This window comes from Candidatus Paceibacterota bacterium (assembly GCA_035583355.1).
Taxonomy (GTDB): Bacteria; Patescibacteriota; Minisyncoccia; order Phycocordibacterales; family UBA6899; genus JAJZQJ01.
Genome location: DATEZQ010000008.1, coordinates 1 through 105794, shown reverse-complemented (window position 1 = coordinate 105794; position 105794 = coordinate 1). Strand labels below are relative to the sequence as shown.

Sequence of the window (105794 nt, the reverse complement as noted above, 5' to 3'; positions counted from 1 at the left end):
ACAACGTATCGTTGGTCGGGAGTTGAGGCGTGGACGACGCTCGTTGAGCGCGCATCAGCCTCGGGCGATATTCTTGCTATGGTACTCTCTCGTTCTCCGACACTGAGCTATGTATTTTCTGTTTGGAACGGATCAACATGGAGTGCTGCACAAAATATTGGAACGCCATCTGTATCGACAAAGCCTTATGGCAATCCATTTGACCTTGTTCCTCAAGAAGGACTTTCTTCGGGTCGCATTTTCTCATCGCCAATCAAGTTTGCCGATGGTCAGGCGCCTGCATGGCGACAGGCACGATTTACAACGTCCGCCCCTGGAGGTTCCTCAGCACTAATTTCACTTGAGTATCTTGTCTCGCCAGGCAACTGGGAGCGCATTCCAGATGCTGACCTTCCGGGTAATAGTTCGGGCACAACAACAAGCCCTATTGATCTCTCGGGACTCAACGTGGGTACCTACAGTACGATTCGTCTTCGTGCTGATCTCTCATGTAATACACTCGCGAACTGTCCTACAGTGAATGACTGGACAGTTGATTGGGCACAAGGGCTTGCAGTCGGCGGTATTGCACGAAATTTTGATCGCACAACACCACTTACCGGAGGAACGGTGAATGTTGCAGTGAATGGGGTACTGAGTCCTCAGACAGGAACAATCGATGGTGCGGGTAATTGGACTATCCCAAGTGTCTCATATCGTAATGGTGATGTGGTGACGGCATGGATTGCAAGCCCAGGTGCTGCGAATCGTGCAGTTGCCGTTGCAAAATTCATGGGTTCAGGAAGCTTGAGTGATATGGAACTCTCAAGGCGTTGGCTTGTGCTTGGTGACACCTCACAGGTGGGGCAGACACTTTCAAATGCAGATCTCGCACTCAGTGATTATCTCAATGAAAGTACAAGTGCGACGAGTACAAGCATCTTCCATAATGTCGATGCATCGGGAAATTTGACGCTTTGTGCAAGTCCACTGCTCGCATGTCCTGATGCGTCCCTTGCGGTTGTCAGTGGTACGACATGGCGTCCTCAAAGTTCAGGAAGTGTGACGAATACGATGTATTCGCATACAATCAGCGGAACAACAAATGCTGACGGAAACATCATTAAGGTTGCAGGTGATTGGCGTAATAGTGGAGTGTTTACTCCAGGAACAGGGCGCACCGTATTCAATGCAACTTCAAGCGTGCATACGATTAACAACACTGGTGCAACACAATACAAGTTCAATGATGTAACATTTGGTGAGGTTGCAACTGGTGCAACTTGGCAGACCGTTACGCCGCTCTATACCACAGGAAGTGTGAACATAAATTACGGAACACTTTCTCCTGGGGCGCAGCCTATCTCGATCGAAGATAGTCTCTCTATTGGAGTGAATGGTGTATTCACAAAGGGTTCTGCAACTACAACATTCCTTGGTGTAACTGCGGGGACATGGTCGGATCTTACGCTTATTGGTCAAGATTTGGGAAATGTCTTTATTGATGGTTCACCAAAGTCGCTGAGTCTTAGCACGGGAGTAAAAGCGACGAATGTCACCATTGCCGCAGGAGATTCATTCTTCTTTGGTGTAAATACACTGACATTGCTTGGGAGCTTTAGGAATGATGGAACTACAAGCGGTGGTACTGGAAAATTACTCATGAATCCTGCTGGTGCTGCGACGATCAGGCAAGGAACTGCGCAGCTCAGTAATATCACATTGCAGAGTGGGTCCGTGAGTTGGATCGATGTGAATGCGACAACTACAGGGGATATTCTCGTTTCAGGTGGTACACATATATTCCCAACAAATTCGCTTACCGTTGGTGGTGGCTTCACTCAGACGGGTGGAACATTTACCGCTCCAAATCAACTTGTCATGAATGGTACGGTCGCGGGTAAGTCGATGAGTGCTCTGTCGAACTTCAATAACCTTCTCTTTAATGGTACGGGTTCTTGGGTGTTTACTACAAGCGCGACGACAACTGGGAACTTGAGCATTTCAGGTGGTGCGCTCACGATGCCAAGTGGTGTGCTCACTGTTGGCGGAAACTTCACGAATACTGCAAACATCGTTCACAATAGCGGTACATTGTTCATGAATGGTGGCGTGCAGAGTATCGCACTTGCAGGAAAGACGTTGAGCGGAGTAACCGCTGGTGGCACAACTCTTAACTTCAGTGATACGAATGTTACTACTGCAGGTTCAGTCATTGTAAATGCTGGTGCCACACTTAATTTCCCAGTAAGTGGATCGCTTACTGTTGGTGGTTCGTTCATCAATAACGGTATTGCGAATGCCAATGCATCGCTCCTTACATTGAATAGGGCTTTAGGTGCAGCGACATTGTCGGCAGGGTCAATGGTGCTTTCAAGCCTCAATATTGCTGGAGGAGGTAACTTCACAATAAACGGAAATACACGTGTTAGCGCGACGACAACGCTTGGTGCAGTTGGTGGCTTTACGATGCAAAGCGGGTTTGAGCTTCGTGTTGATGGTTTCTTCACGAATAATGCAACAAACGCAAATACGACATGGACGGGTTCTACGCTACGTCTCACCTCGGGTGCGTCAATGTCTATAAATACAAAGACACTTGGCGCAGACGACTATGGTGCAATCATACTTGATAATGCAACTCAGGTTCGTACATGGAATTCGTCTGCGACGAGCGTGACAACAAATGCGACAAGTGCGCTCTATGTACAGAATTATGCAGGCTCAAATGGAGCATTGCGTATCTACGGTACATATGCGCAGAACTCGGGTACGGCATATTGGGACTATAATACCGATTTTGACGGAACAGCGCTTGGAACCCCTCGCGCGGTAAGTGTCAGTTTCGCTACAAATGCAGTGGCGAACTTCGCCTCTGGGACAGTGCTCTCAGTGATGGGAGGATTAGGTGCGACAACGACCGTGAGTGCGCTTTCGGGTACGTATGCGATCAATCTTGCGACGACAACATTGTCCGCACAGTATGCAGCATTTACGAACCTGGGAGCAACAGGAATCTCTATTTCCGGTTCTTCTACGATAGCAGTGTTTGATGACGTGGATATGTCTGTAGGAGTGAATGGGGGATACGTGCTCACGCTGAGCAAGCAGGCCATTGATGCAAATGCTTCACAGCAATTTGCGCGTAATTACTTCCGAAGTGGTGGGTTTGTGGGAGCAAAAAATGTGAACGTTACTGCTGCAACAACGAATTACATTCGCTTCAGACAACATGGTGGAGATATTGACGGTGAACTATATGACAATGATCCATCAGGTGATCCAGGTGAAGTGCGTTGGGATGACTCAAGCTATATCATCAGTATCTCTGGGACAGTCTATGATGCAAATCTTGCGCCAATGGGTGCAACGGTCTGTGATGGTGTTACCGCAGTAGTGCGCGTACAGGTAACAGGAGGTGCAGCCTTCGGTGGTACCTGTGGAGCAGGAGGTAACTTTACCGTAAATGGTGTCACGTTCACTGGCGAAACAACGATGTCGGTGTACCTCAAGGGTTCTCCTGTTGCAAAGGCGGTCACCGTAACTCGCAGTGCATCGGTGAATCTTTCGGGCGTGAAGCTCTATCAGAACCGAGTCATATTGCGACATGAGGATTCGCTTGCAATGAGTAATGCAGCGCTCTCAGGTTTCGATGCAGACAACGATGGGGATATGCTCTTTACCGCAAATGGAGGTAATCTCTCGGTCCCCGCAAGTTATGAGCTCTGGGTGTGGGCAGGCAAAACGTTCACTCCTGGTGGAAATATCACAACAGGGACAGGAAGTGCGGTGGCCTATGGAGGTGCACTTCATATTGATAATAGTGCAGTACTTAATGCGCTAGGAAATGAGCAGTTCAGTGTTGGTGGTCGTTTGCAGGGTGATGCAGGTGCAATATTCAATGCTGCTTCGTCAACGGTATTCATGACCGCGACGGATGCCCGCACAATTACAACTGTAGATCCGCTTGCCTTATGGAATCTTAGTTTCACTGGTTCTGGTTCTTGGGCCCTGAGTTCCGATATAAGTGTGGCGAATACGCTCAATCTTTCATCGGGAACACTTTCGGGAACAGGTAATATTACAGCGCAAGGTGGTGCAACGGGTAACGGAACACTTGCGATGACCGGTGGAACATTTACTCTTCCCGCAGATGGAAGTTTCGGTGGAGTGAATACGTGGACCGCATTCAACTTAGTGCTTGGCGATGGTTCTACCTTCGGTACAACAACAAAAGCAGGTACAGGAACAACAACAGTGGCTGGGGTACTTACCGTAAAGACGAAACACCACTTTGATTTGGCAGCTCATCCACTTGTGCTTACGGGAACTGGAACTCCACTTATGGTCCAAGGTTCGCTCGATACGACGAGTGCGCGTGTGACCTACGCAAGTACAGGGCTTACCAATGTGACGAATGTCACCTATACTGACCTTGCATTTATGGGCACTGGTTCGTACACGTTGCCAATATTGAACCTTAACATTTTGGGTGACTTCATCGTGGGAGGATCAGGTTCAACACCAACGGTAAGTGGTCTCGCAAGTGATCCGCTTATTACGATTCTCGGAAACGTTTCTATTGCGGGAGGAGCAACATATATTGCTTCAGATGCGGCAACGACGACCGTGAAGGGAAGTTGGACCAACGCGGGTACCTTCACGCATTCGCTTGGTTTGATCCAATTCTCCGGAAGTGGCTCAAAGACTATTAATCCTGGAAATTCTTCATTCGGAAAAGTAGACTTCAGTGATCCATTAGGATCGTGGACCATTGCTGCGCATGCAACTGCAACCGCGATGACAATTAGTTCATCAACGAGTTGGACGCTTGCATCAGGTAGGACTTTGGAAATATTAAGCAGTTTCACAAATCTTGTTGGTAGTCCGAAGACGACTTGGACTGGCTCTACGCTTTATCTCAATACGGGTAGCCGTGTGGCAGTGAATACAAAGAGTAGTGGTGCAGATAGCTATAATATCTTGAAGCTCGGCGCGAATACACAGGCAGTACTCTGGAATTCTTCCTCGACACAATTTATTACACCATCAGGAAGCGGTATCGCCTCTCAAAATCATGCTGGTGTGAATGGTGATTTGTATATCTTTGGAGACTATAAGAGTACTAGTGGAACTGAGTACTGGGATTATACAAAGGACTTTGACGGAACAGTGCTTGGTTCTCCTCGCGCGGCACGTGTGCGTTTTGCAGCGGGATCCACAGCGACATATAGTGGGACAAGCGTGATTGAAATGATTGGTGATCCACTTGCTTCAACTACAGTTCGCGCGCTCAGTGGAACCTTTGGACTTTCAATTGGTGGCGCTTCGACAACAATGCAGTATCTTGATATTTCCGACGCGAATGCAACCGGTACTGCACTTACGGGCTCAGTGAAAGTTAGTCAGATGGATGATGTGGTGTTTAGGAATCCGAGCGGATCAGGGTCACTCATGACCATTGCCGCTTCGGTTATTACTGCAAATCCTGTGAAGATTCTGTATCGACTTGGCTTCATCGCTCCCGGCGGAAATAATATCACCGCCACAGGTGCAACCGTGTCTGCTTGGCGATTCGTAAATCATTATGGTGGAAGGGATGGTGAGGTCTATGACGTTGACCCTGCAGGAAATCCTGGTTATCTCGTATGGGATGATTCAACTGCACAGCTCTCGATTTCTGGTCATTTCTATCAGAGTGATGGGGTTACTCCATCAACTGCATGTAATGGAGTAACACAAAACATATTCCTTCGTGTAGCAAATGCTTCTACAACAATGCCGGGTACAGCATGTAGTGCAGCTGACGGTAGTTTCAGTATTCCGAATATCCTTCCCGCAGGTGCTGATACGCTCATACTTTTCGCGACATCAAGTAGTGGTGTGAAGGCAGTGACATATGCCTATAATCCAATGACAAACATTGCGGATTATGACATGTACGAAAATACGGTCATTGTGCGAAACGAGCAGACGGGGGCTATTACAAATACAAGCATTGATTTGTATGACAAAGATCAGTATGCGAATATCCCTGCACGAGTAACAGGAGGAGCGCTCACTCTTGATACGAATACGAAGCTCATCGTGTGGAGTGGAAAGACTTATGCGCCTGGTGGTAATGCCGCAGTCCCGGGAAATACCAATACTTCTTCGATAGAAGGAGATATTGAAATCAGGGCAGGTGCAACTTGGATTACTAGTGGTGCAGAGGTGTATACCGTTGGCGGTGACCTCATGATGGGTGCGAATGCGATTGTCTCGGGTGGTGCAGGAAACTTTACGTTCACTTCCTCTGTCGCAGGCCGTTCACTCACAGCTGCTACTCCGGCAACACTGACGAATCTCACCTTTAATGGTGCGGGCTCGTGGACTATTGCGGGTGTTGCAACTACGACGGGTGATGTCATTATCACTACAGGAGTAGTAACGCTACCTGCAAGTACATTCGCGGTTGGTGGAACATTCAGTAATCTTGGTACGTTCAATGCGAACGGTGGTACAGTCCTTATGACCTCTACTACAACGGGAAAGCAAATTCGCACAAGTGGAAGTAGTTTCAAGGATCTTACTTTCATTGGAACTGGTGCGTGGAGCTTCCTTGATAGTGCAACAACAACGGGGAACTTCACTATTGCATCGGGTACGCCGACGCTTCCTGCAGGTACACTCGCAGTCGGGAATGACTTCCAGAACATCGGTGGTGCATTTATTGCAAATGGCGGTACTGTCTCGGTGACAGGAGCGGGTAGCCGACTCCTGGTGCCTGGTGGTTCAGCCTTTGCAAATCTCCGTATTGCCAATGGTGACTTTGCGACGAATGTGCAGAATGCGACAACAACAGGAGATGTCTACATTAATTCAGGTAGCCTTACTCTTCCTGTAGCAGACTTCGCAATTGGTGGAACATTCAAGAATATTGCAGGTAGTTTCACCGCAGGAGCAACGTCGACGGTGCGCATGTTCGCAACCTCAACAGGGAAGCTCATTAATCCAGGAAATTCTACGTTCACGAATCTTATTGTCGACGGTGCTGGTGGTGGATTTACCATAGAGGCGAATGCAACAGCAACGAAGTCACTAACGCTCAAGACTGCGAATGCATTTGTGCAGTCGCCCTCAACAAGGCTTGTGGTGCAGGATCTCTTTACTAATAGTATTGGTGGAACTTGGACGGGAAGTACACTGCGACTTGAAAAAACAGGTACTTCCACGATAAATGCAAAGAGTGCACCTGCGACTGCATATAATGCCATTGAGCTTGGCGCAAATACACAGGTAGCGGTCTGGAATGCGTCATCGACAAGCGTCACTACGGCAGGGGGTGCTTCGCTCTATGCGCAGAACTACGCAAATGTGAATGGAGCTCTCAATATTTATGGTAATTACGTACGCAATGTCGGAAGTGATTATTGGTCGGCGACGACGAATTTTGATGGTACTGCGATTGCTTCACGAACCGTCAATGTGCGATTCGCACCAGGGAGCACGGCGACATGGAATAGTGGGACAGAATTACATATAGTCGGTAGCTCAGGTGCAGTAACCTCAGTACAGTCACTGTCAGGAACTTATGGTCTTTCTGTCTCGAGTGGAACTTTCGAGGGTCGTTACTTCAAGATGCGTAATACTACTGCGAACGGTCTGCAGCTTACGGGAAATACGGTAATTACGGCACTTGAGAATGCAGATCTTGCAACAGGAGTCGATACGGGAAATATACTTTACATCGATGGTAGTACTGTTGATGCAAACTCAGGCGCAATTCTTGCAAATAACAGCTTCGCACTTGATACGGGTCACACTTCAGGGGTCAACGCCTACTTGAACGGTACTTCAACGAATGCGTTGAACTTCAGTAGTGCGGTAGGGAACCTTGCGGGTGAGTCCGCAGATAATGATGGTTCACCAGGCGCCTGTGGAGCATTCAGATGGGATGATTCGCTCTGTCAGTTCGTTGATCAACGTTACTATAGGTGGCGTCATGACGACGGAGGGGAGGCGGTGCCGGATAGTGAATGGTACGGTGGTGCAGCCTCGGGTTGGACGCATCGCCAGCGAGTCCATGTGGTGAACAATACAAGCTCAGCTGCAACGAATGTTGCAGTGAAAGTCAATTTACCATATCAGTCACAAATGCAGGCAGATTACCGAGATATTCGTTTCACTGCAAACAATGGTACAACGACGATTCCATTCTGGATCGAAACATACACGACCGCGAGTGCGAATGTGTGGGTTAAGGTACCTACGCTTGCTGCGCAGTCAAGTGCGGATGTCTATGTCTATTATGGTAATGCGAGTGCCGCAGCGTCATCCTCGGGTGCCTCGGTCTTCACCTATTTCTTTGACGGTGAATCTGGTCTCTCAGGTATGACGGGTGACACTGCATCATTTAGAACACTTGATATGGCTTCGCGTTCGCCGATTGAACAGCTTGGACTCAAGTATTTGCGTTCAATGACTGATACAGGACAAACGTTGGGTATGGCAAATCTTTCTGCGGGCGTTACGCGCGGAACGACAGTAGGTGCGGGTGTGACAATTAGAGAGAATATTTATATTGATGGTTCATCAAATGACGATACCTGTTTGACCTTCGGAGCAAACTCTACGAGTGGTTCGAACTGGGGCTTCTGTGTTTCACCACAGCAGGCCGCAAAGAATGTGCGACTTGTGAAGGATGCGACAAAGGATGGATTCTTACCGAATGTATCCTCAGAAGTTTCTTCTCAGGATGTCGTACTTTCCACACAGGGTTGGTATACTGCGCGTATTGATTGGATCTATCAGTCAGGAGGAACGATTAATGCAACACTGTTTGACCCAAGTGGTACGCAGGTTGCAAGTATTTCTGCAGTAGACAGCTATGCTCCTGGGTCAGGGATTGGATTCTCATACTGGTACCAGAAGGGTGGTTGGGATAACGTTACCGCTACTCCATATATTGCAGGCACTCCGACAACGATAGTGCTTGCGCCGCAGCAGCATGGTGGAGCAACTTGGATCACTAGTGAAAATGCCGCATATGGTGCAGCACAGCTTGGTGAGAAAGTACGTCTACGTTTCGGAATCCGAAACACGGGAACCCCACTCTCTGGACAGCAGCTCGAACTCGATTATGCGATTAAGGGTGGGGCATCGAACTGTGAGTCGGTTGGTGACGCAAATTACCTTCCCGTTCCTCTATCGAGCTCGTGCTCAACGGATGCGGTGTGTATGGCTACATCTACAAGTTTCGCTGATGGTGATGGTACAACACCACTCCTCTCTACTCCGAAGGGATTGAACTTTGTCTCAGGACGTATTGTGGAGGATCCGTCGAATAAGACGACTGGACTTGCGATCGCCGCGAATTACTTCACTGAAGTAGAGTATGCGTTGCAATTCACTCCTAGTGCGATTCAGCCGACATATTGTTTCCGAGTATCCAATAATGGAAATCGTCTTGTGTCATATACGAAGGTTGCTGAGGCGTCAGTCTCACATCCTCCGCATATTTCAAACTGGAACTGGACCACTCCAACGCTTTCGCTTCTTAATGAAGGTGGAACAACGACGGTGATGGCAACTGGTACAGTAACTGATTACAGCGGTTATGCTGATATCTCACCGGTAGCAACGGGTACGATTTATCGCAAGAGTCTCGGTGAGTCTTGTGTGGCGGATGATAACAATTGTTATACTCCTCTAAAGACTTCGTGTGCCTTGTCTGCATGTGCGGGTGTATCTTGTACGATTTCTTGTCAGGCAGATCTGCAATACTTTGCAGAGCCAACTGATGTCGGTACATATGCAAGTGATATCTGGACTGCTTCGGTGCATGTGCATAATCAGGCAAATGTCTCCGATTCTGCGAGTGTCGATGCTGAACTCAATACGCTTAAGGCTCTTGCGTTCATTACGGGAGCGGTGGACTTCGGTAGTATGGAGATTGGAAGTACGACTCCTGCGTTTTCGAATCCTTCCGCTACTCTCCAGAATACGGGAAATGCGCAGTTTGGTATCGATATTGCGGGTTCAGATCTTACGACGACAGATAGTACGATTACTGTTGATAACGAAAAGGTTGCAACTTCGACATTTGATTTTGCATCTTGCTCATTATGTACGACGCTTTCGACAAGCACGGCAACGCTTGGTTTGACTTTCCCAAAGCCGAACTCAACGACGCCGGTAGTCAATAATATCTACTTCGGACTTTATGTCCCATTTGGAACAAAGCCTCTCACACATAATGGTTTGATCAGTGTATCAGCAAATTAAATAAAAACTCACCGCTTGCGGTGGGTTTTTATATTCATATGCCTATTCCTGAACGTACCGAAAGCCCTCGTTTGTGAAGACTGTCAACGGTCTTGAATATGACTTCTTCCCGAGCATCTCTCTTGTCAAAGAGCGATATATTGGCAGCTGTCTCTGGAATAAGATCCGTAACTGCCGCACCTGTCGTACGAATACGCTCGCCAAGCTTTAGGATGTGTGGAAAGAGCATTTCAAAATGATCAATGAATATGCCCGGGGTATTGCTGTGTTGTGGAAGTGTGCAAGAGAGGTCTATGACTTCTTGTTTGCTATTTTTTGTGTGAATAGTAAGTGTGCGCGCTGCAAGACCGTGCTTACGCAAGCGGTGTGCGAGGTGCTCAATGTGTCTAATGAATTCCCTGTGTATGAAGTCGCTGTCTGTGGTCGCAGGGAAGGAGAGGGAGGAGATCATTGACTGCAGTGGAGCGTGCTCAAGGTTGATGGGGTGTACAATAATACCGCGTAGTTCTTTTTGGATGTCCAGTAGCGGTCTTGCGAAAGTTGAAAGTACGTTTGGTGGAATATCTCTGAGTTCGAGTGCAGTCTGTATACCTCGTGCACGGAGCTTTACTGCCGTTCTCCACCCAATACCCCAGACTTTTTCAATAGGTATATTTGCAAGAATAGGAGTAAGCGTCTCTTCGGTCATTGCGACGCGAAATCCATTAGGCTTGCTCGACGTGGAAACGAGTTTGGCAAGTGTTTTTGTCGGAGCGACACCGAAGGAGATGGGGATTCCAAGTTGTTTCCACGTACGTTCTTTTATCTCTATTCCAATGATTTCAGCGCTGCTCCGGCGTTTCTCTATTGCCTCGGTAATATCCGCAAAGGATTCATCAATTGAATACTTTTCAACTGCCGTTGTTGTCGCCTCGATGAGTCTGTGCATCCTTATTGAGGTACGAGAGAAGAGCTCATAGTCTCCAGAAAGAATGATCACTTCAGGATACTTTGCTTTGATTTCAAATATGGGCATTCCCCGCGTAACACCAAGCGCCTTTGCTTCAACTGAGAGTGCGGTAGCCATACCACGTTCGGCGCCAACGACGAGAGGCTTATTGCGCAAGCGAGGGTATTTCGCGACGAGACATGACGCAAAGAAATTGTCCCCATCGCAGTGAAGGATGTAGCGCATAGAGAGAATACAAGGTTATAAGGTTATGAGGGGATAAGGGAAGAATGCGATTTTGCGGATATGCTGATAATAGGTGAGTTTTGAATCCCCCTTATTCCCATGGATTTCCTCTAATATTTCCTCACCACCCCTCTCACTACCGCCGCTATGGAGAGCGATTGCTTCGGGGAGTAGGGTTTCATTGTGCGATTTGCGGGTATAAGGAGAATTTTGCCATTCTCATTACGGTAGTACTTCATTGTCCACGAGCCATCGACCTCAGCGACCACAATCTCGCCATTTTTTGCATCACTTCTACGTTCCGCAACAACGATATCGCCGGGAAGGATTCCTGCTTCGATCATTGATTCACCTTTTACGGTAAGGAGGAACGTCGCCTCAGGTTTTTCAATGAGGTAGTTATCGATAGCATGAGCGTCATCTTCGATGGCATCCGCGTCGTAACCAAAGCCTGCCTCGACGACACCAAGGCGTGGACGTGCAAAAAACTGTGAACCAGGGGAGAGATGCCCCTCTTCGTCTTTGGCAATAATCTGTCGCGCGACAAGTCGATTGATGAGACCAAAGGCAGATGCACGTGAAGAGAAGCCGGTGATAAAGAGGAGTTCTTTATATGAAGGAAGGCGTCCGTGTCTGCGGAAAAAATCCTTCAAATGAGAAATGTTCTTTGTGTCATCATGCTTTGGCATATATATAGTATAACGAACAATCGTTCGTTTGCAAGAGGCATAGCACAGCATACTCATTTGCCGCTGTGTATAGCTTTACTTTATATTATTATAGTATGTGCGATAATAGGCTTATGGAAAAACAAAAGCTAGCCGAGCTTACACTCGGTGCGGTCGTGCTCATTTTTGGCGTGCTCATTGCAATAAATTTTGCACATATTGATGAGAGTAACGCAAATACACTTACGAGTATTATGTTCAATAGAAGGCAGGTAACTACTCCGCTCTTGCGTGTCGTGGACGAGGTAGGGGAAAATGTTTACAGTAAAAGTGAGATTGCGTATCCACAATTCGTGCGTGGCCCAGTGGATCTCAATAACGCAGTAAAGAGCGTGGTGAGTGATGCATTGCTCCGACATGAAAGCATGGCAGAGGCAAACTGGCTTGCGCGCAGTAGCGGTCTTGATACTGCAGGAGGGAAAGTTACTCCTCCTACGAGTGTGGATAAGCTTCTCTTACGTATCACCTGGGAGCCCGGCGAGATAAATATGGGAAGATTAAGTTTTTTGCTTCGATTTAGAGCCGCGGTTGGTGATGGGCATACAATAGAGGAGGTGAAAACATTCAATTATGATGTTCGAGGACATCGTATGCTCCAGGTCGCTGATATGTTTCCAGATAATCCTAATTATCTTGATCAGCTTTCTGGTTTTGCGTATGACAGTCTCAAGCAGCAGCTTACAGAGAAGTTCAGTGCAAAGCTTGGCGATGCAGCACTAAAGTGGCTTAAGGCAGGCACCGCTCCAGAAAAGAATAATTTTAAGGAGTTTCTCGTCATGCATGGAAACGTCATATTGTATTTTGGGCAGAATCAAGTTGCTGCGTATAAGAATGGAGTACCTGAAGTTTGGTATCCACTCTAGCCTGATGCTTACCCTTTCATAATTTGCGATAGCATGGAATAATGGGCATATGAATAAGCAGCATATTCCGATTTATCTTTCCCTCCTATTTATCGTTTTTGTAGGAACATTTTTCATTTTTGAGTTTTTTGCTGTGACGCCAAAAGCTGAAGCTCCTACTATTACTACTCCACTTAGTATTGCTACAACCACACCACTCGTTTTTAATGTTTCGGATCATCATGTTGGGACGTATACACGCACAGAGGTTGATTATCCGCAATTTATGGGTGAGCTGGAGGTGCTTAACGCTCCAATAGCAACACTGATAACAGAGGGTATAAAGGAACACGATAAAGCCTCTATGGAGAACTGGAAGGCGAGAGCGGAAACTGCCGATCCAAGAGGGAGTATTTCTGATACCCCATCTCAAGCGGAGCTCTTTCCTTATCATGCGACATGGTCACTTATGCAATTCGATGCGGAAAGAGTTAGTGTTCTTGTCGAATACGATGAATTTAGCGGGGGTGCGCATGGGTCAGGCGGTGTGCATACATTTAACTATGACCTGAAGCAACATCGTGTAGTTGCGATTGATGATATCGTTGGTGGCGACATAAGTACTCTTGAAAAGCTTTCGGCTGATGCTATCGCATTACTTATTGAGGAGCGCAAGCGTACTTTGGATGAGTCAGTGCTTTCTCCTGTTGAAATTCAGTGGATTAATGATGGTGCGGGGGCAAAGTACGAGAATTTCGAAAATTTCACTATTCACGGAAATAGAATCACATTTTATTTCAGCGACTATCAGGTTGGGCCACATGCCATTGGTATGCCGACCATTACACTTCCATTCCCGCTCCAGTAAAAAACGGCAATTGCCGTTTTTTATTAATCGATAAGATTGGGTGTATGTCCAATGACTCCGATATATTGTGCGCTCCCATTTTTGATTATACTTCCACCAATATTTCCACTTACATTATCACCGTTGCTATCAATGGTAACTGAGCCGAACATGCTCGGGAAGTTATGTGTGTTAAATAGTTCACGTATGATCCCTTCGCGCGTGTGATCGCTTTTGTCTATGGCATTGATAAGTATCTTCATTGATTCGTATGCCATTCCCGCTGAGGTGTCTGGCGCTGCTTTATACCGTTCTTTATAGGCATCGATAAAGCGCTCAGAGAGTGAGTTTCCAAGCTTGTCGACAGGTATACTTACCGATGTTACATATACTCCTTCGAGCTCAGGTGTTGCTGCATCAAAAAGTGATTGACTAAGCACAGAATCGCTCACCATAACACTCCCTCTATAGCCAGCTCGTCGCAAGTCACGAATAAATTTTGTGAAGAGTGTGCTGTTCGCGCCAAGATGATAGACGAGATCTGGTTTCTCGGTGATCAGGTTTTTTGCTACCTGGAAAGTATTATTATCTTCAAGGAATGAGCGTGAGTTTACTTTTATGCCGAGTTCCTCAGCTCGTTTTGAAAAGAAGAGTGTTGTTGCGGGGTCGAGCGATTTGTCTCCCGTTATGGAAACTGTTTTCATGCCTAGTGACTGCGCCCATGTTGCAGCATTGGTGAGTTCTAGTTCATCGGTAGTCGAGAAGCGCACATAATTGCGCTTTTGTGTGGGGTAATAGCGCCCAGGCTCATCAATCGAGAATCCTGGTTTTGTGAGACCCGGCCAAGTGTTCGTCGGTGAGATGATGGGGATACCTTCCACATTGAGCATAGGTATAGCGATCTTTGCTGCAGTGCTCAAAATGGGCCCGAAAAATGCAATCGTAGTTGGGTCCTTAATCGCAATCTTGAGGTTTTCCCTCAAGCGCATTTCGTCCCACTCTCCATTTAGCGTCGAATCATCAAGAGCAATGAAACGGAGTCTGTAGTTTCTTGGTTTTGCTTGCTCTTGCTCAAGGGCAAGTTGTGCAGCCTTGATGGGGAAGTCACCAATCTCATACTGTACTGGTGCACTTGCGTATATGGTGTATACGACTTCACTCGGCATGGCAATGGTGGGCTTGCGTACAAGTGTCACTACTCCCCAAAAAATAATTAATATCGCTATTGCACCAACAGAGGCAAACATGATGGACCGCGTGGAAAGTGTTTCTGGCGGTTTCGTTTCTTCTGTGTTCTCCATGACTATATAATAGCATACTTAGTACAGTCTATGGTACTACCTGTGCATTAAAGTCATGGGTCATGCGTCATGAGACCTAAATTCTAAGCCATTCAATCTGCCCTATGAAACGGCTCGGACTTAGCATCATTCCTGGCTCCTCAATTTACACAATGAAACGGCTAGGATTTTTGCCAGCAACGGCCTGCGCGCAGCACGATAGTGTACAAGGGTACTCGGAGTACGAGCGGGAAGGCAAATGCGATAGCATTTTCCCGCGAGTAAGCCGGGGCTATGTCGAGTCTTCGAGACTGCGAGGCGGGCCCGAGACCACACAATATTTTGAGGCTTTGCGAGAAATATTGATGTGAGACGTGGGCGAGCGCTGGTCGGTCCTGGCAAAAAGACAGCCGCCGAAAATGCCCGAGTTGAATGTAAAACAAAACCACTTCGTCCAAGTTTGGGCGAAGTGGTTTATGTTTTACATTCCTAGCAATACGGGGATTACCATGGGCTGTTTCATTGTCTTCTGGAAGAAGAACTTGCCGACTTTGTCACGCAGGTCCTCTTTCAAGAATTCGAAGTTCACTCCATTCATGTCTTTTCCACATGCATCCTCAATCGTTTTCTTGATGATGAGGCGCGCATGGTTGAGGAGCTCGTGCGACTCACGAACGTAGACGAATCCACGTGCGATGATGTCTGGACTCTTCATAATCTTACCGGTCTGCATGTCGACGGTTGCGACAAGCACAACGATACCATCTGAGGCAAGCATTTGGCGGTCGCGTACGACTGCCTCCTGGATATTGCCGACATTGAATCCATCGACGGCTACCATTTCGTTTGGTGCCATGACCGGGAGCTTCACGAACTTCGTACCGCTCTCCCTGATCTCCATGATTGATCCGTTGTCTGGGATAATCGCATTCTCTTTTGGAACTCCAGCGGTGAAAGCGATATCAACATGTGAACGGAGCATATAGTGGTAGCCATGGAGTGGTACAAAGAATCGAGGGGATACCTTGCTCATGATCCACAGTGCCTCGTCGCGATATGCGTGACCAGATGAGTGGACATCTGAAGTCTCATAGTGGACGATCTTTGCGCCTTGGCGTGAGAGGAGGTCCTTAAGCTTCTGTACGGCACGCTCGTTTCCAGGAACGACCGATGACGAGAAGAGAATAGTGTCACCATCGCGAATCTTCACCTGGCGGTGCTTCTTCATTGCAATACGCATAAGTACCGCGAATTCATCGCCCTGTGCTCCAGTAACGAGCATGACCACGCGATCGGGTGGATACTTATCGAGGTCCTCGACGGGGATGACTGTTCCTGGTTTCAATGTAAAGATTCCTGCTTTCTGTGCCAGTTCGATATTTGTTTTCATTGAACGACCATCGATACAGATTTTCTTCCCATGTGTATCAGCGAACTCGATGACCTTGATGATGCGCTCCAAAAGTGAGGCGAAGGTTGCGACGATGACGCGACCGTGCGACTCCTTGATAAGCTTTTCAATCGTCACATGCACTGTAGGTTCAGGAATTGAGAATCCCGCCTTTTGACAGTTTGTTGAGTCTGACATAAGGAGAAGGATCTTCTCATTGCGGAATTTACCATAGGTACGCTCTTCTTCCTCTGTGGCGATGCCGCCCTGGTGATCAAGCTTGAGGTCACCGGTGTGGATGATGGTGCCGTGAGGGGTGTCAATCATAACACCCATTGAGTCTGGGATGGTGTGCGTCACCTTGAAGAAGCGAATTGCGAGATCCTTAAATCGCACAACGTCTTCAGTTTCCACAACACGAAGATCGAGTGGGGGAAGAGAAGGGAACTCATCGTGACGCTTCTTTACGAGTAAGCTTGTAAGCTTACGTGCATAGACCGGTGGGTTGCCGATGCGAGGAAGGATATAGGGAAGTCCACCAGTGTGGTCCAAGTGTCCATGGGTAATGAATACACCACGAATCTTATCCTTGCGCTCCTCGAGATAGGTTGTATTTGGAAGAATATAATCGATTCCAGGAGTTGTTTCATCCTTGAATTGCAAACCGCAGTCGACAATAACGATATCGTCACCGAATTCGATTGCAGCCATATTGCGTCCGATTTCCTGAACGCCAGAGAAAATGATCACGCGAATATCACCTTTAAGAAGTGCTGGGATTTCCTTGCGCTTCTTTTGCTCTCCTGCTTTTTCATAACGAACATCCATGACGCGATCACGGGTTTTTTCGAAATGATTTCCGGGACGGTTGTGGCCTGCATGGTTGCCACTAGAGCGGTGGCCGTCACGTTGTGGTCCACGAGGTCCACGCATTGGTGGACGATGACCGCCTTGCCTTCCCGCTTGACCCTGAGGTGGGCGAGGGCGTGGTGCCCCTGCTGCGGCGCTTGGCGCGCGATTTGGTTGAGTATTGTTTTCCATATTTGAGTTTATTTAAATGAGTGCTTGCAAAGGAGGAGCGGGAGGTGGATGCCTCGCGTCAGCTCTGCTTAATTTACCGCTTTATCTTTTGCAAGAAATTTCCAAACGCGTTCGCTAGAGGTATACCAGCGCTCGATTCCGGAGAAGCGTTCCGCGGCAGTCGTCATGAGTGGAAGTGTTATGCCTTTGACGGCACGGTCAGTTACATAGACGAAACCGGGACTATAGGTGAACAGGGCAGGTCGATCATTCATGATCATAGTGTTTATTTCACTGAGAATGATCGCGCGGCCTGCGGCATCGACAGTATGTGAGAGGTCATTGATGCGTGCATCTACCTTTTTGTCCGCATACTGTGCGATGTTCGTTCCGCGTGTTTTTTGGCTTGAATGCCAGAATGGATAAGGATCTGGGTCACGACCGGTGACTTGACCGAAGAATACAGTGTCGAAGTTGCGCGAAGCAAGAATGTCACTCGTGAAGGTTCCAAGATCATAAGTCTTGAGTTCGATTTTTGCTCCGAGTCTGTTCCAGGCCGCTTCAATGAGTTGTGCACTCGCAGTGAGCTCAGGAATATCAGGAAGGGAAATTGCAAATGAGAGAACTTCGGTTTGCTTCGTTTTCTTATTTGTTTTTGCGTACACACCATCAGCATTTTTTACCCAGCCATCTTTTTCGAGCATAGCTTCTGCAAGGAGCAGGTGCTTATCCTCAGGGAGGCCGTCGGGCCGAGCAAGTCCCGGGAATGGTCCGATCTCAGGGTTTGCGTAACCGGAGAAAACCTGCGCTGCGATCTCCTCTCTTGGAATTGTACTATCAAGTGCTTCACGTACGACGGGATTGCTGAAGAGCGTTTTCTTTGGCTCGTTGAGGTAGATACCGAAGATGCGAGGCATCGGTGCAGAGAGTACAGGAGCACCAGTGCTTGCAATATCGCGCGCATATGATGTCTGGACTCCTGCAAGCTGACCAATCTCACCATTCTTATATGCGTTGATGCGTTCATCCTCGCTTCCATAGAAGAAGAGGTCAAACTCGCTGATAAGTGGCTTTCCGTGCACATACCCTGGAAATGCACTCAAGACATACTCTTTCGCAAGACCTCGCTGCGGGTCGCGGATGACCCTTGTGAGTTGATATGGTCCTGAACCGATAGGCTCAAGGTTGAAGATTGTCTGATCGAAATCATCGGTACCCACAGTCTCCCAAATATGTTTTGGAAGAATTCCAAAGGTTAGCGACTCGGTGAATGCGGCATAAGGCTGTTCAAGAGCAAACACAACCGTACGTGCATCGGTTGCCTGGGCAATCACTCCGACAAAGTTCGGAGCAAGGGGGCTTTTTGTTGGCAGTCCTTTGTTTTTTATGTGGTCAACAGTAAATACGATATCAGCAGCAGTGACTGGTGTCCCGTCATGAAACGTTGCGTCACTACGGAGTGTGAAAGTGTAGGTTTTCCCATCCTCGCTTACTTCAAAACTTTCTGCGAGATCGGGAACAAGCTCGTTACCTGAGGGGCGCATGAGGCCAGAATAAAGCAGTGCGACAAGGTCACGGTCTACCTCTGTCTTTGCAAAGATTGGATTGATGAGTCGCGGTCGCCCGACTTCACCCTCAGTGAGTACTCCACCTTGTTCAGGAATGCTAACGAAGAAGCGCGCATCGACAATGTGTACAACGATAAAGAACGTGCTGATTGCGAGCGCTATGGATGCAAGAAATCCAGCAATCCGAATGGGAAACGGAAGCGCAAGGATTCTTGCAAAAAGTTGAGTGCCAGAGATTTTTGAAGAAAAGTTTAGGAAGTTCACAAGCCAAATGGAGTGTGTATAAACATGGATGCGATCACGACCGTGGTGCATATGCTGCATATCAAGGATAGGGTTGAGTGCACAACTGGTTGTGTACTTAACCTTGTCCTCGAAAGGAATACAGAGAGATGCACACATCCTGTGTGGTAGCAGAAAAAGCACGCCAGTCCGCGTTTGGAGTCATAATTCTCGAGCAAAAAGGGTGGAAGAACGAACTTCGTGTACCAGAAGAGGCAACGAATGTGGCTATGCTAGCCAAAAAGATATGCTTTTTGCGTAAAAATACCCTCTCCGTACTAGGCGAGAGGATACTTGAGGAGTGCGAGGTTGAGGATCACAAAGAGGATGCCTGCGACGATTGATGCTACAAAGAGCACCTGCTCAAAACCGCGGCGTGTATATGTGACGCTTCCTGAACCATCGCCCCCGCCAAATGCGCTACCTACATCTGCTCCAGAGCGCTGGAGAAGGATGAGTGCGATGATGAGGACTGAGAGAATGATGTCTGCCAATTGCAGTGACTGCTGAAGTTCCATGTGAATCCATTATACACAAATACCGCTATCCTGCAAGGGGGCAAGCTCTGTACTTTTGGAGTAAAAATAGGAGCAAAATGGTGATTCTAAAGGAGTATTTCAGTAAGTGAAAACCCACATGCGTGCATGTGGGTGGGTGTTGGCTAGCGCCGGTTCATTTGATCGAGACGATCAAGGAGTGACTTCGGCCAAGTGAAGGGAATGATCGGGGTGAGCAGCAGGCCGTCCTTGTCAGTCACGGTCAGAGCGTGTGCGCCGCAACCTGGACAGACCAAGGCTTTGTGGATGTTGCCGTCCTCCTTGGTGACCGAGAGCAGTTCAATCATGGGATGCTTCTCTGACAGCGGTCCAGCAGCGAGACAGCGCGAGGCCTGCTCTTCGTAGCCGATCAAGGGCTTTCCATCAGGGGTGGGCATGAGTGCCTCCTTATAGAACGTTTACTGGCATCAGTCTTACACATCTTTTTTGTAACGTCAATACATTGACACGACCGTGTTATTTGGACCTTGTGGTCCTTGCGAAGAGCTAGAGTGCTCGCTATAATACGCTCACCTTACACGTTAAGGTATATATTGCACATATGAAAAAAGATAAGCAAACATTAAATATTTCACTACTCGCAGATCGCGTTCTTGTCTTACCTCAGAATAAAAAGGGCGAACAAAAGACCGCCTCGGGCATCATCCTCTCAAAGAAGGATGAGGATCAAAAGGTAGAGATCGGCACGATCGTCGCCGTTGGAAATGGCCGCCGCAATAACGAAGGTACACGTATCGCACTCGACGTGAAGGTAGGTGACAAGGTGTATTTCAAGCGTGGCTATGATGTTGAAGAACTTACACTCGAAGGCACAGACTATGTCCTCGCGAGTGAGGTGAATATCTACGGAATTATTGGCGCATAATTTTCTTCTATGGCAACAAAACAAATTTTAAATGGAGAGGCTGCACGCAAGGCGCTCAGCCGTGGTGTCGATATCGTCGCTGATGCGGTGAAGATCACCATCGGTCCACGTGGGCGCAATGTCGTCCTCGATAAGGGGTATGGTGCACCAACAATCACCAACGATGGCGTCTCTATTGCAAAAGAGATCACGCTCACAAATAAGTTCGAGAACCTCGGTGCAGAAATGACCAAGGAGGTCGCAAGCAAGACTGACGAGATCGCCGGTGATGGTACAACCACTTCCGTGGTTTTAATGCAGGCACTTGTGCGTGAAGGCATGAAGCGTGTCGCCATGGGTGCGAATCCGATGGGGGTACGTCGTGGCATGGAGGCAGCACTTCGTGATGCCGAGCTTTATCTCACAAAGATTGCAAAGCCGGTGAAGACTGACGCTGAGATTGAGCAGGTTGCTACGATTTCAGTGGAGAGTGCGGAGTTTGGTAAGAAGATTGCAGAGACCATTAAGCAAGTAGGGAATGATGGTGTAGTCACTGTCGAAGAGTCACAGTCATTTGGTATAACTTCTGAGATTACTGAGGGGCTTGAGTTCGACAAGGGTTACGTTTCTCCTTATATGGTAACTGATTCCGTACGCATGGAGGCGGTCTTTAAGGATGCTTCTATAGTACTTACCGATAAACGCGTCACTTCGATTCAGGAAATTCTTCCACTTCTAGAGAAAGTTGCACAGACAGGGAAAAAGGATCTTGTACTTATCGCTGACGATATCGAAGGTGATGCGCTTACGACCCTTGTCGTGAATCGCATTAGAGGTGCATTTAATGTGCTTGCCATTAAGGCTCCTGGCTACGGCGTGCACAAGAAAGACATGCTTGATGATATCGCAACCCTTACGGGGGCTACCGTCATCTCAGATGATGTAGGTACGACATTTGCAGATGCAACACTTGATGTACTTGGACACGCAGGTCGAGTAATTGCCACGAAGGACAAAACCATTCTCGTCGACGGGAAGGGGAATAAGCAGGCACTCGCGAAGCGTGTTGCGCAGATCCGTGCGCAAATTACGAATGCAGACTCGAAGTATGATAAGGAAAAACTTGAGGGACGACTTGCGAAGCTCTCCGGTGGAGTAGCAATTCTCCGTGTCGGTGCTGCTACTGAGACCGAGATGAAGTACTTGAAGCTCAAGATCGAGGATGCAGTGAAGGCAACGAAAGCTGCGATTGCTGAGGGAATCATCCCTGGCGGTGGTTCAACACTCGTCCGTCTCTCAAAGGAGCTCGCAAAGAATCTCGCAGCGCGTAAAAACGAAAAGCATACAGGCGCGGCGATGACGAATGCAGAGTATGAGGTTGGATATCAGATCGTCGTGAATGCGCTCAAGGAGCCAATCACACAGATAGTTGAAAATACTGGGCGCGATGATGCCGCAGTAATCATCAAGGAGATTATGGAAGGTAAGGGTAATGCAGGCTATGATGCAGCAAATGATATGATGGTTCCTGATATGTTAAAGGCGGGAATCGTCGATCCAGTGAAGGTTGCACGGGTTGGGCTCGAGCGCGCAATCTCTGCTGCCGGCATCTTGCTTACTACTGAGGTTGCCATTGTCGATGCACCCGAGGAGAAGAAGTCTGTTGGTTCCGCTGAAGATATGGGTTATTAATAAAAAGCGCTTCGGCGCTTTTTATATGTACATGAAATTTTTGACTTTCTGTCGAATTTACACGCTTATTGTGAGAAAAACACTAGCCTGTATAATAGTAGTACGCACCATTTGGTGTATGAACAATAAATGAACCATGACAAATTTAGACTCAAAGGACACATTGCGTTTCGCAATTGTCGCCACTGACATCGTCTTATTGCGCATGAAAAACGGAACCATAGAATACGCGACGCAGCTGGTGCATCGGCCGCCCTATTTTGTGAATGTTCCTGGACTCTTGGGCGGTGTACTTCATCCAAAAGAAGTTGCACTCGAGGCGGTAAAACGCATTGCACAGGAAAAATCATCGATCGATGTGATTCCTCATGTATTTAGTTTAGGCTTTTATGATGCAGTTGAGCGTGATCCCCGTGGTCGTGTCGTTTCACTTGCACATATCGGTATTATCGAAAATTCTGATAAAGATTACGGGTTGGAATGGTATCCGCTTAACAAGAAGCTGAAGCTTGCTTACGATCATGATCACATCATTGCGGATGCAATAAAGTTTTTGCGTGAGCATGCGTACATCTCGAGTATCTTACTCAATTTCGTCAAAGATGAATTCGTAATCAGTGAATTGAAGAATGCATTTGATTCCGTGCTTGGAAAAGAAGTAGATAAACGAAACTTCTACAAGTTTATCGAAGAACTTCCGATCAAGCCGACCAATAAAGAGCGTAAGCTCCAGAAGGGTCGACCTGCAAAGGTGTTCAAGAAGGCGAAGAAGGTACAATTCTTCTTATAGAAAAAAGGACAGCCGTTGGCTGTCCTTTTGGATTTCATTTATTGAGGTAGTTGAGCAGCTTCTTTGCGAGCAGCTCGTGGTCCGGAATAATCAGGTTGAGGAGTTGGTCGATCGGATGCCACGAGACTCCCGAAAGATCATCTTTGTCGAGGGTCTTCAGCTCACCGCTCTCGTGAGGGAGCAGATAGAGCTGCGTCTTGATGTAGTCGCCGGTCCCTCGATAGCGCCAGTCGTCGATTACTGCAGAGCCTAGGGGAACTGCTTCTCCGAAGACGAGGTCGCCACATTCTTCGCGCGCTTCGCGAATCGCAGCAGCTTCATCGTCGAAATCGAGCTCTTTGTCGAAAAATCCTCCAGGGAAACGGAACTTCCCATGGTCGCGCTCCTTCTGTCCGAGCACGACGAAGCGCTTGTCACGCGAGATGATCGCTGCATCGACGGTGCTGTTGCAAACAGGGTCGCGCGTCATGATCGCCGATATGAATCCGCGTCGGAAGTGTTCATCCATCGCGAGGTGCAGCGTCACGAAATCATTATTCGCAAGCTGCGCGCGCTCTTCTGTTCCGGAGTAGAGGCCCTCCGCTTCGACGTAGTGTGTCGGATATTTCCCCTTGTAGGACCCAGTAGAGACGATGCTATCGCGCGATCCATAGATCGTGACCGGTCGGCCGTGTGCGTGTTTCTGGATGAGCGCATCGAGATCACGCGACCATAGATCATTGTTGCCTCGATCCTTTAAGGGGAGGATGTGTTCCATAGGAAATCCCTCGAACTGGGCCGAGATCATGGCACGTCGTGCCTCGAACGAGAGCGGATTTGCTTTGTTCGGAAGGGCGGGGCTGACGCCGATTACGATGAGCATGTCCGTCTTCATCGAAACACACTGAGCGTGTGCCTGTGCGGCAGCGACGAGCTGGATGTGTCCATTGTGCAGTCGGGGGACTTGGAACCGTCCGATTACAACAGCGAGGGGAAATGTATCCCGAAGGCTCATGAATACTCCTTTTTAAAAGAAGAGCAATTGAATGTCTGCACAAGTTCTACCATAAAGGTTAGGACTCGTCTAGATTTTCTGTTGTCTTGCGCTAGAATAGTGTATATGATACACTAAGTCAAGATAAAGAACCTTTTGCATTGCGATACTTTCCAATTTGACATCTGCTCGTCATGAGGTAGTTTCCTGCTAGAGCCCATTTATAAGAAGGAGCGTCTTATGCGCGAATTTCCCAAGTTCTATAACCCCGAGCACGCTGCACTCTGGTCCTACCGGCCGAATCTCCGGAAGGTGGTCGAAGCCGCGTTCGATTACGCCCGTGACAATCACATTGCCCCGGCAGCGAGCGACACAACGAGGGTGGTTCTGATGCCCATCGATGTACAGCGCGACTTCTGTTTTCCTGAAGGGGCGCTCTTTGTTGCTGGTCGCAGTGGGCAAGGTGCGATTGATGACTCGCGTCGTCTTTCGGAATTCATCTATCGCGAACTACCGCATATCACTACGATCAGTCCAACGCTCGACACACATGAGCCGTTCCAAATCTTCTCTCCGATGTTCTGGCGAGATGAAAACTTTGTGCCGCTCTTACCGCACGACATGATCGATGGCGATCTCATCATCCAGCGTGGAGGCAAGACCTTCGGTCGCGCACTTCCTTCCATGGATATTGCGGCCATGCTTGGTATGTCATATATCGAACTGGTGCGCCAGGTGAGCTTCTACGTGAAGCAAGTCCTCTCGGGTGGCCATTCGGGCAAGTACATGCTCTATCTCTGGCCGGAGCACTGCATCCTTGGTTCCGAGGGGCACAATCCCGTCGGTGTCGTTGATGAAGCGCGCATGTTCCATGCGTATGCACGCGTGTCGCAGAATCGGCCTGAACTGAAAGGTCAGGATACGCTTACCGAAAGCTACTCGGTCTTCTCTCCGGAGGTGACTGAGCATTGGAATGGCAAGCAACCCATTGCTGCGCGCAATCAGCGCTTCATGGATCACATCCTTTCCTACCAGAAGATACTCGTTGCAGGTCAGGCGCTCTCGCACTGCGTACAGTCATCCCTCGATGATCTCCTTGCGGAGATTCGCCGACGTGATGCACGGCTTGCAGGTAATGTGTACATACTCAGTGACACCATGTCTTCGGTTGTGGTCCCCGATGGACCCGACTTCACCGAGAAGGGCGAAGAAGCTCTCAAGCGTTTCGCTGCTGCAGGCATGCACATCGTGCGTTCGACGGATCCGATGAGTTCGTGGATCTACTAAATCAAGCAGGCTTCGGCCTGCTTTTTTATGTAGAAAAACGCCCCTCGTAAGGGGCGGTATTTTGCATTGAACTAATTACACGACAACAGGAGCATTCGCGACACCTTCGGTGCCAAAGATGGCACGGTACTCGGCAACCATATCCTTCGGTCCTGTGGCCTTCTCGTAGTTGTCCGAGAGTTTGACGGCGGGTATCCAGATCCCATTCACGAAGACGTGCGAAACTTTGCACACCAGCGAAATGGGATCGAGGTCGGTAAGACCTCGCGGATGACAACCACGGAAGTCATTGGTGCCGAATGTGCCGAGGCCATAGCCGATACCGATGTGACCGTAGTACTTGCGGTGAAGGTCGGCAATGACTGGAGCATCAAGCCCGTCGCAGGGGAGAGAAAGCTTTTCTCTTGGATCCTGCTTATGGAATTGCCACCAAGCGGCGAATTCTTCCGTTGCAAGGAAGGGATCCTTGGAATCAGGTCGGCCACCCCTCCAGCTAGCGAGCCATTCGGGCGCATTCTTGAGGAATTGCGTAGTTCCGAACGTATCGGGCAAGAAGACGGTGAGCACGTCACCATAGGTCTTCTGCCAGTAGTGAAGGACGTCATACTGCGATTCGCGTACTTTCTCTCCACGCAGTACAGTGCTCTCGAGGACATGCTCACCATAGGCAAGCGCCGCGAGCACCATAGGGAGCTCGTGGGCATTTGTGCCTTTGGCTTCAAGCCCAAGCTCCATCGCCAGGAGTGCATTGGAAGTGCCGGAAAAGTTCTTCGGTCCAAGCATTTCTGCAAAGAGTTCGACGACCCACTTCTGCCACAAGAATTCGTGGCGGCGACGGGTGCCGAAGTCAGTGAGGTTGAGGTTCTCGAACTCTCGGAAGATCTTGACCTTCTCCCATGCGCGGGCTTTGCCGAGCGCATAGAAAATGTCGAGCTCGCTCTTGTTCATCATGGCGAGCCCTGCACGATTACGCAGAGTGTTCACGATGACAATAGCGTAGATCTCCCAGAGGGTGACCTCGACCCACGTTCCTTCGAAGACAAGCTCCCACTGACCATCTTTAGTGCGACTGAGTTGGTAATCGGGGAGGCGCAGGTCGCGTAGCCACCCGATGAATATGGGACGGAAAATATCGCGCTTCCCATAGAACTTATTGCCCGCAAGCCAGACGAGTTCATTTTCCCGGAAGGAAAGTGAGCGCACGTGGTCGAGCTGCGCACGAAGTTGTGCCTCGTCGATGATGTTGGCGAGGCGGACGCGCTTGGTGCGGTTCATGAGGGAAAAGCGGATGACCGTCGTGGGGAAGAATAACCAGATGCACTGGAGCATCAAGAGTTTGTAGAAGTCGATGTCTAGAAGCGAACGGATGATCCAGTCGTAATGAAACGAATGGTCGTGAGCGCGTTTTGCAAAATCCATGTTTCCTCCATAGTGACTGCATAATTGAGCGATCTTGCACCTGCTTCACTTTGCGATTCAGTCAATGGGCAAGAGCCCATTTCCTTAGAATTCGCAAAGCTCCAGCAGGCACAATCTCATCTCAATTCTGCAGTCTCCCATTTGGTGGTTGTCGGGGAATGCTAGATGCCGATGCGGCAGTTGCCATCTTCGGTATGCAGGTAGAGATAGACGAGACGCTCGTACTCGAGCGACGTATGCGATGGTGCAATCGTGCTGCGACGGTCGGAACCGAAAGCGCGACGCGAGACTAAGAAGCAGGGGGCTGTTTGTCCACGCTTCCATTCGATATTATATCGCTCCCAGGCCCACTCAAGATTATCGACGAACTGCTTTCGGGTCTTGAAATATTTCCTGAGTGTACCTCCTGCGCAGTTGAGCTTCTCTTCGAGGTTACCCTCGATGAGGTGCTGCATCACGGTCGCCGGAGTCCAGCGCAGTTCGGTGAACGCGCGGAGTAGATTGTCATGGTAAGGATAGAAGATGGGATCTCCTTTTCCTTCATCGACATTTTGATCGGCAGAAAGTTCCGCAGAGGGAATGACATCGATGATACCCATGGAGACGAGTTCTCGCCCCGCCTGTTCGTTCAAGTAGTTCGCGAGGTCATAGATTTCACCCTTCCAGAAATCTGCGAGGAATGCAGACGCCCCAGCTCCATCGCCGTAAAGCGTGAAGTAGTTGAGTGCCATTTCGGTTTTGTTGCCGTTGCAGGTGAAGACACCGCCAAGCGTTTGCGCCACAGCTGCGAGGATATCCGCACTTCGTGTGCGTGCTTGGATATTTTCCTCAACGAGCGACGGAAGATTCGAAAAGCCAGCTTTCGCGAGCGCTTCCTTGATGACATCAACAATCGGCTGAATGGGAATCACGATGTATTCGACACCAAGGTTGCTTGCACATTTTTTTGCAAGATCCTGGGTCGTGTTCGAGTTGAATTTCGTCGGCATGTTGATGGCGAGTACCTTAGGGGCACCGATGGCTTCGACGAGCAGGGCGAGTTGCACTGCTGAGTCGATGCCACCGGAAAGTCCGACGACTACCTTTTTAAAAGGCGCGTAGAACTGTTTCATGGCCGCGATGAGGGGCGCATGACATTCCGCCACACCCGAAAGGGGTTCCTTGGGTTCCTCGTGGATCATACCGTGAAGATAGCCGAGACTAGCTTCATGTTGAGGCATGCGCCAGATGATTTCGCCATCGCTGTGCACTGCGGTCGAACCTCCGTCGAACCAGATGAGGTTCTTGACGTTGTTTTGCAGACCGACGGCATTCACATAGAGGATGGGGAGCTTGGACTCGCATGCACGCTTTTTGAGCATGTGGTCACGCGCTCCGGTCTTCCCCTCAGTCCACGGTGAACACGAAAGGTTGATGATGATGTCGGCTGCATTTTCGGCGTAGATCTGCGAAGGCTTGTTTGCGTAATCATCTTCCCAGAGGTCTTCACAGATTGTCAGTCCCAGAGCAATCGTCTCACCTGAAGAGGGGAGTTTGACGCGAAATGGGAAGAGAAGTGAAGCAAGGGGGATATCGACTTCTTGCGCGAGGGTTTGCGACGGAGTGAAGTGTCGCGCGTCATCAAAAATGCGGTATTTGGGCAGGTTTGTCTTTGGTACATATCCCAAGAGAAGACCATTGCTGACGCTGCAGCCATCTTTGGCGATACATGCGGCATTGTACTTGCGTGCACGGCCATCCTCACCGCGTTTTTCGAAGTCGGTGATGACGGTGCCCCAGATGACGATGATATCTTCGCTGGCCGCAGCGATCATCTGGTTGGCATGTGTGATTTCGTGAAGAAAATCTTCTTCTTCGAAACGGTCTCCAAGCAAATAGCCGGTGACGGCGAGTTCAGGGAAGACGATGATATCGGCGCCGCAGGCGCGTGCTTTCGTGATCTCGGTCATGATGTTTGCCGTATTGCCGGTCACATCACCAGGGATGACGAGGAGTTGCGCAATCGCGATCTTGAGTCCGGGGAATCGGTGGTCAGAAAAAAGGTTGGGCATACATGCTCCTGTTGTAGTTGTGAGGGTGCTATTCTGCATGCAAACTACAATAAAAAATGGCTTATGTAAAGGGTATACTGAAGCCTTGGTTATGTTTAGAAATGTGTTGTTTGGTGGGTCGCTCTTGATGTCATTGTGTTAAGATGACGATAGGAAATTCATTCTTTGGAGGTGCCTCATGGCCCACAACAAAACGCTCCGCATCTACTCAGGTCTGCGCGGATACTGGTACATCACCTTTCTCGATGAGAAGGGTATCGAACGTCATCTTCCTGTGGTTAAAAAGCTCTTCGGGAAGTGGAAAGAGGGGAGTTGTCTGCGCGCCCAGCTGAATGGGCATCGCGCAGATGTCTATCGTGTGTCTGTAGGGGAGCAGCCTGATCCTGCGAAAGTGCTCAGTGATTTTGTGAAGCAATACCCTCATGTGTCGGTCTATCTCCGACACATCAACAAGTCGGAGACGCGTGAAAAAGTGGAGTGCGGCTAAGGCCGCACTTTTTATTTTGCCTTCATCATCTTTTCATGGTCTTGCTTGCCTCTACACACGAATAGGGTACAATTACGAAATGCCAACAACATATATTCTTATCGCAGTGGTTGTAATTGTAGGGCTTTTCTTGATGTCTACCTATAACCGCCTTGTGCGCCTCGTGAATCGCGCTAAGGCTGCTTGGCAGGATATCGAAGTACAGCTCAAGCGCCGCTATGATCTTATCCCAAATCTTGTAGAGACCGTAAAGGGCTATACAAAGCATGAAGAGGGAACACTTACAAAGGTTATTGAGGCTCGTAATATGGCAATGGCTGCTCCTCATGATGCTATGCACATGGGCGCTGCTGAGGCAGGTCTTGCAGGCGCACTCAAGTCAGTGTTTGCACTCTCGGAGGCATATCCTGACCTTAAGGCAAATCAAAGTTTCCTGAACCTCCAGATGGAGCTTTCAGATACAGAGAACAAGATTCAGGCAGCACGCCGTTTCTATAATACGAATGTACTCGATCTTACAAATGCGATTCAGGCATTTCCAAGCAATATCATTGCAGGGATGTTTGGATTTAAGGCTCTTGAGTACTTCGACCTCGGCGACAATGATGCTGCTCAGCAGAACGTAGCCGTCAAATTCTAGATAAACCGCTGATTCGGGCGACCTTGCCCTCACGCTTCAGCACGTGACTCGTTCACCGTATAACCCATACGGCTCACTAGAGTTCACGTGCCTCCAGCGAGGGCAATCTCATCCCGAATAAGCGGTTTTTCGTTGCGTGAAATTCAGAAATACAATACAGAGATGCAATATTTTGGTTCATGAAGGAGGAATGAAGGCTGCTTCATTCTTTGGCCAGTTCTGCTATAATCGCAGGATGGCAACACTGTATACACAGCAAGAATCGAATATCTCAAAAACATGGTTTTTCCTTATCGGATTTTTTGGATTGGTGATTGGAGTAGGGTGGGTGTTTGCGCAAGTGAATAATAATCCATCGATGCTTATCATTGCCGTGGTGGTAGCGCTCGTCATGAACCTCGGGGCATTCTGGTTCTCGGACTCTATTGTGCTCAGCATGGTACATGCAAAGCGTGTTGAAAAGAGAGAGGAGGCAACGGAGCTTTGGAATCTTGTTGAAAATCTTTGTATCACTTCAGGGCTTCCGATGCCAAAGATCTATATCGTCGAAGATGCTTCGCCAAATGCATTTGCGACGGGGCGAGATCCGCAGCATGCGGCGATTGCTGTGCATACCGGACTACTACGACTCCTCAATCGTAATGAACTCGAAGGCGTGATTGCGCATGAGCTTTCACATATCGGCAATCGCGACACGCTCATCTCTACTATCGCAGTCGTGCTCGCGGGGCTCATTGCGATTCTTTCTGATTGGATGCTTCGCTCGATGTTCTGGGGTGGGCGCCGTCGTAGTAATGATAATGAGGGAGGCAGTCCAGTGATGCTCATTCTAGGCATTGCAGTTGCCCTGCTAGCGCCGATCTTTGCAACAATGATGAAGCTCGCAATCTCACGTAAACGTGAATTCCTAGCGGACGCATCAGGTGCACTCCTTACGAGGTATCCTGAGGGACTCGCAAGCGCACTTGAGAAAATCTCAGGCATGCATGCGGAGTCGACGACCGCAAACTCTGCGACTGCAACGCTCTACTTCGCAAATCCATTTGAGGGAACAGGGCAGTTTGTTGCCAAACTTTTTGCAACACATCCGCCGACGGAAGAGAGAATTGCAGCATTGCGTGGAATGCCGGCGCCGGTCAAACAATAGTAATAGAAAAAGGGCATCCGTTTGGATGCCCTTTTGAATTGACTGCTCTCATTTCTTTTTGTGGTAGACCGCATGGATGACGTTTGCTCCGTAGCCGACTTTTATATCGAGGGAATCAGGATCCATGATATAACCCAACTGCTCAAGTCGAGCATTGTCTCGATAGAGTTTCCCTGTATCCGGGCAACTTGTCATCGCCGACGCTATGATGAGTACATAGGAGTCGCCGGTGGGAACTCCATTGAGGGGGTCACTGTCGGCCTTCACTTCTGCATTGTTTTGCACAGGTTTCTGGTTGGGAAGTGAGAGGCCTCTTGAGGAGATCTGATTTTGCGCAGACTCAGTTGACCTTGGCTTCTTGCTCATAAAACCGAAGACGATTGCGAACGCGATGCAACACGCGACGACTCCCAGTGTGCCCGGAAATAGCCAATCGTTGCGTTTCTCGCTGTGCACGTTGCTCATGACTGCTCCTTGTTCCGCTTGGTATCGACCAAGCCGTATCTGGTATGAAACTAACATGTATTGACAATTTGTCAATATGTGGTATACTGTATGTCACGACGATAACGGTCGTCGCACTGTACTTTCCCCTAAACCCTCTTATTTGAGGTGCACTCATGACCGCTCAGGTCTCGGCTCAGGCCGCCACTCCCGCCAACAAGCCCGTCATCCGTCCCCGTGCCTACGTGCCGGAGATCGAGTTCAAGGGCAACATCGACAAGGCCAAGGGCCTGATCAAGAACTGCCTCTTCAACGAAGCGGCCGATGTCGTTCGCGAGAACGGCTTCATGCCCGACATGCTCATCGCGGACATCACGCGCCTGGCTCCGGCCGAGGTCACCGTGTCGCTCCTCTCCGACTTCTCCGACTTCCTGCGCAATGCGCTGAAGGTCGAGAACGTCGAGAAGCGGGGGACGAAGATGTCCGCGATGCTGCGGGCCGCCGCTCGCTTCCAGGGCCACCTGTACTTCGCCGAGAAGGTGAAGGTGCTCGCGGCCATCAAGGCCATCGGTGCGAGGACCCCCTCCATCATTTCGAGCTCCTGCGAGGAGATCGAGAAGAAGATGAAGGTGACCTTCACCGCGGACGACTGGGTCAACTGCGGCTTCGAACTGAAGTCGGAGAATCCCGGTCAGCTGGTCGTGTTCCACCCTGTCCTCAAGCAGAGCATCACGGTCTACAAGAAGGTCGCCGGCCCGCAGTCCGAGGCCGAGAAGGCCAAGGCGCGCGAGCATCACGAAGGTGAGCGCCGCGCCCGCCAGCTCGAGCGCGCCAGCAAGTTCCCTGGCAAGGTCGGTGGCGGTGGTGGCGGCAATAAGTCGGACGACGGCAAGAAGGGGAAGAAGAAGTAGCTTCCCCAAACACCCTTACGGGAGTCATACAATGACTCCCGTAATTTTTTCAATATATTTGTGATGCTATACTTATTCATATGCGTGAATATTTGGAAAGGAAATATGGTGTCACTACGCCCGTTTTTGTGCTCTCTGTAGTAAGCTTCTTCAATGATGTTGCTTCGGAAATGCTTTATCCAATCGTTCCGATATTCCTCACTTCTGTACTCGGTGCTCCTGCTTCTATTGTAGGCCTCATCGAAGGCATTGCTGAGGGTACGGCAAGTTTGTTAAAAGGATTTTCTGGAAGACTTTCCGATATGACCGGAAAGCGCAAGATTTTCGTAGTTGTTGGGTATGGGCTCGGTACGATTGCAAATCTGTTCTATGGAATAGCAAACACTTGGCACCTGGTCCTTGCGGGGAAATTCACTAGTAGACTTGGGAAGGGGATACGCACGAGTGCGCGTGATGCACTCATTGCAGAAAACGTCGAGCCAAAGATGCTCGGTCGTGCCTTTGGCTTTCACCGCGGGACTGATACGCTTGGAGCAATTCTTGGGCCGCTGCTGGCGATACTGTTGTTGCACTTCTATCAGGATAACTATCGCCTGATGTTTTTCCTTGCGCTTATTCCAACTTCTATTGCACTCATACTTCTTGTAGTGTACATAAAGGAAAAACAGCGATCCGTAATTGCGCCCAGTGCAGAAAAGTTCCGCATAAGTGCTCTGCCTCGAAAGTTTCTCTTCTTCGTAGTGATCTCAACAATTTTTGCTATTGGAAATAGCTCTGATGCGTTCTTGATCTTGCGTGCGAAGGGGCTTGGCTTTTCGCTTATCGTGACGGTGCTTGCATATGTACTCTATAACATCACCTACTCTGCATTCTCGCTCCCAGCGGGAATTATTTCGGACAAGCTTGGTGAGAAGAAAGTGTATGTGCTCGGACTTGTTATATTCGCTGTTGTGTACGCGGGCTTTGCACTGATACAATCGCCACTACATATCTGGATACTCTTTCCTGTATATGGATTCTATATGGCGCTTACTGATGGAGTGTCAAAGTCATACATCGCAAATATCGTTCCAACCGAAAAACTCGGAACCGCATATGGATTTTATTATATGTTGACCGGTATCGCTGCATTTATCGCATCGCTTGTTGGAGGACTGCTTTGGACGCATTGGGGACCAGAGACAACATTTTTCTATGGTGCCGTGCTTGCACTTACTGCGGCACTCCTCTTTGTACTCGTTGAGGGGCTTCCAAGTAAGGCTGAGCACTACCGATGATTTGCTCGTGGTATAATAGCTCTATGCAAATCACATCTTTTTTGCGCAAAATCGCCAATGTTCCCGAGATTGAGGCTGAACATGTTGGTGCAGAAATCGGAGAGAAGCGTACAACGCTTCTCGGCTACATCCTGCTCACTGCTATGGTGCTTGCGGGTATTTGGCAGGGTCAGACACTTATCGACAAAATCGCCGCTAATGTAAAACAGCCCGATGCTCCATCATCGTGCGCATATGCGCTAAAGCATCGTCTTGATTCGAAGCTTCCCGATGCATATGCTTCTCCCTATAACTATCCATATGTGAGTGATTTTCTCGCATGTAAACCTAGCGCATATGAGACGAGTAATGGTCTCGGCGAGGTCTTTGCAAAGCTCGAAGTACTTGCGTTTGAGCGTAATACTGCAGCACAAAAGATAAACGATCTTGAGAATGGTCGCGGTGATGCAAATATCTTGCTTGATCGCGCGAAGACTGATTATGATCTGATGCTGCAAGAGAAGCAGGCAAGAGTAGCGCAACCCGTATTCCAGAATGGTCTTGGCCTGCAGAATACCGTTATTGGCACATCTGCAGACATAAAGGCTATTGAGGCACAGCTTACTCCATTGCGACAGCGCGTAAAGGAGATCGATGCTGAGGTGAAGACGATTGCTGAGTCAAATAGAGAAGTACTCAGTACGGAGTTTGCTTCTTATGAGCGCGCGCTCGCATGGGCAAATACACTCCGCGCACTTCTTGAACTGTTGCTCATCACTCCGCTCTTTTGGTTCGCACTACGCCGTTACTTCATTGCAGCGGGGAAGCGATCGTTTACTGCGATCATTTGGACTGCGATTACGACGATATTTGCCTTGCTCTTTGCACAGGTTATTGCGGTGTTCATTTATGACATCATCCCGCATGCACTTATTGAAGTACTCATTAAGCTTTTCGCACAGTTTAAGTTTATAGCAACGATTGCGCAGTACTTACTCCTTCTTTTGGTTCCCGCACTCTTTGGAGGTGTAGTGTACCTTATTCAGAAACGGGTTTATGGAGGTCGTGCAGTCTACTTGCGTGCGATGAAGAACATGAAGTGTCCGAACTGCTCAATGCACCTTCGCGATAATGTCCGCTTCTGTCCCGTTTGTGGTTTCCAGGTGAAGGAAAAGTGTCCTTCCTGTGGAGCAGATCGCTATAAGGGCCTCGAGCATTGTGATCAGTGCGGCGTAAAGGCATAGAAAAAGCTAGGCGAAAGCCTAGTTTTTTTGTACTTGACTCTTACGTTACGTCATAGTCTATGATAGGCTTGTAGTATAGAACGTACTACGGTCGAATCAAACAAACATATGTCTTATAACATCAACGCGCTTGCGAAGCTTGCGAATGTGAGTGTGCGCACATTGCATCATTATGATGCTATTGGATTGCTTGTACCCGAGCGCAATGGGAAGAACAAATATCGTGTGTACGGAGAATCAGAACTACTGCGGTTACAGCAGATTCTTTTTTTCCGTGAGCTCGAATTCTCTCTTCCCGAAATCGCAGCAATGGTCGATAGTCCAGAGTTTGATGTACTCACCGCGCTTAGGGAACATCGTACGATGCTTCTTGGAAAACAAAAGCGTACCACTGCACTTATTAAGATGGTCGACAAGACGATGAATAGATTAACAAAACATTTACATATGAAAGACGAAGAATTATATGATGCTTTCTCGAAGGAGGAGATGGAAGAACTTTCGAGAGAGGCGAAACAGCGCTGGGGTCATACCGACCAGTACAAGGAGTCAGAGAAGAAGATGCGTGGGATGAGCAAAGAGCAGTTCGCAGTCATCCAGAGAGAGGGTGAAGAGATAGCCAGGGAGGGCGCGCTTCTTGTGTGTGAGCCAATTGATAGCGTCAGTGCACAGTCGCTCATTGCGAAGCACTACAAACATCTCTCAAACTTCTACACTCCAACCCCAGAAATGTATAAGGGTCTTGCGGAGATGTATCTCGTAGATACACGCTTCACAGAATATTTTGCAAAGTACGATCCCAGACTTCCGCAGTTTATGCATGATGCAATGGTGCACTTCGCAGATCAGCAAATAAAAAACAGAGCATAGCTCTGTTTTTTAGAATGCGCGCAACGATTTCGCTTCGATGATTTGCTGAACTTCTTCGTATCCTGGTAGGAATGCAAAGTTATAGCGTGCGGGGAGTGCAAAAACATAGTTCGCATTGCGTCCAAGTTCGCTTGGATTTACAGGAGCTGCCCCTATGTGGAAGATGTCGCGCTGGAGCTCGTCCCATTGTTTTAGTGTAAATACCATCACCGGTATATCCTGTCTTGGTGCCTCGCTGGTCCAGAGTGGGCTGCGTATCGAAATGATTGGCCCTTCTGTATAGAGAGTGCTTGAAGGGGAGTTGATGGCAATGCCTGCCCACATACTTTTTACAAGCGAGTAGTTACTCCAACTTGAAGGAAGTGTCACGGTAAAACCAAAATCGTTATTGAGATAAACAATAGTTCCTGCTGCTGGCTTATCATTTGCCACATTCTGCGTAGGGGGAGTTTTTCCTATAGATACTTCCTTCGGTGTATTTAATTCCCAGAACGTCAGAAAACCGATCACGACTGCAATAAGTATGATGCCGACAGTTGCGAAAATATTGAATTTCTTCTCATCCATAGTAGCTATTTTACCACAGTAGTATCTATATGAGGAAAATCGCTAGAGTCCATGCTCTTTGAAGCACTTCGTGTATTGTTTATCCGATATCTTGATATGGTGTGTTATCCAATTCCTAATGAATTCTTCAAGCTCCGCGCGTATCTTCTCGTCATCATTGCGGTAATGATACTTTGAATAGAGTGAATTAATTTCATCTCTATAGCGTAAATGTTGCGCGGTGTGCTCAATGGTGTCCTCGTAATTGAATCTATGAAAATAATCCTCTTCGGTAGAGAAATGGAAATCGATGTAGGCAAGGAGTCTGTTTAGAGAGTCCTCGGTATCACTATGCTCACTATGATAATTATTAATTGTTTCAAACAGTTTTTTGTGTTGATTGTCGATAAGGTCTATGCCGACACTGTAGCTCTCGTCCCAGTCTATGAAGTTCATGATAGTATCTATTGTATCATATAGTATAGAATGCAATGATAATCAACCATTAAACTGTGGAAGAGTGCGCGGAGCTTGAAATTAATGTGCTCGTTTTGTGAAAACCTTAGCTATCGCAAGCGCATGCAGTCTGTTCTTGAGCAATGTGTGTTGTGCCGTACCTAGAGGGAACTTCTTTTGCGCAATTTTGGTCTTAGTAATCATTGAGTCCAAGGACTTGAGGTATTCTTTAACTTCAGTATCGCTTAGAGACTCTCGTTTTGATTTGGTTGTATCCATCAGTGACAATGCATAGTGGAGCGCCCTGAGATTGCCTTCGAGCATAGTGTGCTGCCATGATCCTTGCTTAAGTTTTTCTATTGCTTTCTCAGATTTGCTGATGAGGGAGATGATGGGCGCGAGAGTCTTTTCCATATATATATATATTATAACCCACTAGAACATATTCCATCTTTGCTAAATTCGCGAAAGATAGTACAATCGCGATACGTCATGAAGACTAAAGACCTTACCTTGGCATAATATTAACGGAGTCGTCGCATAGTGGTCTAGTGCGCTCGCCTGGAAAGTGAGTATGGTGTAACAGCCATCCGGGGTTCGAATCCCCGCGACTCCGCAATACAAAAAAGAGCAAGAGTACTTGTTCTTTTTTTGTATTGCGGAGTCGCGGGGATTCGAACGTCGAGGGGGTCGGGGAACGGGGAGGTTCCCCGTGTAGGAAAGCAGGAACCCCTTTTGACTGAAAGGGTTTCCGTCGAGAACCGTGGGTGAGCTCTCGCTCATGGGTCCCATGCTTATGGGAGCGAGAGTGCAAGACCTTTTGAGGACTTTTGTGAGTCTTCGATATAAAAGATCCAAAAGGTGTACCGTTCATGTAATGAAATCGAGGAGCAGGGCGGTGTGGGCCCCTTTAGGGTGCGCCGCATCGCGACGTGAGATTCTCCTATCTTTCCTGTATAATATGTAAGTTCTAAAAATCATTGAAATCGAAACTTTGGGAAAATAACAATAAAAATAAAATACATGAATTCAAGAAACATTATCATCGCGCTTCTAGTGCTTATCGCAATCGGTGGATACTTTGCATTGCGCGGTGGGTCTACAGCGGGAGCGCCTGCTCCTGTTGAAGCAAAGGAGAGTGTCGCAAGTACTGCACCAGTCAAAGAATTTTCAATGACCGCATACTATGACGCAAAGGGGAAATGGTACTCGCTCAACGAGATGTCTGTAAAGAAGGGCGATCTTGTCCGTGTAAAGATTACAAATACGGCGGGAATGCATGATTTCGTTATTGATGAATTTGGGGTTCAGAAGGAACTTCCTCTAAATCAAGAAGTCGTTGTCGAGTTTACTGCAGATAAGGTGGGAAGTTTCGTATACTACTGCTCAAAGCCTGGACATAGAGCAGGTGGTCAGTGGGGTACGCTTGTTGTTTCAGAATAATCACAAAAAACCTGCATTTGCAGGTTTTATTGTTATAAGCGTATTTGCTTTATCATTTTCATTTTAGAAAAACGAGCACTAATATTACCATGCTAGTGCCTTCTCGCTTCCGAGCGAGAAGGTGAGTGTCGAAGGGGCCGGGGAACGGGGAGGTTCCCCGTGGAGGAACACAGCTTTCTTTGTATTCAAAGAAAGCGTTAGGAGCCGTGGGTTCCTAATAAGCATAATGGTGCGGGCCCCTTTAGGGTGCGCCATTATGCTACAATAAACTATAATGACCCATCCAATTTCCGACCCTTATACAACCTTCCTGAAAGCAACGCTTTCAAACGGTCTCACCGTCTTCTTCTCTGAAGTGAATCATCCATGGATTAAGTTGAAGGTGCTCGTGCACGCAGGAGCTAAAGACGATGTACTCGGCTCCGAGGGTACTGCCCACTTTGTCGAACACCTCGTCAGTCACAATGTTGCAGGGAAGACCCACCAGGAGGCCGAGGAGCACTTCGATGAGATTGGTGGTTACGCGCGCTTTGGTTCGACAAGCTATGAGAGCACAAGTTACTCCTTCGGCGTGCCGCTCGAGAATGATAATCTTGCATTCGGGCTTAACTTTTTCGGTGAAATGCTTCTCACGTCAACACTCGATAATTTTGTTGAGAGAGAGCGGAAGATTATTATGGGTGAGTATCAGGAGCGTTTCCCGGTTCCAATATCAGTAGACTTGCTTTTGCGTCGCCGCAAACACTTCTTCGGTGAACATCGTCTTGGGCACTACTTGCGACCACTTGGGCGGGCTTCATCCATCTCCTCGATGACCCATGAGATGTTGCGCGAATTCTATCGTAAGAACTATACTCCGAAGAATATCAGCATCGTCGCTTCAGGAGGAATGACGCTTGATGAATTTGTACAAGCGTTGGAGTCTAGTAAATTTGCTGTAGTAAAGGAAGGGGAGCGAATTCCGACCCCGCTTGCACTTAAGGAAATAAATCCTGATGATGAGCGTCATTACAATATTCCTTGGCCAGAAATCTATAAGGAGAAGCCACATCAGGCGTCAGTCCTTCTTTGTCAGACATTTCCTGGCACGATATCTGATGTCGCGGTCAGTCGCGCACTCAATGTATTGAGTGATGCACTCTACAAAGAGATTCGTGAGGAGCGTGGTTGGTCGTATAGCGTGAGTACAAACGTCGGCTGGTTCCCTGAGGCGCACGAGATTGCCGTTGATATCGATTTCCCCTGGGAGCACCTCGGTGAGCTTGAAGACGTTGTGGATGTTTGTGTGGAAACGGCCATCAATGATGTTACTTCGATCGAGCGACACATCAGACGATCGATCAATCGTTTCAAGATAAGGGACCCAAATATTGGGGATATCGTCTCGGGTGCATCAGGTGACGTTGAGCGTTACGGACGTGTACGCACCTATGATGATGAGCTTGCTGATTTGGCAAAGGTAAGGGTTGAGGAAGTGCAAGACATTCTCCGTTCATTCGTTCGCGCAAAGCGTTACACGATGATATTTGGTGAGTAGCAGTAAGGCTCCCCTTGGGGAGTCTTTTGCTTTGCCATTTCACAAGTAGGGGTTATAATACTATACATAAGCATAGTAACATGAGAAAAATACCATTACACATATTACGTGTCGGGCTCGCCATTACATTTATCTGGATTGGGGTCCTCATTATCATGCAGCCACTTATGTGGGGAGGGTATATAGAGGGATGGGCGTCAGGATTGATTCCATTTGCGACTGAACCCATGATGCTCGTGACTGGCGTGATTGATATCGTCATCGGTGCATTACTCGCGCTTGGAGTAGTGATCCCTCTCGCCGCTGCGCTTGGCGCCTTGCATATAGCAATTGTACTTGTGGTGAGTGGAATCACTGATATTACTGTTCGTGACATAGGATTACTTGCTGCTGCGTTGGCACTTATGCTCGAATCATTACCCGAACCACTCGCGCGTAAACTTCTCCACGTCCATGAATAAATATTCCATCATTGTCATTATCACCTTCGGTATTATTGGGGTTGCGCTCTATGCATACTTCCGTGATAGTAATCGTAATCAGGCTGATCAGAGGATTGTACCAGCAGAAGGCCTTGCGCCTGCACAAGCCGAGGACCAAGCAATAGTTCAGCCTCTGCAAAGCCCCAATGCCATTCTTTATACCGATGGAGGGTATACACCAAATCCACTGCGCGTAAAAGTTGGCACAGTAGTTACTTTCATCAACAGTAGTTCAAATAAAATGTGGCCAGCGTCTGCAAAGCATCCCACACATAATGAATATCCTACGACGGGAGGATGCCTCGGAAGTACATTCGACGCTTGTAGGGGTATCCCATCGGGTGAAACATGGGATTTTCAGTTTGATATTCCAGGTACGTGGCAGTATCACGACCATCTTTCGCCAAAAAGCTATGGTACGATCATCGTAGAATAAATAGGCCTTATGGCCTATTTTGGTTGCAAAGTGGCCTGTGCGGAGTATGCTACGTACGAATCATTGAGAACGAAGTTGTGTTCATAAATTCTTCATTCGTATGAGGCATAGTTGTTGTATATGAGGATACTTATTATTGAGGATCAGGAAAAGCTTGCGCGCTCCGTCAAAAAAGGTCTGGAGCATTTTGGGTATGCTGTGGATATGATCCATAATGGAAGTGAGGCGATGCGTCGGCTTGAATTTGATCATGCTGATTACGACCTACTCATTCTCGACCGCATGTTACCGGGTATGGACGGCATGGATATCTGCAGAACACTTCGCGGGAAAGGTGCTACGCTTCCTATCATCATGCTTACCGCAAAGGATGCACTTGATGACAAGGTCGAAGGTCTCAATGTTGGTGCAGATGACTATCTTGTGAAGCCGTTTGATTTTCCAGAGCTCGCTGCTCGTGTGCAGGCGCTCTTGCGCAGGCCGACAGAGAAATTCGTTACAGAAATAGAGGTGCGAGGAATCATACTTAATCCAGTGACGCGTATCGTGACACGCAATGGAAAAGAAGTTTCTCTTACAGCAAAGGAATTTGCAATCCTTGAGCAGTTCATGAGGCACCCGAACGAAGCACTGACTCGCGAGAAGATTCTTGGTCATGCCTGGGACTTCGCGTATGATGGACTATCTAATGTCATTGATGTGCACGTGAAAAATCTTCGAAAGAAGTTACAGCAAAAAAATGAAACACTATTTGAAACAGTTCATGGCGTTGGCTACCGCCTTAAAACATAAACTCCGCAGGAGCCCTTTTGAGGTTGCTCGTATTAGGCTCACGATTTTCTATACCACAATAACGATGGCAATCATTGGGCTTTTTAGCGTGGCTTTGATTATATCGCTTGAACGTAATGCACGCATGGTGGTCGCTGATGAATTTCTATTGCCAGACGAAGTGACTATTGTTTCTCCCTTGCTTACACACCAGGCTTTTCAACAGCGTAGCCCAATTCGCCCTCCACAAGAATTCCGAATACCGAAAATATATCCAAGCTTGCAGATGAATAGATTTAAGGTGTTCCGACGCACGGTTGATGATATTGAACGAAATATCGTTATTGCAGACGGTATCCTGCTTTTTCTTGTTGCGCTCCTTGGATATATCATCGCAGGGAGGACATTGCGACCAATTCAGGAGAATGTAAATATTCAAAAGCGATTTCTTGCTGATGCGTCACATGATCTTCGAACTCCGCTCGCAATCATGAAAAGTGAATCCCAAGTACTCTTGCAGACTGGCTCACAAGATCACGTAGAGTTCAAAGAGGTCATTCAAAGTAATCTCGAAGAGATAGACAAGATGTCTCGCCTTGTTGATGATTTGCTGATGATGGCACGCACCGAAGAGGAGCCGAATAAGACGATGTTTTCGGATGTGCAGATTGGAGAGTTATTGCAAAAGGCATCCAAAAAGATCATGGCGCGCGCAGCACAAAAACAGATTGATTTCTCATATGAGTTGATAACCGATGGTGTCATAAGAGGGGAACAGTATCAGCTTGAGCGTGCAATACAAAATATATTGCAAAACGCACTCAATTATACTCATGAACATGGAAAGATATCGCTGAGCTCCACACAGAGGGGATCTATGTATAATATTACGATCAAGGATACTGGTGTTGGAATCTCAGAAAAGGATATTCCTCATATTTTCGATCGATTCTACAAAGCATCACATTCACGCAACGAAGAATCTGGATCAGGGCTTGGCTTGCCAATTGTGCGTCAAATTATCGAGCGTCACGGTGGTACGATTACAATTGAGAGTGAGGAGGGGGTAGGGACGGTGGTTCATATTCGTCTCCCCATAGCCTAGTTGAGCCCTTAATGGGCTCATCTTTGCTTCATCTTGGCTATCTATACTTATAGAGTCAGGGTCATATGAGTGACTCATGACATGTTTGGTATCGTAGTATTCGGAATTACTCCAATACTTCGTCTTATAAGTTTAAGATAAAACGATGAGACCATACAAGAGAGAAAAATTCACCACCATGGTGATGGTTACCGCGTTTGGTTTGAGTGCACTCGGTTTCAGTAATTCTGCACTTGCGGCAACTGTTGGAAAGATGCACGATATCGGACCAGGTAAGACCACCTTTATCGAAGGCAGTACGGACAGCGTGTCTTACAAGACACGTAAGCATACAACAAAGAAAGCAAGAATTGCAAAGAAGCATATGGGTAAGGCAAATGCACTGCCAGGTGCTGTGGTGCAGTAATCTGCTTCACGTGTTCTTCACGTCGATATTGTAGAGTGTATCTGATATGCTTCTGCATATTTACACGCTAAATATTTTTTATGGATTTCCATATTGATAAGAAGATGGGCCTTCTGCTTCTCGGCACATTTGTACTTGGAGGATTGATTGGCGGTCTCGCAGGAGTCGCTGTCGGCTATGAGGGTCGTGATTATCGCGACGGTCGCGGACGCAGCACTTACTCGATGATGGGCGGAAGCCGCTTTGGAACTCGCTATGATCGTGAGGAAGGAAGCGGCATGCAGAGGATTCTGATGCGACGCAATGTGCCTCAGAATGCAACGGTTACTGAGGCTCGCAATGAGGTGGTACCGGTAGTAAATGCGGTGACTGCTCCAGCTCCGCTAGAGCCTGTCGCTCCAGTCCAGTAGAAAGGTGAAGAAACATACTGAAAACACACACGATTTATCGTGTGTGTTTTTCTATTTGCGTTCCAGCGGATGAACGATTATGCTGTGGAGGTGAATAAGCGTGTCCAAGAATTCAATGAAATACTCTTTGCGTGGAACAATAACGTATATCGTCCGATGGATTGGAGGCCAAAGAAGCGTGATACGAAGGTGATGCTCGATCCCTACCGGATTCTTGTTTCCGAGATTATGTTGCAGCAGACGCAGGTGGATCGCGTGCGCACGAAGTTTGCAGAATTCATTCTGCGTTTTCCTGATGTGAGTATGCTTGCGCGAGCACCACTAAGAGATGTGCTTCGTCTTTGGTCCGGTCTTGGATATAATCGCCGCGCGAAATACTTGCACCAAGCTGCGAAAGCAGTAGTTAGTGAGCATGATGGAAAATTCCCTCGTGACTTTACGAAGTTGCAGTCATTGCCTGGCATCGGTCGCTCAACGGCAGCTGCCATCATGGCATTCGCCTGGAACGAGCCTTACCCAATGATTGATACGAATCTACGTCGTATACTTGTACGCTCATTCTTTGATGGCGATATTCCGAGCGACGCAGTGCTCTTTGATTTTGCACAGGCGATGATTCCTACGGGTCGCGGACGCGCATGGAATTATGCGATGCTCGATCTTGGTGCGATGGTATGTACAGCAAGGCGTCATAGTGATGCATGCCCTATGTTCGATTTTCATGGTGATGTCGATGATTTCGTCTACAAGAAGCCACAATCAAAATTCAAAGGTTCGAAACGCTCCTATCGAGGAGCGCTCCTTAAGGCACTTGTTGCAGAAGGAACACTTTCAAGAAAAGCTGCAGAAGCATTCTTCGCGGATACTCCATATGACGGGAAGGCGGCAATCGATGAACTTCTTGAAGAGGGGATATTAGCGAAGCATAAAAATAACATCACTCTCGCGGAGTGATGATATTTTTACGCTTCTTCAGATCCAAGTAGGAGTCGATTCATGATCGAGGTTATCAAGCTGATGATCGCAGCACCTGCGACACCCCACCAGAATCCATTGATGGTGACTCCATTAACGAACTTCGGTACGAAGATAAGCATGAGGCCATTGATGATGATCGAGAAGAGTCCGAATGTGAGTAGCGTAATCGGAAGCGCGAAGAGCTTGAGAATAGGACGCACGAGTGTATTCAATAATCCAAGTGCAAGCGCTGCAAATACCGCAACCTTCGGCTCAGCGATGGTCATTGCGGGGGTGTATGTGGCAAGTATATAGATGGCAACGGTCAATGTTGCCCACTTCACTAGTAGTTTCATCATAGAAATAGTATACACGATAACGAGCTGAGTTGCAGGTATTATTCGAGGGTCTTTATAAATGCAAGCACTCGGTCGGTATATGCAGGGTCTTTGATACTCCCGTCATCATTAAACAATTCTTGGACAAAAGGAAATATCATCCCTGCACGGGGGAGTAGTGCCCCGCAGGCAATAAGCACAAGTTGGAGCTGTTCTATCATGCGCGCGCCGCCAAAGGGGCCCATTGAGACACCGATAATACCGACATGCTTGCCTTTGTACTCGGGATAGGCCGCATCAATAAGTCGCTTAAGTTCCCCGGGGAAGCTGTGGTTGTATTCAGGAGAAACAATAAGTAGAGTTTTCTTTTGTGCGACGATTTCTCTCCACTTGCTCCCAATGCTATCGGAAAGAGGTACCCCGCCCATTTTTGTTGTGATATCGAGATAGTCTTTGACATCGACAAAATCAACTTGATGGCTGTTATTTATAAGTGTTTTCTCTATGAATCGTGCGACGCGCTCTGATTGCCTACCGGGACGCGCGGTTCCAAGAAGTAATGTGAATTCCATATGTAATATATTGTTACTATACTATTATACCATATGAGTTACATCGTGTTGCCAGAATTGGACGCATGATGTATGTCACGTATAATGAAAACATGAATTCACCATGTCCACTTCCTTCCGATAGGCCTGTCCGTATCGTGACACATTCGGGCTCATTCCATGCCGATGAATTACTTGCCGTTGCAACACTGCAGATTTATCTCGATCGGATGGGTCTTTCCTATGTCGTGAATCGATCACGCGATTCTGAGGTTATCAATGCAGCTGATATTGTTTGTGATGTCGGTGGGACGCTTGTTCCTCATGAAGGACGCTTTGATCATCACCAGCGTGATGGTGGGGGCGAGCGCAATGGGATACCATACTCATCATTTGGGCTTATTTGGAAATACTTTGGTTTAGAGCTTTGCAATGGAGATAATCTTGCATGGGAAACTATTGAGAAAAAGATTGCATTTCCCGTTGATGCTGGCGACAATGGGCTGAGTACGTACAATACAATTCTTCCTGGTGTACAGCCATTACTCTTTCATCACATCGTGTTTGCATTTCATCCTACATGGAAAGAAAAGGAGGCGGGGGTCAGTATCGACGTACAGTTCGCAGAACTTCTTCCACTTGCAAAACGTTTCATGGAGCGTGAGCTTGCGGTTGCACGTGATGATGAGGAAGGTTCGCGCCTTGTTCGGGAGTTATTGACTCATGAGGAAGACAAGCGCGTCATCGTCATTGAGCGTGATCTTCCTTGGGAGGAAGAAGTTGCAAAATTTCCTGAGCCACTTTTTGTCGTGTCTCCAAGATTTTCTCCAGATACAGATACTTCGTGGCGTGTTGAGGCGGTGCGTAGTGATGTGAATACATTTGATAGTCGCAAGCAACTTCCTGCAGCATGGTGTGGACTTATGGGGCCTGATCTTGAAGCGGTTACTGGAATCCCAGGTTCTGTCTTTTGTCACAAGAAAGGATTTCTTGCTATTGCAAAAACAAAAGAAGCAGCGATTGCGCTCGCGCGTCTTGCGCTCGAATAAAAATTCCACGCCAATGGGTGTGGAATTTATAATGTTCCGACGTGCAGAGAGGAGTATACAGGCTCGACAAAACTATCATTTTGTGTTATTTTGTGGTCACTACATACGCACCGCAATAAGGCGGTGTTTATGCTCACTAATATATTATGGCTTTCGTAGATGAACTGACAATACATATGGCGGCGGGTGACGGTGGAAACGGTGTTGTCCGTTGGCGTCACGATAAGGGGAAGGAGTATGCTGGTCCTGCAGGCGGAGATGGTGGTAATGGAGGAAATGTGTACGTGATGGGATCACGCGACCTTGGTCTACTCTACAAATATCGTCACCAGAAGGAATTTGATGCAGAGCGTGGCGTTGACGGAGGAAGTGATTCACTCTTTGGTCGCAATGGAAAAGATTTCACGCTCGTAGTTCCTGTTGGAACTGTCGTTACGCTTCTTGATTCAGGTAAGGTTTTTGATGTCCTTACTGAGGACGAACCGATTCTCCTTCTTGAGGGTGGTCGTGGTGGACTTGGTAATGAGCGCTTCAAGAGCTCAACAAATCGCTCTCCAGATCGTGCTACTCCAGGCAAGCCTGGAGAGCAGTCTGATGTCCATCTCGAATTGCGCCTCGTCGTCGATGTTGGCTTCCTTGGTTTTCCAAACGCAGGAAAGTCATCACTCTTGAATGAGCTGACGAATGCGACTGCAAAGATCGGTGCCTATCAATTTACGACGCTCGAGCCAAACCTTGGTGCATTCTATGGTTATGTCCTCGCGGATATTCCTGGACTCATCGAAGGTGCTGCGACGGGTAAGGGTCTTGGTATCAAATTCCTTCGCCATGTCTCACGCACAAAGATGTTGCTCCATCTCATCTCACTTGAGAATGAGGATGTGCTTGCCGCATACAATACGATGCGTAAGGAGCTTGAAAGTTTCGGTAATGGTCTTCCTGAGAAGGAAGAGATCATCTTGCTTACAAAGACCGATCTCGTTGATGAGAAGACTGTCGAAGCTGCAAAGAAGAAACTTGCGAAGCTCGGCCATGAAATCTATGCAATTTCGGTCATCGATGATGTCTCCATAAAGGCATTTCGCGACATGCTTATTGCAAAACTCCGTTCATCAAAAACCGCCTCATAAGGCGGTTTTTGCTTTTGATACTATAAAATACTGCAGACAGAGTGTCTTCGTGATATACTACGAGCAGCTTAATGATAAACATTTATCTCTATGGCAATCAAACTCACTATCACACGACACGTTGAAAAGAAAAAGCAGCCACCTACACGACTGGTTGTTGAGCGTGTCACATCGAAACATATTACTGCGAAGAAGGCCGCTCCGAAGAAGAAGGTTGCCGCAGTGAAAAAAGTCACAGCAAAGAAAGTCGCAGCCAAGAAGGCGAAAGTTGTAAAGGCTTCAGTTGCGAAGAAGGTCACTGCGAAAAAAGTTGCGCCTAAGAAAGTGAAGACCGTGAAGGCGAAATCGACGATTGCAAACGCGCTTATCAAAGAAGAAATAAAACATATGTCTGAATCTGTCGCGAGTGCACAGCCACTCACGCCGGGCGTACTCGACGTGGGGAGTGTATTTCCTTCATTCGCTTTGCTTTCGACCGAAGGGGGCACTACTACCAATGCCGATTTGCTTGGCTCACGCTATGTCATGTATTTTTACCCGAAGGATGAAACATCGGGATGCACAACAGAGGCTCATGAGTTTTCAAAGCTCGCCGGAGAGTTTGGTATTCAAAACGTGCGCGTCTTTGGAGTGTCTCCTGATTCTCTGGAAAGTCATGAACATTTCATCGCGAAGGAAGGGATTACTTATCCGCTACTCGTTGACGAGGGTCATGCCTTTGCAAAAGCTTGCGGTGTCTGGGGTGGCTTGTTCAACAAGCGTACAACATTCGTCGTCGGGCCTGATGGACTCATTGAACGAATTTATCGCGATGTAAAGCCAGAGGGGCATGGAGTATGTGTTCTTCAGGATATCGCTAAGTAGTATTAAAAAACATGAAGCCTCGCTTCATGTTTTTTAATACAAAGTTTGTTGTGATACAATTCGAAGAGAAGTGATGAGGGGAGGTTCCCATGTCTATTCGGGCAACATATCCCGTCATCGTCGATTACGATAGGGATATAGAGAAAATATTGCGCGATGATGCATACATAAATTTCATTTCGGATATTGTTTTACGTCAAATCCGTACAAAGGAGACGGGTACCAAGACCATCCCTGTTGATCTTTTTGGAACGAAGGAATTGTCGAGTTCGGATGGCATACTCTGGTCAATGCATGCACGTTTACGTAGACCCCTTGAAGCGATCGAATTATTGGAATTTGGAGAACAGCACACAGATGTGCAGTTACTCCTTCCCGTCATTGCACTTGGTTCGTTGATTGACCTTGGGCCTTCGCGGCATGTGTTTGGTCTCACTTCCTGGGAAGAGAAACCTGCGCTTCGACTTTTTCCTGTGAGTACACTGTGGACTCCAGAGTACTACTTCGCATCGACACGTGTGTAAAAGCCCCGTCTTGTGGGGCTTTTTATACATGAAAACTTTTGTTGTATTTATCGAGAGTCTGCTCTAGCCAATTGCGCGCAGATTGTTCGTTGTCGAAGTAGCGCACGTTCGAAGGTAGTGGGTGAGTGCGAAAAAAACTGTTTGAGAGTTGTATGTATGCAGGCGATCTGCTATGCACTGCAACCAGTGCTTCTGTATTCCCTGGAATGACATGCAAGTTTGATATTGATATTGCTTGCTCTTCATAGCGTTCAACCTTTGACCCATCAACGATGATAAGTAGGGGGCCAGCTCCCGCAAAGTGCTCCGAGTAGTCATTGAATATCTCCGCCCACATGGTCACCAAATTTCCCACGGAGATGTGCTTTGGGAATGTTGCGTGATAGAGCCCATCAAGAGTTCTCTTCCAAGGTATCAGTTCATTTTTGGATTCCATGGTGTGTTATTTCTTCGTAACTTAATGTATAGTATAGTACATATTCTTGGAATTGTGAACAGTAGGGGGCATATGCTATACTCCAATCATGTCTGACTATCGAGCAACAATTGGTCTTGAGATTCATGCTGAGCTCAATACGCAAGCGAAAATGTTTTGCGCATGTAAAAACGACCCTGACGAAGAGCGTCCAAATACAAATATCTGCCCTGTTTGTACTGCACAGCCAGGGACACTTCCTGTAGTGAATCTTCAGGCAGTTGAACATGTGCTCCGCGTAGGAAAAGCAGTGGGTGCACAGCTTGCGGATTTCACTGAATGGGATCGTAAAAACTATTTCTATCCAGATATTCCAAAGGGATACCAAATTACACAATATAAATACCCGCTTGTTTCGGGTGGTAGTCTTGCTGGTGTTGCGTTGACTCGTATTCATCTCGAGGAAGATACTGGATCATCGCGTCATGATATGGGCGATTTTTCCGTTGTCGATTACAATCGTGCAGGTGTTCCATTAATGGAGCTCGTGACAGAGCCAGTTATCCATGATGCGGAAACTGCTATGCGTTTTGGCAAGGAGCTTCAACTTCTATTACGCACACTTGGTGCGTCTGAGGCAAATATGGATAAAGGGCAGATGCGTGTTGAGGTGAATATTTCTATCTCGAAGACGGATGCCTTTGGTACAAAGGTTGAGGTGAAGAACATTAACTCTTTCAGTGCGGCTGGTGCGGCGATTGTCTATGAAATGGCTCGTCAGGAGGCCGCAATCGAAGCAGGCGAGAAGATCATCCAAGAGACACGAGGTTGGGATGAGAATACTGGAAAGACATTCAGTCAGCGCAAGAAAGAGTCAGCAAATGATTATAGGTATTTCCCAGATCCGGATATTCCGAAGCTTGTTTGTACAGAGGTTTTTGGAAAGGAGTATGAGAAATTAACTCCTCTCCCCGAGTTGCCTTGGCAGAAAAGGGAGCGCATTCTAGCGCTTGGTATTGACGCAAAAGTCACCGAGATTTATGTTTCTGATGAAATGCTTGGCACACTCTTTGATGAAGTAACTAAGACCCTCGGTGATGATGTTGCTTCCATTCGTCTTGCGTCGAACTATATCTCGAGTGACCTTGTAAGTCTTCTTAAGTCTGAACCCGCACTACCTCTTAAGGTTAATGCGAAGACCTTTATCGATCTTGCGGGGATGATCAATGCGAATGAACTTTCTTCTCGTGGTGCAAAGGATACGCTCCTCATCATCTATCGTGAAGGCGGAGATGTTCGTGAGATTGCAGAGAAGAATGGTTTGATTCAAAAAAGTGATCTTGGTGAGCTTGAGCGTATCGCTGGTGAGATTATTGCAGCGAACCCTGTGCAAGTTGCTGAGTTCAAAGCAGGAAAGGCCTCAGTCTTGATGTTCTTCGTTGGGCAGGGCATGAAAGCCATGAAGGGAGCCGGTAATCCAAAGCTCCTTGGGGAAGTATTCACAAAGCTTCTCGCTTAAACAAAAAGCACGACGCTATAAATGTCGTGTTTTTTGTATTTCATTATTCCCTCATTCCCTTACTCCCTGTATTTTGCATTCCTCCTCGCCTTCTTCATGTTATAATATTTGCATGACCGAAAGCGATGCCGGTGCTTCTTTCGTAGGGCAGGGAACCGAAAATGTTTTTGTGACTCTCGATGTTGCTGCGCAGCTGACGAATTTTTCGCCAGAATACATCGAGCGGCTTTGTCGTGACGGATATGTGCCTTGTGCTGGGGGTAAGGATGGCCTTATATTCCCGCATGCTGGAGAACTATTGAAGGTACTCAATATTAATTTGCCTCCCGCTGCAGTCATCACATATGTTCCTCCACAACTGATCTCAGTGCCATTACTCAGCAGAGAGGAACTGCTCACGAAGACGATACCTCCTGCAGTAGGCCTTGTTGGGAATCAGCCCGTAGGAATAAGTAGTGGTAGTAGCACACTCTCTGCTCCGCTACGCAGGGGGGCACTTTCTTTCAATCTTGTTTCTGATGAGGAAGAAGCTCCTCCTCCCATGGAAAGTGTGAACAACACTCCAGTACCGCCAGCCCCCATGTCTCTCGAACTCGAAGTGCCACCTTCGCCTGCTCCAAAGGCACTTCCTATGCACTGGCCAGTAAAAACAAGCAGTGATGTGACTGCACATTTTGATGATGCGCCATTGATGCCACCACTTTCAATGAAGCCTATTTCTGCGCCACCTGCCGAGACTGTCGATATATTACCTGCTCCATTTTTTGCTCAGTTTCCTGAGGTGTCGCAAAGGGCGGAGGTCATAGTGGAGCCGGAGCATGACCTCGCCGTACGTGCAGATAATGCTATTCAAATAGAGCCAGAGGAAGGGCTCGCGCTACCCGAGATACATGCACTTGCACAACATGAGGATGAGTCTATCGCTCTCCCAGAATCTGAGGCGATTATGGTGCCCGCTGTAGAAGCACTTGTTCAGCCCGAGACGGAGGAAATCATCCTTGCTCCTGATCAAAACCTCATACAAACCGTAGCGCAGTCAATCGATGTAGGCACGGTCGTTCGTGAGGAAGTCGAAGATGAGCGCCCCTCGGTGTTTCCACCCTCTGTCGAGCAGGTTTCCACAGCAGCAGATGCTTCTTGGTATACACCAGACGAAACATCGATGGTCGCTGGTGGTTTGGAGCTTACCGAAGAAGAGGGGACTCCTGTGAAGGGAGAAGAAGAAAACACACAAGAGGCAATACAAGAAATACAAAAAAATACATCACCTGTTGTTGTCATTGACCCAACTCCTCCGCAAGTGGAAAGGGATATTTCTGATCGTATATTGGCTGAAGCAGTACAGAGTAAGGTTACGCCATCTCCTCTCAATGAATCAGTTGAGGATGTAATTGCAGAACAGCAAGTTGTGACACCGATTGTTGCAGTGCCTCATTATGCAGTAGCGCAACTCACACCCTCAATGCATCCTCTCGCACTCCCTCCGAGAGTCGTGCCGTTTGCAACAATGGTTCCTGCTGCATATCCGCAGGTTGCTGCAGTCTTTACGCAGCCACATGCACGCGCGTCGGAATGGTTGCCATGGATGCGTACGAGTCATTTTTCACGCACTGCAGTGCAGGTTGCAACCAATCCAGAAGTGCATCCGTCGTATCCGCGCTATAGTAAACCGAAAGGGCAAGAAGGAACACCGGTTGCACCTATTGAAGTCTCAAATGGTGACGAAAGTAGAGTAAGTGCTCCCGTATCGTCGCAGAAAGTTTTTGTATCTGTTGTGGGGAAACCAGTAGCTCCGCTTCGTGTACCCGTAGAGAAACATGTTGCTCCTCCTCCTCCTCCTCCTCCTCGTACTGTGGTGGATTCAGTGGTGGCGGCAATTCCTCCTGCTGAGGATGCTTGGGACGAAATGCTTGCACCTCAAGCAAGGCGAGATGAAACTATCGCGGAGAAGTATGAAGAAATTCCGCATAAAAGCAGAGAAGAACTTTTAAAGGAAGTTTCTGCAGATATCAAGGACTCTTGGGATGCATCTTTCTTGGCAGGGCTAGAGGCTGCATAAAACGCGCATGTTGCGCGTTTTTGTTTGCATATTCCTGCGATAACACTATACTATAATAAAGTAATGGATAACTTGAGAATCAAAATCCTCACCGCTTTTGTTGTCACACTCACTTTGAGTAGTGCGTATGGTTGCTTTGTACTCTCTCCAACATGTTTTGGGATGCGTGGAGGAATATTTTTTTCGACCCCTTCGATAAAGTCTCCTCCAATAAATTTTGGTTTTGAATTGTGGCCAGGTTTTCTTATTGTTCCACTTGCGGAAAAGCTTGGATATTTTCAGGATGAAGGACTCAATGTCGAACTGCATACATACTTGAGTGTGGATGATCTCGTGGATGATGTGCGCTCTGGGAAGATTAATGCCCGTGCGGGATTGACCTCAGAGATTGTGTATGAGGCGCGTGATCATGGCATTCACGCATATATTGTGCTGATCACTGATCGCTCTCTCGGAGCTGATGCAGTGCTTACAAGGAAAGGAGCAAGACCGATTGCTATTTCAAAAGGATCAAAAATCGCATATATCGGTAAACCGGATTTCTTTGTCGAGTGGGCTTTGCGATCATTCAATATGTCCCCGAAAGATTATGAGTTCATTGATGCAGGATCAGAAGAGGCATCGGTTGAGCTTCTCCAGAAGGGTCTTGTTGACCATATCATCACTTATGAGCCATACGTTTCTATGGCCAAAGATGTTGGCGCAACTGAAGAATATACAAGCGCTGCAAGTCCTGGTGTAATAACTGATGTCATTGCGTTTAATGCAGCATATGTGGAAGAGTATGGTAGTGCAATTGAGGCGTTTGCACGCGCATATTTTAGAGCGTATGATTTTTGGAAAACTAACCCAAATGAAGCATATAGAATTGTAAGAAATACGTTTCATATTACTGAGAGTGAATTTCGGCAGCAGATGCGGGGGATTGAAATGCTCGACAAGGATGCAAATAAAAGTTCAATGTATATTTACTCGGGCCTTGGTTCTATTTACGGAAATATTAGGCTAATAAATTTATTTGCAAACCAATACACCTCTATCCCAAGCCTTAATCCAGACAGATTGATCTATCCAAATGCTATCAGAAGCTTACCGTAAAGTTTTATGTGTTAATATGAATAATATGAACAAAAGTATTAGAGTTGCAATTAATGGTTTTGGACGTATTGGCAGAGCATTCTTCCGCGCGGTTAAGGATATGCCTGAGATAGAGGTGGTTGCCGTAAATGATCTTGGTGATATTCAGAATCTTGCATACCTACTTAAGTATGACAGCACCTACGGTCGTCTCAATGCGGTTGTTACTACAACGCCAGAAAGTGAAGGGAAACGACCCTCGATTATTGTGGACGGGGTTCCCGTTGCCGTAGTGCAAGAGAGTGATGCAGCAAAGCTTCCTTGGAAGGAGTTTGATGTTGATATTGTTATTGAGTCGACGGGCATGTTTGTTGCATGCAGTGCTGCGGAGGTACACCTCGCTGCGGGTGCGAAGCGTGTTGTATTAACGGCACCTTTCAAAAAATGCGAGGGGAAAGAACACACTACTGTACTTATGGGGATTAATGAGGCGGATATCGAACATGCAAAGGTGACCTCAAACGCATCTTGTACGACCAATGCAGTATCTCCTCTTGTTGATATTTTGAATAGAACAATTGGTGTTGAGAAAGCGATATTAAATACGACTCATGCATATACTGCATCGCAGCGACTTATCGATAGCCCAAATAAAAATGACTTCCGTGAGGGGCGTGCTGCCGCAATGAATCTTGTACCCGCGTCGACAGGCGCCTCTATCGCGGTGACTGACGTTATTAAGGAGCTTGAGGGAAAATTTCAAGGAATATCGTTGCGCATTCCTGTGGTTGCTGGTTCAATTGCCGATGTGACCTTTGTTGCAAAGCGCAAGACGAGTGTTGAAGAGGTGAATCAGATACTTCGTGATGCTGCTGAGGATCCACGCTGGGCAGGAATTTTCACCGTAACTGCGGAGCCCCTCGTATCTACGGATATTGTAGGAGAGCCTTACGGTTCGATTGCGGATCTCTCGATGACCCGTGTCGTCGATGGAGACTTGGTCAAAGTTTTCGCTTGGTATGATAATGAAGCTGGTTATACAAATACGCTTATACACCATGTACGTTTAGCGGGGAAACACCTCTAGAAATACAGGGAATAAGGGTATAAGGGGATAAGGGAATTTTGAGGAAAAATCACATGCATCTGGCATGTGATTTTTTAGTTCGATAATGCTCCTCGCCTTCTTTGTTGCGTGTATAAATGTCTACATTCCCTAATTCCCTCATCCCCATATTCCCTGAATTTACGTATTCATGCACGTATACAAACTATAGTAGAGTATAGTATAATAAGCATACGTGAAGATACGTCTTTCTCAAAAGATTCTTGGACTTTCCTTGTTTACTGCAACAATAATGATCAGTGCCATGTTGGTACTCGGTTTTTCGCTTACGAGGCGATCGGTTGAACAAGGAGCATCGCGTTTTATTCTTGATAAGATGTCGAGCCTTATCTTCCAGGTTGATGAACTGCTTGCAGGGTATCAGACGCAACTACAGATTATCGCGACAGATCCCGCGATCGCTTCTGCGCTTGCACCTTCAACAAAAAATTCAGAAGGTGAAGAGCTCATTAATAAATGGCTCTCAAATTTACTTGTCTACTCTGGTCCTTGGAACGCACTTCTTCTTGTGGGGCCGACAGGAAAAACATTAAGTGCAGCGTCGTTGCGTGAGGGCGGTACTTCGATTGACATTACCGACGAGGAAAAGGTAATCATGGAAGCGTCACGTACGAGTCAAGTGGCGTATGGTGATGCGTATGTTTACAAGGGTGAGACTGTTATGTCCTACGTGATTGCGATTCGCTCATTTGTAAGCGGGAAAGAACATATCGATGGTTATGTTATTGGGCGCATAGCATGGAGATCCGTAGAGGACATATTGAGTCGTGATAATTCAGGTGTCGATTTATTTCGCAGTGACGGGGCACTCATTGCAAGTTTTGGTGATCCGCATCGTGCTGATGCATTTGACAAGAGGGCAATAAGTAATTTCGTCGCACCAGAGACAGCTGAGCTTATCACTATAGATGGCACGCTCCACATGAAGACACTTACGAGGGAGAAAGGCGTGCCAAATTATCAAGGAAATAACTGGGTACTCGCAAGTGTCCGCGATGCAACGACCTATATCGCTGCGGCAGAGATGAGCATTCAGCAAATTGTCATTGTCGCGACAGTGGCTATCTTTTTGATGGCACTTGTCTTTGTCTATCTCATTTCACGGACTGTCGTTCAACCTGTTTTGCGTTTGAGGGCTGCAGCAACAGAAATTGCCCAGGGAGATTTTGCGCAGCAGGTTGAAGTAAACACGAAGGATGAGATAGGGGAGTTGGCGGGAGCATTTCAGACGATGTCTACGAAACTTTCATCACTCTATGGATCCCTTGAGGAGCGCGTGAGGGAGAAAACCTCTGCGCTCGAAAAGAACATCGATGAGCTCGGAAGGAGCAAGAAACAGACCGAATTGGCCCTAAAGGCCGCAGAAGATGCAGAAGAAAAGATGCGAGAGAAAAGCAAGCAAGTCGAAGACGCATTTGAGGAGGTGCAGCGTTTTGCGCGTAGTGCTGATAGAGAGCGCTTAACTTATTCATTGCTCATATCTTCAATCGGCGAAGGAGTTATAGTCATTGATGCAGAGAGGCATATTACCGTCATTAATGAAACAGCAGAACGTATGCTTGGAAGAACGAGTGAGGAGGTAAGAGGAAAAGATATGCGTTCGCACTTCCAGCTTCTTTCTAATGACCGAAATCCTCTTGGTGATGAGTTCATGCTGCCGATCTTCGCAGAGGGAAAGCTTCACGCGATACGATTTCTATATCTTAAGCGTATGAGTGATGGGGCTGAGATGCCGATTTCGGGTGTCATTGCTCCAATTACTGATGCGATGAGCGGAGGAATAGTCCGCGGAGCAATATTCACCTTGCGGGATGTTACTGAGGAGAAAGCACTTGAGGAGGCCCGAGTTGGGTTTATTTCTACCGCATCACATCAGTTGCGTACACCGCTGACAAGTATGCGATGGTTCACCGAGATGCTTGAAGATGGGGATGCGGGGCCCGTGAATGATGAGCAAAGACACTTCCTTGAACGCATTGGCGAGGGCGTTGAGCGCATGACTGGTCTCGTAAATATGTTGCTTCAAATCGCACGCGTGGAAGCGGGTAGGGTCGCTGTTGAACCCGAGCCAGTTGATATGAAAGAGATTGCAATCGCAGTTGCAAAAACAATAGAAGTCCAACTTGCTGAGCATCGACAGAAGATTACAGTCACTGCAGAGCCGGATCCTCTGCCACATATCTCGCTCGATAAAGACTACCCATGGCAGGTGATTCAGAATCTCTATACAAATGCGCAGCGTTATGCTTTTGATGATACGACCATCGAGGTGAAGATGCGTGTGCAGGATGATCAGCTTGTATTCTCTGTCCAAGATCATGGTATTGGTATTCCTAAATCGGCGTACTCTCGCATGTACGAGAAGTTCTATCGTGCAGAAAACGCGCTTACAAAAGTTCCTGCGGGTACAGGCCTAGGCCTCTCGCTGACAAAATCACTTGTAGAAGAGATGGGGGGAAAGCTTTCCTTTGAGAGTGTTGAGGGAGAGGGGACCGTGTTCACTTTTACTATTCCACTCTCTGGAATGAAAAGTAGAAAGGGCGAAGTGAAGCTGCTGGTATAGAGTTTCAGTAATGCAAATTATGACTATCCGAAATAAAATTTTAGCGGCGTGCGGTATTATCGGGATCTTTCAGGGCCTCATTCTTTTTGGGTCAATTGTTGTGTATGCTGCAAAGATAACCGGAGAGTCTCCACTTCACGTATCGAAGATACTCGCGATATTTCCAGGGTTATCTGTCGCGAGTGTACTAATGCCCATTGTTGTTGCGTCATTCGTGCTCTCAGTACTCCTGTTGGTTGGTTATCTTCAGTACGTGCTGTTTGATCCGCTGGAAAAGTATAAGATTGATGCGCTCAAAGCACAGAGTGGTGAACAGGATGTTGGTATACATGAGATACCTATTGATGAGCTAGGAATAGTAGTAAGTGCATACACCACCGCAATCGGAAGGCTTCGTGCATCATACGATACTCTTCTTGAGACACTGCATAGTCAGTATGCTGTAGTTGGTCATGATGCTGAAATTCTGAAGCTTCTTGTTGATCACTTACCACTAGGCGTATTTCTGCTCCGCGAGCCCTCATCAGAGATAATGCGCATGAATGAGCTGGCTGCGCAATTCGTTGGTAAGAATATTAATAGACAGAATGGAGAAACGTCATTTGTACATCAAAATGGTAGCCCGTACTCTGAAGATGAGCTCCCGTATGCCTTGGTCAGAAAGACAAAAGTACCTGTGACCAAGAGTGATATTTTCTTCAGGTATCCTGACATGCGTCTTGCGGCATTTCGCATGACAAGTGTCCCCGTTCTCGATACAAATGGTCAATTGCTCTATATAATTTCGACACTTCTCGATATCACCGATATTAAGCAAGTTGAGCGAGAAAAATCAGACTTCGTATCGCTTGCTTCGCACCAACTCAGAACGCCGATCTCCATCATAAACTGGTATGTCGAATTGCTCATTGCACCACTTGAGCTCGAAAAGCTTAGCGTCGACCAAAAGGAGTATATAGCGCAAATCAAAGAAAGCAGTCTTCGTATGTCAAAACTCATTGATACTCTGCTCAATGCTTCGAGGGTTGAGCTTGGTACATTCCATGGAGATGGGACAATGTTCGATCTCGTGCAGGTTACTGATATCGCGATCAGAGACACAATGGCACTAGCACAGTCGAAGCATCAGCACATAGAGAAGACGTATGATCTTTCATCTCCATTAATTTCTGGTGAACCCAAATTGGGGCAAGTCGTTGTTCAGAATTTGATATCTAATGCAGTGAAATATACAGGGGATGGCGGCACAATAAGGATTTCAGTTGAGTCACATCCGGACGAGGAGGCGATGTATCTTACGGTGATAGATAATGGGATAGGAATTCCAGATAATGAGGTCGGAAGGATATTCTCCCGCTTCTATCGAGCATCAAATGCACGTGACGTTGATTCTAGTGGTTCTGGGCTCGGCCTTTCGATAGTTCGCTCGCTGCTTGAACGGGCGGGGGGAAAAATTTCTTTCAGTAAGGTGGATGGTGGGGGAACGAAGTTTACTGTCATGTTGCCCTACACTTGCAAAAACATATAATACATATGATAATATTAAGTAATGGTTTTGATAGGGCAATTGCTCTTATCGCATAACTTCAAATATATGGAACAACAAATACCCCGAGTGCTCATTGTTGAAGATGAAACACCTTTGCGAAAGGCGCTTGCAAGAAAGCTGTCTTCTTCTGGTTTCGAAGTTCGTGAGGCGCGTGATGGTGAGGAGGGTCTCAATTTGGCTCTGCATGAGCATCCCGATCTCATTTTGCTTGATATTATTATGCCAGTAATGGATGGTTTAACGATGCTCAAAAAGATGCGCGTTGATGATTGGGGAAAGACTGCGCGCGTGATTATATTGACGAACTTGAGTGATGAGGGTGCAAGTCAACAATCACTGGAGAATGGTGCACTTGATTTTCTTGTGAAGGCTGCATGGACGATGGATGATGTTTTGCTTCGCGTGCGTGCTGTTCTTGAAAAGACCACCACGCCAGCATCATAATCAATTTGTCGTGGAGGCTACTTACTATTGTTCGACAGTAGATGCAAAGTGTGTGATTGTGCGTTATCCACAATTGCGAGAACCGAGTAAGGGCGTAGTATGGAGGAAGGAACAAGTCATGTTCCAATACATCGTGGAAACTGTGGGAAGGGAGAGCGCTAGCTCTCCCTTTTAAATTTTTGGCGAGTCTTTACGGCGCATTTTGCCCTGCTTCGCTCCGGTGGCTCAGTCGCCGTATATCGAATACGTCTACCTTCGCCACCTCGCTCCAGCAGGGCAAACTGCATCCATAAATCCTTCGCCAAAAACATAGTAATTTAGAGGTTCTCTTGTCTCCAATAAGGCAAACTTCATCCAAATTCTTGAGTTTTATAATAGAGAGTTTGCTGTAAAATTTATCTAAAATTTTGTATCTAGGTTGTGAATTTACTTATCCCCTTATTCCCTTAACCCCTACATTTGCATTAAAAAGTGCTATACTTTTCCTAATATGAAGAAGTTACTCGTACTTCTGGGGCCACTTGTTGCGATGGTGCTCATTGCAGTTTTTGCTACGAAACATCAAACTCCATCAGTCTGTGTGAGTAATAAAGGTGTTGCTGCAGTAGGGTCATTACGCTATGCGGTCACCCTTGCAATGAATCCTGCAGAGTGGGAACAAGGTCTGTCAGGAAGACCTGCGCTCCCGCTCGATGAAGGTATGCTCTTTCTTTTCCCATCATCATCGGTCCGTGCATTTTGGATGAAGGATATGAATTTCCCGATAGATATCATTTGGATCGATAAGAGCTGGAGAGTTGTTGGTGTGGAGACGCATGCAACTCCCGATTCTTATCCGAGAACATTTACTTCTCCATCTCCGGTATCTCGCGTCCTCGAGATCGCTTCGGTTGGAGAGCTTGGAAGTCCTGTGCATGTTGGTGATCAAATCCAATTTAATTGTATATAAAAATGAAAAGCGCCTCTTGGGGAGGCGCTTTGGTGTTTCTGTTGTTTAGTGCCAGTGCCGTTCAGCGGAAAGGCAGGCGACATAGAGCAATACGATTAACGAGATGATGCTCACAATGATGAGCGGTTTACCGGCGAACTGGTGTTGCACTAATGCGAAGAAGACCGCACAGGAGATTGTGACGACCGAAGAGAAGAGCGCATGCAACTCCCTGAGCGCGGAGTTGAGGACGAACATGAACCCTAGGCCCACGATCATGCTGGTATAGCTGTGGATCTGGATGGTGATTCCCATGTTGCTGAGTGCGTCCTGCGTCATGCCGAAGCACGCTGCAAGGATGACACCAGCGCCGACACCCCAGTGGAGGCCGGACATGATCTCAGTATAGGGATTCGTGTGTAGGGTTGTGGCGTGACTCATGGAGTCTCCTGTAGGAAAGGTTCAAAGGACTGGGCGCATAATACATTCTATTTTGTACCTTGTCAATGTGCTTTTTGTGTGTAATAATGAGCAAGCCATCCAGACAATCGCTCCTTGAAAAAGGGGAGGAAAGTCCGAACTCGGGCCATGTCGAAAGATATGTGCAGCAGGGTAGCGGGTAATTCCCGTCCGCAGTAATGCGCGAGGTGCGAGCAGAGACGCTTGAGGACGAAAGAATTCAAGCCCCCATTTCGGTGGGGTGAGCCATGAGGGTAACCTCGTGGGTGAAACGGCTAAACCCTTACTTCCGTGCAAGGTCGTGCCCACTCGCAAGAGTGTGGAGTACCGCTAGAGGTGCTTGGTAACAAGCATCGGAGAAAAATGATTGTCCCCGACTTCGGTCGGTACAGAATTCGGCTTATCGGGTGGAAATAAAAATGTCACGGTTTCCGTGGCATTTTTATTATTGGATGAGTGAATATGTTATAATTCATATACTTTAAGCGACGTAAATCTCCATATGAATAATCAGATACACGATAGAAGGAGTTTGGGGGATCGAAGTATTACGCAACGTATCTTCGGAGCAATTTTCCCTAAAAGTGTATTCAACGTTCGTGTTGCCGCAGTCCTATTTCTGATGTTGTCATTCCTTCTCCCGGTGTTTATATTGCCTGGCACGAATTTTGGTCTTTCATTTAGTAAAGCAATCTTTTTCCAATTTACTGTACTGCTTTCTGCTGTATTGCTTATTGGAGCATATCTTAGGGACCAGACATTATCTTTTCCAAGGAGTGCGATATTCTATGCTTCATGGATCGCACTCCTATTCTTTGTACTCGCAGGTGCGTTTTCGCCCGTTCCCCGAATATCATTCTTTGGTATCGGTGGTGAAATCGGCACCGTAGTGATGATCGTACTCTCTTTCGCTGCATTGTGCATTTCCGGAATCGTATTTAACTCAGTTTGGCGTTTACGATCATTGATTATTGCGCTAGCCGGAAGTTCGATATTGCTTCTTGCGTCTTACGCTGTACCTGGCTCAAATTCAATGTATGTAAAGGGTATACAGTCACTGGCCGGCTCATACCATGATTTTGCGATTTTACTTGGTGTGTTAATCATCATCGCACTTTCCGTCTTGTACTTTTATCGCGAAAAGAAGTCGCTTCGATTTTGGGGTTATATTGGAGTGTTCCTCCCATTCCCGTTACTGGTTGCAGTTAATTATAGTTTGGTGTGGTATGTACTCACGCTTGTACTCTCTGTGTGGCTCTTTGTAATTATGAGTGATATCGCGCACGTGCTTCGAGTGGTAAATAACCGACGTTCTTGGCTCGGCGCATATTTAATTGCACTCACTCGAGTGCCGCGAACTGCAATAATTGTTTTCGTTCTTGCACTTGCCTTCTCTTTTGGAGCGGGGAATATTTCGCTTGGTGCTGCGACAGTAACGGAGCGTATGCAGCAATTCACTCGTATTGACCCCATTCCTTCGCCTCACCTTTCTCTATGGGAAACTGCTTCAATTGCAAGGCGGGCATTGAATGATTCTCCTGTGTTCGGGGTAGGACCGAATCGTTTTGCTGATGCTTTCCTGCGCTACAAGGATACCGCGTTCAATGTTACTCCAGTTTGGGATAAGGTATTCGATCAAGGTTTTGGGTTTTTCCCTACACTAGTGGTGACTTCGGGGTTGGTGGGTGCAGCAGTGCTACTGTATTTTCTCGGAGCTTTTTTTGCTGCATCGCGCTACTTACGCCGAGCGCTTACTGCAGCACGTTCAGTGGGTTTTATTGTAGTGACCCTGTATACCATCTCAGCTTTTCTCCTTTTGTTTGTTGTCTTTGGAACACCAGGAGTAAGTGTTCTTGGTTTGCTATTTATTTCAATTGGTGGATATCTTGCAGCGCTTAGTGTTGCGGGTTTAGTTCAGAGTGTTGTCATCAATGCAACATACAAGGGGTCAAATATTATGTTGACTGCAATGGCATTCATTAAGTTGCTCGGAATTATCATCATCACATTCGTGCTTGCTCGTGAGATTATGGCATTCAGACATTATCGAATGGGGCAGCTTTTGGCACTTGACGGAGACGTAGTCGGCGCTCGATCTGAGATTTTCAAGGCGCACCAGTTGTTTCCATCAGATGCCTATGCGCGAGACATATCCGTTCTTGCACTGCTTGAACTCGATAAGACGAAGCGGTTGAGCGTTGCCTCTAAAGATGAGGTTATGAAGCGCGCATTTGAACTTATCCAAGTTGCTACCGTATCCTCTGATGAGGCAGTACGCCTTAACCCAACAAAGTCAAGAAATTATGTGCAAAAGGGCGCATCTTATGAGGCACTTGCGACGCTGGGGGTGGTATCGGCTTACGGCCCAGCAACAGATGCCTATAGCGCGGCACTGCTTCGCGACCCCACTTCACCTGATGTAATGTATTATGCGGGGCGTACAGCGCTTGCAAATGGCGATCAGCAGGGCGCGACGGCTTGGTTTCGAAAGGCATTATCTACTCGCCCGAGTCATAAACCATCGCTCGCTGCGCTCATGCAGATACTCATGAGCAGTAATGATTCCGAGGGTGTAAGGGCACTATTGATTCGTGCGGTTGAGTCAGAACAAAATGATCCTTCGACAAGATATGCGCTTGGAAAATTTTACTATGACGAAGCATCATTCGGTGAAGCTGCAAAACAGTTTGCGGCAGCGCTGAGGTCCAATGCGCAGCATGCAGATGCACGTTTCTATCTTGCGGCTTCTGCTTATAGGATGGGAGAGAAAGATTTTGCACTGCAGCAGCTCCGAATCGTGCAGCAATCGAACTCTCGCCATGAGTTGCTGAATCAGGTCATTAGTGCTATAGAACAAGGGAGCGACCCATTTGGGGAAAACATATATGGTACGCAGAATAATTAACCTATTGCACAAAGAGTGGGGCAGTCTTCATGAGGCTGCGCTGCTTTTGGGTTCGATGGCACTCGTTGCACAACTGCTTGGATTCTTTAGAGATCGTCTACTCGCTGCTCATTTCGGAGCAGGAACACAACTCGATATCTATTACTCTGCATTCCGAGTGCCAGATTTTCTCTATGACACACTGGGGTCGGCGGTAGCAATCACCGTACTTATTCCCTTCATTGCAGAATATGCGAAAAAGGGAAATGGTGAGCTGAAGAAATTTATGAGTGCAATGTTCACTGCATTTATATCAGCTTTTGTTATTATTTGTGGTGTCGCATTTGTCTTCATGCCACAGATCGTTCCCTGGCTTGTTCCTGGTTTTAGCCCAGCGGAACAGGCGGTGAATATCAATGTTGCACGCATCCTTTTACTCTCGCCAATCTTTCAGGGTCTTTCAAATCTTTACGGTGCGCTGACGCAGTCATTGCAGCGCTTCTTTGTCTATGCGATAAGTCCTGCAGTCTATAACCTTGGTATCATTTTTGGAATCATATTTCTCTATCCATATTTTGGAATCTATGGTCTTGCGTGGGGTGTGGTCTGTGGGGCTTTGCTTCAGGATCTTATTATGCTCCCTGTGCTTGTGCGCGAAAAGCTTGTTCCGGGATTTTTGTTTGGGCACATGAAAGAAGTAAAGCGCGTGTTTCTTACTTCAATACCTCGAACAATTGCTCTCACGTCCTCACATCTTGCAACTATTGCCATCATTGGTATCGCGTCACACGTCGAGGGTGGTGTAGCAATATTTACTTTCGGCATGACGCTGCAGAGTATCACGTTCACAATAATCGGTTCCAGCTATTCTGTTGCCGCATTTCCGACATTTGCAAAATTCTGGGCCCAGGAGGAGTATCATCTTTTCCGCGAGCATCTCTTAAGTGCGGCAAGGCATATCATCTTTTGGTCGCTCCCTGTTACTGCGCTTTTTGTTGTGCTTCGTGCACAAATAGTCCGTGTGGTCCTAGGTACGGGTCGTTTTGATTGGAGTGCGACACGACTTGTTGCAGCAGCACTTGCGCTCTTCGTAATCTCTGTTGCCGCACAGTCACTCGTCTCGCTGTTCACTCGTGCATTCTATGCCGCGGGCAACTCGAAGGTACCACTCACCATCAATGCATTTTCAGGAGCACTTATTATTGCTTTTGCATATGGCCTCACCGCATTCTTTGGATATTCTCCGATATTCCGATATTTCATTGAGACAATCCTTCGTGTTGACGGATTGCAGGGGACAAGTGTCCTGATGTTGCCGCTCGCGTATTCCCTTGGCATGATTATTAATGTCAGTTTGTTGCTGGTTGCGCTGCATAAGATTGTGAATCACGTGTGGCTTGGCATACGTCGCGCTTTTGTGCAGAGTTTCTCTGTCGCAGTGATCATGGGTGCTGTTGCATATTACATGCTCCAGTTTTCGGTGACCTACATCGATCAAAAGACACTGCTCGGTATTTTGGGTCAGGGTCTTATTAGCGGAGGTCTTGCAGTTATTGTTGGAATGTTCTTCTTTACTATTCTTGATAATACCGAGTATAAGGAGACTAGGGATGCAGTACATAAGAAGTTCTGGAAGCAAAAGCCAATCGTTACTGAAACGGAGACGGTGATTCAGTAAGACCGCCGCATCGCGGGCCAGGCGGTCTTGTCCGATAAGGAGTGGCCTCCGCCACGCACTTCAACTCACGCCTCAGTTTCACTGAGTCGCTCACGGGTAAATAGGAAAAAGGGAATAGGGTATAGGAAAATTCAAAATACATTCAAAATTTGAGCACTGAAGGTGCTCGAATTTTATTTATGAATTTTCCCCATACCCTATTCCCCATACCCCATTCCCGCATTTTATGCTAGTATGCCCTCATTACGTATGACCAAGTCGCATATCCGCAATTTCAGTATTATCGCCCACATCGACCACGGTAAGTCGACGCTTTCTGATCGCATGCTTGAAATCACGCGTACCGTGAGTGCTCGTGAGATGCAGGCACAGGTGCTCGATTCGATGGATCTGGAGCGTGAGCGCGGCATCACCATCAAGATGACACCGGTGCGCATGCACTATAAGAAGGGAGGTGAGGACTATATCTTGAACCTCATCGACACACCGGGGCATATCGATTTCTCCTATGAAGTCTCTCGCGCACAAAAAGCTGTCGAGGGCTGTATTTTGCTTGTCGACGCGACACAGGGTGTGCAGGCACAGACACTCTCGGTGCTTGCGATGGCGCGTGAGCAAGGACTCACGATCATTCCTGTGCTCTCAAAGATAGATTCCCCACTCGCTGATGTAGCTGAGGTGACTGACGAAGTCGTGCAGCTTCTTGATTGTGATCCTTCATCGATCATGACTGTCTCGGGGAAGACGGGTGCTGGCGTACAGGAGCTCCTCGATGCCATTGTCGATCGTGTCCCACCTCCAACTGAGGAATTCCACGGAAAGCCTGGTGCGCGTGCACTTATCTTCGACTTCGCATACTCAAACCACCGCGGTGTCATTCTCTTTGTGCGTGTACTTGATGGAAAGATTACAAAGGGTGCTGAGCTTTCATTCATTGCAGCGAAGGAGAAGTTCTTCGGTATCGAAGTTGGGCATTTCCTTCCCGCACAAACACCCGCAGATGAAATTCATGCAGGAGAGATTGGCTATATCGTGACCGGCATCAAGCGACCAGGTGTCGCGGGTGTTGGTGATACAGTGACGCTGACGAAGCAAGCACTTCCTGCGCTTGCGGGTTACGCAAAGCCTCGACCGGTTGTTTGGGCCTCGGTATTTCCTGAAAGCCAGGATGACCTCGATGTCCTCCGTCAGGCATTGCAGCGCTTGCAGCTCTCAGATTCTGCGCTTACCTATGAAGAAGAGGCATCGGGTACGCTTGGTCGCGGATTCCGTTGTGGTTGTCTAGGTATGCTTCACCTGGAAATTGTGACTGAGCGTCTGCGCCGTGAGCACCAGCTCGCACTTGTGGTGACGACGCCGTCGATTACCTATGAGGTGAAGATGCGCAAAAAGGAAGAGCCACTGATTGTGTACTCTGCTGCGCTCTTTCCTGATGATGCGGATATCGAGAAGGTACGTGAGCCCTGGATTGATGGTTCGATTATTACACCACCTGACTATGTCGGTCCCGTTTCGCAGCTCCTCTTCGAGCACGAAGCAGAAACAGGGGATTCTGATATTTTTGGAGACAATCGTTTCCAGATAAAGTTTGTGATGCCACTACGTGAGCTTATGCGTGGATTCTTCGATCGTTTGAAGTCGGTGTCCTCGGGTTATGCATCGCTCTCGTATGATATTGCGGGAATGCGTGACGCTGATGTGGTGCGCATGGACTTGCTCGTCGGGGGAGACCCGGTACCCGCCTTTGCACGTGTTGTCTCACGTCGTCGTATGCAGGATGATGCAGATGCTGCAGTGGAAAAGCTCTTCAAGGTGCTTCCTCGCCAGCAGATTAAGATCAAGATTCAGGCACGTGCGATGGGACGCATCGTTTCATCGAAGGAGCTCTCTGCATTCCGTAAGGATGTGACAGGTTATCTCTATGGAGGTGACATCACCCGAAAGATGAAGCTTTTGGAGAAGCAGAAGAAGGGAAAGAAGAAGATGCAGGAATCAGCAAACGTTCATATCCCGCCAGACGTGTTTGTCAAAATGATTCGCTCCGACATGGATTAATTAGACTTCATATTTTTGCGCATCTTGCCATGCTTCAGCATGCGATTCGCTCACCGTATACCGCATACGGCTCGCTAAAATTCGCATGCCTCCAGCAAGGCAACCTGCATCAAAAATCTAAAGTCTAAAAAAGAACAATGCTATGCATTGTTCTTTTTGTTTGATGGAAATAGTGCCATTAGGTAAGTATCATGAAATTTGTTTTCATCAAAATAATCATCTTTTATTTTACCCTCTAATTTAAAGCCGGACTTCTTGTAGAATTTCACTGCCTTCAAATTTTCTGCAGCGACGCTTAGGCTGAGCTTGTGCAATTTAAGCGTGTTAAACCCAAAGTCAATGAGATATGAGAGTGCCGCTCGTCCGAAGCCCTTACCCCTATAAGCGCTAGCGCCAATTGCGATAAAAATATCCGCATGCTTGTTTGCTTTATCTATCTTGGTCAGCCCCATGAAGCCCACGGGGATTTTCTCATCACAGATTGTAAAGAATTTCTTGTCCTTTGACTTCTCATAGCGATCAAACCACTCTTGCTGCCTCTTTTCTGTAGTTTTAACTTTTGGGTCGCCTCCCAGGTATTTATTTACCAACTCATCGTTTAGCCATGTGATGCGATAGGGAATGTCCTTTCGGTGGTGGTTTCGGATGTATATCATAAGCAAATGATAACATAACTATTTTGGCACGTGGAGGCGTTCGAAAAATAGAAAAAGGCCCGCGCACTGCGCAAGCCTTTTGATTTATTCGTCACTCAGTAGAATGCTTTTGTAGCCGACATGTCTCAGGAAGCCCGAGGTCACGTCGTCGCAAAGATGGGGAGCAGGCATAAGGAAGCTACCAGTGCGGCCAACCTGGCAGCCAGAAAGGAGAACAACCTCAGTCTGGTCGTGATTTCCGTGCACGTCGTACGTGCAGCGAATCTTCTCGTCCATCTTGGTATGTGGTTCGCTACCGATGCAGAAAATTGCTTTTCCGATAATGAGCTCACCACAGCTCGCACAGTGAAATAGTGGGTGGAGATTGTACATTGGGCACCTCCATGCCGATTGTTCTGTCTTAAGGCTAACACGAAGGTAATCAAAGTCAAACAGCAAATTTCCTTGAATGTAAGCCGTAAATAGTCCTAATGAGTTCAATTACCGGCTATCCACAAGTTTTCCTAGCGTTTATCCACAGAATGTCAATAGATTCGCTTGACAAACCTGTGGAGAAGGCGTTATAATGCCTTGCATATCCTCGTGAATGAGTAACTGCTGGAGGTGTTGGTTGGTTGAGTATAATCCACGCTTTGAAGAACTCAGCATAACAAAGAACGTATTGATCTGAAACCTGAAGGGGCTTTTTGCTCTCAGGTATTTTTTCGTCATGTTCTCGTAGTTAGTGAACAGTAATCAGTAAACAGTAATCAGGCTAGATGCGCTGAATACTGTTCGTGCATTTGCCCTGATTACTGATTACTGCTTACCGATTACCTATGTTGAGTTTCAAGAGCTCTTATTAATCGCTGTATTCCTATACCACACTCTTATATATATGGAGAAGTTGAATAAGAAGCATTTTGGTTTGTACCGTGCACCACTCGTGGAAGCTCCCGATCTGGTTGCGGCACAAAAAGAATCGTATCAGTGGCTGATCACTGACGGCTTGAAGGAGATCTTCGCCGAGTTCAGTCCAATACAGGATTATTCGAAGAAGAAGTTCGATCTCGAATTCACGGGGTTTGAACTTTTGCCACCTCGCTTTGATGAGCATTATGCTCGTGAGAACAAGATCTCTTTGGAGACTCCACTTCGCGCGGAAGTGAAGCTTTCAAACAAGCAGCTTGGAATTGAAAAGACTCAAGAAATCTTCATGGCAGATTTTCCTGTCATGACGGTTCGCGGAACTTTCATCGTCAACGGCGTTGAGCGCGTGGTCGTCCCACAGCTCGCACGTTCATACGGTATCTTCTTTACAGCACAGGAGCTCAAGACTGGGCGTTTCTTTGGTGCAAAGATCATTCCTTCTCGTGGTGCATGGATCGAACTTGAGACCGATGCTGATGAAGTCATCTGGGCCAAGATCGACCGTAAGCGTAAGTTTCCGGTAACTGCGCTCCTCCGTATCTTCGCACAGACGAAGAATGATGAGCAGCTCATCGAGCTCTTCAAGGGCAATCCTGATGCAAAGCGTGCTATCGAAAAGACACTTGCAAAGGATCCCGCAAAGAGCCTCGAGGACTCATATGTCGAGATTTACCGTAAGATTCGTGACGGTGATGTGACGACAACAACAAATGCAGCCGAACTCATTGGCGCACTCTTTCAGCGTGAGCGTTACGACCTCTCAACCGTCGGACGCTTCCGCTTCAACAAGCGTTTCAATCTTGGAATGGACGAGAAGGCAACAGCGCAGCGTGTACTCACTATTGAGGACCTCGTACTCACTCTTTCTCATGTTGCAGAACTCAATCACACTCCAAATGCTCGCGAAGACGATATCGATCACCTCGGTAGCCGCCGCGTGCGTTACGTCGGAGAAATGCTTCAGGCAAAGCTCCGTGTCGGTATGACGCAGATGAAGCGAAATATTCAGGATCGTATGTCGACCGCTGAAAGCGATACGACACTTCCTGTCAATTTCGTTTCTCCTCGTCCTCTCCAGGCTCGTCTCAAGGAATTCTTCACGACCAACCAGCTCTCACAGCTTTTGGGTCAGGCAAATATCCTCGACGAAGTGGAGCAGCTCCGTACCTGTTCAGCTATGGGTCCAGGTGGACTCACTAAGGAGCGCGCAGGACTTGAGGTTCGAGACGTGCACTCATCGCACTACGGACGTCTCTGCCCAGTGCATACCCCAGAAGGACAGAACATTGGTCTCGTGCTTCGCTTCTCAACATACGCTCGTACAAACGAATTCGGTGTTATCGAAACCCCATACGCAAAGGTCGTAAAGGGTAAGATTACCAATGAGATCGTCTATATGAACGCACTTGAGGAAGAGCGTGTGACGATTGCTCACGCCGCAGTTCCTTATGATGATACCGGCAAGATTACTGCAAGTCGTATCGAGGCTCGCGTTGCAGGTATTCCATCGATCGTCGACTCAAAGCAGGTCGACTATATCGACGTGTCAACGAACCAGGCATTTTCTGTCGCTACATCATCGATTCCTTTCCTGGAACACAATGACGCGAACCGTGCACTCATGGGTTCAAACATGCAGAAGCAGGCAACACCACTCATCGCGCCAGAAGCACCTATCGTTGCTACAGGTATCGAGGGTCGTATCGCTCGCGACTCAGGTCGTGTCGTACTCGCTGACCGTGATGGAGTCATCAAGGCAGTCGACGCACGTCACATTGTTGTGAAGGACACAAAGGGAAATGAAGTGGACATGCCACTCATGAACTTCCTCATGACTAACGACGCAGGTTGTTTCCATCAGCGTCCTATCGTCCAGGTGGGCGACAAGGTGAAGAAGGGAGATGTGCTTGCAGATACTTCAACATCAGATAAGGGAGAGATGGCTCTTGGACAGAACCTCATGGTTGCGTTCATGAGTTGGGGTGGTAGCAACTACGAGGACGCCATCATTTTGAATGAGCGCCTTGTACGTGAGCAGTACCTCACCTCTATCCATATTGAGAAGTTCATCGTCAACGTGCGCGACACGAAGCTTGGACCCGAGTCAACAACACCTGACATCCCAAATGTCGGTGAAGCAAAGCTGAAGGATCTCGACCATGAAGGTATCGTACGTATCGGCGCAGAAGTGCGCTCAGGCGATATTCTCGTCGGTAAGATTACTCCAAAGGGTGAGGCACTCCTCACTCCAGAAGAGCGTCTCCTCCGTTCGATCTTCGGTGAGAAGGCACGTGATGTGAAGGATACTTCACTCCGCATGGAACATGGCAAGCGTGGACGCGTTATCGGTGTGAAGGTCTTCTCTCGCGAGAAGGGTGACGCACTCGAGAGCGGTGTCATCAAGCGTATCTATATCGAGGTCGCTCAGCTTCGTAACATCTCTGTGGGTGATAAGCTCGCAGGTCGTCACGGAAACAAGGGTGTTATCTCAAAGATTCTTCCACAGGAGGAAATGCCATACATGGATGACGGTCGTCCTGTCGATGTGATTCTTACACCACTCGGTGTGCCATCACGTATGAACCTCGGACAAATTTTCGAACTCCATCTTGGAATGGCCGCCAAGAAGCTTGGCTACCAGGCTATTACGCCATCATTCCTTGGTGTACAGGAAGAAGAAATTCAGGCAGAGCTCGTGAAAGCAGGCTTCCGTCCAGACGGTAAGCAGATGCTTCGCGATGGACGCACGGGAGAATACTTCGAACAGGCAGTTTCTGTCGGCTACATGTACATCTTGAAGCTTCACCACATGGTCGAAGACAAGATCCACATGCGCTCGATTGGACCCTACTCACTCATCACCCAGCAGCCACTTGGTGGTCGTGCACAGGGCGGTGGACAGCGTTTTGGAGAAATGGAAGTGTGGGCACTCCAGGGATATGGCGCAGCGCATATCCTTCGCGAAATGCTCACCTACAAGTCGGACGATATCCTCGGACGTTCTGCAGTATTCGACTCGATTGTGCGCGGAAAGGAGATTAAGGAACCAGGTTTGCCTGCAACCTTCCATGTCCTTCTTGCAACACTCCGTGGTCTTTCACTCGACGTGCAGCTCAAGCAGCGCATCGGTGAAGAGGAGACGATTTATCGCGCTCCGTCACTTGCAGCCTCAGACACACAGAATAATTAATAATCCTCATCAGCATACATATGAAAGAACCACAAAACGATTTCAATGCGATGACCATTGCGCTCGCTTCTCCTGAAGTGATGCGTACGTGGTCCTATGGTGAGGTGACAAAGCCAGAGACCATCAACTACCGCACGCAGCGTTCTGAGCGCGGAGGTCTCTTTGATGAACGTATCTTCGGACCTGAGAAGGATTTCGAATGTTACTGCGGAAAGTACAAGGGCATCCGCTATCGCGGTATTGTCTGTGAGAAGTGTGGTGTTGAGATCACTCGTTCTGTCGTGCGCCGTGAGCGCATGGGACACATCGAGCTTGCAGCCCCAGTTTCGCACATTTGGTTTTTGCGCGGTGTGCCAAGTCGTATCGGGCTATTGCTCAATACGCCAATGGCAGATATCGAGCGCGTCATCTACTTCGCTGCCTACATGATCACTTCTGTGTCAGAGACAGAGAAGAAAGGATTGCTTGATGAGCTTGATCGTGAGTATAAGTCTCGCGTGAAGAGCCTCAGTGACCAGCGTGCAAAGGATCGCATCAAGGAGGCACTCACCGTTGCAAAGAAGGAGATCGAGTCACTTGCGGTAGGTCTCGTCATGGACGAGCTTACTTACCATAAGTTCTCACTCAAGTATTCTTCAGCATTTGAGGCAGCAATCGGTGCAGAAGCAATCTATGATCTCTTCAAGAAGCTTAATGTTGCAGAGTACAAGGAAGCTGTGGAACTTCGCCTTGAAAAGGCAAACGCAACTGATCGTCCAAAACTCTTTAAGCGTCTTTCGCTTATCAAGGCTATGCTCCGCTCAGGAGTACGCCCAGAGTGGATGTTCCTTACGGTACTTCCAGTGATTCCTCCAGGAGTGCGCCCAATGGTCGCACTTGAAGGTGGACGTCATGCAACGAGTGATGTGAACGATCTCTATCGTCGTGTCATTAACCGCAATAACCGTCTCAAGAAACTTCTTGAGATTGATGCACCTGAGGTCATTCTCCGCAACGAGAAGCGTATTCTCCAGGAAGCAGTCGATGCACTTATCGACAACTCGATTCGTCACAACACTGCAAGTCAGGCTGCGAGCCCTGCACGTAAGCGTGAGCTCAAGAGCCTCGCTGATATGCTTAAGGGTAAGGGTGGACTCTTCCGTCAGAACCTTCTCGGAAAGCGTGTCGACTACTCAGGTCGCTCGGTTATTGTCGTCGGTCCAGATTTGAAGCTCCACCAGTGTGGACTTCCAAAGCACATGGCACTTGAGCTCTTCCGCCCATTTGTCATTGCAAAGCTCATCGAACAGGGTCTTGCCTTCAACATCCGCGGTGCAAATCGTCTCATTGACGATGGTATCCCAGAGGTATGGGCAAATCTCGAAGAGGTGATTAAGGGTAAGTACGTGCTCCTCAATCGTGCACCAACACTCCACCGCCTTGGTATTCAGGCCTTCCAGCCAATCCTTATCGAAGGTAATGCTATCCAGGTCCACCCACTCGTTACGCCAGCCTTTAACGCTGACTTTGATGGAGACCAAATGGCTGTTCACGTTCCTCTTTCAGATGAGGCACAGGCAGAAGCTCGTGAGCTCATGGCATCGAATAAGAATCTCTTGAAGCCAGGTTCTGGTGATCCAGTCGTGAATCCATCACAGGACATCGTTCTTGGTTGTTACTGGATGACAAAGATCATCAATGGTGACAAGGGTGAGGGAAAGATTTTTCCATCTCCAAACTCAGCGATTACTGCATATGACTTCAATGTTGTAGGTTTCCGTGCAAAGGTTACGGTCATGCCATCAACAAGTCCTAAGTATGCAATCTTTGGTGGAAAGCCATTCGAAACGACTCCAGGACGCTTGCTCTTCAACTCAGTCTTGCCAAAGGATTTCCCTTATATCAATAAGGAGATCACAAAGAAGGACCTTTCAAATCTCGTGGATGACCTCCTTACGAAGTACGGCGTGGACGCAACTCCAGACGTACTCGACAAGGTGAAGGCATTCGGATACAAGTACGTCACTAAGTCAGGTATTACCTGGTCACTTTCTGACGTGAACGTTCCACCAGAGAAGGATGCGATCCTTGCAGAGGCATACCGCAATGAGAAGGAAGTGTTTGCTCACTACAATGACGGTTTGCTCTCTATCGAAGAGAAGTATGATGCCGTCATTACGATTTGGCGCGAAGTCGAAAATGCGATTCAGCGCGTGGTGCCAGCCGGACTTCCAAAGGATGGTCCAGTTGTCGACATGATTACCTCGGGTGCTCGTGGTTCTATTAACCAGGTGACGAAGATGGTCGGTATGAAGGGACTCACACAAGGACCATCGGGCCGCATCATTGACTTCCCGATGATCCCGTCACTCAAGGAGGGTCTTACTCCACTCGAGTACTTCCTCTCAACGCACGGTTCACGTAAGGGTATGACCGATACCGCGCTTAATACCGCAAAGGCCGGTTACCTCACTCGTCGTCTCGTTGATGTTGCACAGGACTTCATCGTTGCCGAAAAGGATTGTAACGATCGTTCAGGTATTGCACTTTCGAAGGAGAATGCAGGTGGTATTGAAATCCCACTTTCACGCCTCCTCCGTGGTCGCGTTGCCGCAAAGGACATTGTCACACCAGACGGCACGGTAGTGTTTAAGAAGGGTACACTTATGGGTCGCGACGAAGCTATTGCCGCAGACAAGGCTGGTGTACTTACTGCAAACGTACGTTCACCACTCACCTGTAAGGTGCTCCGTGGCGTATGTCAGCAGTGTTACGGAATGGACCTCGGTCGTGGACGCATTGTTGCGCTCGGTGAGACTGTAGGTATCGTCGCCGCACAGGCTATCGGTGAGCCAGGAACGCAGCTTACAATGCGTACGTTCCATGCCGGTGGTGCAGTTGGTGAGGACATTACGATGGGTCTCCCTCGCGTTGAAGACGTTTTCGAGCGCCAGTCTCCAAAGGCTGAAGCCGCAGTTGCAAAGTTCGACGGTGTTGTTGCGGAAATTCGCCGCGGTGACAAGGAGGACCTCGTGATCGTTGTCGTTGGTGAGGGTGGTAAGAAGGGTAAGAATGAAGCTGAGCACTCAGTTTCATATCGCCGTCAGCCAAAGGTAAAGGTTGGAGATACAGTGGTCGCAGGTCAGATCATGACCGACGGTTACGCTGATATCGAAACACTTTTCAAGTATGGTGGCAAGATGGCCGCAGAGCGTTACATCATTTCTGAGATCAATCGTATTTACGAGACACAAGGTGTTTCAACTTCACGTAAGCATCTCGAAATCATGGTGCGCCAGATGTTCTCACGCATGCGCGTGCGTCAGCCTGGTGATACGCGTTTCTCTCCAAGTGATACTGTCGAAGAGGCAGAGCTTGTCGATGAGAACAATGCAGTCATCGCCAAGGGTGGCGAGCCCGCAGTTGCTGAGCGCATCGTGCTCGGTATTACTGACATCGCTCTCACGAAGGAGTCATTCCTTTCTGCAGCATCGTTCCAGAGCACTTCACGCGTCCTTATTCAGGCCGCAGTCGAAGGAGCTACGGATCATCTCCGCGGACTCAAGGAGAACGTTATCCTCGGCCGTCTTATTCCTGCAGGAACTGGTTTCTGGTCAAATGAGATTGAACCAGTTGTGGCAGAAGAGGCAGTCGCAGAAGAAGCGCTCTAATTTCTCTTTTCTCAGCACACATGAGCTTGCTCGTGTGTGCGCATGAGGAGGGAAGAGTATGCATCGTGGCGAAACACTTAAATCTATGGACCATATCGCACAAATAAAAGCACGACTACCTATTGCCGAAGTAGTTGGAACATATGTGAGATTGGAGCGTGCAGGGAGTAACTTCCGCGCGCTTTGTCCGTTTCATAAGGAGCGTACACCATCATTCAACGTTTCTCCTGCTCGTGACGCATATTATTGTTTTGGTTGCGCTAAAGGTGGAGACATTTTCACATTCGTCCAAGAGATTGAGGGTCTATCATTTCCTGAGGCACTTCAGGTGCTTGCCGCTAAGGCGGGAGTGCAATTACCTGAACGCAGTAGTGAACTATTGAACCAGCAAAAAAATGCGAAAGAAAGGCTCGTAGAACTTATGGAAGTTGCGACAAAGATATTTGAGGCACATCTTGCAAAGCACGATGAGGCACGAGTATACCTTCACAGTCGCGGTCTTACTGATGAGACAATAGCGAAGTTCCGCATCGGATTTGCACCGCTTGAGTGGCGCGCACTTTATGACGCACTTCATGCAAAAGGTTTTGCAGATTCTGAAATCGAGCGTTCTCGTGTCGTAAAGAAGATCGAAGGAAAAGGGTATTATGATACTTTCCGTGGACGCATCATGTTTCCTATCATGGATCCGTCTGGTCGCGTGATTGCATTTACTGGTCGTGTCTGGGGAGATCAAAAGGCTCCCGATGGTACACCAGTTGCGAAGTATCTTAATTCTCCTGAAGGGGAACTCTATGACAAGTCACGCGTGCTTTTCGCGTATGATAGGGCAAAGGTTCCTATGCGTAAGGCAGACTGTGCAGTACTCGTCGAAGGGCAGATGGACTGTATCATGGCACATCAGGCAGGCGCTGAGCATACGATTGCAATTTCTGGGACTGCTTTGACTCCTCCACAAATTTCGCTCATCAAGCGTCTGACCAATAAGATCATTCTTGCACTTGATGCAGATAGCGCGGGTGTGCAGGCAACACTACGTAGTGCGAAGCTTGCACTCACACAAGACATACAGGTCCGTGTAGCCACTATTCCTGATGGCAAAGACCCCGCAGACTTCATCGCCCTCCATCCTGGAAAATGGGATGAAGTACTTGCATCTGCTGAGCCCGTGGTGCCTTATCTGCTTAGACTGTATGTCAAATTGGGACTTCATGGCGAACCACTCCGCGAGCGCATTAATAAAGAGGTGTTTCCGTTGGTTGCTGCAGTACCAAGCAGGATCGCACAGGCACATCTTGTGCTTGAGGTTGCACGCCTTCTTGGAGTCCGCGAAGATGTCGTTTGGGATGACCTTAAGCGCTCTGTGCGAGAAGCTGAGCAAGAGCCCGTATATGAAGATGAACGAACTGAAGTGGTCATAGAACGTCCACCCGTTCGCAATGTGTCCCCACGCATTCGTGCTGAGGAAGAACTGCTTGGATTATTGCTTTGGCAAGAAATCCATCCTGAGGCCAAGCTTTCCCACGCTGCAGTGCGGGAATCTCGAGAGCGACTTTTTAAAGAACTTGAGGTAGCGCCACTTGCGCCAGATGAAGGTGACGCATCGCGTCTCTTGATTATGGCAGAGAGCAGATATACTCCTGAAGCAAAGCTTGAGGAAATCGCCGAGGAACTACTTGATCGTATCGAGCGTGAATTATTGAAGGAGCGTCAAGAGTTTCTGCTTAGAGAAATTGCGCGAGCTGAGAGTGCACGAGAGGATACGTCCCAATTCATGTCTCAGTACCGTTCACTCACTCCACGAATCATTGCCGTTGAGGATCGCATGCGTAATAGAGCCCATCTCTATTAGGATAACAAGGACAGCTGGTCCCTGTGCTGTATAGGTTGCAAAAACCCTTATTTTTACTAATATCACACTATCATATGGCTACAACAAAGAAGACAACGAAGGTGGCGCCAAAGAAGGCAACACCTGCGAAGAAGGTTGCGGTAAAGAAGGTGGCTCCTGCGAAGAAGGTAGCTCCAAAGAAGGCAGTGCCTACGAAGAAGGTGGCAGCACCAAAGAAGGCAGCTCCTGCAAAAAAGGTTGCACCAAAGAAAGCCGCACCGGCTAAGAAGGTAGCACCAGCCAAGAAGGTGCAGCCGGCGAAGAAAGTAGCTGCTCCAGTGAAGAAGGTACCTCAGGCGCCTACAAAGGCCTCGAAGAAGGCAGAGAAGCATGAAAAGGTGAAGCTTGCTCCGCACCCACCAAAGACCGGTGAGCGCGCTCGTAAGGGCCTTGAGGAGAAGCTTCAGTCGCTTGTCCATCGTGGACGTGAGCGTGGTTTCGTAACCTATGACGAAATTCTTCGTACGTATCCAGAGATCGAGAACAATATCGATTTCCTTGATGATATCTATGAGCGCCTTTCAAATCTTGGTGTTGATGTGATTGAGTCCGGTGGTTTGCTTGATGTGCACACCGATGAGGAACTCATCACCCGTAAGCTCGGTAAGGGTGCAGGTGGTGACTCTACGCAGATGTATCTCCGCGAAATTGGTCAGTACCCACTGCTTATGGCAAAGGACGAGCGTGAGCTCGCACAGCGCATCGCAGCGGGTGACGAGGAGGCTATGGGCCTGCTTGCACGCGCGAACCTCCGACTCGTTGTTTCTATCGCAAAGAAGTATGTCGGTCGTTCTCCTGATCTTACACTTCTTGATCTTATTCAGGAGGGTAACCTCGGACTCTTTAGGGCTGTCGATAAGTTCGATTGGTCTAAGGGATTCAAGTTCAGTACCTATGCTACATGGTGGATTCGCCAAGCAATCACTCGTGCGCTTGCCGATCAATCACGTACCATTCGTATTCCTGTCCACATGGTGGAGACGATTGCGAAGTATAAGCAAATTCACCGTCGCTTGACTCAAGACCTCGGTCGCGAGCCAATGGCTGAGGAAATTGCAATGGAAATGGGTATCGAAGTCGAGCGTGTCCGAAACATTCAGAACATCGATCAAGATACTGTTTCTCTTGAGAAGCCAATTGGTGATGATGAAGATAAGTCGACACTCGGTGAATTTATCGCCGATGAGCGTATCTTGTCTCCTGATCAGGAGGTATCTCGTCTTATTCTCTCAGAGCAAATTCAGGAAGTGCTTGCAGAACTCTCTCCAAAGGAGCGCAAGATTCTTGAGATGCGTCACGGACTTGAGGATGGCGTGCAGCACACGCTTGAGGAAGTGGGTAAGGAGTTTGGTGTGACGCGTGAGCGTATACGACAAATCGAGGCGAAAGCGCACGAGAAGATTAGGCAACACGAGAACATCAACAAATTGCGCAATTACTAAAATGCTCGCCCCTTTGGGGCGGCATTTTATATTGCGCAATTTATTGTATTCTCGTAAGTAGTCATTTCGGCACTGGTCTTTTTGCTTGGGACGGCTTCAGGCTTCGCGCTCCATGTATCACTGTACACTATCGGGCTCCAGCCAAGCCGTCGCAAGCAAAAATCCTCAGTGTTTCATAGGGTAGGGCTGGGTGAAATGCCATGCAAAGAAAAACGCACCCGATGGGTGCGTTTGATGCTAGGTGTTGTATCCGTAAAGGTCGGGGAAGTTGAGCTGGGCGAGAGCGGTGAGGAGTGCCTGCTCGTTTTGGTCCTGCCTCTTCATGAGGCCGTGGGTGAGCTTCACGAGGATGTTCCCCTCGCCATGTTCGCGCTCTGCTTTGCTCTTGATGAATCCAACGCTCTCGAATCCGTCGGTGAGCGTGTGTGTGTTCGCGATGATGTCGCCCATGACCGGCACTGGTACTTCAAACCCCGCAGAAGTGCCAAGAGCATAGTTCTTGCCATTGAATACCGCGCAGACGGTGATTTCCATTGCGCCACTTCTTGATCCAGGAAACTCGGCGATTCCAGATTCTAAACCGATTCCAAGATCACCTTTTCCATGGATGAGCGCTTCGCAGGCTCGGATTTTGGCACCCCTGACGGTCTCTGCGAGCGAACGAGGTTGCTCTGAGACGCCAGAGTCAACTGGAATGCTGATGAGCGTGAACGGCGTCGAGAAATGCTGAAGAAGAGTCCTGTCTACTGCAGCTACTTTCGAGGGGCTCAGTGAGCCGTGAATGATCTTAATTGTCATCAGAGTCTCCAGAAAAGAAATCTAGATTCATCCTAGAATATATCTTCTCCTCTGTAAAGGTAACAAAAATGAGCACTGGAGTGCTCATTTTCATTAGTCTTCAACATGGAGCGATCCGCGTGTCATCGGACCAACCTTTCCGGTAGGTGCAATATGCATCACTTCGCGCTGATATTTCTTGACTGCTTTAAAGGTGTCGTTGCCGAAAAAGCCCGTTGCTTCTCCTTTGAGGAATCCAAGTTTAATAAGAATTTCCTGCAGTGTCTTCACTTCGTCACCACGTGTGCGATACCAAAGATCACGTTTGAACTTCTTCTGCTTATTGTCATCCTTGTGATCATTGTCACGATCCGGAGTGGTTGTGCTTGTTGAAGTAGAAGCGATTTTTAATGTCTTGAACTCTATTTGCTCACTCCTCCATTCATTAGTAGGGCATGGTGTGGTAATACACTGAATGCTTGAATCCTTCACATAGCGCACGAAGTACTCTGTGTTTGGCTTTAGGTCCTTGAGCACGGTAGTTGTTGCACCTTTCTCTGTTGTCTTTGGAAGACATGCAGCCGGGGTAGGATAGATTGCGATGCAGACTTGGTGTGTTTCTCCGTATTCGAAGTAGCCATTTTTTGTTATAAGTCCTAAATCAGTGCTTGATGCTGTGCTTGATGCGACGGTCTCAAGATACTCAATGTGCCCAAGTGTTACTTGTGCAGTTGATGTGCTGATATGAGATACAACGGGAATTGCCTTCGCGCGTATCGGCGGTCCAAGGTATTTTACTGACATTGCGCTTGCACTTGTTGCAGAGAGCAGGAAAATACCGCTAAGAATAAGTATTTTTTTCATATAATTGCTGAAAAGGTCGCGAGAAGTCCTCGGCCCATTCGCTAATAATAAGTCACGAGAGGGCTTGTTTGTGACATGGAATCTATGTTCTAATAATATAAAATGCACCACAGATTGCGGTGCATTTTATATTATGCGAGCTTCTTTGCACGTAAGTACATGAAGAGAGGGAACTCTTTTCGAGCGCGATTCTCTGCATCCATACGTGGTCCGTTGTCGCTTACCTTGTGCGAGATCCATTCTTCGAGCTTGTCTATCGCGAAGCCGAACTTCGTGAGTTGCTTGAAGTAGGTCTGGAGTGGGCGGTGGAATGAGATGGTCTGTGGTGAGCCGACGATGCCAGGATGCATGTCCATCGCAACCTTTGAGGTAGAGAGGTACGCATCGATACGACGTGACTGTACATTCTTCTCATCAACATACTCCCATGATGATTCCTTTGGAATGCGGAAAGCGGGATGATTCATGACGACGTGGAATGTTCCACCAGTCTTCAAGATGCGCTGTACTTCACCGAAGAGCTTATCGATGCGCTCAACATTCTGGATGGCAAGCACCATGTAAACAGTATCGTAGGTATTATCTGCGATTCCTGCACACTCTTCTGCATTACCAACCATGAAGTTCATCTTTGGCGCACGCTTCTTTGCAATCTCGATGAGTTCAGGACTAATGTCCATACCATCGATGACTGCACCCTTTACTTCCTCCTGGAAGCGACGAGCGAAGAAACCTTGTCCACAAGCGAGCTCGAGGATGTGCTCTCCGTCCTGTGGTGCGACGAGACGAGCGAGGTTTGGGAGGATGACCATACGATGGTAGGTATCTTCCTCGGTCTCCAAGTGCTTGTCATACCAGTCTGATACCTGACCCCATGAGGTCTGTGCATCGCCGGTCTGCTCATTACCTGGAGTGGTGCGCATGTAAGACTTCTGCTTGCGTGGCGTAAGTGTGTCTGCCTCGTTCGTTGCCTGTGCCATGACGTTATTCATGAGCGTAGGACGCTCAGGTCGTGCACTTGCTGTTGGCTTTTCGAAATCTTGTGTGAAGCTGCGCTCAACGCGACGCTGCCCATTCTCAGGGAAGCGATCCTCGCGCTCATTGCTGCGCTCACCCATAGATGGGCGTGGTCGATCGTCGAACGATGGACGTGCATCACCTCCAAAGCGTGGACGGTCCGAGAAAGACTTACGATCACCGAAAGATGGTCGTCCGCCACGGTCACCGCCAAATGATGGACGGCCTCCGCGATCTCCTCCGAATGATGGGCGTCCACCACGGTCACCAAAAGATGGACGTGGACGATCCCCGAATGATGGGCGGTCTCGCAGTGGCTTACGGTCGCCAAATGATGGACGGCCTCCGCGGTCGCCACCAAATGATGGCTTTCCTCCAAATGACTTTCGTGGGCCAAATGAGCTTGAGTGGGGTGATTTCATATTCGGCTACAATAACACTATTTTAATAATTTGTAAATAGGGGAGTATCGAAAAAGTGCCTTAACTAAGCAATATTTTAGGAAAAAACTGAGGGCGCGGGGCCCTCAGTAGGTGAGTGTTTACGGAAGATGATTGTACGGAGCGGTGAGGTGGTAGTCCACGAACTCGCCCCGGGTAAGCGCCAGAAGGCGCAGAAGCTTGTTCTTGATGCGCAGCTCGCGCTTACAGACGAACGCCTCACGTTCATCCTTGCAGACACCGATCGTGACTTCCTCGGTGGAGAGAATGTCCTCGACGGGTTCGCCTGACTTCGACTTCGTATAGATCTGCAGGTAGTCTTTGCCATCCTTGTGGATGAGTTCGACGAACCTGATGCGATCATTCTGGGGCAGCGTGAGGAAGGCGAAGGCTGTGCTCTTCATTTCCTTGTACGCGAGCTTGGTAATGAGCCATGCGGCCGCATGCCCGAGCGCGATGCCGATGATCGAGCTGATGATGGTGCCGAGTGGCCGATGGGTGAGGCCGAGGCCGAAGGCGAGGGTGTTGATGAGTGCACAACCGATGATGATGGTGAGCAAGTTCATGCAAGCTCCTTTGGTTGTAGGGAAGGTGCGCGTAACTCAGGATACTATGCTGGAGAAAAAATCTTTGTCAATAGAATAGCTGGAAATATCTATATGGCAGAAGCCAAAATCCTTGCAAAACAATACTTTTCATGCTATAATATCGCGACATTATATACATGGCATCTGGCTCTTTTTTATTTAAGAAAAGCGAGAGGCGAACTTCTTTGTCACGGGCACCCAAACATCTCAGTCATCGTACTCCATGTACGACTCCTTCGATATTTTGCCCGTTCCTCGAATTTCATCCACTCGCTTTCCTTGAACCTTGTGCCATGCTTCTAAACATCACTTATTATGGAAATTCGTAACATCGCAATCATTGCGCACGTCGACCACGGGAAGACGACATTGACCGACGCGCTTATGCGCCAGACGGGCATGTTTGCAGAAGGTGAGTCTATGGACTCGAACTCACTTGAGCTCGAGCGCGGTATCACCATCTATTCAAAGAATACTGCAGCATACTACAAGGACACAAAGATCAACATCGTGGACACACCAGGCCACGCCGATTTCGGTTCTGAGGTTGAGCGCGTGCTCCGTTCTATCGACAGCGTGCTCCTTATCGTCGATGCACAAGAAGGTCCTATGCCACAGACACGTTTCGTCTTGAAGAAGTCACTTGATCTCGGCCTCAAGCCAATCGTTGTCATCAACAAGATCGACAAGCCTGCAGCAGATCCTCACCGCGTTGAGGAGGAAGTCCTTGAACTTTTCATGGATCTCGGTGCTACTCAGGAGCAGATGAATTTCCATGTTTGTTACGCAATCGGTCGCGAGGGTGTCGCTATGCGCAAACTCGACGATGAGCGCAAGGACCTCACTCCGCTCCTTGATATGGTGCTCGAGTACGTTCCTGTCGCAAATGGTGATACAACGCTTCCACTCCGTGCACAGCCTTTCAACCTCGCATATGATAACTACTTGGGCCGCCTCGCAGTCGTCCGTGTCGTTGATGGTGTCGTGAAGGATGCCGACAATCTCGTCGTTATCAACAACGGCGTTGCACGTAAGGCAAAGATCACGAAGCTTTTCGCTTTCCGTGGTATCAAGCGTGTCGAGGTTCCTGAGCTCGTCTCTGGAGACATCGGCATCATCGCGGGTATTCCCGATGTCTTCATCGGTGAAACAATCGCGCACTCAGCAGATGTTGAGCAGCTTCCAATGATTACCGTGGATGAGCCTACGATTGAGCTCAATTTCCTCGTGAACAACTCACCGTTCGCAGGTCGCGAGGGTAAGTTCGTTACTGGTCGTCAGATCCGTGAGCGTCTTGAGAAGGAGCTCGAGGTTAATGTGGGTCTTCGTGTGGACTTTGAGTCTGCATCAGGAGAGTCATTTAGGGTTGCAGGTCGTGGAGAGCTCCATGTTGCAATCTTGCTCGAGAACATGCGCCGTGAGGGATTTGAAATTCAAATCTCACAGCCACAGGTCATCGTGAAGGATATTGACGGTGTGAAGAGTGAGCCATTTGAAGAGGTGACGATTGACGTCCCAGCGGTATCGCAGGGTGCAGTCATCGAGAAGCTCGGCAAGCGTGGTGCAGTCATGACCCACATGGTCCAGCACGACAATATGGTTCGTATGGTCTTCGAGGGTCCAACACGTGGTCTCCTTGGTTACCGTATGCAATTCGTTGTCGATACACGCGGTGAGGGTATCATGTCATCACGCGTCATCGGCTTCCGCCCATGGGCAGGAGAGATCGATCACCGCAATGCCGGTGCTATGATCTCTATGGAGTCAGGCAAGGCACTTGCATTCTCGCTTTGGAATCTCCAGGAGCGTGGCCAAATCTATATCACTCCAACGACGGAAGTCTACGAGGGTATGATTGTTGGTAACACCAGCAAGGGAGAGCAGATGCTTGTGAACCCAACGAAGGGTAAGCAGCTCACCAACATGCGCGCGTCAGGTTCTGACGAAGCAATCAACCTTGTGCCACCTGTGGTACTTGGTATTGAGAACGGAATGGAAATCATGGATGATGACGAGTACCTCGAGATCACTCCAAAGAGCATCCGTTTGCGCAAGAAGCTCCTCTCTGAGACAGAGCGTTCAAAGGCAAAGCGAAAATAATAAATAAAACCCACACTTAGTGTGGGTTTTATTTATTGATGCTCATGCGATATCCGAATTTCGGAACAGTATGGATGAGTTTTGTCTGACCTGCGGAATCAATCTTGTGGCGTAGCGAGAGAATGTGCGCCTCTATCGTATTTGAGAGGGGGTCAATTTGCATTCCCCAAACATTTTCTAATAAGTCCGCGCGAGGGACCGCATGATCGCGGTGCTTCATGAGATAAGTGAGAAGCACGTGTTCTTTTTTTGTAAGAATAATCGTTTTACCGCCACGCTTTACCAGCTTATTTTTTGTGTCTACGATGAGATTATCGAGAACAAGTTCATCACCGAGGCCCGCGTGTTTTTCCAAGATATCCCTCGTCATCGAGAGAAAATCTTGAAAAGCAAATGGTTTAATAAGAAAATTTTCGAGACGTAACTTCTTGAGCTCGTCACGGGTGAGTTTCTCTGGCGCGTCAGAGAGTACAAGGATAGGTGTTTGTGGTTGTTGCTGAGCGAGTGTGTGTACGAGTGCTGTGCCGGAAGCGTTAGGAAGTATTCGGTCAAGAATAATGAGTGACAATTTAGTGTCACTCAGATGCGATGAAGCATTCTGTTGATTGGAAATAGAGGTCACAAGGAAACCTTCTTTTTGAAGCGACTTTTCAATATAAGGAAGGAGGGTGGAGTGGTCCTCAATAATAAGAATATGGGCATTACGCATGATGGTGTTTAGGATAGCACTATTCTGTACCAGCGCCAGTATGTCGCCAAAATAGCCCTCCGAAGTAACCCTATAGTATATGATAGTATTGTTTTATTTAGGCACGTAATTCTTTGCTTGACAAGTGCGCATATCTACTATCTTCTCGTTTAGCAACATGAAAATTCCAAATTGCATCATTTGCTTCTATATCCTTAAGTGACGTATGCTACAATTAAGCAATGAATATGCTTGCTCATGTGAGGCAGTCTTTTGATTCACCGAGAAGAGAATTTCTCATTGCTCCATTTCTTGCAGGGGCACTCATCCTTGAAAAAGCGTTTGCTGGTTCCGACTATGTATCTTTTGTAAACAATATAATTTGGGCTGTTGCTATATTGGGTGCTCTCCCACTTCTTTTTGTTTCTGTGCAACAACTTTATCGCAGAGAGATTACGATTGAGGTATTTAATCTATTTGCGCTTATTGTTGCACTTGTGCTTAATCATCCAACTGCGGCGGTATGGATAGATCTCATGCTCACCTTCGCTTCCTACCTTGAGTGGCGTACAAAGTCCCGAGCAAATAATGCTATTGAGGAGTTGTTGCGCTTGCGTCCAGAAGTGGCGCACCGAGAGCTCTCTGGTGATATAGTTGAAGATATTGGTCCCGAGGACGTGCGTGTTGGGGATATTCTTGTGGTAAAGGCGGGTGAACGTATACCCGTCGACGGGCTTATCATTTTTGGAGAAGCAATCATTGATGAGTCTTCATTTACTGGTGAATCAGTGCCAGAGGAGAAGACTATTGGTGCCGAGGTGTATACTGCCACTTTGCTTGCTGGTGGAGTGCTTAAGATTCGTGCGACACAAGTCGGTGAAGACACTACACTCGCACGTTTACTTACGTTGATGCGAGCGGCTGCAGTACAGAAGTCAAAAGCACAGCGCTTTGCGGACAAGTTTGCGGGAATATTCCTCCCCATCGTGGCGCTTGCTGGTGTACTGATTTACATATTCACACGTGATCCAGCAATGGTCGCAGCATTTTTCCTTATAATTTGCGCCGATGATATAGCCGTTGCGATACCTCTTGCCATGGAGGCTGGGCTTGGAGAAGCAGCGCGACGCGGAGTTATTATCAAGGGTGGAAAGCATGTTGAGGCTCTGGCAAAGATACGGACGGTCGTTTTTGACAAGACAGGAACATTGACGCTTGGAAAATTTGCAGTCGATTCTGTGGAACTCGCACAAGGAGTACCACTACGTCAATTCTGGCAGTACGTTGCAATGGCGGAAAAGTTTTCTGAACATCCAATTGGTAGGGCAGTATATGCAGAGGCATGCAAGGTTGTTGGAGAACCTCGTGACCCTGATCACGTAGAGGTTCTCAGGGGTGCGGGCATTCATATTAGCTCAGAAGGGACTGAAGTCGTTGTAGGTAATCATCGGGCACTAGAGGCATCAGGAATCGTTCTCGACGGGGATGCGCGGGATTGTATTGGCGGTATACATCAGCACGGCGGAAAGACTATCTTGCTTGTTTACGTTGGGGGTAAGTATTTCGGGTCGATCATCGCCGCAGATACGCCAAAACTCGAAGCGAAAACAGCGCTCGCACAATTGACTTCTATGGGGATTCATACAGTTATGCTCACTGGTGACCGCAAGGAAGTTGCAGAAGATATCGCAACAACTCTTGGAATTGAGGAATATGTCGCTGGGTTATCTCCGGAAGATAAGCTGAGGCGAATTGCTGAGTTGTCTGAGCAGGGAGTGACTGCGATGGTTGGTGATGGTATTAATGATGCGCCAGCACTTGTGCGTGCTGATATCGGAATAGCGATGGGGAGTATTGGCACTGCAGTTGCAATTGAAGCGGCTGATATCATCGTGCTTACCGATCAGCTTGAACGAATACCAGAGATGATTATGCTCGCACGTCGTGTGCGTGGCGTTGTATGGGGGAATATTGGCATATGGTTTGTAACTAATGCGCTTGGTGTTTTCTTGGTGCTCACTCGTTTTGCTGGAATTCCTCTTGCTGCGGCGTATAATTTTGGTACTGACTTTCTCCCGCTCCTTAATTCCTCACGATTATTTAGGAGCAAGAGGGGAAAGTGATTTGGTTCTGGGGTGCATAAAAGACGCGGGCCTGGCTTGCGTCTTTTGCGTTTGTGTATTCATATTCCTAGTTACCTTCATACGCATATACCCTGCATCGCGTATCTTTGCTATGATACCTCCATGGAACCGCTCGCTAATCGCCTTCGTCCTACGAGTCTCAAGGACTTTATCGGACAAGCGCACCTTGTTGGAGAAGGAAAGCCTATTCGTCTTGCTATAGAGCAGAAGAAGCGCTTCTCCTTCCTTCTGTGGGGACCACCGGGTGTCGGCAAGACGACGCTCGCGCGCATTTATGCACAAGCGCTTGGAGCGCGTTTCTATGAACTTTCTGCGGTTGCTGCAGGGAAGGGAGATATTACGAAGATTGTTGATGAAGATACACAAGGAGAGCCGAAAGTACTCTTTCTTGACGAGATTCATAGGTTTAATAAGGCACAGCAGGATTACCTTTTGCCTTTTGTTGAGAAAGGTGTGCTCACTCTTGTTGGTGCGACGACAGAAAATCCATCCTTCGAAGTGAATCGCGCATTGCTCTCGAGATGTCGTGTGTTTGTACTTGAGAATCATACTGAGGAAGACATGCGCAAACTCTTCTTACGAGCAGTCCCCGATATGACTGACGATGCACTCGATTGGCTCATCGCGGTTGCTAGTGGGGATGCGCGTCAGGGGCTCACGATTCTTGATGCAACACTCGCATTATACGGTACGGTGACAATTGATCACCTTAAGGAAGCCGTCCAGTCGAGGCACTTGAAGTATGACAAGGGTGGGGAGGAACATCACAACATCATTTCAGCTTTTATAAAAAGTATGCGCGCGAGTCAGCCCGATGCGGCCCTCTATTACCTTGCACGTATGACGGAGAGTGGGGAAGACCCATTGTATATCGCGCGACGCATGATTATCTTCGCGAGTGAAGATGTGGGACTTGCGCAACCAACGGCACTTGTGGTTGCCAATGCGGTATTCCAGGCCTGTCAGATGATTGGTTATCCTGAGTGCGTAATAAACCTCGCGCATGCGACGGTCTATTTGGCACAGGCAAAGAAAGACCGAACCTCTTATGAGGCTTTCCGTGCAGCGCAGTCAGATGTCCGTACGCTTGGCGAGTTACCAGTGCCACTCCTCATTCGTAATCCCGTCACAAGCCTCATGAAGGATGCGGGTTATGGTAAGGGGTACGAACTCTACACAAAGACCGACCTGATGCCCGAGAAGCTTCAAAACAAGAAGTATCTTGGAAGCTAGTGGTGGACTTTGAGCGAAAAACCAGCAGTGGCTGGTTTTTCATATACAGGGCCATATTTTTATACCTTGTCAAGGATTTAGTATCATAGATGAAAATTGTGCATAGGGAAGTGTCACAAAATCACGTTACAGTTGTTACGTAAATGAGCCCAGAAGCCATTATTTCCTAGGTGCACCCTGCCCAAAGACTAAAAATCGTGTATACTATGATGATGGATTTCGAGCAGCTGATTGCACGGGCAAAACAGGGTGATAAGGAAGCGCGCGCGAACCTCTATGAGGAATACGCCACGCCCCTTTATCGCTTCGTGTACATTCGCATTAACGACAAGGAGGAGGCAGACGATATCGTCCAAGATGCCTTCATCCGTGCTTTTGCGGCACTCGATCGATATAATGACCAGGGTAAGGGGATGCTCCCGTATCTCTTTACTATAGCCAGGAACCTCATTATTAACCGAGCCAAGAAAAAGCGAGCTGACACAATTGATACCGATTTCCTTAATGCTCATGATAGCGGCGATCGCACTGACAGAGAAGCGCTACTTGGCGACGTTCGGGACGATATCCTAAGAGCCATGGAGGCTTTATCTGATACTGAGCGTGACGTCGTTGCACTAAAGTTCTACGGTGAGCGATCCTATGCAGAAATAGCGGAAGAACTTGGTAAGCGCGAAGATGCTATACGGCAACATGTTGCACGTGCACTTCGCAAGATGCGGGCAGTGTTAAGCAAAGAACAAAATGACAATGAATAATCTACAACTTGATGATGCGATGATCTGTCGCCTCGTTGACGCACACAGCGATGGTGTGGATTTTCCTCATGCCATTGACCTTGCGCACATCCCCGAGATGCTTGCTCCTTCTGCAAAGGAATACTGGGATACACTTGACGGAACTGCACTCTTCAGTAGTTCAATTCTTCCACGTGCGGATATCATTGATCGTGTCTTTGCTCGTGCAGGAAGTCCTGTATCTGAGCGTAGTTTCCTTTCGGTACGCCCATCACCATACATGAAGTATGTGATGGCATTTGCGGTACCTATGGCAGTACTTGTACTTATGGTTGGAGTGTCACTCCGTCCGGAACAGGGTCCAATCGCTCCAACTCTTCCTGATGGACAGCTTACGATGGCAACTTTTTCTAACGAGACTTCAGCACTTGATCAGGCACCCGTTTCAGCTATGGCGGCGAAAACAGCTCCTGTTGCGGCGCCTGCTCCGTCTGCAAAGCGCGTTGCAGCTACAATGGCAGTCTCTGTTGTTCCTGCTGCAATTCAGCCTGTACCAAAGGATGACCCACGACAGCTCTTCGCTATGATTTCGAGTGCCGGTGACCGCGAGGCTCGTTCTGAGGCAACGATTGATGAGACCTATGACGCGCAACTTGCAGCATTGAATGAAGTTGTGATTAATACAGATAACACCCAAAACGATGCACCGCTACAGTAAAATCATGATTGCGGTATTTTTGCTTGTTACTGCTTCTCCAGCAGCAGCAACCACTACCGCCACCACAACGGCTACTACGACAGCCTCTACAACACTTGTGCAGATAACGAGCTTCTGTGACCGTATTGATACAGTGACTGAAGCTGTTCATGCTGATGCTTCTGCTCGTGCTGCTGAGCACCGTGCCGATGTGCAGCGTATTGATTCTCAGCGCGAGGATGACAAGAAGAAGTTGAGTGAGGTTCGTACCGAGGATCGTGCGCAAGAAGATGCAGCACGAGCAGCGCTCATTGAGTTTCTTTCCGCGCGCGCAACCTCTCCTGAAGCATTTGCTGCCATTGATTCTTTCGCAACCAACTCTGCTCGCGCAATCCGCGAACTTCGTGTTGCAAGCGACAAGGCTCGCGATATGTATGCACGTGTAAGTCGCCCAGCTTCCCTTGGGGAGCGTGCAAAGCGTGATAAGGCTCTTACGGGTTATATTGATAACCTTGATGCTGCAAATGCGCTTGCTGAAGGGCAGTGTGCAAAGGGTGCAAATGACGAGAAGGTGCTCGCACAATATAATGCGTGGCTCAAAGACGCCAAAACTGCACTCTCAAAGACTTTGAATGCAAAGAAGACAACGCTTGATCAGCGAGCGCGTGAGGCGCATCTTGCTGAGCTTGCTCGTTTGCAAAAAGACTATGCCCGTAAAATGCAGGCAGAAATGAAGTTGCTTACTGATAAGTTCCCAGAGCTCTTTGCGGGAATGGATGATTCGGTTGCAACATCAACTCCAGAAACAGCAACAGGTACTCCTGCGACATTCTAAAGAAAATCCACACAGATGTGTGGGTTTTTGATTGCTAACTATTATAGTATCGAAATATATTTAGGCGGAAAGGGGAGGCGTGCCTTAACCAAAGCGCTGCTCAACTACTTGAATAATGTAGTAATAATTGCTTTTGCAGAATTTGAAAATATTTTAAGCGAGGCAATAAAAATAGCCCGCGCGAGGGGCTATTGAAAATATATGATTCAGGAGTGTTCAATAATGTACCGGCGGATGGTTTCTTGCGTCTTCGGGTGCGGAACTGCAGCACCCGTCGCCCATCGTAAAACCGTGCTATTTGCAACCTGAAACTCCCTGGCGAGCAGTTCCAGCAACTGTGGTTTTTTCTCGAGCGCCTTGGTAACGAAATCCTTGAAATCCATAAAAACACTCCCTGTGGGTGAACTGAGGTTACAATACACTTAAATGATTTAGTTGCAAGAATGGAGATTTACGATGCCGGGACAGGAGTCGAACGTCGCGATGCGGCGCACCCTAAAGGGGCCCGCACGGGAAGAGGATAAGGGCGACACGCTGTGTCGGGACAGGAGTCGAACAAGACTTTGCTCGCGCACTCCGGAGGAGCCTCGCGCGGCAAAGTCTTTCGGAAACCCACGGTTTCCGACGGAACCATTGCGGGAATGGTTCCTGCCTTCCTCCGCGGGAAACTCCCGTTTCCCGACCCCTTCACAGTTCGACCCTGGTCCTCGAAGCACAGAATAAAACAAAACCCCTGGAAGGGGTTTTATTTTGCTGTGCCGAGGACCAGGGTCGAACTGGTGACCTACCGCTCTTCAGGCGGGCGCTCTACCAACTGAGCTACCTCGGCGCCTATTCATTTTCTGCAAATGAAAGACCTTAATAAATAAGGTCTTTCGAGTATACACTATTGTGGGAGTTTTTCAAGTGATTTTAGGACTCTGTACCCGAGCTACTTCGTAGGCGGTTTGGTAGTACTTGGAAGCCTATCGAGGAGTTTTTGAATCTCAGCTGAGCCGGTCGTTTTTGCCTCCTGAGCAGTCCTATTAAGCTCATTGATTTGCGCATAGGTTGACTTAAGCTGGTTAAGATAAGGGAGCATTTGCTGATAACCCCACCATGAGGCATATACAAATGCAACAATATATATCACTCTAAATAGTGAGGACATACGGTGTTGATTGCGCATGCCACGCACAATCTTGTTTGTCTCCTCAGTGAGCTGCAATATGCGCTCAATTCGCTGATCTTGCATTTCCATATTGATAGTATACCACGCGAAAATCCTGTGCTAGAATACAAGCATTACCCGTTAGTTTCTCGATCATGAAATCAGTTACTATATATTCAACGCAGTATTGCGTTTATTGTAAATTAGCAAAAGAGTATTTTACGAAGAACAATATTGCATTTCAGGAGTTTGATGTTGGTACCGACCTTGCAAAGCGCGAGGAGATGGTGAAGAAGTCAGGTCAAATGGGTGTTCCAGTTATTGATATCGATGGTGAAATCATTGTTGGTTTCAATAAGCCAAAGGTGGCAGGACTCTTGAATATTCCTGAATAGTCTGTAGTGTTACATTTAAGCAAGCCCCACGGGGCTTGCTCTTGCCTCCATAGTTCAATGGATAGAACAGCTCCGTCCTAAGGAGTAGATGTGGGTCCGATTCCTGCTGGAGGCACAATAAGAAGAGTTCAATGGATAAGAACGGCCCTCCGGGCACCAGGCGTTCTTGCCGGTAGATGTCGTGCCACCGCGCGCCACATCAACTCAATCAAAAACCATACAAAATTCGTATGGTTTTTGATTTTTCCGGCAGAACAGCTCCGTCCTAAGGAGTAGATGTAGGTTCGATTCCTGCTAGGGGCACAAAATATACAAAAGACTAGAGCGAAGCCTCTAGTCTTTTGCATTTTGTAGTCCCTAGCAGAAATCGAACCGTCGAGGGGGTCGGGGAACGGGGAGGTTCCCCGTGGAGGAGCACAGCTTTCTTTGTCTTCAAAGAAAGCGTTAGGAACCGTGGGTTCCTAAGGAGCAGGGCGGTGTGGGCCCCTTTAGGGTGCGCCGCATCGCGACGTGAGATTTCCTGCCAGGGCAAAGCCCTGAAGTATCAAAAAACCAGCATGCCCATGCTGGCTTCTCTCATTTTTCCTAGTTAAAAAATGGTGCGACGTAGACGAGGATCATTGAACCTGCCACAAGGACGCCGAGGACGCCAAATACGCGCTTACCCCATTTGCTCTGTGCCTTTCGAAAGAGTGTGACTGACATATCTATGATTATTTAGTTTTTGTAGTATACTACAGATATGCCAACTGTGCCACCTTATCGCGCAAAAAGGAAAGCAACGAGGGCTCTTTTCTCAATGCCGGTTGTTCTCGTACTGGCAATTTTGACTTTTCTGTCTATTCGTGGGACGGCGGAGTCATATCGCATCCATACCGAACAGGCTGACAAGTATGCTGGAGCCCAAGAAGATTTGGTGAGTATGAAGGCACGTGAAGAGGCATTGCGTGCAGAAAATGAGCGTCTGAAGACCGCCAGAGGCCAGGAGGAGCTTTTCCGCGAGCAGTACATGGTTGCACGCGCAGGTGAAAATGTTATGGTAATTACTACCGACAAGAAAGATCCTAAGGGTGAACAGTCGGTAACAACCGAAATAAAGGACTCTAGTCTGCTTTCGCGCACAAAGAAGGTCTTTGTTGGAAACTAATGTGCCCCAAAGACCTGCAAGGGTTTTTTGTTTTCTCTGTGATATCGTAAAACTTCTGCTTCAAGAACCAAAGGTTCTGTATTAGAATAAAAGTATGCGGGTATGGTTTACCTCAAAGAGGAAGTGCGCAGCAATTCCTTGAGTTGATGTGAATCGCGGAGGCGATTCCTTATGAGGCAAGAACGCCTGGCTCGCGAAGCGACGTTCTTAATCGTAAAACTTCTGCTTCAAGAACCAAAGGTTCTGTATTAGAATAAAAGTATGCGGGTATGGTTTAGTGGTAAAACTTCTGCTTCCCAAGCAGGTGTCGGGAGTTCGATTCTCCCTACCCGCACAAAAAGAAAAAACAGAGCGAAAGCCTCTGTTTTTTCTTTTTGTGCGGGAAGGGAGAATCGAACGAAAGGGGGTCGGGGAAGGAAGCCTTCCCCGTCTAGGAGAGCAGGTATTCCTATTTCCAAAAGGAATACCGTCGAGAACCGTGGGTTCTCGAAGAACTTTGTCGTGCGGGCCCCATTAGGGTGCGCGAACAAAGTTCGTGAGATATCTCCCAGTGCTTTTTGGGCGCAGGGTACCTAAAACACTTAGAGACTCGGACCGATTCTCCCTACCCGCACTTAGTATTTGTTTCTATTAGCATTTCCTCCTTGCCTCTGCTATCCTATATCTAGACTTGTACATGTATGGAGTAGCTATGCATGCTCATCAGCTCATAACTCCACGCCTCTTTTCTCAGATAATTCTCAACATCTGTGCGCGTGATACCAGTGCTGACGCAAAAACTTGGTCTTCACATAACCCGCTTTCGGGGCACTGTGCAGTTGTTGCTCTGCTTGCACAGGAATACTTTGGGGGAATCATCATTCGCCTGTCACTCGATAGTGTTGAGGGCTATGCACACTTCCGCTCCCATTATATCAATCGCTTTTCAAGTGGGTTGGATCGCGACTTCACTGCCTCACAGTTCATTGCACGCCTTCCATCAAATCTCCCGCGCGAGATTCGTAATAGGGAACAGCTCCTTGCGAATGAGGACACTCGTAAGCGATATGAGAAATTCAAATCTCGTTTTAAGGCAGCTGCTTCGCTGCAGAAAAAATAAGTGACCATATTCTCCTCAGTACAGCAATGTACTGAGTTTTTGTATATAAAAATACAACGACCGAAGTCGTTGTATTTTTAGACCGATTTCACTTTTAATTCCTGAGTCTTCATGGAATCGATTTTTGGAAGTCGAATGACGAGTAGGCCATACTTTTCAACTGCCTCTGCATGTTCGACATCAACTTCTGTTGGAAGTTCAATCATGCGAGAAAATTCTCCCCATTCAACCTCTCTCTCGAAATAGTTTTTGCTTGGCACTCCATCAGGAGCAGGGCGTGTTCCTGAGATAGAGACATGGTCGCGAGTGATTGAAACCTTGAGGTTTTCAGGAGTAATTCCAGGCACAAGTGTGCGAATGATTATCTCATGATGGAGCTCATACATGTCGATTGGAAGTGTTGGGCGCTGTGGTCGAGGACTCTTCTCGATTGCACGAGAATCATAATCGAGAATTTTCTGTGGAGCTTCTTCAGGCTCTTCTTCGTGTTCAATGTTGAAGACCGGATAATCCTCATCATCGTCCGTTTCCTCAACATCCTCTTCCTCGATTTCTTGTTCGGTGTTTCTGATTTGTGGTTCATCCTCAAAATCCACAAGTTTCATGTGTCTCGCCGGTTCTTCTTCATCGATGATCTCTTCGTAGTATTCCTCAATCTCCTCGCTATCAATCGAGTCGTCCTCGATGACTTCCTCTACGGTTTCCACTTCAGCATCATCAGGGATTTCAAAATCCTCATCTGTTTCTTCAATGATCGTATTATCATCATATGCACTCGGAAGAGTCACTTTTGGAGTTGTAGCGGGAGATACTGTTTCGCTAGATCCATCAGCGTGCTCATTGAGTGCTTTAAGGTCATCGTCAGTGAGACGAAGTGATCCGGTTAATTTTTCGAAAAAGCTTGTATTTCTCATATGCGTTTTAGATTAGGAAACGAGAGATGCGTTCGAGGTGGAAGTCGTTTAATGCGCTCACAGGCCAAGAGCACCCCAAGGACAGAAACCCAAAGTCCAATGAATATATTATACACGGTACTTGGGTCAGAGCTTTCGACGATCGACAGATTGTAGATCGCATGCAGGGTGATTGCTGCAAGTATACCTGAGACTGAGAAAAGAATACGATGGCCTTTTACCTTGAAGTAAGCAAAGGACATTGCGATGCCGACAAGAGCGGAAGATGCTACGTGAAGCAACGTTGCGCCAACAAAGCGAAGCGCGGTGAGATTCATTGCAGTTGCTTGATCTCCCGAAGCGAGCGGTCCAAGAATGAAGAGCGTGTTCTCAAGAGCCGCGAAGCCGAGGGCGATGGTGATCATGTAAATCACCGCATCTATCGGCTCATCGAAGTAAGGACTACGTAATACTAGGAAGAAGAGTGCCGCATACTTGAGCAGTTCTTCCATTACTACCCAAACCATGAACCGTTGTTGCTCGGTTAATCCAATATCTGCTACGGCCCGCTCCAGTGGATAAGCAAGCATCGTTGCAACCATACCACCAAGGAATGCGAGCATAATCATGCTTTTGGGTTCCGGGTGGAGCCGGTCTTCACGGAGCCAAAACCAGAGCCAGAAAAGAGACGGAACGAGTCCGAGCAGTAGAGCGATGAAAAACGTATTTGTTGTTACTTCGCCAAAGGCCATGGAGTGACAATAAGTGGTAAGGTGCGGAGAGGAAGTAGAGACCAGATTTCCTCAGTGATGAATGGCATGAAAGGGTGATGCAGCTTGAGTATCGTTTCAAGTATGGTGCGCAAGGTCCAGGCAGCAGAATACTTCTCTTCATCGGTACCCTCAGATAGGATTGCCTTGCGTTCCTCTATGAGCACGTCGGCAAGGGTGTGCCAGGTGAAATGGTAGAGGTGTTCGGCGGCAAGATGGAGCTTATATTCGCTCACATGTGTACCTACGTACTCGATGACCCCATTGAGCTCCTTGATAGCAGCTGCATCCTTGTCGGTAAGCTTCGGGTGCTTGTCGAGGTCGACAGTAATACCCTCGGTCTTTTCGATGACAAAGCGAGAGATATTCCAGATCTTGTTGGCATACTTCTTGTATGCACGCACTTTATCTTCTGAGAAATTTGTATCAGCGCCAGGGCCTGTGCCGACAATGAGTGACATGCGCACAGCGTCGCCACCGTACTTTGCAATCATTTCAAGAGGGTCGGTCGCATTTCCTTTACTCTTGCTCATCTTCTGTCCTTTTGCATCACGAACAAGGCCGTGGAGGTAGACGGTTTCGAATGGAATCTCTCCGAGTATATATGTGCTCATGAGAATCATGCGCGCAACCCAGAAGAAGAGGATGTCATAGCCCGTCTCAAGAAGCTGTGTTGGGTGGTACGTCTTGAAATCGATTGCGTTCTCGTCAGGCCATCCAAGTGTTGAGAATGTCCATAGTCCAGAAGAAAACCACGTGTCGAGTGTATCAGGGTCTTGTGTCCAACCCTCACCCTCTGGTGCCTCAATATCGCAGAAGATCTCATCACCCTTATACCACACAGGGATGCGGTGTCCGTACCAGATTTGGCGTGAGATACACCAGTCACGAAGATTATCAATCCAACGGAAGTAGGTTGTATTGAAGCGATCAGGAAGAATACTGATTTCGCCCTCGCGCACGACGTGCTGCATGAGTTGTTTGAGAGTCACCTGATCACCCGCATTGATTCCCTGAAGCTTTGAGTGCTTCATTGTGAACTGCTTGTTCGCCGCGATGAACCACTGCATCTTTGGGAGTGGTTCGATGATAGCACCCGTGCGCTCAGCAGTAGAAACATTCTGGGTTACTTCCTCTTCCTTTTCAATGAGGTTCTCGTCGCGGAGGTATTGCGCGATAATCTCGCGTGCTTCGGCAGCCTTCTTGCCCTTGATACGGTCGTCGCCAACCATCATGCGTGCCTTCTCATCGATGACCTGGATCATTGGGAGGTTATGGCGCTGCGCAATTTCTGCGTCGATTGCAGAGTGAGCAGGGGTCACTCCAAGTGCTCCTGTCCCAAAGTCCTTCTCGACGGCAGTGTCGGCGATGATCTTGATAGAAAGGGGAACACCACAAAAGACAACTTCATGAGTCGTTCCGACAAGGTGTGCATAGCGTTCATCCTCAGGATGGACGGCGACTGCGGTGTCGCCAACCTTCGTTTCTGGTCGTGTGGTCGAGATAGCAATAGGGAAGTCCTTGCTGTACTTGAAGGTATAGAACTTCGCTTTGCGCTCCTCATAGACGATTTCATCATCAGAGATAACTGTCTGCCCCTTTGGGTCCCAGTTCACGACACGGTAACCACGGTAAATGAGGCCGTCGTCATACATGCGTTTAAAAGCGGTGCGCACTGCGAGGTTGCGTTTTTCATCGAGAGTAAATGCCTCACGTGACCAGTCGACGGATGCACCCATCTTGCGAACCTGGCTAACGATCACATCGTGAGACTCTTGGGCAAATTTGTTTACTCGGTCCAAAAATGCTTCGCGCCCCATTTCATACTTATTGAGCTTCTCTTTTTCGATGATTTTCTCAACTTTCGATTGTGTTGCGATTGCGGCATGGTCTGTTCCAGGGAGCCAGAGAGTACGATGTCCAGTCATGCGGTTGTAGCGCACGATGATATCCTCTATGGCAAGCATGGCGGCGTGGCCCATGTGCAAAACACCGGTTACGTTTGGTGGGGGGAGTACGATTGAGTATGTAGGAGCATCAGCGGCAGTTGCGCCTGATTCAACACATTTATCAGGATTGAAGTAGCCTGCATTTTGCCACGCAGCATAAATGCGATCCTCGGTCTCTTCGGGGTTGTAGGGGGTCAAGAATTTCTCATTCATATATGAATGATTATAGCATAGGAGGAAGGATAATATAGCTTTTTCGGGCGCTATTTTCTTGTTATAGTGATCCCTTTATGTACTGAAGAAGGAGAGTTGCCCGGAGTGAAATGGCCGGAAGATTTCCAAAATATATAAGTACACAAATGTGGATAACTCAATACAACCAGTAAGTAACCCAAGGTCAAGTCCGGGGAAATGCAGGGAAGTCTGCGCGCACCTCTTCGGTATATATAATTACTTATCACGAATAACGCCCATTATTAAAGGTATTTTTAAAGGACAGTTCATGGAGTTTGCATGTAAGTATGTCCTTTAGTTAATGTCCTTTATATTGGCTCAGTTAAGCCATAATTGTGTGTTTCTATTTCTTGACACTCTGTCAATTAGCAGTAGTTTGAAGGGAACACTGTTGTAGGTATTCCTACTTCTGTGCTTTAAAACTCGCAACTTATTATCATGCAAATTTCTACAGCAACTCGTGCAATTTCATCTGCAGTTCTTGTCACTGCATTTCTCTTTGCACCGATCGGAAATTTTCTCGCTACAAGCACAGTGCTTCCCACTGTAGTGGCCGCAGAAGCTTCTGCTCCGATTACCAATAACATCTCGGGTACGATCCGCACTCTCGCATCTGCGAGCTCATCAAGCGTTGTCGCACCAGGCATGACCGTGAATCTTACGCTGAAGCACTCAGGTGCACTCCAAGCAACTGCGGTTACGGATGAGGGTGGTAAATTCGTATTTACCGCACCTGAGAATATTGACTATATAGTATCTCTCGTTCCTGCAGTGGGTTATGGAATCCCTGTGGGGGCACCACTCAATTTTGAGCTTACTAACCTTGTGGGCGTTGTTGCGCTTGATGGTTTTCTTGTTGAGAAACTCCCTACAATCTTCTTGTACGGTGGTACTACTGTTTATGTAAAGACTGGTTCAATATATGAGGACCCGGGCGTTGAGCTTCGTGGCCAGGATGGCAAAGTTATTCATGGTTACGGCGTTGAGGCAACTGGTGATGTGAATACGAAGGTTGCAGGGGAGTACGCGGTAGTCTACCATGTCGACGCAAAGGCAACGGGAGGTTTCCCTACGAAGGATGTGGTGCGAAAGGTGATTGTTGGTGCTCCGCTTGTAGCTACAACCATCAATCCTAGCGTCCCTGCACCAAGTACTGCAAACGAGTGTGTGCTCCTTAAGAGCTATATGAGCAAGGGTGCGCAAAATGAGAAGGTTGAAGTGCTCAAGTTGCAGACATTCCTCTTCATTTACGAAGGCCTGATGAGCGTGCGTGCGACAGGTGTTTATGATGAGGCTACAGAGCGTGGTGTACGTATATTCCAGGATAGACACTTCAAGGAGGTACTCTCACTTTGGGGCAAGGATGGCAATACGGGTAATGTCTATATGACAACCCAGAAAAAGATTAATGAGATTTATTGTGGTCATGAGTTCCCGCTCACATTTGCACAGTTGAAGGAAATTGCTACCTATCGTGTTGCTGCGTTAGGACAGCAAGGAAGTTCATATGCATCGAGCGACGCCGCATCACTCGCAGATGTCGCAAGTACGACTAAGCAGGGGGCATTGAGTGCATGGTGGAATCGTGCTAAGCAGAGCTTGCTCGCGGTGATGCCAACATTTGGCAAGAAAGATGAAGGTAATTCAATCAGTGCATCAGGTTCCGTGGCTGCGAAAACTGAGGCGATTGATCCTGTTGTTGAGAATAAGGAAGGGAATATTGCTACCGCATTCTATAATTTCAGAAGCTTCCTGAACATGACGGCGATTGCAGCAGTGTTTGCTCTTCTTCTCGGGGTGTTTGCATTTGCAGTCTCAGTCTATCTTTATCGCCGTACGCGAGGGGAGGATGAAGTGACTGAGACGGTGACCGCGTCTGTTGTCGACATTCCTACAAACTCAAAGAAGGTTAAGTAAGTTTAAAAATTCACACCCTCTGGTGTGAATTTTTTTTGTACAAGTTTTCTCGAAGAAGGGGAATATCATTCGGCATGAGAAAATCAGAGCATTAAATTTGCATCGACTGATAAGGCAGTAACGAGCGATATTGAGTGCGCATGCTATACAAAATGCTATTAGTTAATTTTTTATATGGCTATAAATAAAAGTATATTGCTAAAGGACAAATGTCCTTTATAAAGGACACAAAATTTCGAGACTGTCCTTTAAGGACATGTCCTTTAAAACGGCTCTCTTGAGCCATGCTTTAAATATTTTCACTTGACAACCTTAAGAATAATAGGTAGTTTGAATTTCAACACAATAAACCGTACTAGTCCTGATTGTGTCTAAACCATAGCCATGAAAAAAATATCATACGCTTCGACAGTCCCTGTCGGCTTTATTATTAGCATAGCGTTCATTTCGATTTTTATCGGGAACCTATTTAGCGGGCACGGTATTTTTTCCGTGAAAACTGCAGAAGCAGATACGCCTACACCAGTAAATATTACTGGCGCAGTGCGCATCGGTGATACTGCGCTTTCTGGTAATCCTGGCTACGCAGGTGCTGCTGTTCAGCTTATTTCAAATGCTGACGGTTCGCTCCAGACACAGACAACTAGTGCGGGCGACGGAACATTTACGGTTTCCGTTTCTCCCGTTTCTGATTACAAGGTTTGCTTCACCGTGCCAACAGGTTACGGTTTACTCTCTGGTGGTACGAACTGCCAAGACATCACACTTCCTGTCGCCGACACACAGGTTGCTGATTTTACAATATCAAAGCTTCCCGTCATCACGGTGACTCCAGCGATGGTCTTTGTGGATCAGCATTCAACATACACAGATTCAGGTGTAACCGCGTTAAAGGACACGACAGATGTGACGTCCTTGATTGCAGCAACTGGAACAGTGAATACTTCAGTGCCCGCTGTCTATACAATTAACTATTCACTTACGGACACAGTGACTGGATATGTTGCTACGGCATCTCGCTCAGTGACTGTTGTCTCTGTGGCAGGTGGCGGTGGTGGTGGTTCTGGTTCTGATAACTCATTGCTCAATGCAACGAGTATCTATGGCTATGTACGCACGGGTGATACTGTTGATATAAATAATCCTGCAATCGCAGGTGTTATGATCGAGCTCCGCGATACTTCAAATGGAAATGCTGTTGTGGCTACAACATCTTCATATATAGGCGGTTTCTCATTTCTTATTATTCCAGGCAACTATCAGGCTTGCGTGGTTCCAGCAGTAGAGTACGGTTCAATTCCTGCATCTCCAGCATGTCAGACTGTCGTGTACCCAGACCCTACGGATGATGTGACACTTTCAGACTTTACGATTTCTGATCGTCCAGTTATTCAGCTCAATGGAGATGCGACTGTCTCTGTAGTAAAGGACACTGTCTATGAAGATGACGGAGCAACTGCGAGCCGAGGTCGGGATGATCTTACTGCGCTCATTGTTGCATCAAGTACAGTTGATATGACGACGGTCGGCACCTATGCAGTGACCTATAACGTCATTGATCCAAAGAACGGACTTTCTGCAATTTCCGTAGTGCGTACCGTGAATGTCACTCCAGTCGTACCTCCACCACCTGTTACGTATATCGATATGAGTGGAATGGTCCGTTCGGGTACCGTTGCTTCGACTTCAAATGCAGGTGTTTCAGGTGTTGTTGTTACGCTCACCAATACGGTGACTCATGTTGCAACAACAACGACTACAGATGCTACGGGTGCGTTTCTCGTAAATACTCCAACTGCTGATTATTCAGTATGTATTACAGCACCGCTTGGATTCAGTGCACTTAGCTCAAACTGTTATACTGCCGCATCATCGAGCGCAAATATTATCGTGCCAGACTTTACTGTTGCGATGACTCCGGTGATCACGTTGAACGGTTCAAGTACGGTGAATATTTTACAGAACTCAACTTATGTTGATCTCGGTGCTACTGCAGTTCAGGGCGTTAATGATATTTCATCAAGTATTGTCGCGGCAGGGAATATTGTCACGACGGTGCCTGGGACATATACAGTCACCTATGATGTGGTCGATCCAGTTACGCAGCTTGCCGCAGTATCAGTAGTCCGCACGGTCATAGTGAATGCACTTCCAACTGAATTCACTGCAACGGGTACGCTTCGTGAGGGTACCGCAGCATCTGCGCTCAATCCGGTTTACGCGCTTGGTGCAGCGGTAGAGTTAAAGGACATGACAAGTGAAGTCCTTGCGACAACAACAACAGATGCAAGTGGCGCGTTCTCTTTCACAATTTCTACAACAGGTAATCATAGTGTATGTCTTGTAGCTCCTTCTGGTTATGGAGTAATCGGACTTAGCTGTATTGATATAGCGCAGGGTAATACGAATGTCACACTCGATGACTTCACTATTGCATTGCGTCCAATTATTACACTTAATGGCTCATCAACCATTGATATCCTTGTTGGGGGTTCATATGATGAGCTTGGCGGAATCGCAACCGCGGGTAGCCGAACACTTGCGGCAACAGTTACGCCATCGGGTGTAGTGAATACGAATCTCGCAGGTCAATACATAATTACGTATAACGTCGTTGACGAACTTACTGGATTTACCGCCTCTGCGCAGCGCATCGTGAACGTGAATACGCCACCACACGTCAATGTTGCTCCAGTCATCACTATTCTGGGACTTAATCCAGTTGATTTAGTTCTTGGTGCAAGTTATGTTGATGCAGGCGCTACTTCAACGGATGCAGAAGATGGTGACCTCACCTCTAGGATTATTGTTGATGATCAGGTAAATGCAGGTGTGCTTGGCACATATACGGTGACCTATAGTGTCACCGACAATAATGGTGCAACGACAACGGTGACTCGAATAGTTAATGTTGTAGCTGCTCCTACAGAATATACTGCATCGGGTACAGTGCGAGTCGGCACTGCAGCCTCAAGCTCTAATCCCGTATATGCACTTGGTGCAACAATTGAACTCCAGGATGGAATGGGGAACGTTCTCGAAGCAACGACAACCGATGCAAATGGATCGTTCTCGTTCGTAATCCCTCTTTTAGGAGACCACAATGTGTGTCTTGTAACTCCGGATACATTTGGTGTGATCAACTCAGGTTGTGTACTGCTTACGCAGGGGACGTCAGACATCACTTTAAGTGATTTCACTATTACAGAGCTACCAGTCATTACGCCGAATGGTGGAAGTGCGATTACTATCGTTGAGGGTGATCTATATATAGAGTATGGTGCTACGGCACTCGCAGGTAGCCGCGTTATTAATGCGGTAATCGATATCACCGGCAACATTACTCCAGATGTCCCAAGTACTCCGGGTACATACACTGTGACGTATTCCGTTACCGATGAAATTACTGGTTTTGTGACAAGTGCTACGCGCACGGTCATTGTCACTCCGCTCAATTCAGGAAATACATCATATAGCATATCTGGAAGCGTGCGTATCGGCGTTGTGGCAAGCAGCACGAATCCTGGCTATGTGCTCGGTGTGAGTGTCGACCTTCAGGATGCAGGTGGCACAGTCATCGCTTCGACGACCACAGATGCAAACGGCGCATACTCGTTTGCGATTACGGCAGCGGGAGATTACAATATTTGCTTTGCTGCTCCACTTGGATTCGGCATCATCGATTCGAGCTGTATCAGTGTTCCACAAAGCGCATCTGATGTTGCGAATAATGACTTCACGATTTCAGAACTTCCCGTTATCACCTTGAATGGTAGTTCGACAATCTCTATTGTGCAGGGTTCGTCATATGTTGATGCAGGTGCATTGGCTATGGCGGGAACTCGCGCACTTGCCGCAACTGTTTTGCCTACCGGTATAGTGGATACTGCGGTTCCAGGCACGTATATCATCACCTACAATGTTGTTGATGAAATGACTGGTTTCACTGCTGATCCAGTTACACGTACAATCACAGTAACCGCAAAAGCAGAGTTTACCGCCGGTGGTACTGTGCGCATTGGTACTTCGGCAGATGTAAATAATCCAGGTTATGTTCTTGGTGCGAATGTCGAGCTTCGTGATGCTACTGACGTAGTTATTGCAACGACAACCGCAGATGTTTCTGGGGCATTCTCATTTCTTGTGCCCGCTACTGGTGCACACACGGTCTGTCTTGTTGCACCTGCTGATTTTGGAATAGTAGCTCCCGGCTGTATTGGTGTTCCAGAGGGATATGTCGATCTGTCATTGCTTGATTTCACTGTCTATCAGCTTCCCGTTGTCACATTGAATGGTTCCTCAACTATTTCAATAGAGCAGGGGACTGCTTATGATGAGCTAGGTGCAACCGCAGTCGCGGGTGCGCATACGGTCACTACTCCGATTGTTGTTTCTGGTACAGTTGATATCAACACTCCAGCAACATATATATTGACCTACACCGCGACCGATCAGATTACTGGCTTCGTAGGTACGACAACTCGTACAGTTGTTGTGACACCACACATCAACGTCGCTCCGGTTATCACGGTCATTGGTTCAAACCCAGTCAACGTGATCCAGGGCACAACGTATGTTGATGAGGGCGCAACCGCACTCGACGCAGAAGATGGTGCCCTTACCGTCACTATTGA

At 47.8% G+C, this 105794-nt stretch carries 83 protein-coding genes, 4 tRNA genes and 1 other RNA gene; 58 read left to right on the top strand and 30 right to left on the bottom strand.

What is annotated here, in order from left to right:
* The first annotated feature begins 78 nt into the window (after positions 1-78).
* Positions 79-10245 carry a DUF2341 domain-containing protein gene (locus VJ579_03945; GenBank protein ID HXK38192.1) on the top strand — a complete coding sequence of 3389 codons (10167 nt, stop codon included), beginning with the start codon at positions 79-81 and terminating at the stop codon, positions 10243-10245.
* A 34-nt stretch (positions 10246-10279) separates the two neighbouring features.
* On the opposite strand, the gene VJ579_03940 is transcribed toward VJ579_03945, so the two are convergent.
* Together VJ579_03940 and VJ579_03935 are read right to left on the bottom strand one after the other, a co-directional pair.
* Entirely contained in the window at positions 10280-11419 is a 1140-nt protein-coding gene (locus VJ579_03940; protein ID HXK38191.1) for a DNA polymerase IV, read from the bottom strand.
* A gap of 110 nt (positions 11420-11529) precedes the next feature.
* On the bottom strand, positions 11530-12108 hold the full coding sequence (locus tag VJ579_03935; GenBank protein ID HXK38190.1) for a S24 family peptidase: 579 nt from the start codon (positions 12106-12108) through the stop codon (positions 11530-11532).
* Between the two features lie 113 nt (positions 12109-12221).
* Here VJ579_03935 and VJ579_03930 point away from each other — a divergent pair, with 113 nt between their 5' ends.
* Positions 12222-13010: an RsiV family protein gene (locus VJ579_03930; protein ID HXK38189.1), complete on the top strand. Its 789-nt coding sequence runs from the start codon at positions 12222-12224 to the stop codon at positions 13008-13010.
* 49 nt (positions 13011-13059) lie between these two features.
* Positions 13060-13857 carry an RsiV family protein gene (locus VJ579_03925; protein HXK38188.1) on the top strand — a complete coding sequence of 266 codons (798 nt, stop codon included), beginning with the start codon at positions 13060-13062 and terminating at the stop codon, positions 13855-13857.
* Positions 13858-13880: 23 nt separating this feature from the next.
* Here the strand turns inward: VJ579_03925 and VJ579_03920 are convergent, their stop codons facing one another.
* The 5 genes from VJ579_03920 to VJ579_03900 all read right to left on the bottom strand — a co-directional run bounded on the left by VJ579_03920 (position 13881) and on the right by VJ579_03900 (position 20310).
* A complete protein-coding gene (locus VJ579_03920) occupies positions 13881-15137 on the bottom strand; it encodes a branched-chain amino acid ABC transporter substrate-binding protein (GenBank protein ID HXK38187.1) in 1257 nt (418 codons plus the stop codon).
* A gap of 460 nt (positions 15138-15597) precedes the next feature.
* Positions 15598-17547: a ribonuclease J gene (locus VJ579_03915; protein HXK38186.1), complete on the bottom strand. Its 1950-nt coding sequence runs from the start codon at positions 17545-17547 to the stop codon at positions 15598-15600.
* 68 nt (positions 17548-17615) lie between these two features.
* Positions 17616-19418 carry an ABC transporter substrate-binding protein gene (locus VJ579_03910; GenBank protein ID HXK38185.1) on the bottom strand — a complete coding sequence of 601 codons (1803 nt, stop codon included), beginning with the start codon at positions 19416-19418 and terminating at the stop codon, positions 17616-17618.
* A 236-nt stretch (positions 19419-19654) separates the two neighbouring features.
* Positions 19655-19894, bottom strand: coding sequence for a preprotein translocase subunit SecG (gene secG, locus VJ579_03905; protein ID HXK38184.1), 240 nt, complete (start codon positions 19892-19894; stop codon positions 19655-19657).
* Between the two features lie 143 nt (positions 19895-20037).
* Positions 20038-20310, bottom strand: a complete 273-nt coding sequence (locus VJ579_03900; protein HXK38183.1) for a hypothetical protein — start codon at positions 20308-20310, stop codon at positions 20038-20040.
* A gap of 164 nt (positions 20311-20474) precedes the next feature.
* On the opposite strand from VJ579_03900, the gene VJ579_03895 reads away from it, so the two are divergent.
* The 3 genes from VJ579_03895 to VJ579_03885 all read left to right on the top strand — a co-directional run bounded on the left by VJ579_03895 (position 20475) and on the right by VJ579_03885 (position 23259).
* Complete coding sequence (locus tag VJ579_03895; protein ID HXK38182.1) at positions 20475-20798, top strand: co-chaperone GroES; 324 nt, start codon at positions 20475-20477, stop codon at positions 20796-20798.
* Between the two features lie 9 nt (positions 20799-20807).
* Complete coding sequence (gene groL, locus VJ579_03890) at positions 20808-22469, top strand: chaperonin GroEL (GenBank protein ID HXK38181.1); 1662 nt, start codon at positions 20808-20810, stop codon at positions 22467-22469.
* A 136-nt stretch (positions 22470-22605) separates the two neighbouring features.
* Positions 22606-23259, top strand: a complete 654-nt coding sequence (locus VJ579_03885; protein ID HXK38180.1) for a hypothetical protein — start codon at positions 22606-22608, stop codon at positions 23257-23259.
* Between the two features lie 34 nt (positions 23260-23293).
* On the opposite strand, the gene VJ579_03880 is transcribed toward VJ579_03885, so the two are convergent.
* On the bottom strand, positions 23294-24253 hold the full coding sequence (locus VJ579_03880; GenBank protein HXK38179.1) for an NUDIX domain-containing protein: 960 nt from the start codon (positions 24251-24253) through the stop codon (positions 23294-23296).
* A 219-nt stretch (positions 24254-24472) separates the two neighbouring features.
* Between VJ579_03880 and VJ579_03875 the strand changes: the two genes are divergently transcribed.
* Positions 24473-25519 (top strand): nicotinamidase, encoded by a 1047-nt coding sequence (locus VJ579_03875; GenBank protein ID HXK38178.1) that lies wholly within the window; start codon positions 24473-24475, stop codon positions 25517-25519.
* 75 nt (positions 25520-25594) lie between these two features.
* Here VJ579_03875 and VJ579_03870 read toward each other — a convergent pair whose 3' ends face one another.
* Positions 25595-26938 (bottom strand): nicotinate phosphoribosyltransferase, encoded by a 1344-nt coding sequence (locus VJ579_03870; GenBank protein HXK38177.1) that lies wholly within the window; start codon positions 26936-26938, stop codon positions 25595-25597.
* Between the two features lie 161 nt (positions 26939-27099).
* Positions 27100-28989 carry an NAD(+) synthase gene (nadE, locus tag VJ579_03865; protein ID HXK38176.1) on the bottom strand — a complete coding sequence of 630 codons (1890 nt, stop codon included), beginning with the start codon at positions 28987-28989 and terminating at the stop codon, positions 27100-27102.
* A 178-nt stretch (positions 28990-29167) separates the two neighbouring features.
* On the opposite strand from nadE, the gene VJ579_03860 reads away from it, so the two are divergent.
* From VJ579_03860 to VJ579_03850, 3 genes are all read left to right on the top strand, one after another.
* Positions 29168-29476, top strand: a complete 309-nt coding sequence (locus tag VJ579_03860) for a hypothetical protein (protein ID HXK38175.1) — start codon at positions 29168-29170, stop codon at positions 29474-29476.
* A gap of 79 nt (positions 29477-29555) precedes the next feature.
* Positions 29556-30116: a LemA family protein gene (locus VJ579_03855; protein HXK38174.1), complete on the top strand. Its 561-nt coding sequence runs from the start codon at positions 29556-29558 to the stop codon at positions 30114-30116.
* A gap of 235 nt (positions 30117-30351) precedes the next feature.
* Complete coding sequence (locus VJ579_03850) at positions 30352-31263, top strand: M48 family metalloprotease (protein ID HXK38173.1); 912 nt, start codon at positions 30352-30354, stop codon at positions 31261-31263.
* A gap of 48 nt (positions 31264-31311) precedes the next feature.
* Here the strand turns inward: VJ579_03850 and VJ579_03845 are convergent, their stop codons facing one another.
* Positions 31312-31728, bottom strand: a complete 417-nt coding sequence (locus VJ579_03845) for a hypothetical protein (protein HXK38172.1) — start codon at positions 31726-31728, stop codon at positions 31312-31314.
* A gap of 155 nt (positions 31729-31883) precedes the next feature.
* Here VJ579_03845 and VJ579_03840 point away from each other — a divergent pair, with 155 nt between their 5' ends.
* The 4 genes from VJ579_03840 (at position 31884) to VJ579_03825 (ending at position 35988) form a co-directional block, all read left to right on the top strand.
* A complete protein-coding gene (locus VJ579_03840) occupies positions 31884-32618 on the top strand; it encodes a hypothetical protein (GenBank protein ID HXK38171.1) in 735 nt (244 codons plus the stop codon).
* A gap of 80 nt (positions 32619-32698) precedes the next feature.
* Positions 32699-33895, top strand: a complete 1197-nt coding sequence (locus VJ579_03835; protein ID HXK38170.1) for an MFS transporter — start codon at positions 32699-32701, stop codon at positions 33893-33895.
* 23 nt (positions 33896-33918) lie between these two features.
* Positions 33919-35118: a zinc ribbon domain-containing protein gene (locus VJ579_03830; protein HXK38169.1), complete on the top strand. Its 1200-nt coding sequence runs from the start codon at positions 33919-33921 to the stop codon at positions 35116-35118.
* Between the two features lie 108 nt (positions 35119-35226).
* Entirely contained in the window at positions 35227-35988 is a 762-nt protein-coding gene (locus VJ579_03825; GenBank protein HXK38168.1) for a MerR family transcriptional regulator, read from the top strand.
* Between the two features lie 9 nt (positions 35989-35997).
* Here VJ579_03825 and VJ579_03820 read toward each other — a convergent pair whose 3' ends face one another.
* From VJ579_03820 to VJ579_03810, 3 genes are all read right to left on the bottom strand, one after another.
* On the bottom strand, positions 35998-36555 hold the full coding sequence (locus VJ579_03820; GenBank protein ID HXK38167.1) for a hypothetical protein: 558 nt from the start codon (positions 36553-36555) through the stop codon (positions 35998-36000).
* A gap of 42 nt (positions 36556-36597) precedes the next feature.
* The gene (locus tag VJ579_03815) at positions 36598-36990 is read right to left on the bottom strand and encodes a bacteriohemerythrin (GenBank protein HXK38166.1); all 393 of its coding nucleotides are present in this window, start codon (positions 36988-36990) and stop codon (positions 36598-36600) included.
* An 81-nt stretch (positions 36991-37071) separates the two neighbouring features.
* Positions 37072-37404 (bottom strand): hypothetical protein, encoded by a 333-nt coding sequence (locus VJ579_03810; GenBank protein HXK38165.1) that lies wholly within the window; start codon positions 37402-37404, stop codon positions 37072-37074.
* Between the two features lie 115 nt (positions 37405-37519).
* On the opposite strand from VJ579_03810, the gene VJ579_03805 reads away from it, so the two are divergent.
* The 10 genes from VJ579_03805 (at position 37520) to VJ579_03760 (ending at position 44534) form a co-directional block, all read left to right on the top strand.
* Positions 37520-37606, top strand: a tRNA-Ser gene (locus tag VJ579_03805).
* 407 nt (positions 37607-38013) lie between these two features.
* Complete coding sequence (locus VJ579_03800) at positions 38014-38433, top strand: cupredoxin domain-containing protein (GenBank protein ID HXK38164.1); 420 nt, start codon at positions 38014-38016, stop codon at positions 38431-38433.
* 274 nt (positions 38434-38707) lie between these two features.
* Positions 38708-39970 (top strand): pitrilysin family protein, encoded by a 1263-nt coding sequence (locus tag VJ579_03795; GenBank protein ID HXK38163.1) that lies wholly within the window; start codon positions 38708-38710, stop codon positions 39968-39970.
* An 80-nt stretch (positions 39971-40050) separates the two neighbouring features.
* Complete coding sequence (locus VJ579_03790; protein HXK38162.1) at positions 40051-40431, top strand: hypothetical protein; 381 nt, start codon at positions 40051-40053, stop codon at positions 40429-40431.
* On the top strand, positions 40424-40888 hold the full coding sequence (locus tag VJ579_03785; protein HXK38161.1) for a hypothetical protein: 465 nt from the start codon (positions 40424-40426) through the stop codon (positions 40886-40888). Before VJ579_03790 ends, VJ579_03785 begins: the two co-directional genes overlap by 8 nt.
* Before the next feature lie 120 nt (positions 40889-41008).
* On the top strand, positions 41009-41680 hold the full coding sequence (locus tag VJ579_03780) for a response regulator transcription factor (protein ID HXK38160.1): 672 nt from the start codon (positions 41009-41011) through the stop codon (positions 41678-41680).
* Positions 41681-41744: 64 nt separating this feature from the next.
* Positions 41745-42764 (top strand): HAMP domain-containing sensor histidine kinase, encoded by a 1020-nt coding sequence (locus tag VJ579_03775; GenBank protein HXK38159.1) that lies wholly within the window; start codon positions 41745-41747, stop codon positions 42762-42764.
* A gap of 145 nt (positions 42765-42909) precedes the next feature.
* Positions 42910-43170 (top strand): hypothetical protein, encoded by a 261-nt coding sequence (locus tag VJ579_03770; protein ID HXK38158.1) that lies wholly within the window; start codon positions 42910-42912, stop codon positions 43168-43170.
* Positions 43171-43250: 80 nt separating this feature from the next.
* Positions 43251-43580 (top strand): hypothetical protein, encoded by a 330-nt coding sequence (locus VJ579_03765; protein ID HXK38157.1) that lies wholly within the window; start codon positions 43251-43253, stop codon positions 43578-43580.
* A gap of 90 nt (positions 43581-43670) precedes the next feature.
* Positions 43671-44534 carry a hypothetical protein gene (locus tag VJ579_03760; protein HXK38156.1) on the top strand — a complete coding sequence of 288 codons (864 nt, stop codon included), beginning with the start codon at positions 43671-43673 and terminating at the stop codon, positions 44532-44534.
* Between the two features lie 8 nt (positions 44535-44542).
* On the opposite strand, the gene VJ579_03755 is transcribed toward VJ579_03760, so the two are convergent.
* Positions 44543-44896, bottom strand: a complete 354-nt coding sequence (locus VJ579_03755) for a phage holin family protein (protein HXK38155.1) — start codon at positions 44894-44896, stop codon at positions 44543-44545.
* Positions 44897-44934: 38 nt separating this feature from the next.
* On the bottom strand, positions 44935-45447 hold the full coding sequence (locus VJ579_03750; protein HXK38154.1) for an NAD(P)H-dependent oxidoreductase: 513 nt from the start codon (positions 45445-45447) through the stop codon (positions 44935-44937).
* Between the two features lie 92 nt (positions 45448-45539).
* Here VJ579_03750 and VJ579_03745 point away from each other — a divergent pair, with 92 nt between their 5' ends.
* The 4 genes from VJ579_03745 (at position 45540) to VJ579_03730 (ending at position 48993) form a co-directional block, all read left to right on the top strand.
* Positions 45540-46475 (top strand): MYG1 family protein, encoded by a 936-nt coding sequence (locus VJ579_03745; protein ID HXK38153.1) that lies wholly within the window; start codon positions 45540-45542, stop codon positions 46473-46475.
* Positions 46476-46621: 146 nt separating this feature from the next.
* Positions 46622-47605 carry a GTPase ObgE gene (obgE, locus tag VJ579_03740; protein ID HXK38152.1) on the top strand — a complete coding sequence of 328 codons (984 nt, stop codon included), beginning with the start codon at positions 46622-46624 and terminating at the stop codon, positions 47603-47605.
* Positions 47606-47695: 90 nt separating this feature from the next.
* Positions 47696-48469: a peroxiredoxin gene (locus tag VJ579_03735; protein HXK38151.1), complete on the top strand. Its 774-nt coding sequence runs from the start codon at positions 47696-47698 to the stop codon at positions 48467-48469.
* Between the two features lie 89 nt (positions 48470-48558).
* Positions 48559-48993 (top strand): hypothetical protein, encoded by a 435-nt coding sequence (locus VJ579_03730; protein HXK38150.1) that lies wholly within the window; start codon positions 48559-48561, stop codon positions 48991-48993.
* A 22-nt stretch (positions 48994-49015) separates the two neighbouring features.
* Here VJ579_03730 and VJ579_03725 read toward each other — a convergent pair whose 3' ends face one another.
* Complete coding sequence (locus VJ579_03725; GenBank protein HXK38149.1) at positions 49016-49429, bottom strand: hypothetical protein; 414 nt, start codon at positions 49427-49429, stop codon at positions 49016-49018.
* An 88-nt stretch (positions 49430-49517) separates the two neighbouring features.
* On the opposite strand from VJ579_03725, the gene gatB reads away from it, so the two are divergent.
* The 8 genes from gatB to VJ579_03685 all read left to right on the top strand — a co-directional run bounded on the left by gatB (position 49518) and on the right by VJ579_03685 (position 60694).
* Positions 49518-50927: an Asp-tRNA(Asn)/Glu-tRNA(Gln) amidotransferase subunit GatB gene (gatB, locus tag VJ579_03720; GenBank protein HXK38148.1), complete on the top strand. Its 1410-nt coding sequence runs from the start codon at positions 49518-49520 to the stop codon at positions 50925-50927.
* 112 nt (positions 50928-51039) lie between these two features.
* The gene (locus VJ579_03715; GenBank protein HXK38147.1) at positions 51040-52986 is read left to right on the top strand and encodes a hypothetical protein; all 1947 of its coding nucleotides are present in this window, start codon (positions 51040-51042) and stop codon (positions 52984-52986) included.
* Between the two features lie 63 nt (positions 52987-53049).
* On the top strand, positions 53050-54084 hold the full coding sequence (locus tag VJ579_03710; protein ID HXK38146.1) for an ABC transporter substrate-binding protein: 1035 nt from the start codon (positions 53050-53052) through the stop codon (positions 54082-54084).
* Between the two features lie 25 nt (positions 54085-54109).
* Positions 54110-55150 (top strand): glyceraldehyde 3-phosphate dehydrogenase NAD-binding domain-containing protein, encoded by a 1041-nt coding sequence (locus VJ579_03705; GenBank protein HXK38145.1) that lies wholly within the window; start codon positions 54110-54112, stop codon positions 55148-55150.
* Positions 55151-55364: 214 nt separating this feature from the next.
* Complete coding sequence (locus tag VJ579_03700) at positions 55365-57752, top strand: ATP-binding protein (protein HXK38144.1); 2388 nt, start codon at positions 55365-55367, stop codon at positions 57750-57752.
* 19 nt (positions 57753-57771) lie between these two features.
* Positions 57772-59280, top strand: a complete 1509-nt coding sequence (locus tag VJ579_03695) for a PAS domain-containing sensor histidine kinase (GenBank protein HXK38143.1) — start codon at positions 57772-57774, stop codon at positions 59278-59280.
* Positions 59281-59346: 66 nt separating this feature from the next.
* Complete coding sequence (locus tag VJ579_03690) at positions 59347-59745, top strand: response regulator (GenBank protein HXK38142.1); 399 nt, start codon at positions 59347-59349, stop codon at positions 59743-59745.
* Between the two features lie 490 nt (positions 59746-60235).
* Complete coding sequence (locus VJ579_03685; protein ID HXK38141.1) at positions 60236-60694, top strand: DUF192 domain-containing protein; 459 nt, start codon at positions 60236-60238, stop codon at positions 60692-60694.
* 45 nt (positions 60695-60739) lie between these two features.
* Here VJ579_03685 and VJ579_03680 read toward each other — a convergent pair whose 3' ends face one another.
* Positions 60740-61069, bottom strand: coding sequence for a hypothetical protein (locus VJ579_03680; protein ID HXK38140.1), 330 nt, complete (start codon positions 61067-61069; stop codon positions 60740-60742).
* A gap of 140 nt (positions 61070-61209) precedes the next feature.
* Between VJ579_03680 and rnpB the strand changes: the two genes are divergently transcribed.
* From rnpB to lepA, 4 genes are all read left to right on the top strand, one after another.
* An RNA gene (gene rnpB, locus VJ579_03675) (RNase P RNA component class A) lies at positions 61210-61547 on the top strand.
* A gap of 87 nt (positions 61548-61634) precedes the next feature.
* On the top strand, positions 61635-64037 hold the full coding sequence (locus VJ579_03670) for a hypothetical protein (protein HXK38139.1): 2403 nt from the start codon (positions 61635-61637) through the stop codon (positions 64035-64037).
* On the top strand, positions 64018-65694 hold the full coding sequence (locus VJ579_03665; GenBank protein ID HXK38138.1) for a lipid II flippase MurJ: 1677 nt from the start codon (positions 64018-64020) through the stop codon (positions 65692-65694). Before VJ579_03670 ends, VJ579_03665 begins: the two co-directional genes overlap by 20 nt.
* A 234-nt stretch (positions 65695-65928) precedes the next feature.
* Positions 65929-67749: a translation elongation factor 4 gene (lepA, locus tag VJ579_03660; protein HXK38137.1), complete on the top strand. Its 1821-nt coding sequence runs from the start codon at positions 65929-65931 to the stop codon at positions 67747-67749.
* Positions 67750-67889: 140 nt separating this feature from the next.
* On the opposite strand, the gene VJ579_03655 is transcribed toward lepA, so the two are convergent.
* On the bottom strand, positions 67890-68405 hold the full coding sequence (locus tag VJ579_03655) for a GNAT family protein (protein HXK38136.1): 516 nt from the start codon (positions 68403-68405) through the stop codon (positions 67890-67892).
* Between the two features lie 120 nt (positions 68406-68525).
* On the opposite strand from VJ579_03655, the gene VJ579_03650 reads away from it, so the two are divergent.
* The 5 genes from VJ579_03650 to VJ579_03630 all read left to right on the top strand — a co-directional run bounded on the left by VJ579_03650 (position 68526) and on the right by VJ579_03630 (position 79487).
* Positions 68526-68759 carry a hypothetical protein gene (locus tag VJ579_03650; GenBank protein ID HXK38135.1) on the top strand — a complete coding sequence of 78 codons (234 nt, stop codon included), beginning with the start codon at positions 68526-68528 and terminating at the stop codon, positions 68757-68759.
* A gap of 523 nt (positions 68760-69282) precedes the next feature.
* Positions 69283-72504, top strand: coding sequence for a DNA-directed RNA polymerase subunit beta (locus VJ579_03645; GenBank protein HXK38134.1), 3222 nt, complete (start codon positions 69283-69285; stop codon positions 72502-72504).
* Positions 72505-72524: 20 nt separating this feature from the next.
* Positions 72525-76154, top strand: a complete 3630-nt coding sequence (gene rpoC / locus VJ579_03640; GenBank protein HXK38133.1) for a DNA-directed RNA polymerase subunit beta' — start codon at positions 72525-72527, stop codon at positions 76152-76154.
* Positions 76155-76212: 58 nt separating this feature from the next.
* Positions 76213-78006: a DNA primase gene (gene dnaG, locus VJ579_03635; protein HXK38132.1), complete on the top strand. Its 1794-nt coding sequence runs from the start codon at positions 76213-76215 to the stop codon at positions 78004-78006.
* Between the two features lie 74 nt (positions 78007-78080).
* Complete coding sequence (locus VJ579_03630; protein HXK38131.1) at positions 78081-79487, top strand: sigma-70 family RNA polymerase sigma factor; 1407 nt, start codon at positions 78081-78083, stop codon at positions 79485-79487.
* 237 nt (positions 79488-79724) lie between these two features.
* Here the strand turns inward: VJ579_03630 and VJ579_03625 are convergent, their stop codons facing one another.
* The 4 genes from VJ579_03625 to VJ579_03610 all read right to left on the bottom strand — a co-directional run bounded on the left by VJ579_03625 (position 79725) and on the right by VJ579_03610 (position 83151).
* Positions 79725-80285 (bottom strand): inosine/xanthosine triphosphatase, encoded by a 561-nt coding sequence (locus VJ579_03625; GenBank protein ID HXK38130.1) that lies wholly within the window; start codon positions 80283-80285, stop codon positions 79725-79727.
* A gap of 93 nt (positions 80286-80378) precedes the next feature.
* Positions 80379-81128, bottom strand: coding sequence for a peptidoglycan-binding domain-containing protein (locus VJ579_03620; protein ID HXK38129.1), 750 nt, complete (start codon positions 81126-81128; stop codon positions 80379-80381).
* A 131-nt stretch (positions 81129-81259) separates the two neighbouring features.
* Entirely contained in the window at positions 81260-82567 is a 1308-nt protein-coding gene (locus VJ579_03615; protein ID HXK38128.1) for a methyltransferase domain-containing protein, read from the bottom strand.
* 119 nt (positions 82568-82686) lie between these two features.
* Positions 82687-83151, bottom strand: coding sequence for a hypothetical protein (locus VJ579_03610; protein HXK38127.1), 465 nt, complete (start codon positions 83149-83151; stop codon positions 82687-82689).
* Between the two features lie 336 nt (positions 83152-83487).
* Here VJ579_03610 and typA point away from each other — a divergent pair, with 336 nt between their 5' ends.
* Entirely contained in the window at positions 83488-85272 is a 1785-nt protein-coding gene (gene typA / locus VJ579_03605; protein ID HXK38126.1) for a translational GTPase TypA, read from the top strand.
* A gap of 28 nt (positions 85273-85300) precedes the next feature.
* Here the strand turns inward: typA and VJ579_03600 are convergent, their stop codons facing one another.
* On the bottom strand, positions 85301-85981 hold the full coding sequence (locus VJ579_03600) for a response regulator transcription factor (GenBank protein ID HXK38125.1): 681 nt from the start codon (positions 85979-85981) through the stop codon (positions 85301-85303).
* 221 nt (positions 85982-86202) lie between these two features.
* Between VJ579_03600 and VJ579_03595 the strand changes: the two genes are divergently transcribed.
* The 5 genes from VJ579_03595 to VJ579_03575 all read left to right on the top strand — a co-directional run bounded on the left by VJ579_03595 (position 86203) and on the right by VJ579_03575 (position 91606).
* Positions 86203-88083, top strand: a complete 1881-nt coding sequence (locus tag VJ579_03595) for a cation-translocating P-type ATPase (GenBank protein ID HXK38124.1) — start codon at positions 86203-86205, stop codon at positions 88081-88083.
* Between the two features lie 123 nt (positions 88084-88206).
* Entirely contained in the window at positions 88207-89337 is a 1131-nt protein-coding gene (locus VJ579_03590) for a replication-associated recombination protein A (protein ID HXK38123.1), read from the top strand.
* A 212-nt stretch (positions 89338-89549) separates the two neighbouring features.
* Positions 89550-90095, top strand: a complete 546-nt coding sequence (locus tag VJ579_03585) for an RNA polymerase sigma factor (protein HXK38122.1) — start codon at positions 89550-89552, stop codon at positions 90093-90095.
* Entirely contained in the window at positions 90088-90792 is a 705-nt protein-coding gene (locus VJ579_03580; GenBank protein HXK38121.1) for a hypothetical protein, read from the top strand. The genes VJ579_03585 and VJ579_03580 overlap by 8 nt, the downstream gene beginning before the upstream one ends.
* A gap of 4 nt (positions 90793-90796) precedes the next feature.
* Positions 90797-91606 carry a hypothetical protein gene (locus VJ579_03575; protein HXK38120.1) on the top strand — a complete coding sequence of 270 codons (810 nt, stop codon included), beginning with the start codon at positions 90797-90799 and terminating at the stop codon, positions 91604-91606.
* 206 nt (positions 91607-91812) lie between these two features.
* Here VJ579_03575 and VJ579_03570 read toward each other — a convergent pair whose 3' ends face one another.
* The 3 genes from VJ579_03570 to VJ579_03560 all read right to left on the bottom strand — a co-directional run bounded on the left by VJ579_03570 (position 91813) and on the right by VJ579_03560 (position 92846).
* On the bottom strand, positions 91813-91989 hold the full coding sequence (locus VJ579_03570; protein ID HXK38119.1) for a hypothetical protein: 177 nt from the start codon (positions 91987-91989) through the stop codon (positions 91813-91815).
* Between the two features lie 373 nt (positions 91990-92362).
* Positions 92363-92435: transfer RNA gene (locus VJ579_03565), tRNA-Phe, on the bottom strand.
* Positions 92436-92537: 102 nt separating this feature from the next.
* Positions 92538-92846, bottom strand: a complete 309-nt coding sequence (locus VJ579_03560) for a hypothetical protein (GenBank protein HXK38118.1) — start codon at positions 92844-92846, stop codon at positions 92538-92540.
* 65 nt (positions 92847-92911) lie between these two features.
* On the opposite strand from VJ579_03560, the gene VJ579_03555 reads away from it, so the two are divergent.
* The 5 genes from VJ579_03555 (at position 92912) to VJ579_03535 (ending at position 95397) form a co-directional block, all read left to right on the top strand.
* Positions 92912-93151: a glutaredoxin domain-containing protein gene (locus VJ579_03555; protein ID HXK38117.1), complete on the top strand. Its 240-nt coding sequence runs from the start codon at positions 92912-92914 to the stop codon at positions 93149-93151.
* A 43-nt stretch (positions 93152-93194) separates the two neighbouring features.
* Positions 93195-93266, top strand: a tRNA-Arg gene (locus VJ579_03550).
* A 627-nt stretch (positions 93267-93893) separates the two neighbouring features.
* Positions 93894-94298: a hypothetical protein gene (locus VJ579_03545; protein HXK38116.1), complete on the top strand. Its 405-nt coding sequence runs from the start codon at positions 93894-93896 to the stop codon at positions 94296-94298.
* 263 nt (positions 94299-94561) lie between these two features.
* A tRNA-Gly gene (locus VJ579_03540) sits at positions 94562-94632 on the top strand.
* 357 nt (positions 94633-94989) lie between these two features.
* Complete coding sequence (locus tag VJ579_03535) at positions 94990-95397, top strand: hypothetical protein (protein ID HXK38115.1); 408 nt, start codon at positions 94990-94992, stop codon at positions 95395-95397.
* A gap of 77 nt (positions 95398-95474) precedes the next feature.
* Here VJ579_03535 and VJ579_03530 read toward each other — a convergent pair whose 3' ends face one another.
* Genes VJ579_03530 through VJ579_03520 form a run of 3 tightly spaced genes read right to left on the bottom strand, consistent with a single transcriptional unit; the run spans position 95475 to position 99222 of the window.
* On the bottom strand, positions 95475-96311 hold the full coding sequence (locus VJ579_03530; GenBank protein ID HXK38114.1) for an Hsp20/alpha crystallin family protein: 837 nt from the start codon (positions 96309-96311) through the stop codon (positions 95475-95477).
* Positions 96308-97042, bottom strand: coding sequence for a PrsW family glutamic-type intramembrane protease (locus tag VJ579_03525; GenBank protein ID HXK38113.1), 735 nt, complete (start codon positions 97040-97042; stop codon positions 96308-96310). Before VJ579_03525 ends, VJ579_03530 begins: the two co-directional genes overlap by 4 nt.
* Positions 97024-99222, bottom strand: coding sequence for a valine--tRNA ligase (locus VJ579_03520; protein HXK38112.1), 2199 nt, complete (start codon positions 99220-99222; stop codon positions 97024-97026). The genes VJ579_03525 and VJ579_03520 overlap by 19 nt, the downstream gene beginning before the upstream one ends.
* Positions 99223-99681: 459 nt before the next feature.
* Between VJ579_03520 and VJ579_03515 the strand changes: the two genes are divergently transcribed.
* Positions 99682-101160: an immunoglobulin-like domain-containing protein gene (locus tag VJ579_03515; protein HXK38111.1), complete on the top strand. Its 1479-nt coding sequence runs from the start codon at positions 99682-99684 to the stop codon at positions 101158-101160.
* A 384-nt stretch (positions 101161-101544) separates the two neighbouring features.
* On the top strand, positions 101545-105794 hold a 4250-nt coding region (locus VJ579_03510; protein ID HXK38110.1), incomplete at its 3' end, for an immunoglobulin-like domain-containing protein.

What these genes read in the sequence shown, in the direction of transcription:
- VJ579_03945 (HXK38192.1), top strand. Translation starts at nt 79, where the DNA reads ATGGTACTCTCTCGTTCTCCGACACTGAGCTATGTATTTTCTGTTTGG.
- VJ579_03940 (HXK38191.1), bottom strand. Translation starts at nt 11,419, where the DNA reads ATGCGCTACATCCTTCACTGCGATGGGGACAATTTCTTTGCGTCATGT.
- VJ579_03935 (HXK38190.1), bottom strand. Translation starts at nt 12,108, where the DNA reads ATGCCAAAGCATGATGACACAAAGAACATTTCTCATTTGAAGGATTTT.
- VJ579_03930 (HXK38189.1), top strand. Translation starts at nt 12,222, where the DNA reads ATGGAAAAACAAAAGCTAGCCGAGCTTACACTCGGTGCGGTCGTGCTC.
- VJ579_03925 (HXK38188.1), top strand. Translation starts at nt 13,060, where the DNA reads ATGAATAAGCAGCATATTCCGATTTATCTTTCCCTCCTATTTATCGTT.
- VJ579_03920 (HXK38187.1), bottom strand. Translation starts at nt 15,137, where the DNA reads ATGGAGAACACAGAAGAAACGAAACCGCCAGAAACACTTTCCACGCGG.
- VJ579_03915 (HXK38186.1), bottom strand. Translation starts at nt 17,547, where the DNA reads ATGGAAAACAATACTCAACCAAATCGCGCGCCAAGCGCCGCAGCAGGG.
- VJ579_03910 (HXK38185.1), bottom strand. Translation starts at nt 19,418, where the DNA reads ATGCAGCATATGCACCACGGTCGTGATCGCATCCATGTTTATACACAC.
- secG (HXK38184.1), bottom strand. Translation starts at nt 19,894, where the DNA reads ATGGAACTTCAGCAGTCACTGCAATTGGCAGACATCATTCTCTCAGTC.
- VJ579_03900 (HXK38183.1), bottom strand. Translation starts at nt 20,310, where the DNA reads ATGCCCACCCCTGATGGAAAGCCCTTGATCGGCTACGAAGAGCAGGCC.
- VJ579_03895 (HXK38182.1), top strand. Translation starts at nt 20,475, where the DNA reads ATGAAAAAAGATAAGCAAACATTAAATATTTCACTACTCGCAGATCGC.
- groL (HXK38181.1), top strand. Translation starts at nt 20,808, where the DNA reads ATGGCAACAAAACAAATTTTAAATGGAGAGGCTGCACGCAAGGCGCTC.
- VJ579_03885 (HXK38180.1), top strand. Translation starts at nt 22,606, where the DNA reads ATGACAAATTTAGACTCAAAGGACACATTGCGTTTCGCAATTGTCGCC.
- VJ579_03880 (HXK38179.1), bottom strand. Translation starts at nt 24,253, where the DNA reads ATGAGCCTTCGGGATACATTTCCCCTCGCTGTTGTAATCGGACGGTTC.
- VJ579_03875 (HXK38178.1), top strand. Translation starts at nt 24,473, where the DNA reads ATGCGCGAATTTCCCAAGTTCTATAACCCCGAGCACGCTGCACTCTGG.
- VJ579_03870 (HXK38177.1), bottom strand. Translation starts at nt 26,938, where the DNA reads ATGGATTTTGCAAAACGCGCTCACGACCATTCGTTTCATTACGACTGG.
- nadE (HXK38176.1), bottom strand. Translation starts at nt 28,989, where the DNA reads ATGCCCAACCTTTTTTCTGACCACCGATTCCCCGGACTCAAGATCGCG.
- VJ579_03860 (HXK38175.1), top strand. Translation starts at nt 29,168, where the DNA reads ATGGCCCACAACAAAACGCTCCGCATCTACTCAGGTCTGCGCGGATAC.
- VJ579_03855 (HXK38174.1), top strand. Translation starts at nt 29,556, where the DNA reads ATGCCAACAACATATATTCTTATCGCAGTGGTTGTAATTGTAGGGCTT.
- VJ579_03850 (HXK38173.1), top strand. Translation starts at nt 30,352, where the DNA reads ATGGCAACACTGTATACACAGCAAGAATCGAATATCTCAAAAACATGG.
- VJ579_03845 (HXK38172.1), bottom strand. Translation starts at nt 31,728, where the DNA reads ATGAGCAACGTGCACAGCGAGAAACGCAACGATTGGCTATTTCCGGGC.
- VJ579_03840 (HXK38171.1), top strand. Translation starts at nt 31,884, where the DNA reads ATGACCGCTCAGGTCTCGGCTCAGGCCGCCACTCCCGCCAACAAGCCC.
- VJ579_03835 (HXK38170.1), top strand. Translation starts at nt 32,699, where the DNA reads ATGCGTGAATATTTGGAAAGGAAATATGGTGTCACTACGCCCGTTTTT.
- VJ579_03830 (HXK38169.1), top strand. Translation starts at nt 33,919, where the DNA reads ATGCAAATCACATCTTTTTTGCGCAAAATCGCCAATGTTCCCGAGATT.
- VJ579_03825 (HXK38168.1), top strand. Translation starts at nt 35,227, where the DNA reads ATGTCTTATAACATCAACGCGCTTGCGAAGCTTGCGAATGTGAGTGTG.
- VJ579_03820 (HXK38167.1), bottom strand. Translation starts at nt 36,555, where the DNA reads ATGGATGAGAAGAAATTCAATATTTTCGCAACTGTCGGCATCATACTT.
- VJ579_03815 (HXK38166.1), bottom strand. Translation starts at nt 36,990, where the DNA reads ATGAACTTCATAGACTGGGACGAGAGCTACAGTGTCGGCATAGACCTT.
- VJ579_03810 (HXK38165.1), bottom strand. Translation starts at nt 37,404, where the DNA reads ATGGAAAAGACTCTCGCGCCCATCATCTCCCTCATCAGCAAATCTGAG.
- VJ579_03800 (HXK38164.1), top strand. Translation starts at nt 38,014, where the DNA reads ATGAATTCAAGAAACATTATCATCGCGCTTCTAGTGCTTATCGCAATC.
- VJ579_03795 (HXK38163.1), top strand. Translation starts at nt 38,708, where the DNA reads ATGACCCATCCAATTTCCGACCCTTATACAACCTTCCTGAAAGCAACG.
- VJ579_03790 (HXK38162.1), top strand. Translation starts at nt 40,051, where the DNA reads ATGAGAAAAATACCATTACACATATTACGTGTCGGGCTCGCCATTACA.
- VJ579_03785 (HXK38161.1), top strand. Translation starts at nt 40,424, where the DNA reads ATGAATAAATATTCCATCATTGTCATTATCACCTTCGGTATTATTGGG.
- VJ579_03780 (HXK38160.1), top strand. Translation starts at nt 41,009, where the DNA reads ATGAGGATACTTATTATTGAGGATCAGGAAAAGCTTGCGCGCTCCGTC.
- VJ579_03775 (HXK38159.1), top strand. Translation starts at nt 41,745, where the DNA reads ATGGCAATCATTGGGCTTTTTAGCGTGGCTTTGATTATATCGCTTGAA.
- VJ579_03770 (HXK38158.1), top strand. Translation starts at nt 42,910, where the DNA reads ATGAGACCATACAAGAGAGAAAAATTCACCACCATGGTGATGGTTACC.
- VJ579_03765 (HXK38157.1), top strand. Translation starts at nt 43,251, where the DNA reads ATGGATTTCCATATTGATAAGAAGATGGGCCTTCTGCTTCTCGGCACA.
- VJ579_03755 (HXK38155.1), bottom strand. Translation starts at nt 44,896, where the DNA reads ATGATGAAACTACTAGTGAAGTGGGCAACATTGACCGTTGCCATCTAT.
- VJ579_03750 (HXK38154.1), bottom strand. Translation starts at nt 45,447, where the DNA reads ATGGAATTCACATTACTTCTTGGAACCGCGCGTCCCGGTAGGCAATCA.
- VJ579_03745 (HXK38153.1), top strand. Translation starts at nt 45,540, where the DNA reads ATGAATTCACCATGTCCACTTCCTTCCGATAGGCCTGTCCGTATCGTG.
- obgE (HXK38152.1), top strand. Translation starts at nt 46,622, where the DNA reads ATGGCTTTCGTAGATGAACTGACAATACATATGGCGGCGGGTGACGGT.
- VJ579_03735 (HXK38151.1), top strand. Translation starts at nt 47,696, where the DNA reads ATGGCAATCAAACTCACTATCACACGACACGTTGAAAAGAAAAAGCAG.
- VJ579_03730 (HXK38150.1), top strand. Translation starts at nt 48,559, where the DNA reads ATGTCTATTCGGGCAACATATCCCGTCATCGTCGATTACGATAGGGAT.
- VJ579_03725 (HXK38149.1), bottom strand. Translation starts at nt 49,429, where the DNA reads ATGGAATCCAAAAATGAACTGATACCTTGGAAGAGAACTCTTGATGGG.
- gatB (HXK38148.1), top strand. Translation starts at nt 49,518, where the DNA reads ATGTCTGACTATCGAGCAACAATTGGTCTTGAGATTCATGCTGAGCTC.
- VJ579_03715 (HXK38147.1), top strand. Translation starts at nt 51,040, where the DNA reads ATGACCGAAAGCGATGCCGGTGCTTCTTTCGTAGGGCAGGGAACCGAA.
- VJ579_03710 (HXK38146.1), top strand. Translation starts at nt 53,050, where the DNA reads ATGGATAACTTGAGAATCAAAATCCTCACCGCTTTTGTTGTCACACTC.
- VJ579_03705 (HXK38145.1), top strand. Translation starts at nt 54,110, where the DNA reads ATGAACAAAAGTATTAGAGTTGCAATTAATGGTTTTGGACGTATTGGC.
- VJ579_03695 (HXK38143.1), top strand. Translation starts at nt 57,772, where the DNA reads ATGACTATCCGAAATAAAATTTTAGCGGCGTGCGGTATTATCGGGATC.
- VJ579_03690 (HXK38142.1), top strand. Translation starts at nt 59,347, where the DNA reads ATGGAACAACAAATACCCCGAGTGCTCATTGTTGAAGATGAAACACCT.
- VJ579_03685 (HXK38141.1), top strand. Translation starts at nt 60,236, where the DNA reads ATGAAGAAGTTACTCGTACTTCTGGGGCCACTTGTTGCGATGGTGCTC.
- VJ579_03680 (HXK38140.1), bottom strand. Translation starts at nt 61,069, where the DNA reads ATGTCCGGCCTCCACTGGGGTGTCGGCGCTGGTGTCATCCTTGCAGCG.
- VJ579_03670 (HXK38139.1), top strand. Translation starts at nt 61,635, where the DNA reads ATGAATAATCAGATACACGATAGAAGGAGTTTGGGGGATCGAAGTATT.
- VJ579_03665 (HXK38138.1), top strand. Translation starts at nt 64,018, where the DNA reads ATGGTACGCAGAATAATTAACCTATTGCACAAAGAGTGGGGCAGTCTT.
- lepA (HXK38137.1), top strand. Translation starts at nt 65,929, where the DNA reads ATGCCCTCATTACGTATGACCAAGTCGCATATCCGCAATTTCAGTATT.
- VJ579_03655 (HXK38136.1), bottom strand. Translation starts at nt 68,405, where the DNA reads ATGATATACATCCGAAACCACCACCGAAAGGACATTCCCTATCGCATC.
- VJ579_03650 (HXK38135.1), top strand. Translation starts at nt 68,526, where the DNA reads ATGTCTCAGGAAGCCCGAGGTCACGTCGTCGCAAAGATGGGGAGCAGG.
- VJ579_03645 (HXK38134.1), top strand. Translation starts at nt 69,283, where the DNA reads ATGGAGAAGTTGAATAAGAAGCATTTTGGTTTGTACCGTGCACCACTC.
- rpoC (HXK38133.1), top strand. Translation starts at nt 72,525, where the DNA reads ATGAAAGAACCACAAAACGATTTCAATGCGATGACCATTGCGCTCGCT.
- dnaG (HXK38132.1), top strand. Translation starts at nt 76,213, where the DNA reads ATGCATCGTGGCGAAACACTTAAATCTATGGACCATATCGCACAAATA.
- VJ579_03630 (HXK38131.1), top strand. Translation starts at nt 78,081, where the DNA reads ATGGCTACAACAAAGAAGACAACGAAGGTGGCGCCAAAGAAGGCAACA.
- VJ579_03625 (HXK38130.1), bottom strand. Translation starts at nt 80,285, where the DNA reads ATGACAATTAAGATCATTCACGGCTCACTGAGCCCCTCGAAAGTAGCT.
- VJ579_03620 (HXK38129.1), bottom strand. Translation starts at nt 81,128, where the DNA reads ATGAAAAAAATACTTATTCTTAGCGGTATTTTCCTGCTCTCTGCAACA.
- VJ579_03615 (HXK38128.1), bottom strand. Translation starts at nt 82,567, where the DNA reads ATGAAATCACCCCACTCAAGCTCATTTGGCCCACGAAAGTCATTTGGA.
- VJ579_03610 (HXK38127.1), bottom strand. Translation starts at nt 83,151, where the DNA reads ATGAACTTGCTCACCATCATCATCGGTTGTGCACTCATCAACACCCTC.
- typA (HXK38126.1), top strand. Translation starts at nt 83,488, where the DNA reads ATGGAAATTCGTAACATCGCAATCATTGCGCACGTCGACCACGGGAAG.
- VJ579_03600 (HXK38125.1), bottom strand. Translation starts at nt 85,981, where the DNA reads ATGCGTAATGCCCATATTCTTATTATTGAGGACCACTCCACCCTCCTT.
- VJ579_03595 (HXK38124.1), top strand. Translation starts at nt 86,203, where the DNA reads ATGAATATGCTTGCTCATGTGAGGCAGTCTTTTGATTCACCGAGAAGA.
- VJ579_03590 (HXK38123.1), top strand. Translation starts at nt 88,207, where the DNA reads ATGGAACCGCTCGCTAATCGCCTTCGTCCTACGAGTCTCAAGGACTTT.
- VJ579_03585 (HXK38122.1), top strand. Translation starts at nt 89,550, where the DNA reads ATGGATTTCGAGCAGCTGATTGCACGGGCAAAACAGGGTGATAAGGAA.
- VJ579_03580 (HXK38121.1), top strand. Translation starts at nt 90,088, where the DNA reads ATGAATAATCTACAACTTGATGATGCGATGATCTGTCGCCTCGTTGAC.
- VJ579_03575 (HXK38120.1), top strand. Translation starts at nt 90,797, where the DNA reads ATGATTGCGGTATTTTTGCTTGTTACTGCTTCTCCAGCAGCAGCAACC.
- VJ579_03570 (HXK38119.1), bottom strand. Translation starts at nt 91,989, where the DNA reads ATGGATTTCAAGGATTTCGTTACCAAGGCGCTCGAGAAAAAACCACAG.
- VJ579_03560 (HXK38118.1), bottom strand. Translation starts at nt 92,846, where the DNA reads ATGGAAATGCAAGATCAGCGAATTGAGCGCATATTGCAGCTCACTGAG.
- VJ579_03555 (HXK38117.1), top strand. Translation starts at nt 92,912, where the DNA reads ATGAAATCAGTTACTATATATTCAACGCAGTATTGCGTTTATTGTAAA.
- VJ579_03545 (HXK38116.1), top strand. Translation starts at nt 93,894, where the DNA reads ATGCCAACTGTGCCACCTTATCGCGCAAAAAGGAAAGCAACGAGGGCT.
- VJ579_03535 (HXK38115.1), top strand. Translation starts at nt 94,990, where the DNA reads ATGCATGCTCATCAGCTCATAACTCCACGCCTCTTTTCTCAGATAATT.
- VJ579_03530 (HXK38114.1), bottom strand. Translation starts at nt 96,311, where the DNA reads ATGAGAAATACAAGCTTTTTCGAAAAATTAACCGGATCACTTCGTCTC.
- VJ579_03525 (HXK38113.1), bottom strand. Translation starts at nt 97,042, where the DNA reads ATGGCCTTTGGCGAAGTAACAACAAATACGTTTTTCATCGCTCTACTG.
- VJ579_03520 (HXK38112.1), bottom strand. Translation starts at nt 99,222, where the DNA reads ATGAATGAGAAATTCTTGACCCCCTACAACCCCGAAGAGACCGAGGAT.
- VJ579_03515 (HXK38111.1), top strand. Translation starts at nt 99,682, where the DNA reads ATGCAAATTTCTACAGCAACTCGTGCAATTTCATCTGCAGTTCTTGTC.